Origin of the sequence: Sphingobacterium sp. UBA6317, from assembly GCF_002440385.1 — a bacterium.
In the GTDB taxonomy this organism is placed as follows: Bacteria; Bacteroidota; Bacteroidia; order Sphingobacteriales; family Sphingobacteriaceae; genus Sphingobacterium; species Sphingobacterium multivorum.
Genome location: NZ_DJTD01000041.1, coordinates 1 through 99363, shown reverse-complemented (window position 1 = coordinate 99363; position 99363 = coordinate 1). Strand labels below are relative to the sequence as shown.

The 99363-nt window shown below is 41.4% G+C and carries 71 protein-coding genes; 40 read left to right on the top strand and 31 right to left on the bottom strand.

Annotated elements, in window-relative coordinates:
• Positions 1–48 precede the first annotated feature (48 nt).
• From B3E92_RS13190 to B3E92_RS13180, 3 genes are all read right to left on the bottom strand, one after another.
• Entirely contained in the window at positions 49–1722 is a 1674-nt protein-coding gene (locus tag B3E92_RS13190; RefSeq protein WP_286897184.1) for a M1 family metallopeptidase, read from the bottom strand.
• 22 nt (positions 1723–1744) lie between these two features.
• Positions 1745–3919 (bottom strand): S9 family peptidase, encoded by a 2175-nt coding sequence (locus B3E92_RS13185; protein ID WP_286897182.1) that lies wholly within the window; start codon positions 3917–3919, stop codon positions 1745–1747.
• Between the two features lie 73 nt (positions 3920–3992).
• Complete coding sequence (locus B3E92_RS13180) at positions 3993–5381, bottom strand: aminopeptidase P family protein (protein WP_115047957.1); 1389 nt, start codon at positions 5379–5381, stop codon at positions 3993–3995.
• 453 nt (positions 5382–5834) lie between these two features.
• Here B3E92_RS13180 and B3E92_RS13175 point away from each other — a divergent pair, with 453 nt between their 5' ends.
• A complete protein-coding gene (locus tag B3E92_RS13175; RefSeq protein ID WP_115049497.1) occupies positions 5835–6719 on the top strand; it encodes an AraC family transcriptional regulator in 885 nt (294 codons plus the stop codon).
• Between the two features lie 675 nt (positions 6720–7394).
• On the opposite strand, the gene fabF is transcribed toward B3E92_RS13175, so the two are convergent.
• From fabF to B3E92_RS13160, 3 genes are all read right to left on the bottom strand, one after another.
• Positions 7395–8633: a beta-ketoacyl-ACP synthase II gene (fabF, locus tag B3E92_RS13170; RefSeq protein WP_286897180.1), complete on the bottom strand. Its 1239-nt coding sequence runs from the start codon at positions 8631–8633 to the stop codon at positions 7395–7397.
• 61 nt (positions 8634–8694) lie between these two features.
• On the bottom strand, positions 8695–9288 hold the full coding sequence (locus B3E92_RS13165) for a TetR/AcrR family transcriptional regulator (RefSeq protein ID WP_286769788.1): 594 nt from the start codon (positions 9286–9288) through the stop codon (positions 8695–8697).
• Positions 9289–9372: 84 nt separating this feature from the next.
• Positions 9373–9999, bottom strand: a complete 627-nt coding sequence (locus tag B3E92_RS13160) for a helix-turn-helix transcriptional regulator (RefSeq protein WP_286769787.1) — start codon at positions 9997–9999, stop codon at positions 9373–9375.
• A gap of 189 nt (positions 10000–10188) precedes the next feature.
• On the opposite strand from B3E92_RS13160, the gene B3E92_RS13155 reads away from it, so the two are divergent.
• From B3E92_RS13155 to B3E92_RS13135, 5 genes are all read left to right on the top strand, one after another.
• Positions 10189–10815, top strand: a complete 627-nt coding sequence (locus B3E92_RS13155) for a superoxide dismutase (RefSeq protein ID WP_286897178.1) — start codon at positions 10189–10191, stop codon at positions 10813–10815.
• 1 nt (position 10816) lies between these two features.
• The gene (locus tag B3E92_RS13150; protein ID WP_286897177.1) at positions 10817–11314 is read left to right on the top strand and encodes a DUF2480 family protein; all 498 of its coding nucleotides are present in this window, start codon (positions 10817–10819) and stop codon (positions 11312–11314) included.
• The gene (locus tag B3E92_RS13145; protein ID WP_286897175.1) at positions 11314–11868 is read left to right on the top strand and encodes an NADPH-dependent FMN reductase; all 555 of its coding nucleotides are present in this window, start codon (positions 11314–11316) and stop codon (positions 11866–11868) included. The genes B3E92_RS13150 and B3E92_RS13145 overlap by 1 nt, the downstream gene beginning before the upstream one ends.
• Positions 11869–12221: 353 nt before the next feature.
• Positions 12222–14189 (top strand): sensor histidine kinase, encoded by a 1968-nt coding sequence (locus B3E92_RS13140; RefSeq protein WP_286897174.1) that lies wholly within the window; start codon positions 12222–12224, stop codon positions 14187–14189.
• 12 nt (positions 14190–14201) lie between these two features.
• Complete coding sequence (locus B3E92_RS13135; RefSeq protein ID WP_070569509.1) at positions 14202–14828, top strand: LuxR C-terminal-related transcriptional regulator; 627 nt, start codon at positions 14202–14204, stop codon at positions 14826–14828.
• 9 nt (positions 14829–14837) lie between these two features.
• Here B3E92_RS13135 and cydB read toward each other — a convergent pair whose 3' ends face one another.
• Together cydB and B3E92_RS13125 are read right to left on the bottom strand one after the other, a co-directional pair.
• Positions 14838–15914 (bottom strand): cytochrome d ubiquinol oxidase subunit II, encoded by a 1077-nt coding sequence (gene cydB / locus B3E92_RS13130; RefSeq protein WP_115047975.1) that lies wholly within the window; start codon positions 15912–15914, stop codon positions 14838–14840.
• Positions 15915–15920: 6 nt separating this feature from the next.
• Positions 15921–17258, bottom strand: coding sequence for a cytochrome ubiquinol oxidase subunit I (locus tag B3E92_RS13125; protein WP_112374156.1), 1338 nt, complete (start codon positions 17256–17258; stop codon positions 15921–15923).
• Positions 17259–17483: 225 nt separating this feature from the next.
• Here B3E92_RS13125 and B3E92_RS13120 point away from each other — a divergent pair, with 225 nt between their 5' ends.
• The 4 genes from B3E92_RS13120 to B3E92_RS13105 all read left to right on the top strand — a co-directional run bounded on the left by B3E92_RS13120 (position 17484) and on the right by B3E92_RS13105 (position 25056).
• On the top strand, positions 17484–18470 hold the full coding sequence (locus tag B3E92_RS13120; RefSeq protein ID WP_286897172.1) for a hypothetical protein: 987 nt from the start codon (positions 17484–17486) through the stop codon (positions 18468–18470).
• Between the two features lie 439 nt (positions 18471–18909).
• Positions 18910–22005: a SusC/RagA family TonB-linked outer membrane protein gene (locus B3E92_RS13115; protein ID WP_286897170.1), complete on the top strand. Its 3096-nt coding sequence runs from the start codon at positions 18910–18912 to the stop codon at positions 22003–22005.
• 32 nt (positions 22006–22037) lie between these two features.
• Positions 22038–23648: a RagB/SusD family nutrient uptake outer membrane protein gene (locus B3E92_RS13110; RefSeq protein ID WP_286897168.1), complete on the top strand. Its 1611-nt coding sequence runs from the start codon at positions 22038–22040 to the stop codon at positions 23646–23648.
• Positions 23649–23721: 73 nt separating this feature from the next.
• Entirely contained in the window at positions 23722–25056 is a 1335-nt protein-coding gene (locus tag B3E92_RS13105; RefSeq protein WP_254667765.1) for a sulfatase-like hydrolase/transferase, read from the top strand.
• A gap of 100 nt (positions 25057–25156) precedes the next feature.
• Here B3E92_RS13105 and bglX read toward each other — a convergent pair whose 3' ends face one another.
• The 5 genes from bglX to B3E92_RS13080 all read right to left on the bottom strand — a co-directional run bounded on the left by bglX (position 25157) and on the right by B3E92_RS13080 (position 36716).
• Positions 25157–27433, bottom strand: a complete 2277-nt coding sequence (gene bglX, locus B3E92_RS13100; RefSeq protein ID WP_286897166.1) for a beta-glucosidase BglX — start codon at positions 27431–27433, stop codon at positions 25157–25159.
• A gap of 165 nt (positions 27434–27598) precedes the next feature.
• The gene (locus B3E92_RS13095; protein ID WP_112374161.1) at positions 27599–28984 is read right to left on the bottom strand and encodes a glucoamylase family protein; all 1386 of its coding nucleotides are present in this window, start codon (positions 28982–28984) and stop codon (positions 27599–27601) included.
• A 76-nt stretch (positions 28985–29060) separates the two neighbouring features.
• On the bottom strand, positions 29061–30491 hold the full coding sequence (locus tag B3E92_RS13090; protein WP_286897164.1) for a RagB/SusD family nutrient uptake outer membrane protein: 1431 nt from the start codon (positions 30489–30491) through the stop codon (positions 29061–29063).
• Positions 30492–30511: 20 nt separating this feature from the next.
• Positions 30512–33613 carry a SusC/RagA family TonB-linked outer membrane protein gene (locus B3E92_RS13085; protein ID WP_286897162.1) on the bottom strand — a complete coding sequence of 1034 codons (3102 nt, stop codon included), beginning with the start codon at positions 33611–33613 and terminating at the stop codon, positions 30512–30514.
• 265 nt (positions 33614–33878) lie between these two features.
• Positions 33879–36716, bottom strand: coding sequence for a helix-turn-helix and ligand-binding sensor domain-containing protein (locus tag B3E92_RS13080; RefSeq protein ID WP_286769775.1), 2838 nt, complete (start codon positions 36714–36716; stop codon positions 33879–33881).
• A 365-nt stretch (positions 36717–37081) separates the two neighbouring features.
• Between B3E92_RS13080 and B3E92_RS13075 the strand changes: the two genes are divergently transcribed.
• From B3E92_RS13075 to B3E92_RS13040, 8 genes are all read left to right on the top strand, one after another.
• A complete protein-coding gene (locus B3E92_RS13075) occupies positions 37082–40171 on the top strand; it encodes a SusC/RagA family TonB-linked outer membrane protein (protein WP_286897160.1) in 3090 nt (1029 codons plus the stop codon).
• 28 nt (positions 40172–40199) lie between these two features.
• On the top strand, positions 40200–41768 hold the full coding sequence (locus tag B3E92_RS13070) for a RagB/SusD family nutrient uptake outer membrane protein (RefSeq protein ID WP_286897158.1): 1569 nt from the start codon (positions 40200–40202) through the stop codon (positions 41766–41768).
• A gap of 24 nt (positions 41769–41792) precedes the next feature.
• Positions 41793–43238, top strand: a complete 1446-nt coding sequence (locus B3E92_RS13065) for an alpha-L-fucosidase (protein ID WP_286897156.1) — start codon at positions 41793–41795, stop codon at positions 43236–43238.
• A 37-nt stretch (positions 43239–43275) separates the two neighbouring features.
• The gene (locus tag B3E92_RS13060; protein WP_286897154.1) at positions 43276–45744 is read left to right on the top strand and encodes a glycoside hydrolase family 2 TIM barrel-domain containing protein; all 2469 of its coding nucleotides are present in this window, start codon (positions 43276–43278) and stop codon (positions 45742–45744) included.
• A 6-nt stretch (positions 45745–45750) separates the two neighbouring features.
• Positions 45751–48321 (top strand): glycoside hydrolase family 95 protein, encoded by a 2571-nt coding sequence (locus B3E92_RS13055; RefSeq protein WP_286897152.1) that lies wholly within the window; start codon positions 45751–45753, stop codon positions 48319–48321.
• Between the two features lie 17 nt (positions 48322–48338).
• Entirely contained in the window at positions 48339–49526 is a 1188-nt protein-coding gene (locus B3E92_RS13050; RefSeq protein ID WP_286754367.1) for an alginate lyase family protein, read from the top strand.
• A gap of 58 nt (positions 49527–49584) precedes the next feature.
• Positions 49585–52284 carry a glycoside hydrolase family 88 protein gene (locus B3E92_RS24270; RefSeq protein WP_313372304.1) on the top strand — a complete coding sequence of 900 codons (2700 nt, stop codon included), beginning with the start codon at positions 49585–49587 and terminating at the stop codon, positions 52282–52284.
• Between the two features lie 62 nt (positions 52285–52346).
• Entirely contained in the window at positions 52347–56531 is a 4185-nt protein-coding gene (locus B3E92_RS13040; RefSeq protein ID WP_286897150.1) for a hybrid sensor histidine kinase/response regulator transcription factor, read from the top strand.
• 249 nt (positions 56532–56780) lie between these two features.
• Here the strand turns inward: B3E92_RS13040 and B3E92_RS13035 are convergent, their stop codons facing one another.
• Complete coding sequence (locus B3E92_RS13035; RefSeq protein ID WP_286897149.1) at positions 56781–57974, bottom strand: MFS transporter; 1194 nt, start codon at positions 57972–57974, stop codon at positions 56781–56783.
• A 225-nt stretch (positions 57975–58199) separates the two neighbouring features.
• On the opposite strand from B3E92_RS13035, the gene B3E92_RS13030 reads away from it, so the two are divergent.
• Genes B3E92_RS13030 through B3E92_RS13020 form a run of 3 tightly spaced genes read left to right on the top strand, consistent with a single transcriptional unit; the run spans position 58200 to position 60853 of the window.
• Positions 58200–58637, top strand: coding sequence for a sodium:solute symporter family transporter (locus tag B3E92_RS13030; RefSeq protein ID WP_070569570.1), 438 nt, complete (start codon positions 58200–58202; stop codon positions 58635–58637).
• 40 nt (positions 58638–58677) lie between these two features.
• A complete protein-coding gene (locus B3E92_RS13025) occupies positions 58678–59889 on the top strand; it encodes a M20 metallopeptidase family protein (RefSeq protein WP_286897147.1) in 1212 nt (403 codons plus the stop codon).
• On the top strand, positions 59882–60853 hold the full coding sequence (locus tag B3E92_RS13020; RefSeq protein ID WP_286897145.1) for a Gfo/Idh/MocA family protein: 972 nt from the start codon (positions 59882–59884) through the stop codon (positions 60851–60853). The genes B3E92_RS13025 and B3E92_RS13020 overlap by 8 nt, the downstream gene beginning before the upstream one ends.
• 18 nt (positions 60854–60871) lie before the next feature.
• Here B3E92_RS13020 and B3E92_RS13015 read toward each other — a convergent pair whose 3' ends face one another.
• Genes B3E92_RS13015 through B3E92_RS13005 form a run of 3 tightly spaced genes read right to left on the bottom strand, consistent with a single transcriptional unit; the run spans position 60872 to position 63015 of the window.
• A complete protein-coding gene (locus B3E92_RS13015; RefSeq protein WP_070569578.1) occupies positions 60872–61549 on the bottom strand; it encodes a YiiX family permuted papain-like enzyme in 678 nt (225 codons plus the stop codon).
• A gap of 15 nt (positions 61550–61564) precedes the next feature.
• Positions 61565–62470 carry a hypothetical protein gene (locus B3E92_RS13010; RefSeq protein WP_286769754.1) on the bottom strand — a complete coding sequence of 302 codons (906 nt, stop codon included), beginning with the start codon at positions 62468–62470 and terminating at the stop codon, positions 61565–61567.
• Positions 62471–62523: 53 nt separating this feature from the next.
• Positions 62524–63015 (bottom strand): hypothetical protein, encoded by a 492-nt coding sequence (locus B3E92_RS13005; RefSeq protein ID WP_112374175.1) that lies wholly within the window; start codon positions 63013–63015, stop codon positions 62524–62526.
• A 689-nt stretch (positions 63016–63704) separates the two neighbouring features.
• Between B3E92_RS13005 and B3E92_RS13000 the strand changes: the two genes are divergently transcribed.
• The 5 genes from B3E92_RS13000 to B3E92_RS12980 all read left to right on the top strand — a co-directional run bounded on the left by B3E92_RS13000 (position 63705) and on the right by B3E92_RS12980 (position 68579).
• On the top strand, positions 63705–64517 hold the full coding sequence (locus tag B3E92_RS13000) for a hypothetical protein (RefSeq protein WP_286897143.1): 813 nt from the start codon (positions 63705–63707) through the stop codon (positions 64515–64517).
• Positions 64518–64521: 4 nt separating this feature from the next.
• Complete coding sequence (locus B3E92_RS12995; protein ID WP_286897142.1) at positions 64522–66018, top strand: nicotinate phosphoribosyltransferase; 1497 nt, start codon at positions 64522–64524, stop codon at positions 66016–66018.
• Positions 66008–66790, top strand: a complete 783-nt coding sequence (gene nadE / locus B3E92_RS12990; RefSeq protein ID WP_112374424.1) for an NAD(+) synthase — start codon at positions 66008–66010, stop codon at positions 66788–66790. The genes B3E92_RS12995 and nadE overlap by 11 nt, the downstream gene beginning before the upstream one ends.
• A 154-nt stretch (positions 66791–66944) precedes the next feature.
• Positions 66945–67871 carry a hypothetical protein gene (locus B3E92_RS12985; RefSeq protein WP_286897140.1) on the top strand — a complete coding sequence of 309 codons (927 nt, stop codon included), beginning with the start codon at positions 66945–66947 and terminating at the stop codon, positions 67869–67871.
• A 3-nt stretch (positions 67872–67874) separates the two neighbouring features.
• Positions 67875–68579, top strand: coding sequence for an NUDIX hydrolase (locus B3E92_RS12980; protein WP_286897139.1), 705 nt, complete (start codon positions 67875–67877; stop codon positions 68577–68579).
• A gap of 136 nt (positions 68580–68715) precedes the next feature.
• Here the strand turns inward: B3E92_RS12980 and B3E92_RS12975 are convergent, their stop codons facing one another.
• Positions 68716–69276, bottom strand: a complete 561-nt coding sequence (locus tag B3E92_RS12975) for a hypothetical protein (RefSeq protein ID WP_286897138.1) — start codon at positions 69274–69276, stop codon at positions 68716–68718.
• Between the two features lie 60 nt (positions 69277–69336).
• Positions 69337–69894 (bottom strand): hypothetical protein, encoded by a 558-nt coding sequence (locus B3E92_RS12970; RefSeq protein ID WP_286897136.1) that lies wholly within the window; start codon positions 69892–69894, stop codon positions 69337–69339.
• A 173-nt stretch (positions 69895–70067) separates the two neighbouring features.
• On the opposite strand from B3E92_RS12970, the gene B3E92_RS12965 reads away from it, so the two are divergent.
• From B3E92_RS12965 to B3E92_RS12955, 3 genes are read left to right on the top strand one after another with little or no spacing between them, the layout of a single operon-like run.
• Complete coding sequence (locus B3E92_RS12965) at positions 70068–72545, top strand: SEL1-like repeat protein (protein ID WP_286897134.1); 2478 nt, start codon at positions 70068–70070, stop codon at positions 72543–72545.
• A gap of 19 nt (positions 72546–72564) precedes the next feature.
• Complete coding sequence (locus tag B3E92_RS12960) at positions 72565–75114, top strand: SEL1-like repeat protein (RefSeq protein ID WP_286897133.1); 2550 nt, start codon at positions 72565–72567, stop codon at positions 75112–75114.
• 3 nt (positions 75115–75117) lie between these two features.
• Positions 75118–75345 carry a hypothetical protein gene (locus B3E92_RS12955; protein WP_286754391.1) on the top strand — a complete coding sequence of 76 codons (228 nt, stop codon included), beginning with the start codon at positions 75118–75120 and terminating at the stop codon, positions 75343–75345.
• Positions 75346–75423: 78 nt separating this feature from the next.
• Here B3E92_RS12955 and B3E92_RS12950 read toward each other — a convergent pair whose 3' ends face one another.
• Positions 75424–75954, bottom strand: a complete 531-nt coding sequence (locus B3E92_RS12950) for a YfiT family bacillithiol transferase (RefSeq protein ID WP_070569622.1) — start codon at positions 75952–75954, stop codon at positions 75424–75426.
• Positions 75955–76155: 201 nt separating this feature from the next.
• On the opposite strand from B3E92_RS12950, the gene B3E92_RS12945 reads away from it, so the two are divergent.
• Positions 76156–76821 carry a DUF2625 domain-containing protein gene (locus B3E92_RS12945; RefSeq protein WP_070569625.1) on the top strand — a complete coding sequence of 222 codons (666 nt, stop codon included), beginning with the start codon at positions 76156–76158 and terminating at the stop codon, positions 76819–76821.
• Between the two features lie 110 nt (positions 76822–76931).
• Here B3E92_RS12945 and B3E92_RS12940 read toward each other — a convergent pair whose 3' ends face one another.
• Entirely contained in the window at positions 76932–78254 is a 1323-nt protein-coding gene (locus B3E92_RS12940; protein WP_070569629.1) for an NYN domain-containing protein, read from the bottom strand.
• 417 nt (positions 78255–78671) lie between these two features.
• Positions 78672–79466 carry an AraC family transcriptional regulator gene (locus B3E92_RS12935; protein WP_286897131.1) on the bottom strand — a complete coding sequence of 265 codons (795 nt, stop codon included), beginning with the start codon at positions 79464–79466 and terminating at the stop codon, positions 78672–78674.
• A gap of 104 nt (positions 79467–79570) precedes the next feature.
• Between B3E92_RS12935 and B3E92_RS12930 the strand changes: the two genes are divergently transcribed.
• A complete protein-coding gene (locus B3E92_RS12930) occupies positions 79571–80782 on the top strand; it encodes a CynX/NimT family MFS transporter (RefSeq protein ID WP_286897128.1) in 1212 nt (403 codons plus the stop codon).
• Between the two features lie 84 nt (positions 80783–80866).
• Here the strand turns inward: B3E92_RS12930 and B3E92_RS12925 are convergent, their stop codons facing one another.
• On the bottom strand, positions 80867–82726 hold the full coding sequence (locus tag B3E92_RS12925) for a CocE/NonD family hydrolase (RefSeq protein WP_286897126.1): 1860 nt from the start codon (positions 82724–82726) through the stop codon (positions 80867–80869).
• Between the two features lie 637 nt (positions 82727–83363).
• On the opposite strand from B3E92_RS12925, the gene B3E92_RS12920 reads away from it, so the two are divergent.
• The 6 genes from B3E92_RS12920 to B3E92_RS12895 all read left to right on the top strand — a co-directional run bounded on the left by B3E92_RS12920 (position 83364) and on the right by B3E92_RS12895 (position 89105).
• Complete coding sequence (locus B3E92_RS12920; RefSeq protein WP_070569637.1) at positions 83364–84692, top strand: inositol-3-phosphate synthase; 1329 nt, start codon at positions 83364–83366, stop codon at positions 84690–84692.
• A 167-nt stretch (positions 84693–84859) separates the two neighbouring features.
• Entirely contained in the window at positions 84860–85585 is a 726-nt protein-coding gene (locus tag B3E92_RS12915; protein WP_239468707.1) for a nucleotidyltransferase family protein, read from the top strand.
• A gap of 13 nt (positions 85586–85598) precedes the next feature.
• Complete coding sequence (locus B3E92_RS12910; RefSeq protein WP_286897124.1) at positions 85599–86483, top strand: hypothetical protein; 885 nt, start codon at positions 85599–85601, stop codon at positions 86481–86483.
• On the top strand, positions 86464–87414 hold the full coding sequence (locus B3E92_RS12905) for a CDP-alcohol phosphatidyltransferase family protein (RefSeq protein ID WP_286769743.1): 951 nt from the start codon (positions 86464–86466) through the stop codon (positions 87412–87414). The genes B3E92_RS12910 and B3E92_RS12905 overlap by 20 nt, the downstream gene beginning before the upstream one ends.
• Complete coding sequence (locus B3E92_RS12900; protein WP_204990742.1) at positions 87407–88396, top strand: lysylphosphatidylglycerol synthase transmembrane domain-containing protein; 990 nt, start codon at positions 87407–87409, stop codon at positions 88394–88396. Before B3E92_RS12905 ends, B3E92_RS12900 begins: the two co-directional genes overlap by 8 nt.
• Position 88397: 1 nt before the next feature.
• Positions 88398–89105 (top strand): HAD family hydrolase, encoded by a 708-nt coding sequence (locus B3E92_RS12895; RefSeq protein WP_286897120.1) that lies wholly within the window; start codon positions 88398–88400, stop codon positions 89103–89105.
• On the opposite strand, the gene B3E92_RS12890 is transcribed toward B3E92_RS12895, so the two are convergent.
• The 7 genes from B3E92_RS12890 to B3E92_RS12860 all read right to left on the bottom strand — a co-directional run bounded on the left by B3E92_RS12890 (position 89088) and on the right by B3E92_RS12860 (position 95837).
• Positions 89088–89978 carry a helix-turn-helix domain-containing protein gene (locus B3E92_RS12890; RefSeq protein ID WP_070569648.1) on the bottom strand — a complete coding sequence of 297 codons (891 nt, stop codon included), beginning with the start codon at positions 89976–89978 and terminating at the stop codon, positions 89088–89090. The genes B3E92_RS12895 and B3E92_RS12890 overlap by 18 nt on opposite strands.
• A gap of 2 nt (positions 89979–89980) precedes the next feature.
• Positions 89981–90661: a M15 family metallopeptidase gene (locus B3E92_RS12885; protein ID WP_201639405.1), complete on the bottom strand. Its 681-nt coding sequence runs from the start codon at positions 90659–90661 to the stop codon at positions 89981–89983.
• A gap of 124 nt (positions 90662–90785) precedes the next feature.
• Positions 90786–92855: a polyphosphate kinase 1 gene (gene ppk1, locus B3E92_RS12880; protein ID WP_286832034.1), complete on the bottom strand. Its 2070-nt coding sequence runs from the start codon at positions 92853–92855 to the stop codon at positions 90786–90788.
• Positions 92856–93098: 243 nt separating this feature from the next.
• A complete protein-coding gene (locus B3E92_RS12875) occupies positions 93099–93476 on the bottom strand; it encodes a hypothetical protein (protein WP_046675797.1) in 378 nt (125 codons plus the stop codon).
• 10 nt (positions 93477–93486) lie between these two features.
• Positions 93487–94059, bottom strand: a complete 573-nt coding sequence (locus tag B3E92_RS12870) for a DJ-1/PfpI family protein (protein ID WP_286897118.1) — start codon at positions 94057–94059, stop codon at positions 93487–93489.
• Positions 94060–94137: 78 nt separating this feature from the next.
• Positions 94138–94701 carry an NADPH-dependent FMN reductase gene (locus tag B3E92_RS12865; protein WP_046675799.1) on the bottom strand — a complete coding sequence of 188 codons (564 nt, stop codon included), beginning with the start codon at positions 94699–94701 and terminating at the stop codon, positions 94138–94140.
• Positions 94702–94889: 188 nt separating this feature from the next.
• Positions 94890–95837 carry a 1-aminocyclopropane-1-carboxylate deaminase/D-cysteine desulfhydrase gene (locus B3E92_RS12860; protein WP_053003927.1) on the bottom strand — a complete coding sequence of 316 codons (948 nt, stop codon included), beginning with the start codon at positions 95835–95837 and terminating at the stop codon, positions 94890–94892.
• 18 nt (positions 95838–95855) lie between these two features.
• Between B3E92_RS12860 and B3E92_RS12855 the strand changes: the two genes are divergently transcribed.
• Both B3E92_RS12855 and B3E92_RS12850 read left to right on the top strand, forming a co-directional pair.
• Positions 95856–96902, top strand: coding sequence for an RluA family pseudouridine synthase (locus B3E92_RS12855; RefSeq protein WP_046675800.1), 1047 nt, complete (start codon positions 95856–95858; stop codon positions 96900–96902).
• 19 nt (positions 96903–96921) lie between these two features.
• Entirely contained in the window at positions 96922–97788 is an 867-nt protein-coding gene (locus tag B3E92_RS12850; RefSeq protein WP_046675801.1) for an aminotransferase class IV, read from the top strand.
• Between the two features lie 33 nt (positions 97789–97821).
• On the opposite strand, the gene B3E92_RS12845 is transcribed toward B3E92_RS12850, so the two are convergent.
• A complete protein-coding gene (locus tag B3E92_RS12845) occupies positions 97822–98397 on the bottom strand; it encodes an NADPH-dependent FMN reductase (protein ID WP_070569655.1) in 576 nt (191 codons plus the stop codon).
• Positions 98398–98606: 209 nt separating this feature from the next.
• Between B3E92_RS12845 and B3E92_RS12840 the strand changes: the two genes are divergently transcribed.
• Positions 98607–99170 (top strand): hypothetical protein, encoded by a 564-nt coding sequence (locus tag B3E92_RS12840; protein WP_286897114.1) that lies wholly within the window; start codon positions 98607–98609, stop codon positions 99168–99170.
• Positions 99171–99363 lie beyond the last annotated feature (193 nt).

Sequence of the window (99363 nt, the reverse complement as noted above, 5' to 3'; positions counted from 1 at the left end):
TTTCCGGGGCGCTGTATTTATTTTATGTCTGTAACCTTGAAACCGTTTTTATTCGACCAATACGCCGACATAATAGTTGAACGTATCGATATCAATATTATCTTTCGTTAAACCGGCTATTTTAATCGGTCTGAAACGTTGATCCAATTGGATAAGTTCTCTTTTTTGACCTTTTACCCCAATATGTATAGGCATATGGAAGCCTTTGACTTCACTGATCCATCGGCCCAAGACTCTCCCTGAAGGATCTTGCTTGATTTCCAGTGTAGGAATGGCGCTATGCTGTACATACTGCTCAAATACTTTTAAAAGGTCTAAACCGGATTGCTGGTTTACGTAGTTGACAATATCATTATAATCGACTTGCTGATGATAAAACTTGCTGTTTAATCCCCGGAGAATATTTCGCCACTTTTCATCATTGTCCATCATCGTACGGATCATGTTGAGCATAACACCGCCTTTAGGGTACATATCGCCAGATCCTTCTTTATTGACGTGGTAGGGGCCCTGAATGGGGCTGTCATTTTGGATTCCACTTCGGATACCATGAGCGTACGCTTGGCTAGCTTCTTTGCCATAGAAATAGTCGATAAATAAACCTTCAGAATAGTTCGTGAAGCTTTCATGGATCCACATATCGGCCAGATCAGCGGAGGTTATATTGTTGCCAAACCATTCGTGGCCAGATTCGTGGACCACAATAAAATCCCATTTATGTCCCCAGCCAGTTCCCGACGCATCCCCGCCACGATAGCCATTTTGATAATGGTTTCCATAGGCGATGGCACTTTGGTGTTCCATGCCTGTATGGTAGGTTTCAACAAGCTTATAGCCATCTTCATAGAACGGATATGGACCAAACCAATGTTCAAAAGCCTCTAAGGTCTGGTTGGCATTTTTTTGAAGATGAGCTTTCTTTTCTGCCGTATCATTTTCGCGCAAGATATAGTAATCTATATCCAATAGTCCTTTTTCACCTTTATATTTTTCTTTAAAATGAACATAATCGCCGATATTGATGGCGACATTGTAGTTGTTGATCGGATTGGCGACTTTCCAATGGTATTTGGTATAACCATCCTTCATTTTTTCTACTTTGACCAGGCGACCATTGGATACATTCATCACCTCTTTTGGGACGGCAATGGAAATCATCATACTATCCACTTCATCGGATTGATGGTCTTTGTTTGGCCACCAGACACTCGCGCCCATACCCTGGCATGCGGTTGCTACCCACGGTTTGCCCTTGCTGTCTTTTTTCCAGTCAAAGCCACCATCCCATGGAGCTTTAACCGCCTCTGTAGGATGACCTTCATAAAACACGGTAAATTCATCCTGTGTCCCTTTCTTGATCGCAGTAGGAAATTCGACAAAGACCGCATTGTGCTCTCTGGTAAAGGAAAGTTCTTTCCCTTTATAAATGACTTTATTTACTTTTAAATTTGCAAAAAGATCAAATTGCAGGCGGTTAAAATCAGTCGTGGCCTTGAAACGGAAAAGGTTTGAACCTGAAATATATTTATTATCTATATCCACCTTAACATCCAGATGATAGTATTGGATGTCGTAGCAGGTGCGTAATGGCGTCAGGTATCCGCGCAGTGAATCCGCTCTTGTGAATTCATTTTTTTCTTTCATCAGCTGCGCTGCCGATTGCTGTATACCTGCGGTCAATAGACCGCAGGTACCCAATGCATATAACAGTATTTTTTTCATTTTTAAATAATAACGATTCAGTCTATCTTCCTCCCGGAGGACAATGTAATTTTAGATAGTTTGTAAATAATGTCCTTAAATGCTCATGTGTGCCCTGTCCCTCGCTAATTGAATGGCTGCGGTTTGGATAAGACATCAGCTGGAACTGCACGTTATTTTTGATCAGTTCATTGATCAGGACTTCGGCATTTTGATAGTGCACATTGTCGTCTCCAGTTCCATGGATGTAGAGTAGGTTGCCTTTGATATTTTTTGCATATTTCAGTGGCGAGCCGTTTTCAAAGTCCGCCAGATTTTCTTGCGGAAGGCCCATATAGCGTTCTTGGTATACATTGTCGTATAGTAACTGATTGGCTACCGCTGCAATGGCAATACCGGTTTTATAGATCTGCGGATATTGCCCCAATAGGTTAAGCGTACTCGATCCGCCACCGCTCCAGCCCCAAACGGCCACGCGTGAATTGTCGACAAACGGCCATTTCAGTATTTCTTGCGTTGCTAAAGCCTGATCGCGAATATTGAGCTGTCCGATATTGCGGTAGATGCTTTTTCGCCAAGAGCTGCCTTTAGGAGCAGGCGTTCCGCGATTATCCAACGAAATATAAATATAACCGTCCTGTGCCATATTTCCTTTATATAGACTGTTATAACCTGCACCAAAATTGTCTATCACAGTTTGCGATGCGGGTTCGCCATAAACCATAAAGACAACAGGATACTTTTTATTGGGATCGAAATCCAGGGGCTTTACCATCCAGCCATCTAATTCAATGCCGTCGGTGGTTTTAACTTTAAAAAATTCCGCAATGCCGTCGCTGACTTTCTTTTCACGTTTCAGTTCAAAGTCGACGCGTATTTTGTGGGTCGGTAATTCAATAACAGCATTGTGCTGTAATGTTGTCCGGTTGCTAAAGTTGAAGATGGCGATTTTACCGTCTTTTGAAATATCATAATCGCAGGTTCCTTCGTATGAGGCTGGTGTAAGTCGTTTTGGAACGCCACCTTTTGTAGACACGCTGTAAAGATATTTTTGTGTCGCATTGCTTGGCGAGGCCGTAAAATAAATGGTTTCATTTTTCGGATCAAAAAAATCAAGATTGATCATATCATAATCGGCTTTCATAACCAGCTTCTCATTTCCTGCTAGATCGATCTGGTAAATTTTGCGCCAACCGTCTTTTTCGGATACCCAGATGAAGGCCTTTCCACCTTGAACCCAGTCCCATCCGGAAGGATCATTGTTGTTCCACCGTGCTTTGATATCAATCCACGAATCGCTTTGCTCCTGATGTATGTTTTGCCCTTTATTATTGGAAAGCGCAACAGTATAAATCTTACTCTCATTCTGTTTTCTATTGAGCTGCTCCAGAATAAGTTGTTTGCTATCCAGGCACCATTCCATACGGGGGATGTAATGCTGGTTGGGATCTCCGGGGATATTGATCTTTGTGCTCTTTTCATTTGCAAGTTCATAAGTCCATATGGAGCAGGCACTCGGTGATTGTCCAACTTTAGGATACTCCACAGGAATGGTGTAGGAGTAGAGGCTATCGGTATTGTTGATCATTAGAAAATTGCGAATGTTGCGGGCATCAAGCTTCCAATAGGCAATGGAAGCACCGTCCGGCGACCAACGGAAACCGTCTTTACAACCAAATTCTTCTTCGTATACCCAGTCGAAAGTACCATTGATTAAACGGTCTGTACCATCGTTAGTAACCGAAACAATGCTGCCATTGGCGAGATCCTCGAGGTAAATATTATGGTCAGCTTTGTTCACGTAAGCTACTTTATCTGCTTGCGGGTTAAACTTCGCAAACATCAGTTGCGAGGCTGGGAATTTCTTGCCTAGTTGCTGCAATTGATTGGTCTTCTTGTTGTAAACCCAATAGTCACCTCGCGTATTCTCTCGCCATACTCTTTTGCTATTGGTATAGATCAAAATAAGCTCCTTATTTTTGGAGATGGAAAAATTTTCGACTTTTAAGGCTGCCGTTGCGCCTTTCGGAATAAGTAATTGTTGCGAAAGGAAGACTGTTCGCATGCCATTTATCGGATTTACCGTTTCTATTCCCTTGTCGGAAAATTCATAATACTGGTCACCCTGATCTGTCCACAATCGCTGTGCAACAAGTAAATTTGGCGCATAAAAAACCAGTATAAGGATAATAAAGATTAACTGTTTAATTTTGTTCATTTGTTTATCTGTTTTTTTTAAGAATCCCCAAAAAAGATTTCAGTTCACTTTCAAGGTTTTATCACGAGTTTATTTAGTCAATTGGATTGTCTTTAAGCTGATAGATTTCCTGGATTTCACGTTCAAGGTATTGTCCGAGACGTCGGTATCCATTCTGCTCGATCAAGTAATTGTCTTCAATACGAACCCCACCAAAATCAAGGTGTTTATTTAAGAAATCATAGTTGATAAATTCTTTGTGTAAATTTTGTTGCTCCCAAAGCTGCGTTAGTTCTGGAATAATATAGATGCCAGGTTCAACGGTTAGCACATTACCAGCTTCCAGTTTCTTACCGAGCCGCAGCGATTTAATGCCAAAAGTTTGGGTATCCTTTGGTTCTGCTTCGGTATATCCAACATATTGCTCGCCGAGATCTTCCATATCATGTACATCGAGGCCGAGCATATGGCCGAGTCCACATTGAAAGAAAAGTGCATGGGCATGGTTCGCGACAGCATCTTGCGTATTCCCTTTCATAAATCCTGTTTGTATAAGTCCGTCTACAAGCGCTTCACAAGCTTTTAAATGAATTTCTTTAAAGTGGATTCCGGCAGTCAGGAGCTGCTCTGCCGTTTTAAACGCATGTAAAACAATCTGGTATATTTCCTCTTGTAACGCAGTGAAACGTTTTCCTACAGGAAAGGTTCTGGTCAAGTCTGACGCATAGCCCATAGCGGTTTCGACGCCCGAATCATTGAGAAGCAGATCACCTGCATAAAGTTGGTGAAATTGCATATGATTGTGTAGGATTTCACCCCGTTTTGTAACTATCGGTGGATAGGAGAAGGAGGTACCCTGATCTTGCGCAAAATGCTGCATGGCATTACTGATCTGATATTCGTAACAATCAGGTTTTGTCATACGCATAGCGATACGATGCATCTCAACGGCAATATCTACCGCTTTCTCCAGTTCGAGGATTTCTTCTGCCGATTTAATGCTTCTATGTGCGACGACTGCTTTAATCAAAGCCACAGAGGGGGTGAGCTGATTTGCAGTACGGCCGGTTAGCTGCTCAAGTAATAATTTATTATGCGACTGATAAGGAGGAAGATAGTGAATATCCTCCTGTTTTCCTTTGCTAAGGTAGTCGAAAAGTTGATTGAAAGGCAGGATTTTGTCGATACCCGACAGGTCTGCCTTTTCAGCTAAAGTTTGCTGTTGACCCATCCACACAATATCATCGATTGTCATTTCGTCGCCAAATAATATGGTCTCGTTTTTTTCAGCATCCAATACGGCAGCCAAACGTGGACTTTTGATACCTATATAATATAAAAAGCTGCTGTCTTGACGAAATGGATAGGTATTGTGCTCAAAATTGATCGGATTTTCAATGTTACCTAGCAAAAGAATTTTGCCAGTTGTGAACTTTGATAACAGATTATTTCGGCGATTAAGATATATTTCTTTTTTGAACATAAGTTTTGGGAATTATTTGAAGTTGGATTGTCTAATTAGGTGCCTATTGTGTAATACGAATATCGTAAAATTTATGCGCTTCAAAATGATTTATTTAAAAGGTCTTTCTTTAATGTGTAGTGTTTGTTCTTGTTACAAATGATATGTTCTCCGTTTTTTATACTAAAAAGTGCTAAAAACGAAATTTAATAAAGTTCAATCTTTCTATTGAATAATAATTATCACAATTTATCAAAGTCTAATTGTATTTTAACCCATTTTTCCAATATAAATGGGTTTTTATTGTCAATTCGTTGTTTTGTGCGTGGTATTATTAGAGGATTATTAAATATTGTCGAATACTAAACATATTTTAGTATAGTATTTTTATGTTTTATTTCCAAGTCGTGTTGTTGCTTTGGAGTTGTTATATTTATGTTACTAAACAGTAAACATAAAACTAAACAAACCTATATGAAAACGCTCCAATTTATTGTGCCGACCATGCGAGGACAGAGTCTAACAATTCAAGAAGATATATTGGAAACTTTTTATCCTCATTTCCATCGACATCAAGAAGCTCAATTAATGTGGATAAAAAAAGGTAAGGGAGTTTTGATTGTGGAAGACACCTTACATCCTTTTAAGGAAAATGATATTTTCTTTTTGGGAGCGAATCAACCACATGTATTTAAGTCTGCCTCCCAGGACGGATTCTCGAATGAATCTCGCTCCGTTTCCATTTTTTTCGATCCAAATGGAAGGCTTAAATCGCTTTTTTCCCTGGAGGAATTTGAATCGTTGAATCAGTTTATTTATAACAACTCAAGAGGGTTTAAGGTTCCCGATTCATATTTTCCCCAAATAGCAGAACGGGTCTGTTTATTAAAATCTGCGGACCAAATGGATAAGTTAATGCACTTTTTCTATTTATTAAGAGCATTGGCAAATATTTCACGCGAGGCGGAAGCACTTTGTAACGAACGGGTGGAAGTTGCCTTTGATACGATGCACGGATCAAATCGCATTAATATCATCTGCAATTATATTAAGGAGCACTATAAAGACGAAATTACGCTGGAAGATGTTGCTGACCATGCAAATCTTACTCCACAGGCATTTTGTCGATATTTTAAAAAGCATTGTGGTGTAACTTTTGTTACCTACCTCAATAGAATAAGAGTCAAGGAAGTGTGTAATCAATTAAATGAAGATCACTTAGACAGTGTTTCATTTATTGCCTATAACTGCGGATTTAATAGCATTACCAATTTTAATCGGGTTTTTAAACAAATCGTAGGCTGCAATCCAAAAGAGTATGTGCAGCAATATAAACAAACGCTTTACTCTGTGATTTAGAATACAGTACCGAAATCAAGATTTAGGCTTGCCGCTAAAGTACAACAAGGCAACTATCGATTTAAAACTCGTAAAATGAAAGAACAGGTTTGCAGTGAGGCAACTTCCGTTGCCTCGCTGTTTTTTATAGCCTTTAAATAGCATCCTTTAATTGCTATTTTACCACATTTTAAATTCCAATGTACGTGTAAGACAGTTAGAATGTCCTCTCTTATCTTTTTTCGTCTTAATTTTTTTCGAATCAACTGTGGATCAAGTAGGAATTATATTATAGTTTTAGACAGTGCTTGTTCAGTGCTCGTTCAGTGTTTGTTCAGTGCTCGTTCAGTGTTTGTTCAGTGCTCGTTCAGTGATGACTCAGTGGAAACTGAATAACGAGTGACGAATCACTGTCTAAAAATTGATTGAAAATTGTGATTAGCTATAAGTTGATATGCAGATGTGATGCTAATTCTATACCCATTCGACTCCTGGAAATAAACCTAAAGACCTTCAAACAGGAATAACGATTCAAAAAAGCAGATCTATACGTGCAATTGATGAAAAAAATAGGCGAAAAAAAAAGGTTTTCAAACGGGGAGAATGAAAACCTTAAATAACCAATTATAAACCTAAATTATGATGCTACAAAGATAGTGTGTTTATTACACTTTGTCAAGATTTATTTCAAAAAAATTAAATCTTTTTGAAGACGATACTCGAATTGTGTCCTCCAAAGCCAAAGGCATTGCTCATTGCGGTCTGAACTGTTTTTTCCAGGGGCTGATTGACGACAATATGAATTCCTTCGGGAATATCGGGATCGATATTTTCAATATTAATTGTTGCAGGAATTACATTATTGTTGATGGATTTTATGGCAATGATTGCTTCGATAGCGCCGGCAGCTCCTAGTAAATGGCCTGTCATTGATTTGGTAGAACTGACCCAAAGATCGCCTGAGTTGCCAAAAGCCCGTTGCACGGCTTTAAGTTCGGCAATATCACCAACAGGCGTTGAAGTCGCGTGGAGATTTAAATAGTCAAGCTGGCTCGCATTGATTTTTGCTTCGTCCAGAGCTAATGACATGGCTTTGGCTGCCGCTATCCCTTCGGGATGGGGCGAGGTCATATGGTAAGCATCGGCGGTCATTGAAGCTCCAACAAGCTCCGCGTAAATTTTTGCGCCTCTTTTCTTGGCATGTTCATATTCTTCCAAGATGAGTGCTCCGGCACCTTCTCCCATGACAAAACCATCACGATCACGGTCAAAGGGTCTGCTTGCAGTCTGTGGACTATCATGTCGGCTCGACATGGCTTTCATGGCAGAAAAGCCGCCAACTGAAGCCGGGGTGATGGGGGCTTCTGAACCGCCACTGATGAAGACTTTGGCTTTGCCGAGCCTAATGTAATTAAAGGCGTCCATAAAGGCCGTATTGGATGTGGCACAAGCTGATACGGTGGTGTAATTGATTCCTTTTAAGCCATACTTCATTGAAATCATGCCTGAAGCCATATTCACAATAAGTCTAGGAACAAAGAAAGGACTGAATCTCGGTTTATAATCTCCCGTTACGTAAGCCTCAACTTCGTTTTCGAAAGTTTCCATTCCACCCTGACCAACACCCCAAATTACACCGATATCAAATGGATCCATGGTATCGAGATCTAGTCCCGAATCTTCCACCGCCTGCGCTGCACTGTACAAAGCATATTGCGTAAAGAGATCACTTCGTTTAATCTCATTTCTATCTAAGTATTTTTCGGGTTGAAAATGCTTAATTTCACTTGCAATCTGTGTTCGAAACAACGAGGCATCAAAACGGCTAATAAGCGTTGTGTGGTTCTCGCCCCGTAAAATGTTGTCCCAAAATATGTCTATATTTTCTCCCAGCGGGTTAATCGTTCCCATGCCAGTTATTACTACTCTTTCCATCTCTTTTTTTTTGATATAAATCTATTAATATACCAATTGGTATTTGTTTTTGTAAAAAAAATTACGCCTTGATCTCCCGATCCACCATATCCTTCATTTTATCCAATACAATGGCAAGATCTTTTGCTCGGCCGGAAATCTTGGAAAGCAGGATTCCGCCTTCAACCATAGCCATAAACGTAATGGCATAATTTTCGGTAGAAATATGCTGTTTAAATTCGCCGCTGGCAACTCCTTCTTCAAGGATTAGAATTAACCGCTGTTTCCAAAGGTCAAAAGAGCGTTTGACTTTAGGTGTTAGAAAAGACAGCGAGTCATCGGCCTCTACAGCCGCGTTCATCATAGGACAGCCTCCTGAAGCTGCGATATTTTTGAAATTTTCCTTGTAGAAATCTAGAAAAGACAAGAGTTTCTTTAACGCTGTTTTTTGCTGTATAATCTGCTGATTAACGGCTTCGGAGATTTTTTTGCTCTGATAGGTATACACATGAGTAGCCAGGTCATCTTTGTCCTTGAAATTACCATAGATACTTCCTTTTGTTAATCCTGTCGCTGTCGTGATGTCCGAGAGCGAAGTCGCAAAATAGCCTTTCTTATTAAAAATGGGCGCAGTTTTTTCAATGATATATTGCCGTGTCTGTTCTGCTTTTGACATGTTATTCCTGTTCTTTTAATGCAAATATAAAAAATACTTTTTGGTATATTAGTAATTTGTGCAGGAATGTCTTAGAAATTGGTTTTATTTCGCCTTTGAAATGCGATAGGTACAGCGAGGCGCGTTTTCGATGATGTATTCTGTTCTACAGATGCGATAGGCCGGACCGATGAGTTGCTGGAAATTATTCAGTTCTGACCGGCAAAATCCCTGACATTCGGTCGCTGCGGCACATATGGGGCAGTGATTTTCAATGAGAAGATAATCGTCGGCTTCTTTCCTCCATTCAGCCATATAGCCTTCCTCTGTTCTTTTTGCGGCTATAATTTCAAGTTTTTTTTCGATGGATTCAATACCTGATAGCGCTTCAGTATATTTCTGATATACCTTAGACTCCCGGTCACTAATCAGTAGATCCAGCGCATTCTCGCCAAGCACCTGTTTGATCGACTGCAACAATTGTACTGTAATGTCGGCATGACTATCTGGGAATCTTGCCATACCCTGTGGCGACAGACTGTAATAAGTCGAGGGGCGGCCTATACCTTCGCTACGGGCATTGGATACGATCAGGTTTTGATTCGCGAGGTTCAATAAATGTTTACGGGCGCCTTCTTTTGTTATCGCCAACGCTGTTGCAATCACAGCTGCTGTGGCTTCTCGGCGCATTTTTAATAACATCAATATTCGATCAGCTGGACTTTTCTGCATTTGACAATAAAAAAGTTGTTTTATGTACTACCAACAAAGATAGCATTTTTATTTTTTGTTCTAAGAAGTGTTTCAGATACAGGTTTAGTCTTTTCGAATTTAGTTTTATGACTTTAATAAAACAACTGTTTAGTTGTTTTATTAAAATTGATTCTCTAGTTTTGACTTATCATAAAAAACAATAAAACTATGCACAAATTTCAATTACCCCAGTTATCATATGCCTATGCGGCGCTTGAACCCTATTTTGATCGCGAGACCATGACGATTCATCATCAAAAGCATCATCAAGCTTATGTCGACAATCTAAATAAGGCATTGGAAGGATCGGAAAGCGAAGCTGACACGCTATTGGATATACTCACAAACATAAGTACATATAGCCCAGCAGTCCGCAATAATGGCGGCGGTCACTTTAACCATACGTTATTTTGGGAAATCTTATCGCCCAATCCAAAAACGGTACCCACAGGGAAGTTAGCAGATGAGATAAATGCAGCCTTTGGTTCTTTGGAGGAACTCAAAGCCAAGATTAAAAATGCGGGGCTTGGGCAGTTCGGTTCGGGCTGGTCCTGGCTTTATGTCAAGCATTCCGGTGCCTTAGATGTCGTCGCAACCGCCAATCAGGATAATCCGCTAATGGATACACAATCCATCAGCAGGGGTTTTCCTATTTTGGGTGTCGATGTTTGGGAGCATGCCTATTATTTAAAATATCAGAATAAAAGGGCCGATTATTTAGATGCATTTTGGTCGCTTTTGGATTGGTCTGTTGTTGAACAAAAATACGATGCCGTGATTGCAGGCTTGGTTTGATATGTTTATAAATAAAGTTGAAAACACGGGTATATTGGCTTTAGATCTGATTGATTTTAAGTCCAAACTCGCCATCCAAAGTTTTGACATCAAAACATTGTTGTATCGGGAAGCAATCGTTAAAGAAAAGGAATTCCGAGAAGCGTTGACCGCGGTGGACTGGTCTGCTTTCCGAAATCAGGCGGTTGCCATTAGCTGTTCTGTGGACGCAATTATCCCGCCTTGGGTCTATATGACCCTGGCGGAAAAACTTCATCCTGTTGCAGCGTATTACGATTTTAAGACGGTAGAGGCTTTGGAAATAGATTTGTGGATACAGGCTTTGCAAGCAATGGATCTGTCGCATTTTCAGCAGCAAAAGGTTGTCATACGGGCTCGTCCGAATATCCCGGCGTCACTTTATATGTTGGCGACGGAACGTTTGATTCCTATTGTGCAGACCTTGATGTATGGTGAGGTTGGTATGCCAAAAGTTATTTTTAAAAAAGGAAAAGTATAATGAAAGCATTAATATTCAATGGTGCCTTGGAAAGAAGGCAAGAATCGACATCGGGAAAACTGTCACACTATGTTTCCGACCAACTAAACCAACGAGGTATTGAAAATACGATTTTTAATCTGGCTGATAGCGGAATACCCTTATTTGATTTGAGTCTCAATCGGGTGCCCAATGCCGTCAAGATTATGAATACTCAGTTTCTAGAAGCAGATGTACATTTTTGGTTGTCTCCGCTTTATCATGGAAGTATTCCCGGTGTGATGAAAAATTGTTTGGATTGGCTTGAAGTCAGTGCTAAAAATAAACCGGCTTATCTGACGGATAAACATATCGGACTGGTGTGTTGGGCCGATGGTGTACACGCTCTACAGAGTATTAATGCAATGGATGCTATCGCGAAGTCGCTCCGCGCCTGGACATTGCCTTTTAGTGTGCCTATGATGAAATCTATGCTTTTTGAGCCGGATAATCCACATGTGGTATCTTCGGCTTACCAATGTAAGCTTGACTTGCTGATCGATATTGCTACCAAAAAGAGCAGCGAATATCATTGATAAAAAGCCTCTCGATCGCTCGAGAGGCTTTTTTATCAACGGAAGATGTTTTAGCCTATATTTAAATAGACTGGCCAAATCCTGTATGGAAAATTAATTTCAAAAAAGTAGAAGAATATCTTTAGCAATTCATCGCGGAGATATATCTTTGTTTTTTGGATCCGCTAATTGCCTTTGCGGTTTTCCGACCTACGTTTTCTACTGTCGACTTTGACGAAGCCGGATCGACCGCAAATTTAGACGTAGAGAGAAGTCTTGAACCACCATCAGACTTTCTTGTTACATATTATGAAACCATTGGCTGAAAAGTCCCCATTTAGTTTAATTGTTTAAATGATTAAGATATTGGATTAATGATGTTTCAGTTGAAAGAGTTGACGAAGATAATTGCCTTTTTTATAGTATACTTTACTGTACATGTTGTAGCTGCACAGAGTTTTCTGCCATTGGATGAAAATAAATATCGATCTGACGCGGAAAAGTTATTGCGGTCGAGCCCGGAAGATAGTGTGAAAGCAATGCAGCATTTTTATTTGGCAGATTATTATAGATTTAGGGATACGACCAAATTTTGGAATCATATGCGGGCGGGGGAGCGTTTAGCCAAACCGTTCCGGAGTTTACAGGCGATGGGCGCACTCTACAAAAGCTTTTATTACGGGCAATTTCTAGATAGTAAAAATGCAGGAGTTGAAGCTCAACGATGTGTAGACCTCCTTGGAAATGCGCAAAAACCTTTTCAGCAGGGTCTTTTGTCCAAAGCTTGGTATAATCTGGGCTTGATTCGATTTCCTAAAAAAGGATTTGCTGATTTTCTGGATATCCTAAACGGGAAGTGCTTGCCTTATGCCAAAGCACATGACCCCATCATGGAAGGTAGTATAAATACGATGATCGGCATGGCGTTTATGTCGTCCAATCAGCTTGCAAAAGCTGATGAATACCATCAACTGGCCATCAAGCAACTCGAGCAGCAACCACCGAGTGCTGCACTTGTGGTGGCTTATCTCAATACAGTCAGCAATTATTGCTATCAGGTAAAATCCAAAGAAGCAAGAGTGCTATTGGACAAAGTCAAACAGCTCTTGAAAGATTATCCAAATTCTTCGCAATTACCGAATTACTATTACAATGAGGCGCTTTATTTTACCACAAAGCAACAGACTGATGAAGCCCTTCGCCTGTTGGATATCGGGTTGGATTGGTCGGTGAAAATGAACAATTGGAAATTATTCCAGATGATGCGGTTCAGAAAGTTTAATGTGTATCTCCTGCAGAAAAAGTATGCTGATGCTAAACTACAGTTGGAGGAAATCGTAAAAAATGGATTATTAACGCGAGATCTTTACAACAGTAAAATTGTGTACAGTCAACTGGCGGCTGTAAATGAGCTGATGGGTAATTATCAGGATGCGCTGAAAATGTCCAATAAGGCAAATCAGCTATCCGACAGTATTCAGAAGGTCCAATTGTTGGAGAAAATGAATGAGATGGAAGCAAAATATAAAACCGTAGAAAAAGAAAAAGAGATTCTGAATCTGCGCGCAGAAAAGGAACGCAACCAATTTCGGATTTTCCTCGTTTTGGGTATTGCCGTTTTGCTTTTCTTTATTGTGCTATTTGTTACTTTTTCCTATCGAAAACAACGGAAGCTTAATACACAGATACAGCTCAATCACGAAATCGCATTGGACAAAATGGAAAAGGAAAAGCAGTTGCAAATTTCGGAATCGATGCTAAAAGGAGAGGAGCAGGAGCGTCAGCGTATTGCCCAAGATCTGCACGATAGCATAGGTGGCATGTTGACAGGTTTAAAATTTAAGATTGCCGGCGATGTGGCAAAGAGTACGCTCTTGACAGATGAAGTGCCGCAGAAGTTGAACGATATTTTAGGTGAAGTAAGACGGATATCCCATAACCTGATGCCCGAATCGCTGCGTCAGTTTGGATTGATAGCAGCATTGGAGCAATTGTGTATGGCGATGAAAAATAGTAACGTTTCGATCCAGTTTGAGAACTACGAGCCTGAATTGAATGTGGACTTTCAAAAGGGGTTGGCCCTGTATCGAATTGTTCAAGAAGCTATTTCAAATGCACTAAAGTATGCAAATGCAGATTCAATTATCGTTCAGGTAAGTAAATCGGAGGAAGTACTCCATATCCTCGTTGAGGATAATGGCAAAGGCTTTGATTCTGCTGTGTTAAATTATGGATTGGGTTTAAATAATATGGTCAACAGGGTGAAATGGATCAATGGATCAATTGATATTCAGAGTAAGCTTGGATCTGGAACGCAGATCGAAATTGGTGTAACGGTTTAAATAAGCGGAGTCATGAAGATAATTGCAGTGTTAGACGATCATCCCTTATTGTTGGAAGGTGTCGCTTCTTTTCTCAATAATCAGGATGGGTATCTCGTATACCCCTTTTTGGAAGAGATTGCGTTAATTGAATTTTTAAAGATCACGGGGGCCGATCTCATCCTGATGGATATGCAGCTGTTAAAGACAAATGGGGTGGATGTCTGTACACAGGTGAGGAAACTGTTTCCGATGATTCCCATTGTTGCATTGAGCAATTTAGCCGATGGAAACCTTATTTTTCAGTTTATGCAGGCTGGTGGAAATGGCTATATCTTAAAGGATGTTACCAACGAAGAATTCCTGCGCTGCGTAGAGCTCGGGCTCGATGGGAAAGAGGCCGTTTGTGATCGGGCAAAAGAACTTTATCGTGGTGCAATTTCGACGATCAGCGGTCTACCTCGGCTTACACAGCGTGAAAAAGAGATTTTGACGTTGATCTCCAAGGGACTTACGACGAACCAAATTGCTGAACAGTTGTTTTTAAGTCCAGTTACGGTTGAAACGCATCGGCGCAATCTCCTGACTAAATTCAAAGTTAAAAATATGATTGAGCTCGTACAGCTGGCAATGAAACATAAGTTGTTGGGACTCGAATAGAGACCGCTCTTAATGTTCGCCGTAACCCACGTCATCCAGCTTACCTTTGAAGACCCTAAATTGGATGATAAAATAGGCAATCACCAGAATTGCGGCAAACATAAACCAGCCTAAACCTACGGAAAGACCATATTCATGCGCCGCCGCATTTTGAATCGTCAAGGAGGGGTTTACGTCATTCGTTGAAGGCAATACTATCGGGAACATGGAAGCAACGGTCGTCGCAAAGCTCCCTAGGATGAACAGCGATGAAAATAGGAAGCCAATACCATCTTTTTTAAAGGTTTTGATCCAAAATTGTCCAAGTAATCCAACGGCAGCTATCACAGGGAATATCCATAGCCAATAATGATTTTGAAGATTGTTAAGGGAGATGGGTTTCACATAATGCCATACATAGGCCGATAGTATGACGAGAATAAGCAAGACAAAGTTGAGCTTAAAAACAATGTTCTTTAGTCTCGTGTTCAATGTACTGGATGTTTTCAGAATGACCCAGCCTGCGCCGTGGATGGTTAATGTAACGACGGCAACTAAACCTAATATGATAGTGAACCAGTCTATGATGCCTTGATGTTGGGCTAATGGGTCAAATGTCGGGTTCCAAAGTGCCAAGAAGAAATAGTGCGGCTCTTGGGTAGATACACCATTCTCTACCATACCCAGGTTTACTCCGCGAACGACATTGCCCAGCGCGGCGCCAAAGAAAAGTGCCAGCAACAGGCTTGCTAGGCCGAAAGCCTTATCCCATAAAGCTTCCCAAAGACGATGATGAACCTGACCTCTGAGTTCAAGACTTATTGCTCTAAAAATAAGTAACCAAAGTACAAGCATTAGGGGAAGGTAGAAACCACTGAAGGAGGAGGCGTAGAGTGTGGGGAAAGCAAAAAATAGGACACCACCAGAAGCGATGAGCCAGACTTCATTGGCATCCCAAAACGGCCCAATTGAGTTGGTAACAGCTTTTTTCTCCTGTTCGGTTTTAGCAAAGAATAGATGGACAATTCCCGCTCCAAAATCGTACCCATCGAGTACGATATAAATTCCCAGCATAAAAGTTAATACGATAAACCAGAATATTTCCATAGCTAATTAGGTTAATGCAACTGTCGTTTCAGGACCTTTTCTAATGATCTTCAAGACTAACATCAGAAATAACAAGCCCAAAAGAATGTATAAACCGACGAAGCCGAGAAAGGTAAATAATGTATTTCCGGAAGATACGGTAGGGGATACACCGTCTACCATTCGCATGAGATTATAAACAAGCCAAGGTTGCCGCCCCAATTCAGCTGTATACCAACCTGCAGTATTCGCGATGTATGGAAATGGAATCATAAACATGATGATCCACAATAACCATTTGGTTTGATACAATTTGTTCCGCCAAAGCAGTAGCGCTCCAAGAACCATAATGCCGATGAATATGGTACCCAGCCCTACCATGATGTGATAGCTGTAATACAGTCCGGGTACGTTGGTTGGATGTAAGGACTGGTCAAATTCATTTAATCCTTTGATTTCTGCATCCCAGCGCTGGTAGGTGAGGAAGCTCAAGACATTCGGCACCGCTATTTTATTGTCCAGCTTTTTGTTTTCCATGTCGGGTTGGCCGACCAGGATAATCTCGGATCCGCCTTGCTCCGTTTTGAAAATGCCCTCCATGCCGGCAAAGGCTGCGGGCTGATATTTGACTACGTTTTTGGCGGCAAGGTCTCCCGTAGGAAATGCCAACATAACCGATGAAATGGCGCCGAAGATGACGCCACTTTTAACGAATATCTTTCCAAACTTACTATGCCGGTCGCTTAGGAGATAGAAAGCTCCAATAGAGGCCACAAAAAAGGAACTGGTCACCAACGAAGCGGCTTGATTATGTAAATAAGATGGCCATAACCATGGATTATTGAATAATGCACTAAAATTGTTCAGTACAAATTTGCCATTTTCAAGAATCTCATACCCAACAGGGTGCTGCATCCAGGAATGTGTGGCGATAATCAGGAAACCACTGGCCCAAGATCCGATAAAGACCATGAGTCCGGATAAAAAATGGAGCTTATGCCCCAGCAACTTCTCTCCAAAAAGAAACATCCCCAGAAATGATGACTCCAGGAAAAAGGAAAACATACCTTCCATGGCTAAGGTCTGTCCGATAATACCACCCGTAAGTTCAGAAAATTTAGCCCAGTTGGTACCAAATTGAAACTCCATGGGGATACCTGTTACAACGCCCATGGTGAAGTTAAGCGCAAAGATTTTCATCCAAAATTTGGATGCATGGTTGTAATCTTCGTTTTGTGTCCGCAGAAATTTCCATTTGAAATAGACGATCATGAGGGATAAACCCATGGTCAATTGAGGGAATAAATAATGGAATGTAATAGTAAATGCGAACTGAAGTCGATTATAGAGAATCATATCTTCCATGTAGCCGAAGTTTTGGTTAAAAGACAGCTAAATATAACCTTTTATTTGCGTATATATCCATGAAGCCGTTTTATTTTTTGATAAAATAACGGGATTTTTATTGTTTCTGTACGCATTGTAAAATCTGAACCTCAATAGCAGATATCAATCAGCGTAATCTCTTTTTTATCTTATCTTCGCCCGAATTTAAAACGGACTTGAACGGTAGAAAAGAGCATTAGGGAAATGAAGAAAGTGCTGATTTTGATGGGTATTTTATTGATACCTATATTTTTTATTGTATTGAATAATACGGGGCGGGGTACAATCGCTAAAGATAATATTGTGTTTCGAGATAAATTATCTGATTACAATTTATTCAAAGGCAAAATTGCTGATCTTGTTCCAAACGACCAGGGAATTTCCTATGAATTAGCCTCGACCTTATTTACAGACTATACCGATAAAAAGCGCGTCATCTTTCTTCCCAGGGGAAAAAAAATGATCGCCTCGGATGATGGTTTGCCCAGCTTCCCCGATGGTACCCTAATTGCCAAAACATTTTTTTATCCGCAAAAAGATGCGGCCGGAGATGTGCGACAGCAATTGCTTGAAACACGGCTGTTGATTTATAAAGACGGACAGTGGAATGCAGCAACCTATCAATGGAATGTAGCCCAAGATGAAGCTTTGTTGTTGATGGACAGTGCTTCCGTGCATGTTTCGTTTTTGGACAGCAAAGGTGACGAGCGACAAACAAATTATATTATTCCTTCACGAAACGATTGTATGGCATGCCATCGACAAGGAAATCAGCTGTTTCCGATAGGTCCAAAGATCAGAAATCTGAACCGGATAATCGGTCAGGATGGTGACAGCATCCAGCAACTGGTGCAGTTGACCAAACAGGGGGCTCTCGAACTGAAGTCCATGAAAAGCTTCACGAATTTACCGAGTTATGATGACCTTGCCCAATCGACTGCAAGTCGTGCGCGAGCTTATTTGGAAATCAACTGTGCCCATTGTCACAATCCGAAAGGGACAGCCTATATGACCATGCTGGATCTTCGTTATGAAAGCCCCATGCATGAAACTGGAATTTGGTTGAAACAAGCGAAGATTATTGGACGGATGTCTACATTGGGAGAGATGCATATGCCTCAAAAGGGAACCACCGTATTGCATGATGAAGGCATCCTGCTGATTAAAACCTATCTAAAAACTTTAAAATAAGCGTTCCTTGCTTATCCTTAATCGGTAACCTTTTACGGCTACCAGTCTGCTTATATAGTCCCTTTGCAGGTCTCGTATATTTATTTTAATAAAATCTATAGAATTAGTAGATTATATTAAATTTACTCCTATATTTGTGAAAAGATAACAGATCGCTGTTGAAAATATGCATTACTTTTCAGCGTGGCGTATTAACACATTATTATGGAACATATCAATATTAGTAAAAGCACATTTTTCGTAAGTATTACTGCAAAGTCTCTGAAGGCTGAATCCCCTGATGTAAGAAAGATGCGAATGTGTCATATAGGATAATTTCCCTTATCTTTTCTCAAACTGACAGCAGGGGAGGCGCTCGCTTCCCCTCATGTCTTCAAAATAAAAACAAGTTTTCGATTGGCGTTGGCACTTGTTCGTATTCACCATTAATACTTTATCTATGAAAAATCTTAGGGTACTCCGGTATTCTACCTTGTCGCTATGTTTATTGTTATCTGGCGTTGGGCATCAGGTATATGCGCAAACAGATGTTAAACCGATTGTCAATGCTTCCTTATCAGGCTATGTATATGATAGTCAACGTAAGCAGCCTCTTGAAGGCGTAACCATTCAACTCGAAGCTGTAACGCATGTTGTTACAACAGATCAAAAAGGTTTTTTTCAAATTGTAACGGGACAGAAATTACCATTTTCCATTACACTCTCGCGCATTGGCTATAAGAAAAAGTCCTTGTTAGTTTCCGAATCTCCCACAAAAATTGAATTAGAGCCAATTACACAGGACCTGGATGAGGTGGTGGTTGTTGGCTATGGAACTCAGAAAAAAATCTCGTTGACCAATTCAATCGCCAGTATTGATGGTGATAAATTGACGAAAAGACCAGTTTCTAATACGCAGCAGGCTTTGCAGGGCTTATTACCGGGGGTGACTGTTCAAGACCTTGGTGGAAAACCAGGGCAATCGGCTGCCAATATTCGAATTAGAGGATTGACGACATTTAATACCAATTCGAGCAGCACCAGTGGATATGATCTCAGCAAGAATAATGCTTTGGTCATTGTGGACGGAATTGAACAACCCTGGTCAAAGTTAAACCCCAATGATATCGCTTCAATTTCAGTCCTGAAGGATGCGGCTTCCACGGCGATATATGGATCACGTGCGACCAACGGTGTAATTATTGTAACTACCAAAAGTGCAAAATCTGGACATGTTGTGATTGATTATAATGGCTACTACGCCTTACAAAAATCAATCAACACCCCAAAGCAGATGGACGCCGTATCCTACCTCCAATTGCAACAGGACGCCTACCGTAACGCGGGGCTGGCGGTGCCGGCGCGATTTACTGACGAATCAATAACGGCTTATCGGACTGCGACCGATCGCGAAAAATATCCTTTACCGAATACATGGTTTGATACGCTGTTGAAAACAGCTCCTCAACAAGACCATGCCTTGTCATTCGCAGGTGGAAATGACATTCTACGTTCTAGATTGGCGGTTCGTTATAATAAACAGGATGGTATTATTGATCATTATGGTGCTGAACTGGCGGATATTAGGCTAAACAACGATTATAAAGCAAGCTCTTGGCTTAATTTTACGGGAAGTATAAACTACCGATATAGTAAAGCCGCCGAGCCCGGACGTGATCCAATCAATAACTTTCTCCATGGCTCGATGTGGGTGGTCCCCAAATATGATGATGGTACCTACGGATTAAGTACACAAGGAAATAATCCTTTAATGCTGATTGAGAAAAGTGGTTTTAAAAAGGTTAATGAAAACTACTTAAGCTCCATCGTTAAAACCGACATTCAATTGTGGAGAAATTTGTTATTTACGTCCCAATTTGGTGTAAGAGTGAACCTAAATAATACCAAAACCTTTTTGAACGCTTTTGACAATAAGGACCGAAATACAGGTATTGTAAAAAGTTTTCCGATCAATTCATTAAACGAAATTCGTGATAATAGCAGCGAGTATACATGGAACAATCTGTTGACCTATCAATTGGCGGCTGGGCCAAATCATATTAAGGCACTTGTTGGCTATTCACAGATTCACAATTATCAAAATTACTTAACGGCTTATCGCGAAAGATTCTACAATAATGATATCACCTCTATCGGACAAGGAGCTGATGATGCGACCAAAAACAATAATGGATATGATGTGCAGTATGGCTTGCGTTCGTTTTTTGGTCGGATAAATTACGATTGGGATGGCAAGTATCTGCTCGAAGTGAATGGGCGTTACGATGGTTCATCCCGTTTTACGGGCGACAAGCAATATGGTTTTTTCCCTTCGGCATCAGCAGGATGGCTCTTATCCAAGGAAAACTTTTGGGAACCTATTCGAAATTCGTTGAACGAATTCAAATTGCGTGCTTCCTGGGGCAAGACAGGAAACCAATCGGTAGATTTGTATAGTTATTATTCTGCCCTCATTGCGGCAGGATATGATTTTGGGGGTAAATCTGTACAGGGGTATCGACTGGACAGTTATGCCAATCAGCAATTGGGCTGGGAGTCTACGATGCAGTATGATTTGGGCTTGGATGCCGCTTTCCTAAACAATCGCTTGACTTTTACCCTGGATTACTATAAAAAGGTAACTGACGATATTCTACTAAATCTGGATATTCCTGCCGTTTTGGGATTAAAGCCTTCACCCCAAAATGCGGGAACAGTACTGAATCGCGGTTGGGAATTCAGCGCAAATTATCAGAAAAGACCAAGTGCGCCTGGGGCTTTTGCTTACCAGCTGAATGGAAATTTAAGTATCAACCATAATGAAGTAACCGATTTAAAAGGTACTGGACCCTACATTGCCGGATCGGATATTGACCCAAGGTATATTATTGCTAAAGGACTTCCGATCAACACACTTTGGGGATATAAGACCGATGGTCTCTTTCAGTCTGCGGAGGAAATTCAAGCTTATGGCGCTACGTATGCTACAAATACGAAGCCCGGAGATGTGAAATATGTGGATTTGAACGGCGACGGGGTGATCAATGCAAATGACATGGCCGCTATTGGCAACTCTTTCCCCAAATATACCTTCGGAATAAATGGGAGTTTCACCTTTAAGAATTTTGATCTTGATCTGCTCTTTCAAGGTGCAGCAAAAGTCGATACCCGATTGTCAGGAGCATTGGCTGAGATGGGAAATCAGGAAGGCTTTACACACGAAATATTTACAAACAATTATTGGACACCAACACATACGGATGCACGCTTTCCGCGCGTGGTCAAATATGATTTGCGTAATGTCGCAACCTCGGACCGTTTAGTGGTTAACGGTTCTTACCTGCGGTTGAAAAACATACAGGTTGGATATACAGTGCCACTACATGCTATCGGAAAGACAGCAATCAACAAATTTCGGGTATACCTATCCGCGACGAATTTATGGACAATTTCAAAATTGAATGAATGGAACCTGGATCCTGAAGCGGAATCTGGACGAGCGGTATATTATCCGCAAACCGGCCTTTATACACTGGGCGTCAATTTGACGCTGTAGTGTGATTGTTAATAATATATAATTGAAAACGAATGAAATTTTACAACTATCTATATCAAAAAAGAAACCTGATTTTCAGTTTCGGACTGTTTTCGCTTATGCTGATTAGCTGTGATAAGAATCTGTTAGATGCTGTACCTACCGACCGCCTGTCGGAAAATATATTTTGGAAGAGCCAAGCCGATGCGGAGCTAGCTGTAAATGCGCTCTACAACGACCTGGATGGAGCAGAAATCTTCTATTCCGATGCATTGACGGATATAGCCCATGTCAATCAGCCTTTCGCTGTGGATGCCTATATTGAATTGGGTACCTATGATGCTTCAAGTTCTCGGTTGTACAACACCTGGAGCAGTGCCTATAAAGGAATCGGTGCAGCCAATTACTTTTTGGCGAATGTTGGTAAAATCGAGGGCAGCAAAGATGAAACATTGATTGCTCGATATATCGGCGAAGCGCGCGTGTTAAGAGCCTATCAATATATCAAATTGGCCTATTTATTCGGTGCAGTTCCTCTGGTAAAGGCACCATTGACACTACAGGAAGGAAGAGAAGTACAACAAGCGACGCTATCTGAAATCTATGATTTTATCGACAGCGAATTGGAACTGGCTGCGGCAAGTTTGCCTGAAAGCTACTCCAGTAACGATATCGGACGCATAACCCGTTGGGCCGCATTGGGCCTGAAAGCCCGGTCGGATTTATATGCAGGACGTTTGGCAGCAGCAGCAACGGCAGCAAAAACGATTATCGATGGCAAACGATTCGAGCTTTACCCTTCGTACGCAAATCTGTTTACGTATGCAGCTGAAAATAACAAAGAGGTGCTGTTGGATAAGCAATTTCTGGAAAATATATACACACAAAGTGTCTTTAACCTCTTAGCCTCCTATAGCCAACAAAATGGGCAGAGTACCTATGTGCCTACCAAAGCCTTGGTCGATAGCTATACCACATCCAAAGGCGATTTAATTACGGATGCTAATAGTGGTTATGATTCCAAAAATCCCTATAAAAATCGCGATCCGAGGCTTGCTTTTTCAATTTTTTTGGATGGCGATCCACTTCCAAATGGAGCAATTTTTCATCCAGCACCAAATAGTGGGACTGCCGATGCCGTGGGCAGTACCTATATTGCTTCAACAACAGGTTTTAATATAAAGAAGTATATCGATAAAAAGGATTTGGCAAACCCCTCAAAAAGTGGCTTGAATATTATACTATTACGTTATGCTGAGATATTATTGACCTATGCGGAGGCGAAGATTGAGCTCGGTGAGGTTGATGCCAGTGTTTATGATGCGATCAACCAAATTAGAAATTCACGAACGGATGTAAAGCTTCCAATAGTAAGTAATCAAGCAAATCAAGAACAACTTCGTCAGCTGGTTCGTCGGGAACGTACGGTGGAACTGGCATTTGAGGGGTTGCATCTCGCGGATATAAGACGATGGAAAACTGCTGAAAAGGTTGTTCCTGGTAAAGTGTATGGCATCACCTATCAAAATAATAACGGAGAGGCAGTTGTCGTTGAAGCAGCCTCCGAAAGCCGTGTTTTTGATGCGAAAAAGCATTATCTCTGGCCCATTCCACAACGGGAAATTAACCTCAATCCGAATTTAAAACAGAATCCAAATTGGTAAAAATTGTTATCTTGTGGCACGAATCCAATTAACTCATACAACTATGATGCGATACACTAAATTTATGACCGCTATGGCTTTATTTTTACTGGTGGCTTTTGCCAATGCCCAGCAAAAAAAGCCTAATATTATCTTAATTTTGACCGATGATCTCGGATATAGCGACATTGGCTGTTATGGAAGTCCGAATATTTCAACCCCCTTTTTGGATTCGATCGCCAGTAAGGGCGTGAGAGCAACAAACTTTATGGTTTCTACGCCCTCGTGTACACCTTCAAGAGCTTCTTTATTAACCGGGAGATATGCTTCACGTTATAATCTTCCAGCACCAATCGGTCCAGGCTCAGATTTAGGCTTGCCTGATGAGGAGGAAACGATTGCCGAATTATTAAAAAAGGTAGGCTATCGGACAGCATTGGTCGGAAAATGGCATTTAGGAGATAAACAAACTTACCATCATCCTAATCAGCAAGGCTTCGATTCTTTTTATGGCATGCTGTATAGCCACGATTACCGCGATCCTTATGTAAAGACCGACTCTGTCATTAAGATCTTCCGGAATCGGAAACCTGAAGTCGTGGCACCCGACGATTCGGATCTGAGCGCACTTTATCACAAAGAAACAGTGAAGTTTATCGAAGATCAAGATAAAGATCATCCATTCTTTTTATACTATGCGCATAATTTTCCGCATCTTCCTTTGGCATTTGCCAACAAAAAGAACCGATTTGCAGATCAGCAAAATGCAGGCCCTCTGGGTGCGGTGATGCAGGAGCTGGATCATAATTTTTCGGAGCTCTGGAAAACGGTTGAGCGAAAAGGCCTCGCCGATAACACCATTTTAATTTTTTCAAGTGATAATGGTCCCTGGATAGCTTATCCATCGCGAATGTCTGACGATCACGCTACAAAGAACTGGCATGTGGGTACTGCAGGTGTCTTCAAAGGGTCGAAAGCCGAAACAACAGAAGGTGGTGTCCGTGTACCGTTCATTATTTATGGAAAAGGTTATGCCCAAGAAGGGAAAGTTCTTCGACAGGCAATTAGCAACTTGGATGTATTGCCGACCATCGCCAAATGGACCGGTGCATCATTGCCGAAGAAATCTATCGATGGTCAAGCGATCGATTCTTTATTGAACGGCAAATCGGAAGATTTAAAAACAGCACATAGACCAATATTTTTGGTGAATTATGGACATGTTGAGGCGGTTCGATCAGGTGACTGGAAGTATCGTCGGATAGCGGGTGGAGTCAATCAGATTTCGGGTAAACCTTATGATGCTATTGAAGAACTACATAACATTGCCTGGGATCCGAGTGAAAGAACCAATATTTTAACGGAATATCCAGAAAAAGCGGCGGAATTGCGTTTATTGTTTGAAAGCTTTGATGGGAATATGAAGTAGCTAGAAATAGCAATGACTAAACATAGACATCGTTAAACATAGACAAGGCGGCACTTATTTTCGAAGTGCCGCCTTGTTTTTTTATAGAGATGCAATAGATTTAAAGCAATTCAAACTCTTTTTCTTTGACATCACGGCTGTTGGGACCAATGTAGACTTTGAAAGTTCCTGGTTCGGCAACGTAATTCAGATTGTTGTCAAAAAATTTGAGATCATCTACTTTGATGTTAAAGTTTACCGTTTTTTGCTCTCCTTTTTTGAGGAATATTTTTTGAAAGCCTTTTAATTCTTTTACAGGACGAGTGACAGAACCAACAACATCCTGGATATAGAGCTGCACGGTTTCTTCCGCATCATAGTTTCCTGTATTGCGGATGTCGATACTTGCTAGCAGCGTACCTTTATCGTCAATTGTGTTGCGGTCAAGACGAATTTCACCATAGGTAAACGTCGTATAACTTAATCCATAACCAAAAGGGTAGAGTGGGGAATTGCTTACATCGAGATAATTTGATTTGAATTTTTCAAAATCGCCCGAGTTTCCGTAGGGTCTACCGGTGTTTTTGTGCGCATAATAGATCGGAATCTGACCAACATTGCGTGGGAAGGTGGCGGTAATCTTACCTGAAGGAACGACGTCCCCAAATAAGACATCGGCTACTGCTTTTCCTGTTTCCGTTCCGCCAAACCACACATTTAATATGGCTGGTACGTGAGCATCTTCCCAGGTAAGCGTAAGTGGTCTACCCGTAAATAACACCAATACAACTGGTTTTCCTGTTGCCAGTAATGCTTTTAACAGGTTCTGTTGATTTTTCGGAATGTCCAATTCGGAGCGACTGGAGCTTTCACCCGACATTTCTGATGATTCACCAAGGGCAGCCACGACCACATCGGATTGTTGAGCAACTTTTACAGCGTCTGCGATGATCTCCTCTTCTTTTCGGGAATCGCGTGTTATGGTACGGCCAAACATGGTTGCATGCTTTTGGTAAATTGGATCTTCCAACAGATTGCTGCCCAGGTGTGTGAGGATATTGACTTGATTACCCAACACGGCTTTCATTCCCTCCACTAAAGAGGCTGTTTTGTCCAATTCAGCACTGACACTCCACGTTCCGGGCATATTTGGACCTGAATTGGCTAATGGACCAATTACAGCAATTGTACCTGTTTTTTTTAATGGAAGTGCTTGGTTTTCATTTTTCAGCAAGACAAAAGATTTTGCTGCAATTTCCCGGGCTTTTGCATGATTGGCAGCCGATCCGATTACAGTTTTTGCCCGTTTTTCGTCACAATAGCGGTAGGGATCGTCAAATAAGCCTAATTTATACTTGGCTTCCAAAACAAACCGGCAGGCCCTATCGATGTCTGCTATTTTGACCTTGCCCGCATCTAAAGATTTTTTTAATGTCGTCAGAAACCCTTCACCGACCATATCCATATCAACGCCAGCATTCAGGCTTAAGGCCGAGACCTGTTGGAGGTCACCGAGGCCATGTGCTGTTAATTCGTTTACAGCAGTGTAATCAGTTACGACCAATCCTTTAAAGCCCCATTGCTTACGTAACACATCCGTCATTAACCATTTATTTGCCGAGGCAGGGACACCATTGATATCGTTAAAAGAAGTCATGATACTTCCTGCTCCCGCATCTATCGCTGCTTTATAAGGAGGTAGATATTCGTTGTACATGCGGTGAAGGCTCATATCCGTGCTATTGTAATCACGACCACCTTCGGCTGCACCATATAAGGCGAAATGTTTGACACAGGCCATCATGGTGTTATGTGCTGCCAGGTTATCCCCTTGGAAGCCATGGACGATGGCTTCTGCAACTCGCGAGCTTAGATAGGTATCTTCACCCGCACCTTCGGAAATACGGCCCCAGCGTGGATCGCGCGAGATATCGACCATGGGCGAAAATGCCCAATTAATTCCATCAGCGGTAGCTTCTTCGGCGGCAATACGTGCCGATTGTTGAATCAAGTTCATATCCCAGGTAGCAGCAAGACCTAAGGGAATTGGGAATACCGTACGATAACCGTGAATGACATCCATCCCAAAAATGATGGGTATTTTTAAGCGGGATTGCTTGACGGCTATTTCTTGCGTTTTGCGAATTTTCGCTGGTGTGCTCATGCTGAAAATACCACCGATTTGGCCGTTTCTAATTTTGGTATCCACATCGGTGGATACAGTGGTTCCAGTTGTCGCTTCGCCACCGGTTACCAAATTAAGTTGTCCAATCTTTTCTTCGACAGTCATCTTAGCCATAAGCTGATCAATGAATGTGTCCATTTTCGGATTGGATTGCGCTGGACTTGTATGCCAGGCGAGCAATGCAAGAAGGAAAGTACCTACTACTTTTTTCATCGTATTATTTTTTTTGTGCGCGTGGATTTTGCTTTCCGCGCAATAGGGTAAGTTTATGTCAAGTGCTCAAGATGATCCCTGAGTTTTCTTGATCAGATGTCCTGTTATTTTCGTGGAAGGAACCATTTTCAACGTGTGACGGATTGAAAATGATTCCATAGGCCACTACTTTAAATAAGGACTGGTAAAACCGAGTTTCTTTAGTCCTTGTTGAATTTCTGGAGCCTGCATAAATAGGTCCCAGATTTTTCCGGTTCTGTAGTTTTCGATCATGACAATAATAGGCCCCTGATCGATGGCTAAATAACGTTGTGGATACCAATTTGCCGTTTCACTGTAGGCATCATAGTAGCCATATTTACCCCAGATTTTATTGCCGAGCTGATTGTTTAAGTATTGTGCAAACTGTATGCTTTCATGTGGGGCGTAGGGCATAGACGATAAAGCCGCTGTAGGGGAGATCACACCAGGATCGTTGTCTGGATGATGTGCATCGTAACCGTTGATGGAATAGCTGGCCGTCCAGCCCCAACCTTTCGTTGAACCATAGCCTTTGTACCCTTTTGGGTTCAGATCGGCGTATGCCAAATTGATCTTAACATGATTGCTTGTCGCTTCCCAATAATCTGCGTATTGGTCTTTTAATCCTTTGGGGCTCAATCCTAGATAGGAGTAATGTTCCCAGAAGAGCGGGCCCACTTCACCTTCTTTGGCATTGTGCTTTAGCACGAGTGGAATGTCATATTTTTTAGCGGAGCTTTTAATTGCACCAGATCTTGCCCATCCCTCGTGATACACCTGGGGTGCAATCGGATAAGTAGGGGATGAGGCTGCCAAAATATAGGTAATAAGACACTCGTCATATCCTCTGACGGGATGATTTTGCTGGAAGTTAAATTTAGGGCTCCAATGCCAATAAATAACATTTTGTCCGTTTGTATAGTGATTCCAATTGATTTCTTTCCATAGCTTGTCTGCTTTTTGAGCGATCAGTTTGGCGGAATCACCTTTATCTTTTAGATACTCCCGGATAGCAATTAATCCCTGCGCTAAGAAAGCCGTTTCGACAATGTCGCCACCGTTATCTTTTTCACTGAACGGTTTCGCTGTACCCAGTTCTCCATCGTACCAGTGTGCCCAAGCTCCTTTAAACCGTTCGATTTTGCCTAGATAATCCATGATGTGATTCAACTTTTGAATGCCTTGTTCCTGGCTGATAAAACCACGTTCCATCGCGACAATCATACCCATGAGTCCGAAGCCACTACCACCTATGGTCACGACATTACGATCATTTTGGGTGTATACACCATCCATATGGATGCGTTCTCTAGCGAGACCAGAAGTAGGTTCGGCACCCTCCCAAAAATATTGAAATGTATGTTGCTGAATAGTGGTCAATAGCGAATCTTCATTGATCTTGCTTCCGCTGGTTGAATCAATTTTTGAGGGACTGTCTGGACTGCTATTAGCAGTGTTTTGGCACGAACTGCTGAGAATAAGCGCCAAAGCTATACCGCTAAGTGCTGGATATGCTATTCGTTTTCTCATGGATATGTTGTTTAATTCTTGAAAAAATGTTCAAACGACCTATGGTCGTTTGAACTGCGTTATTTTGTGTAAATGATTACCAACCGGTATTTTGAGGCATTTCTGGTGTTTGGATACGTTGATTCTCTGGAATTGGAAAAAGCAACATTTTATCCTGGAAAGTTTTTCCATTGGCAGCCATGGCTGTTTTTGCCTGTTTTGTACGCACCAAATCAAACCAACGGTCGTGTTCAAATGCCAATTCAAGACGTCTTTCTTTCCAGATCAATTGACGGAGCTGCGCTTGGTCGGTTGTCGTTACGTTGGCTAATTTTACACGTGTGCGCACGGTATTCAATGCATTCAGCGCTTCACTGCTATTGCCAACCTCATTTGCGGCTTCGGCCAGGATAAGATAAATTTCACCCAGACGGAGGTAACGTACGTTTTTATCACCGTCAGCGGCACCTCCATTTGCTGAGGAATACGCTTTTTCATTATACATTGGGTTTTCTACACCATTGTCAATCAGACGGCCATCGTAAAGGGTTTCACCCCTGAAAATAATTGTGGCATCCCGGCGGATATTGTCTTTTTCGGCATTGAAGGCATCCAATAAGTTTTGGCTTGGGATATTAAAACCCCAGCCTAAGTTGACCGCTCCTCCACGAGGTGCCTGTACTTGACTATATTGTTGGATACCATGTGCGATAGAGGTGCCCCTTGCTTGAAATTCAAATAATGATTCGGGACCATTTTCCCCAGCCAAACGCCAAATTGTTGCGTAATCCGGTTCGAGACTATATCCTCCAGATGTGATGACAGTTTTCGCCATGTCGGCAGCTTGTTGCCATTTGCTTTGATACAAATAGACTTTCGACAATAACCCTTGTGCGGCACCTTTGGTCGCTCTACCTAAATCTTTTGCAGCATAAGCAGATTTGAGTGGAAGATTGTTGATAGCAAATTGTAAATCCGCTTCAATATAGGCGTAAACTTCAACTGCGGGTTCTCTTTTTATTAAATCACGTTCTTGGATAGGAACATCGCCCCATCCGCGGACAAGATAGAAATAGTTCAATGCACGCAGAAAACGAGCTTCGGCAATCAATCTGTTTTTATAAGCTTCGTCTGTCAGTCCAAATTTTTCTGTGTATGCAATAGCTTGTGTAGCCCGCCCTATGGATTTATACCAACGTGTCCACATGGAAAGAAAGGAACCCGTTGTTGAAGTGTAAGTCAACTCGTCTAAACTTAACTTGTCACCACCGGCATCTGTCGCTGAACTACCTTTATCCGCATTATCGGAAAGCATGTCCGTGATACCGATGTAAGAGAAAGAATAATCCCAATCAGTAAACATTCCATATACACCATTGACAAATTGCTCGGGTGTGTAGATTTCTTCACTGTCTTCGGCTTCAACATATTCTTTAGAAGGTACATCTAAGAAGTTGTTGTCTTTACAGCCTTGCAATGCAATGCCTCCACTAAGAAGAATTGCTATATAAAGTTTGTTAATTTTCATTGTCTTCAAAACTAAGGTGATTAAAATTGCATGTTAAGTCCAAATAAGAAATTACGTGTCGTTGGATAAGCTGAAAGCTCAATACCAGAAGTTAAATTTGGACTACCGTCGCCGGCAAGTTCAGGAGAGAAACCACTATAATTCGTAAATATAAATGGATTCTGAGCAGTAACATATAATCTTAATTTAGATCTCGAGCTATATAAGTTATTGAAAGTGTATCCTACAGTGATATTATTGATACGGAAATAAGCGCCCGATTCGAGGAAATAACTCGAAGCCCAATATGCTCTTTCTGCACCGGGATGTTCATTGGTTGAACCTGCGCCAGTCCAGCGATTTTCAAAAGTTGATAACGCGATGTTCTCACCTGCATTGGAACGAACGCTATTTAAACCATTGTAAACCTTATTGCCTGCGACACCATATCCGGAAACATTAAAATCAATAGCTTTATAATTAACACCAACATTGATACCATATGTTGAAGTCGGTAAAAATGATCCAAAGAAAACCTTGTCGCGGGAATCGATGACACCATCTTCATTTTGATCCTTGTACTTCAGATAGCCAGGTTTTGCAGCGCCAAACGATGGGTAATTTTTTACATCTTCCGCATCTTGAAAGACACCATTTGCCTCAAACATCCACCAGCCATAGATCGGTTGTCCAACGCGAAGCTGTTTGGTAATCTCCCCATTATTTAAACTGCCTCCAGTAGCACGGTCATAAGCCGGGACCACTTCCGTTACTTTATTTTTATTGTATGAATAATTAACACCGAATGTATAACTGAACTCCGGACTTATACTTTTGTTCCAATTTAAGGCCACTTCCACACCTTGGTTTAATACTTTAGCACCATGCGCATAGAAGTTTTTTTCGGATGGAGAGGTGTAAGTCGGTGTGACATCAAGAATAGTATTGGTATTCAGCTTATGATAGTAGTCAATGGATCCTGAAAGCTGATTGTTTAGAAACGCAAAGTCTACGCCAGCGCCCGTTTCTCTGGTTACTTCCCAGGTTAGATTTACGGCTGGAGTGCCATATGCGCTTCCATAAACCATATTCTGTTCAGGACCAAAAACGTAGTTGTAATTTGAACTTTCTGGACTTGTTAAAATTGTGGAAACATTTAGCGGGATATCTTGGTTACCTAATTTACCCCAGTTTCCGCGCACTTTCAATAAATTAATCCAGCTGGCATCTTTCATAAAGCTTTCGTTGGTTACCGTCCAACCTAATCCCACCGATGGGAATGTACCCCAGTATTTTCCTGTATTACGGAAAACACTTGATCCATCTCTACGCAATGTTGCCGTTAAATAATATTTGCTATCGTAATTGTACTGCAAACGTCCAAAATACGAAGCTAAGGCCCTCGGAGTATAAGAGGTTTGTAGCGCAACAATACCATAATTGGTTGTTCCTTTTGCAAGATTGATATTCCAGTATTGCTCTTGTTCAGGTACATTATAACCCGTTTGGCTACTCATGCTGTTTATGTCGTATTTCTCACGCGACATCCCCACAACCGCCTCAATATGATGCTTGTCAAAATTCTTGTTAAAAGTTAAGAAATTCTCGATAGACCAGCGGAATTGTTCTAGATTTTCATATTTCAAGCTGTTGTCTACATAATCAAGCGCTTTTGGATTGTTTTCCTTTAATTTGATGAAATCAGATTCATTCAATAAAGTATTAGCATTTAACCATTGATCTTTTACATTATTAAAAATCCGTTGTTTCGAATAAAATTTATTCCCGCCAATACGCGAATTGATTTTCAGATAATCTGTAATCTTAAATTCTCCCTCAAAACTTCCTTGTAAGCGTAGCGTATTTGTTCTTTCATTTTGGCGTAAAACCTCATACACTGGATTTCCAATAGAATTTAGATTTCCGATGGCTTGGCCTGGTGCGGCCTCAATGCCAGCGACACCTGTTGTTGTATTTACACGACCTAAACCGTAACGGCCATTATCAAACATAACGGGCGCAAGTGGCGACTGACGGTAAGCCGTGGTGAAAGCACTATAAGGCTTAGGTGTTGAATTTGTTAATGTAAGATTTAAATTTTGGCTGAACTTTAGGCGGTTGTTTAAAAATTTATATACGTTGTTATTGCGTATGGTATTTCTTACAAATTTTGAGCCTTCAAGAATACCATTTTCGGTATAATTGTTTGCTGATACGAAGTAATCAACTTTCTCAGTTCCACCAGAAATATTAACAGCATTATTAAATACAGAACCTGTACGTAATAATTCGTCATACCAATCTGTATTATATTTTTGATTCTCAGCTAAACGGTAAGACCCATTGGTCGAGGTGAGGTATTCATTTGCAAATATTCTAAACTGATCAGCGTTGGCCATTTTCACGCGGTTCAATACGTTTTTTATACCCGCAAAGCTTTCATAATTGATGTTTGTTGTTCCGGCTTTACCTTTCTTCGTCGTCACGATAATAACGCCATTAGCCGCCCGAAGACCGTAAATAGATGCAGAGGATGCATCTTTTAAAACATCCATAGATTCAATATCGGATGGGTTGATATTATTAATATCTGTTTGTGCAATTCCGTCGACAATATAGAGTGGATTCCGTCCTGATAATGCAGTTCCTAAGCCCCTGATAATGACATTGGGTGATGACCCCGGAGCTTCATTTGCAATAATATTGATACCTGCAGCTTTACCTTGGATGGATTGCATGGCCGACATGGCAGGTTGCTTCGTGATATCAGATGATTTCAAGGAGCTGATCGATCCGGTCAGATCTGCTTTCTTTTGTGTACCATAACCGATAACAACAACCTCTTCCAATGCTTGATTTTGATTTTCTAAGAATACATTGAGTTGCGTTTGATTACCAATGTATACCGTTTGTGTGCGATAACCCAGAAAGTTAAAGACCAGTGAGTCGGTAGGAGAGGCATTGATTTGAAATTTCCCCGTTGCGTCGGTTTTTGTAGATACTGCTTTCCCTTTGATACTAATGGTGACGCCAGGCATGGATATCATGCTTGTGCCATCTTTGACCACTCCTTGTACCGAAGTTTGTCCATAGGCTACCGATACGACCATGGATGTCAAAAATAATGCGGATAGATTCCTCATATCGTTAATTTTTGGTGTTTGTTTAAAATACGTTGGTTATTTCCCTGAAGCAAATATGTTGATGTAGTACAACTTTGCCAAAATTTAACATATTCACATCACTACTACATGAAATTTCGGCTTGCTCAGGCTACCTTTTGTTGTATTTTATATTTTTGATAATCAGTATTTTGTGTTGTTGTTTTTGCTGAAATAACACGAGCTTTAGTGTGTTTTATACACTAAAGCTCGTGTGTGGTAATGATGTAGTGTCTGTGATGAAAATTTAACGTTCCATCAGGAATTCAGAAAGGTTTTTGTCTGTTGGAATGCCTAACTTTTTGCGTAGTCGATAGCGTCTAATCTCGACACCGCGTGTACTAATGTTGAGTAATGAGGCAATTTCCTTACTCGACATATTGAGCCTTAAATAGGCACATAGTTTCAGATCATTGGGGACGAGATCAGGAAACTCTTGTTTCAATTTCTTGAAAAAATTCTCATGTGATTCGTTAAAGCTTCTTTCAAAAATATGCCAGTCACGATCGTCGTTATGGGCATCATCGATAAGCTTGTTTATCTTTTTCAATTCATCCGAACTCAGCTTGTTGCCATCAGCATCTTTAAGCTGTTTGAGCTCGGCGTGTAAATTGTTCAACATCTCATTTTTGTAAACGATATTGAGTGCCGCATTGGCAAGTTCTTTATTTTTTAATTGAAGCTGATCTTCTAATTGCTGGTTTTTAAGTTTAATCCAGTCCTTTTCTTTTTGCTCTGTTTCGCGTTCCAAGGCAATCTTTTTCTCTTCTAGCCATTTTCGCCGTATTTGAAACTGACGCTTGCGCTCCCGTTGAAGATTAAACCTGTAAGCTAAATAGATGAGCGTTATCAGGACGAGTGTATAAAATAACTTCGCCCACCAAGAAAGAAACCATGGATGCCGAATGGTAAATGAAAATGTCTGGACTTCCGAAACTGACCCCATATTGTCCTTCGCCCTGATTTTAATTTGAAACTCTCCATAAGGTAGATTTGTGAAATCTTGATAGGCAGTTTCACTCCATTCGGACCAATTGTCTGAGTAACCTTCGAGATAATATTGGTATTGAAGTGGCGAAGTCGAATAATATGGACTTGAAAAGCTAATTCTAAGATTATTGTCCGATGATGATAGTTTAAACGCTGAATCTGGGATAATAGCCTGGCCTGTTGTCAAGTTGACAAGTTGTGCTATTTGCGGAAGTGGCAACCTGTATTTTTGTGATTTATCGGCATGACGGTAGATCGCAAATCCATCATCTAAACCAATGAGATAGTATTGGTTTTCAATCGGGAGAATGTTTTCATAGTTATTCATCATTCGATCCTGTAAGGGACTGAGCAGATTGGAGTCAATATGTAGTTCGCCCTTACTGTCAAAATCTACTTTAGCAATTTTAGTCTTCTGAATAAACCAGTAGCTGTTTGTATTGATCGGTATGACCTTATTTGAATTTTTATAGCTGCCTAACGCTGTGTTTAATTCATTGGCATAGCTGAATTTTTTTACAATATTGTCGAATTGGAGAAATCCGCTGTCTGTAGCAAATACAAGATTATTTTCTAACGTGTAAATCCCCGTAAATTGCCTCTTTGAAGCGATACTATCCTGTTTGGAGGAAAATAAAATCTTTGCCTGCTGGAAATTCGCATCAAGTCCGAGTAGTTGTATCTGTCCCCAATCGCCAATCCAAAAGGCATGGTTATCTTTTTGCGCCAAGAATCGAACCGGTTCTTTAACGCCTGTGAACTGCTGAACGAACGCTAGGTGTATACCATCGAATGTGAATTTCGATAAGCCTGTATAGTTCCCCTGAAGAATATTTTTTGTTCCAAAAATAGGTTTGAAAACCCATCCTCCGGTAATCTGCGAGATCTTTTCAAGCTTCCCGTTATCTAATTTGAAGGTTCCGTCATTATGTCCACAGATCAACTCATCACCAAATTGTGCTAATGTCCAAACCTGACCATTTGAATTTGGAATCTGAGAGAAATTTAATGAATTGTAATTGGTCAATCCCTTCCATTCACTTGAAAATAAGCCCTTATTAGTTCCAAGATAGATTTTTCCCTGATAGATGATCGATGTATAGACGGTACCTATTTTTCCGACAAAATCAGTGTAGAATGATAATGGGGAATTGATTTCAATGCGGTCAATGCCATTATCAAGTCCCACCCAGATATTCTTCTGATTGTCCTTGACAATGCTGAGTACAGTATTGTTTTGGAGACCATTGTTTTTATTGATATGTTGAATGACCTGCCCATTTTTATTGATGATAATAACACCGTTTTGGATGGTGCCAAAAGCATATTGTCCATCGTAGAGGTATAAGCCATTGTTTATTTGTGACTGGCTTAAGAGCTGATTTGCCGGAGCAGCCCAGGGTAGGATTGTTCCATCGGCTTTCATCAGGTAGAGGCCGTTTCGCGAGGTCGCAATAAGCGAAGTCGTTGCGTCGTAAGGTAAGATGGCAAGTACATTTTTGTCTTTCAAGACATCTTTTCCTTTTACAGGAATTAATTTATCCTGTTTAAATTCATGCAGACCACTTGGTAGCTGTTCAAAAAATAATTTATTGTTGAGCTGATGCGGAAATAAAAAAGGCTCACCTTTAGCCGTTAATTGCCGTATACGATTGTTTTCCCAGATATAGGATTTCGAAAATGTATGAAAAAATACCCGTTGGTCTTCAACAATGATTTTCCAGATTTCTTCGTTTGGAAAGTAGGTTTTGTCCTGTACCAGCTTAGAGAGACTTTGATAAGTCAAGTTTCCAAAGGGTTTGGAAGTCCAATAGCCAAATTCACCTCTTCCACCGGTGTAAATCTTGCCATCTTTACCGATTGCGACACTTCTTACCGTGGAATGATTAGGAAGCGGAAAGATGCGCCAATATTGTCCGTCGAACTGCAATAGGCCTTCGGTATTGGCACTATAAATACGGCCATCTTTGTCGACTGCCAAAGACCAGTTTTGATTTCCAGCCTTGTATTGGTCTTTTTTGTATTGTTTGACAAAAGGCGTACCTGTGGGTATGATTGTTTGACAGTAACCCTCGGGCAGTAAAAAAAATAACATGCTGCAAAACCAAAAGATATAGACGTTCCTATATTTTTTTGTTGTCATCGACTCCCTCACTTTAAATTGATTTGTGGGCAATATATCGATTTTATTGCAAAATTGATAATCTCTAGCGTTGTAGGATGCTCTGGCAGATCGCTAGCTTATTTTGAAGATCAACCGATCGATTGTTGGAAGAAAAATTAGCAGCTGCCAAGGGGTTTATTTTTCTTTTTTTAAAAAAACCATTTAATTGTGTTGAAAATCAGGAATGAAGCCATTTATTCCACTAATTTGAACAAAAAATACTCCTTTTGCTGTAAACGATTTTTGATATTTGAGTTCATTTACTTCGTTAAATAACCAAATAAACCAAAACAACTATGATAACACCGATGACCAAAACGGTAGGTAAGGGGTTGCTTTTATTTTCGTTGATGAGCATGTCTGCACCGGCGGTGCTTGCCCAGTCGCAAATAAAGATATCCGGAAAAGTAAGCTCCTCAACAGGCGAGCCTCTTGCGGGGGTTACCGTACAAATAAAGGGGGTGAAAAACGGCACTGTAACCGATGGGGCCGGCAATTATCAGATTCATGCGCGAGATATTGATGTCCTGATATTTTCGCTGGTAGGCAAAGAGAAAACCGAAGTCCAGGTCGATAAGAAAGATCACATTAATCTTGTACTGCAGGAGTCCAGTAGCCTGATTGACGAAGTGGTTGTAGTAGGCTATGGTACCCAGAAAAAAAGTAATCTAACGGGTGCTGTTGCTGCTGTCGATGGAAAGGTGCTTAACAAACGTATCGCTACAAATCCAACGCAGTTACTTCAAGGTCGCATGCCCGGACTTCGTGTTACCCAAGGATCGGGAGAAGCGGGGAATGAAAATGTGAATCTCCAGGTACGGGGATTGGGTTCCTACGGCGCCTCTTCTGCTCCACTGGTTATCGTAGATGGTATCCCCGGTAGTTTGGAAAATTTGAATCCCCAAGCAATCGAGAATATCACCGTATTGAAAGATGCCGCTTCAGCTGCTATCTATGGGGCAAGAGCAGCAAATGGAGTCATTCTTGTGACGACAAAACAGGGTAAAGCTGGAAAAACACAACTGAGCTACGATTATAACGTCGGAATTACCAAGGCCTCAGCTCTTCCAGACCTCGTATATAATTCCGTTGATTACATGACCTTGTATAATCAGGCAAATAAAAACTCGGGTGTCACAAATCCAAATGCTTCCTTTAGCCAGGAGATGATTGATGCCTACAAAAATGCAACAGATAAAAGATTACATCCCGATTTTAACTGGTTAGATGCTGTCTTTAGAACTGTCCCGGTACAGACGCACAATTTAAGCTTAAGCGGTGGTGCCGGAGGAACAAATTACAACGTTATATTGGGCTACGTCAATCAGCCTGATATTATGATCGGGACTTCTTTTAAAAAGTATAATCTACAGCTTAACCTAGGTTCTAAAATAAATGATCGGATAAGTTTTGGTTCAAGTATCACCTTGAATTATGGGGATCGGAAATATCCTAGAAACGGTAGTGAAGATCAGTTTTTGTCTACCATTAGTCAATCACCACTTTATGGACCTGTATTACCAGATGGTAGTGGTCGTTATTCGTCTAGGGCATATCCTTTTCAATCCCCAAATAAAAACCCTGTTGCAGTTGCTGAAAATGCATTTACAAGACTGAACAATTATTTTATGCAAGGCAATATTTTTTTAAATGTGAAAATATTGGATGGACTGGATTGGAAGACTAGCGGCGGATTGACGTATGGCTTTACAAAAAACTATACCAACAAACCTGTGATTAATCAATACATGTGGTTTGCCAAACCGGATGACCTACCTGCCAGACAACTTGATGTAGGTGGTCAGGGCTTAGAAGTAACGGACGACAACAATGTGTATCCAGTAGGGTATACGCAATTGACTTACGATAAGTCTTTTGGAAATCATAACTTGAAAGTACTGGCAGGAACCCAGGCAGAATATAATAAAACACAAAAATTGTTCGGAAGTAGGTTGCAATTTCCCAACAATGACCTGCTTGAGCTCGATGGTGGCGGAGCTGGACAACAATCAAATAACGGTGTCACCAATGAGTGGTCATTGAGGTCTTATTATGGTCGGTTAAACTATGACTACAAAGGCAAGTATCTACTCGAAGGGAATGCACGTTATGACGCCTCTTCACGTTTTCCTGAAAATAGAAAATGGGCGTTTTTCCCTTCATTATCTGGTGGTTGGAAAGTCTCGGATGAGAACTTTTTTGGTCCGAAATTGAAAGAAGTTGTTAATGAACTAAAGTTAAGAGCCTCCATTGGAACATTGGGTAATCAAAATATTGGTAACTACCCATATCAAATTGTTTACAATTCCTCTTTTGCTTATCCTTTTGATGAAACGCTCCAACAGGGAGCTCGTCAGGTAGCCATGGCCAATGACCGGATCAAATGGGAAAGTACCAAAGTTTTGGATTTCGGTGTAGATATCGGTTTATGGAACAACAAATTGACCGCTTCTTTCGATTGGTATAACAAAGTAACATCCGATATTTTATCTGCATCTACAGCTTTCCCTTCTTATATTGGATTGACTGCACCGACCGTAAATTATGGTGAATTGCGTAACAGAGGTATAGAACTAGGTCTGCAATACCGTGATAAAATTGGAGCGGTATCCTTGACCCTCAATGGAAATATTCAGGCCAATCGCAACAAGGTGATGAAATATGGGGCCGAACGTATCTCGGGCAATACCATTATCCGGGAAGGTTTACCTTATGGTAGTTTTTACCTTTTGGAGAACACGGGCATATTCCGTTCAAAGGAAGAGGTGGCAGCTTCTCCAGTGCAACAGATTCCGGCACAACCGGGCTATCTGAAATTTGCTGACGTTAATGGCGATAAAGTTGTGGACAATAATGATCGAATTGTCGTGCCTGGAGCGTATCCAGATTTCGATTACTCCCTTAATGCGACGGCTGTTTGGAAGAATTTTGATTTTACAGCCTTTTTCTTTGGTTCCCAGGGACAAAAAATATTTGTGAGTGAGTGGGGAATCGTGCCCTTTAGGCAAGGCGGAACGTTCACTCGCGACTGGATGAACGCTTGGACTCCAGAGAATCCGAATGCATCGCTTCCAATAGTGGGTGCTGAAAATACGCCTGCGGCAAATAACGTACGGACTGCATCGACTTTCTTTTTAAAAGATGGATCCTTCTTGCGTCTAAAAAATATTCAGGTAGGTTATGCTATTCCACAGAGCACCTTATCCAAAGGTGGTATTTCTGGCCTTCGCATTTATTTTGCGGCGGATAACCTGCTCACATTCTCCAAGTTCCCTGGTTTAGATCCCGAACGTGGCGTTTCATCGAGCGGTGGAGCAACATCAGGGCGTTATGTGACTCATCCACAGAATAAAGTATTCGCATTTGGAGCGAGCATCACATTCTAATCTAGGGGGTAACTAAAAAAAAATACAGATGAAAAAGAGCGTAAAAAAAACATATCTATACCTAAGCTTAGCAGCGCTAGCTTCACTGGGTAGCTGTACAAAAGATTTCTTAAATAAAAATCCAACAGATAAAATTTCGGAATCAACCTTCTGGAAAACGCAGACTGATGCTGATTTGGCACTATCGGGCTGTTATGAATTTCTGTGCCGAGGATACAATTCGACGTCTTCATCCAATGCACGTGGTGGTTGGGGTGGAGCAAGTATGTTTTGGGATGGGCTTTCAGACGATGCCTTTGTATCCAGTACCTCCAATAATTTCAATATTATTTCGCGGTCCGGAATCTCCTCGACAACCGGCGGAATGCAATCTGAGGGGTATGAGATTTCGTATCAGGCCATTGCTGCATGTAATAAATTGATTGCCAATATTGACCGTATTGCAAGCATGAGCCAGCAGGACCGTGACCGATATAAAGCAGAGGCTCGTTTTATCCGCGCCCATTACTACTTTTTGTTGACCAATCTGTACGGTGATGTGCCATTGACTTTAGAACCTCTGGGTATGGATGATGCGAGTATCCGGCTGGGTAGAACACCTAAAACCAACATTATCGAAACGATTTTGGCAGATTTAAATTATGCGAGTGAAAAACTGCCAAATACAGGGTATAAGGGACATGCTGTGCGGGGATCTGCACTGGGGTACAAAACAAAGGTGTTGTTGACGGTGAAAAAATGGGCTGAGGCAGCTGCAACAGCGAAGATTGTTATGGATGAAAACAAGTTTTCGATCTATCAGGGTGGATACCGCGATCTGTTCCGAAAGCCGGGACAAAATAATAATCCCGAAATCATGTTCTCCGCTCGATTTTTACCACCCAATATGTATAGCCCGGCAGATATGATGTATTCTTATCTGAAGACCATACAACCGCTGGGTTATCTGGTGGATTCTTATTATGCCATCGATGGAAAAGATATTAAAGAATCGACAGTTTACGATGCTAAAAACCCCTACGAAAATAGAGATCCCCGTTTGAAGTCGACAATCATGTACCGCGGTGTATGGCGCGGAACTACAGCATCTTCTGCTTTTGATCCCGTTGCTGAAGGCGTTTTGGGTGGTTTTTTACCGCGAAAGTATATCAACGAATCGAAATGGCCAACAAGCTACGCGACACAAAGCGATCAGGATTGGGTATTCTTACGCTATGCCGATATTTTATTGATGTATGCAGAAGCGAAGAATGAAAGTGCAGGGCCTGATCAGTCAGCTGTCGATGCATTGAATAAAGTACGATCTAGGGCTGATGTGAAAATGCCGCTCGTACAGTTTAGCGGTTCCTTGACAAAAAATGAATTCCGGGATATTATCCGTCATGAACGGCGGATTGAACTGGCTTTGGAAGGTCAACGTTATTTTGACTTGAAACGCTGGGGGATAATCAAAGAGGTGATGGATAAAACCAAGGATCCAGATGGCGCTTCACGGTTATTTATGGCAAGAGATACCTTATGGCCAGTCCCTCAATCTGAGGTAGATATGGCCAAAAGTTTAGGTAATGACAATTTTAAACAAACACCAGGTTTCTAAATGAAGAACTGTGAAAATTTAGGTATGAAAGCTATATATAAAATGTTGCTGGCACTTATCCTCATCGTGGGAATGAGCACGGGATTATTGTATGCGCAAGTAAATCGCTTACCAGATAGTGTACGCATGAAATGGTGGGAGGAAGCCCGGTTTGGTATGTTTATCCATTGGGGCGTATATGCACAGTTCGGCGGTGTTTATAAGGGACACGAACAGGCACGTGGTGGAGCAGAATGGATTATGAACCGATCAAAAATTCCAGTTGATGAATATCAGGCTATGGCGAAACAATTTAATCCCATCGCCTATAATCCAGACGAATGGGTACGCATGGCGAAAGATGCGGGCATGAAATATTTGATTATCACGGCCAAACACCACGATGGTTTTGCACTCTTTGAAACAAAAGCGAGTAAGTGGAATATGGTGGACGCTACGCCCTATGGCAAAGACGTCTTGAAACCTTTGGCCGATGCCTGCCGAAAATATGGACTGAAGCTTGGCTTTTATTACTCACAGGCGCAGGATTGGAATAATCCTGGTGGATCGGCTGCTCGTAAGTTAATGCGAGAAGGCTGGCCTAATCCAGATTCAACCCGTATCGATGACTACACGCTAGCACATCATGGCCATTGGGATCCCAAACAAGAAACAGCGAGTTTTAGTGACTATATTAAAAATGTATCTGTACCTCAGGTCAAAGAATTGTTGAGTAACTATGGCGATATTGCTGTGCTATGGTGGGATACGCCAACCAATATGACCGACGAAGCCGCAAATATGCTTCAGGAGCAATTGGCATTACAACCCAATATTATCACAAATGATCGATTGAAACGGCCTAATTTCCCCGGCGATACCAAAACGCCGGAGCAAAAAATTCCAGATTGGAGTGAACTCGAAGGCAAACATTGGGAAACCTGTATGACCATGAACGGTACTTGGGGCTACCGCACATCGGATCATAAATGGAAGTCTGCCGAAACCTTGATCCGCAATCTCGTTGATATTGCTCCCAAAGGTGGAAACTACCTGTTGAACGTTGGCCCAAAACCCGATGGATCCTTCCCCCAGGAGAGTATAGAACGTTTAGCTGTAATTGGCAAATGGATGAAAGTCAATAGTGAAGCGATCTACGCAACCAAGAGTAGTCCTTTACAGCCATTTGAATGGGGGCGGTGTACCCTAAAGGAAGATGGAAAGCGGACTTATTTGTATGTCTCTGTATTTGACTGGCCAAAAAATGGCCTAGTCGAACTTCCGATTGAAAATAAAGTTGTAAAAGCTAGCCTTTTAGCCAATAACCAAGTGTTAAAGGTGAAATCGAATGCCAATGGTATTCAGATTGCCGTGCCTGAGCAGGCCATTGATTCTGTTGCTACGGTGATTAAGATCGAAGTGGCTGGCAAATTTAAGCGCGAAAAAGGGCCCGGAGCAAAGAACATGAAAACTGGAGCTTTGGACGAGTAAGGCAGATAAGATGGAAAGCAGATACTAAAATAGCATAATGAAAAGTAGATTGAATAACATAGTGGCATTGTTGTTGGCTTTTGGAGTTGCTCAGCTCCACGCTCAGGAAGTTAAGCGGATTGATCATGGCTGGGATTTCTTAAAGAGCGATCTGGGTGGAATCTGGGAAGCTGTAAGGCCGGTGGGAGCCGGTAATCCCGAATCTGTTCCATTGTGGCAGCAGGTAGATCTACCGCATTGTTATAATGCGCTGGACGCTGTTGATCCAGCTATCAATTATTATCAGGGACCCAGTTGGTATAGAAAATCGCTGGAGATCGACAACCCCTATTTAAATGGTCACACCCTCCTTCATTTTGAAGGAGCCGGACAAAAGACAGCTGTTTATATCCATACCGTTAAAGTTGGGGAGCACGTTGGCGGATACGACGAATGGACTGTGGACATCACGGATGCGGTTGAAAAATTTAAAAAAACAGCTGCTTTTAAAAAACAGTTTAAGGGTAAAATACCGCTTTCAATTCGTGTGGATAATTCGCGTGATTTAGAAATGATTCCCTCCAATCTGTCTGATTTTAACGTCTATGGCGGTATTTACAGACATCTAAACCTGAAATATGTTCCGCAGACAGCCTTGGAACGTGTATTTGTTGAGGCGTCAGTAGGGGCTGATGGCAGGCAGGGGGTAGCCAACGTCCGTGGACGACTGATGCCATTTTCGGCTCAGACTGATTTTGAAGTCGAAATGCAGCTCTACGACCCCGCTGGAAAAATCGTGCAAACCCAGCAACCACAGGTTAATAAGGGCGCATTAAATCTTGAATTTGGACAATTCATGGTCAAGAAGCCACAGCTTTGGAGCCCTGATCAACCGGCTTTATATCGTTTAGTTACGACAATCAAAAGCAATGGACAAGTATTTAAGGAAGAGAGTGTCTTTGGCTTTAGACATGTAGCGTTTAAAGAAAAAGGTCCTTTTCTGCTGAACGGGAAAAGACTTTTGCTTCGCGGTACCCATCGTCATGAAGACCATGCCGGAGTTGCTGCAGCAATGACTGACGATCAGATCTTACAGGAGATGACCCTGATGAAAGAGATGGGTGTAAACTTTATACGCTTGGGACATTATCAGCAGAGTCGTAAAGTGCTTGAGGCCTGCGATAGTCTGGGTATTTTGGTTTGGGAAGAGATTCCATGGTGCAGAGGTGGATTGGGTGGTGAGGTCTATCAGCTTCAGGGAAAACGGATGTTAACCAATATGATTGAACAGCATTATAATCATCCGTCGGTCATTATTTGGGGCCTCGGCAACGAAAATGATTGGCCCGGTGATTTTACGGAGTTTGATCAGGCGAAGATAAGGGCTTATATGAGTGAACTGAATACCTTATCCCATCAATTGGATCCGAGCCGTAAAACAGCGATACGGCGCTGTGATTTCTGTAAAGATATTGTTGATGTTTATTCTCCGTCCATTTGGGCGGGTTGGTATAGAGGCGTTTATACCGACTATAAAGCAGCCTCCGAAGAAGAAATGAAAAAGGTAAAGCATTTCCTTCATGTGGAGTGGGGCGGGGATAGTCATGCAAGACGACATGCAGAGGACCCTGACCGTGCTCTAGCTAAAATCAAAGGTGATGGTACAACAGATGAACGGGCAGGCGATGCGTCGCTCATTGGTGGAGCAGCACGCGTTTCTAAAGATGGCGATTGGAGTGAAAGCTACATCTGTAATCTCATCGATTGGCACTTAAAGGAACAGGAAACCATGCCTTGGCTCACGGGAACAGCCTACTGGCCATTTAAAGATTTTTCAACTCCGGTCCGGCCAGACAATCCTGTGCCTTATGTCAATCAGAAGGGTGTTGTTGAACGGGATTTTACCAAAAAAGAATCGTACTACGTATTCCAGTCGTATTGGACCGAGAAGCCAATGTTGCATATTTATGGCCATAGCTGGCCGGTCCGTTGGGGTGAAAAAGACGAGTCGAAAATGATCAAGGTGTATTCCAATGCCAAGGAGGTTGAGCTTTTTGTCAATGGCAAAAGTCAAGGACTAAAGAAAAGAAATAGCCAAGATTTTCCAGCGGCAGGTTTGCGCTGGATGGTGAAACTGAACGAAGGAAGCAATCAGATTAAAGCTGTCGCGAAAAACGGCCGGGAAATTCTCGTGGATGAAATTGAACAGCAGTATCAGACAAAAAAGTGGGGTAAACCGGCAAAACTTCTTGTGGAAAAAATTGCCACGGAAGGCGATATGATCACTGTGCAAGCTCAAATTGTGGATAATACCAATACCCCCTGTCTCGATGCAAAGGATTGGATCTATTTTGGTTCGACCGGCGATGGTCAGTTGATCGTCGACCAAGGCACTTCTACGGGGTCGAAAAAAGTGCAGGCCTACAATGGTCGTGCATTGATTAAGCTTCGACTGCCTTCGGGAAGCGCTGTGGTATCAGGCCGGATGGAAGGATCAAAAAGTACCTTGTTAACGATAGAAAAATAACACAAGATGTTAAAAGCAACGAATCATTTGAACTTCTTTTTACTGCTCGGCCTTATGGGGTCGCTTGCGCCATGCCGTGCACAAGGCAATTCGCCGCAGCTCAAGCTTTGGTATGATCAACCGGCCGCGCTCTGGGAGGAGGCACTACCGCTAGGCAATGGCACTACAGGAGCGATGGTCTTTGGTGGGCTAAGTAAAGATAGGTTTCAAATTAATGATAATACCCTATGGTCGGGTGAACCCGATGCGGGCAATAATGCAAACGGCCCGCAGGTTTTACCCCAGGTGCGCCAAGCCATCTTTGCTGGAAAATATGAAGAGGCAGCAGTTCTTTGGAAGAAAATGCAAGGACCTTATTCTGCCCGGTATTTACCTATGGGCGATTTATGGTTGGATTTTCACCAGGACGAAAAAAAGATAAAAGATTACAAACGGGAGCTGGATCTGGAGCGAGCGATCAATCTGGTCAGTTATTCCTATCAAGGTGTTCAATACCTAAGAGAAAGTTTTGTCAGCTTTCCGGATAAAGCATTGGTTGTTCGACTGAAGGCCGACAAGAAAAAATCAATTACATTCGACCTTTCCTTAACCAGTAAGCTAAAATACAGTGTTTCAGCGCAAGGGAATAATCAGCTGACCTTGCAGGGTAAAGCACCAAGTTTTGTCGCCAATAGGGATTATGAACCCCAACAAGTCGTGTACGACAGTATTGGCGGAAAAGGGATGGCTTTTGCGATGCAGGTAAGCGTAAAGAATATCGGTGGTGTGGTAAAAAAAGAGGGGGATAAGCTTAAGATCATAGGCGCCGATGAGGTGATTTTATTTTTGACGGAAGCGACAAGCTTTAACGGTTTTGATAAGTCGCCGAGTCAGGAAGGTAAAGATGCCACGCTGCTCGCAAAAAACCGCATGCATACTGTCTCCAAAAAGAATTTTCAGACCATACTCTCCGATCATCAAAAAGATTATCAAGCACTATTCAATCGAGTAACCTTTGAGCTGGCTGGTACCTCTGCGCATGATAAATTGCCTACAGATCAACGTATCATACAGTTTTCCAAAGGACCGGCCGATTTGGGGCTGCTGACACTGTATTATCATTTTGGACGGTACTTGTTGATTGCCAGTTCCAGACAAGGAGGGAGACCAGCTAATTTACAGGGGATCTGGAATGATCATGTGCAGCCGCCCTGGGGAAGTAATTACACGACCAATATCAATACAGAAATGAATTATTGGCTCGCGGAAAATACCAATCTTGCAGAATGTCATCAACCCTTGTTTGATTTTATGGATGAGCTGGCTATCAATGGGGCCAAAACAGCATCGATAAATTACAATATCGATAAGGGCTGGGTTGTTCATCATAATTCCGATCTATGGGCCAAAACTTCCCCTCCGGGCGGATACGATTGGGATCCCAAAGGAATGCCGCGCTGGTCGGCATGGCCTATGGCAGGAGCCTGGTTGAGCACACATCTATGGGAACACTACCGTTTTACGGGTGACAAAACGTTCTTGAAGGAGAAGGCCTACCCCTTGATGAAAGGGGCAGCCCAATTTATGTTGCAATGGCTGATTGCGGATCTCGGAAATAAATATCTCGTCACCAATCCGTCCACTTCACCTGAAAATACAATTAAAATAGCAGGTAAGGAATATCAATTGACCATGGCCTCTACCATGGACATGGCGATCATTCGGGAGCTTTTCACAGCTGTTATTCACTCCTGTGCTATACTGAACGTTGATCCTGAATTTAAATCAGCACTAGAACAAGCGAAGGAAAAGCTTTATCCCTATCAGGTGGGGCAATATGGACAATTGCAGGAATGGTTTAAAGATTGGGATGATCCAAAGGACCAGCATCGGCATATTTCCCACCTATTTGGATTATACCCGGGCAATCAGATCAGCCTTGCAGAAAACAAGGCTTTGGCTGCGGCTTCCAAGCGTTCATTGCTTTTAAGGGGCGATGTGAGTACCGGCTGGTCGATGGCCTGGAAGACAAATTGGTGGGCGAGGCTTCAGGATGGAAATCATGCCTATAAAATCCTCAAGGATGCCTTAAATTTTATTGATCCCAAATTGGACCGTGCGCAGATGAGCGGTGGCGGAGCCTATCCGAATCTATTTGATGCACATCCACCTTTTCAAATAGATGGGAATTTTGGTGCTACGGCGGGAATGACTGAAATGTTGCTGCAGAGTCATGATGGAGCCGTCCACTTGTTACCGGCCCTACCTGATGAATGGTCTGCTGGGACGATAAAAGGAATTAAGGCCAGGGGAAACTTTACCGTAGATATTGCCTGGAAAAATAACGTATTGACCGAAGCAATGATCGTGTCCAATATTGGTGGTGTTTGTCGTTTGCGTACACCTTTACCCGTTAAAGTTGTCGGTGTCGAATCAAATCAGGCAGCTGTCACAGACAATGCGCTATTATATAAACCGGAACAACTTCCGTATACGGTAGCGGATTCTTCCAAACTGCCCCTTTTAGCTGGTCCAAAAACGTTTGAAGTTCAATTTGAGACCATAAAAGGTAAACGGTACCGTATTGTTCCAATGTAATTCAAAATCCAGGAAAAATGAAATTTACATCAATTGTTCGCGTCATGGGCTGTCTCCTTGGGATCGCAATTTTCCCTTTATTCTTGAGGGCAAAAATGAAGGAAGGTATTTTTGAGCAGGAGATCATCCAGACGCTGCGCCCTGTTATCCTAAAGCAGTCCAAGTGGGCGATGAAGCAGAAACCATTGACTGTGACAGCTTATAAGGCAGTTCGGAGTACCGGGGGTATTCATGATTTTTATTCTGAAGGCGATTATTGGTGGCCCGATCCCAAAGATCCCGCTGCGCCCTATATTCAACGGGATGGAATGACTAATCCAGCCAATTTCGTTGAACATCGTAAAGCGATGATCCGCTTCAGCCGAATCGTGGGGGCACTGGCCTCAGCCTATCGTTTGAATCCAGATAAAAAATACGTACAGCAGGCCCTTCGCCATTTAAAGGCTTGGTTCGTGGATGCAGAAACGATGATGAATCCGAATCTTCTTTATGCTCAGGCTATACAAGGGCGTTTTACAGGGCGAGGAATAGGCATTATTGATACCATTCATCTGATGGAAGTTGCACAGGGCGTAAAGATATTTGAAAACGACCCCAATTTTCCACAGGCTGCTAAGGATGCCATACATCGCTGGTTTGCAATCTATCTACGCTGGCTTACAACGCATCAATATGGAATCGATGAAATGAATGCTGCCAATAACCATGGTACCTGTTGGGTGATGCAGGTCGCTGCATTTTCGAGTTTGGTGCAAGACACGGTATTACTCAACAGATGTGCAGATCGCTATGCGCACGTGTTATTGCCGAATCAAATGGAGTCTAATGGCAGTTTTCCGAGAGAATTGCAGCGGACAAAACCTTATGGATACGCGTTGTTTAATCTGGATGCGATGACCATGATCTGCCAGATTTTGTCCAAGACCAACACCTCCCTTTGGCAGTATACATTGTCAGATGGGCGGACAATAAAAACGGGTGTTGATTTTATGGTCCCTTATATTGCAGATAAAGAAAAATGGCCGTATCCGAAAGATGTCATGTATTGGGATCAGTGGCCAATTGCGCATCCGGCACTCGTATTTTCGGCAGAAGCTTACCAGAATAAAGACTATCTGCAGCTTTGGAAAAAGCTTGATCATGCACCTGAACAAGAAGAGGTTGTTCGAAATTTACCCATTCGCAACCCGATTATATGGCTTTGATTTTCCTGGCTCTTTATAAAATAACTTAACCATTTCACCTTAAAAACCTACAGATAACATGAATGTTAATGCGACGTCTTTGCGAAGATATACCCTCTTTTTGCGCTTTCGAAATTTAAAAAGGCCATCTATTGCCAAAGCACTATTTTTGACGGGAATTCTGTGCGCTTTTCAACACGTTGAGGCACAGAGTACCAGGCAGCTGCAAAAAGCGTGGGGCCTTGCAGATCAACAAGCTCAACTACTTTATAAAGAATTGCAGCTCTTGAAAAAAAGGGATTCATCCTTGGTTTCGCCACGTACGCTTTCCACAGATAACGAACTGGTTGCTGTGAAAAGGGGGGACTGGACCAGTGGTTTTTTTCCTGGCGTCCTATGGTTTCTCTACGAAAAGTCGGGAAAACAACAATGGAAGGATCTCGCTTCAGAAACAACAAGGTCGATCGAGGCGGAGCAATTTAATGGTAAGACCCATGATATGGGCTTTAAGATCTATTGTAGCGTTGGAAATGGTTATCGCTTAACCGCAAATCCACAGTACCGGGAGGTGCTTGTACAGGCAGCCAAAACGCTGGCAACCCGTTTCAATCCAACAGTCGGCTGTATACGTTCGTGGGACCACAATAGCCACCGCTGGGACTTTCCGGTTATCATTGATAACATGCTCAATCTAGAATTGCTGTTTGAAGCAACCAAACTCACTGGAGACTCTACTTATTATCAGATCGCGGTGAGCCACGCCAACACAACGCTAAAAAATCATTTTAGACCGGATTACAGTACCTATCATGTGATAGACTACAACCCGAAAACAGGAGCAGTGCAGCATAAAAACACCCATCAGGGCTTAAGTGACGAATCGACCTGGTCGCGGGGTGAAGCCTGGGCATTGTATGGCTATACGATGTGTTACAGAGAAACCGGCGATCCGAAATATTTGCAGCAAGCCGAAAAAGTTGCACATTGGCTGTTTACACATCCTAATATGCCGAAAGACTTGATCCCTTATTGGGATTTCGATGCACCTCATATACCAAATGAACCACGGGATGTGTCGGCAGCGACAGTCATCGCATCGGGGCTGTTGGAATTAAGCACGTATAGCAACCAAGGAAAAGATTATCGTGCAAAAGCACAGACCATATTGGCTAACCTGATAGACCATTACATGTCGCCACCAAATAAAAATCGCGGTTTTATATTATTACACAGTACGGGATCGAAACCTTCCAATACCGAAGTGGATAAACCTTTGAGTTATGCCGATTATTATTTCTTGGAAGCACTGCATCGACAAGAAGAGCTGCAGTCCGGAAAAGTGCAATCGGATCTGGTCCGGAAAAATCCAGCGGGACAATTGATCTATTTTCCGGATGCACAGGGAAACGTCATCCCCGACTTTAGCCATGTGGGCTATCATCAAGGTGATCAAAAGCTGCCCAATGTTCCTGTCGTGGTTACGGTAAAACCCAGCATAAATGGCGATGATCAGCAAATTATACAGCAGGCTATCGATGCCGTAGCAGCAAAACCACCTGATAAAAACGGTTATAGAGGTGCTGTTTTGTTAAAAAAAGGCCTGTACACTATACCTGGGAGTTTGGAAATTCATGCCAGCGGTGTGGTGTTGAGAGGTGAGGGGGATGCCGAAGGACAAACCCTGCTTAAAGCAGCAGGCCAGCACCAACGGAGCTTATTGAAAGTTTCCGGTACGGGTAATTATACAGTGGATCAGGCTAGACAACAGTTTGTTAAGCCTGGCTATGGACCTGTAGGGGCTAACTATGTTCTGGTCGATCGTCCGAAGGAATGGAGAGTGGGCGAGCAGGTCCTCCTCTCGTATGAAATGAACGATGCCTGGATTGAAGCGCTTCGAATGAACCAGATTGAAAAAAGAGAAGGGACGAAACAGTGGACAGCGCGGGAATACAAGCTAAATTTTGAACGTACTATTTTAGCCATTCGAGGTGACTCTGTATTTTTTGATAATCCCCTGGTGATGGCGATTGATCCGAGGTACGCAAAAGTGGCCGTCATTCCCTACACCTTCGACGGGCGTATAAGTGAAGTTGGGATCGAAAATATACGGTTCGAGTCTGATTTTGTAAGTGATACGGACGAAAATCACGGCTGGATTGCAATTGATATGGATAAAATAACGAATGGTTGGGTGCGCAATATCACCGCGCGTTATTTTGGCTATGCGGCGGTGAGTCTTGGTGCTTTTGCCAAACAGATTACAGTAATGAAGTCGCGGTGTCTGGATGGAAAATCTCAAATTACAGGCGGGCGGAGGTATTCGTTCAATAATGACGGTCAGCTTAATTTATTTAAAGAACTTTATACGACGGAAGGTCGTCATGATTACGTAACAGGGGCCAGGACCCTCGGTCCGAACGTTTTTAGCCTTTCTAGCGCGGAACGAACACATGCGGATATTGGTCCACATCATCGATGGGCTGTTGGAACCTTATACGATCAAATCGTAACGGATGGTGAAATTAATGTGCAGGATCGGGGTAATTGGGGGAGTGGACACGGTTGGGCTGGGGTGACACAAGTCTTATGGAATTGTACGGTCAAAAGTGCTGCAGTACAACAGCCCTGGACTTCTGCGCAAAATTTTGCCATAGGCGTAAAGGGAGAGAAAGTAGCTGGAAGATTGAAAAATAGAAACGCTGGTTATTGGGAAAATCAAAACCGGATAATATCGATCGGCTCGCTTTATGAGCAACAATTAAAAGATCGATTAAAGTGATTCTTGTTCGTGTTTATTCAATGGAATGATTATTTTTATCATCCATTTCAATTATATACCTTATGATGCCACTACGTGTTTTTGTGCGCTGTTTTTGCTGTGCTTTAGCGTTAATTTCTGTTTTGCATGCGCAGGAAAAAAACTATCGTTTTTTACACTTGGATGTCAATGAAGGTTTGTCTCAGGGCAGCGTTTTCGCTATTGCTCAAGATTATTTGGGTTTTATGTGGATCGGTACCCGTGATGGCTTAAATAAGTACGACGCCAGAAAGTTTACGATTTACCGCAGCAATCCACAAGATAGCCTTTCCTTAGAGCACAACTTTATTCAAGCGATTACGGAAGATAACAAAAGGCGGCTTTGGATAGGGACAATGACAGGACTGAATTTATACAATCGTGCGTCAGACAATTTCATCCGTATACCCTTACCTACTGTGGAGAGTAGCAGTGGAAAAATGGATGTCAACGTTCATCAGATTTTTCAGGATTCCAAGGGCAAGATTTGGATTGCGACAAATATAGGCTTGTATAAGATTAAAGAGGGCCGGCATCTCGAAGCGGAATTGGTCTTCAATGAGATTACCGTTGAAAGAAGCCAGGGAAAAGAATACTATCGTAATTTTCGAACCGTGTATGAGGATCGCAGAAAGCGATTGTGGTTTTGTACTGATGATGCCATTGTACTCATGCAGGCCGCATCGAAAGATGGAAATAGTTTAAAGGTTCTACGGACTTACTTCAAAGAGAAATCAGTAGATAATAAAGTTAATCAACGGTTTCAGGCCGTATTGGAGGTTAGTCCAGGTATATTCTGGGTAGGCACGAAATATAATGGGATTCGGATTATCAATGAGCATACAGGCGAAATATCCTCGTTAACTGAAGCGGGCAATCATACAGGTTTGGCCAGTCAAGATGTACGGTCCTTAAAAAAAACAGTTGATGGAAAGATTTGGATCGGAACATTCAATGGCCTATATGTTTATCAAAATGGAAAACTGCTTTTTATTCAGGCAGACGATGGAAATCCCAATAGCTTAAGCAATAATTCCATTCGTCCTATATTTCAGGATAAGAGGGGATCTATTTGGATCGGAACCTATTTTGGAGGGGTCAATATCTATGACAAGGATATTCCCAATTTTCAGAATTTTACCCATCAAGCTAAACGCAATAGCTTAAGTTACAATGTGGTGAGCGCTTTTGTTGAAAATGGAATGGGAGAACTTGTAATCGGAACTGAGGGTGGAGGATTGAATTATTTTAATCGGCGTACGAATTCGTTTTTTAGTGAACGTCACGATAAAAATAACCTGAATGGCCTAAGTCATAACAATGTGAAGTCCATCTGTCTAGATAAGGGTGGGAACTTATGGGTAGGTACCTATGACGGTGGATTGAATTTAAGACGAAAGGGGCAACAAGGCTATGAACATTTTCGTTTCGATCCCAATGTAAGTAATGGCCTGGCAAACAATAATGTCTATGCAATCTTAGAGGATCGCAATGGCGATATTTGGATTGGCACGTTCGGTGGCGGACTACAGGTGCTTCGTAAAAACCAGAAAGTGGGATCTTTCCAGACATTTGATGTTGCAGGAAAGCAATTGAGCTCCAATATGGTGCGCGCTTTGCTAGAGGATTCAAAAGGTAATCTATGGATCGGTACTTCCAATGGGTTAAATCTAAAACTAGCCGGTACCAATAAATTTGTTTCCTTTCTAAATGACAAGAAAGATTCTCTTTCAATTAGCGGAAATGATATTGTGAGTATCCATGAAGATCGAAAAGGACAGATTTGGATCGGTACCTATATGGGCGGGCTCAATCGCTATCTTCCGGAGAAGAAAGCGTTCAAAAGGTTCAATGAACGAAATGGATTGCCGATCAACAATGTTTTTGCGATCTTGAGCGATCTGAAAAACAAATTGTGGTTGAGTACAAATACAGGGATTTCTTGTTTCGACCCCCTATCGGGTCATGTACGCACCTATACGAAGACCGATGGTCTTCCTGGCAACGAATATATTCAAAATGCAGCAGCAATGTTGCGGGACGGAAAACTTGCCTTTGGAAGTTTCTCCGGCTTCACCCTATTTAATCCGGATAGTTTAAGTGTCAATAATTATATTCCCCCCATTCAGTTTACAGAGCTGAAATTATTCAATAAAACAGTTCTCCCAGGTATTGATGCTGTTATTCCCAAAGATATATCCATGATGGATGAATTGATACTTGATCACAATCAAAATGTTTTTAGTCTCGAATTCAGTGTGTTGAATTATGTCCATCCGGAGAAAAATCAATACGCGTATTATCTGAAAGGTTTTGATCAAGACTGGAATTATGTGAGCAATCCCGTGGCTACGTATACCAATTTAGACCCTGGTACCTACGAGCTTTGGGTAAAGGGGGCTAACAACGATGGGGTATGGAACGAAAAGGCAACGGTTTTGAAGATTAAAGTGCTGCCAGCACCCTGGAAGACATGGTGGGCCTATAGCGGCTATTTTCTTCTTTTTGCTGCGGCCGGTTTTTTGATTATCCGATTTTTCCACGGCCGGAATAAATTGAAACAGGACCTTTTGATTCGGCAAATAGATTCGGAAAAACAGGAGGAGCTGCATGAAGCAAAACTGAATTTCTTTACCAATATCTCCCATGAATTCCGTACGCCATTGTCATTAATTATCGGGCCGTTAAATCAATTAAAAGGCGACCGATCGCTTTCAGCGTATGCACAGGAGCACCTTGGTTATGCGACGAGAAATGCCGATCGGTTGATGAATCTGGTCAATCAGCTGCTTGATTTCAGAAAACATGAAGGCGGAAAGATGAAATTGTTTTGCCAAAAGGTTCATCTTGCTACGTATTTGGAAAACATTCGCCAGAATTTTCACTTTATTGCCGAAAAAAATAATATTCAGTTTTTTCTGGATAATAAGGTAAGTCCTAATTACGTTGCAGGTTTCGATCCGGAACAATTTGAAAAAGTCCTTGTCAATTTGATTTATAATGCGTTTAAATTTACGGATAAGGGGGGTAAAATAAAGATACAGGTTGAGCTAGAAGTGGAAGGTGAGTTGGAGAAATTGCTTGTTTCCGTTTGGGATTCCGGGCGTGGAATCCCACCCAAAGATATTCCTTTTGTATTTGAACAATTTTATCAGGCCAATACAAAAGGCTTGTCGGCTACCAACGGTGGAATAGGTTTGGCACTTTGCCGTTCCATTGTCCAGTTGCACGGCGGGAAACTCACTGTTGAAAGCAATATGGCACAGGAAACGACAGACTACAATACGGTATTTCGGATCAGCCTGCCCCAGAGCGCTGTCGTCATCGAAGAGCTACCGGTCTTAACGGATACTCCAGGGATGATATGCGCTGACCCAGCAGATGCCGGTATGCCCTATGTGGATACTACAAAAACAGCAATTGAGCGTCCTGCGGCGGAGGAAGATAAACCCATCATACTTGTTGCCGAGGACAATGTGGAGCTACGTTGTTTTCTATGTGAAAATTTACGAAAAAAATATATTGTTTTGGAAGCCAACGATGGTATTGAGGCCTTGGAATTGGTGCAAACAAAACAGCCCGATATTATCATTTCGGATGTAACGATGCCCAACTGTGACGGAATCACACTTTTGCAGCAGATTAAAAATGATAGCAGTTCAAATCATATTCCGGTGATTCTTTTGACAGCCCGCACAGCTGATCCTTATATCACAGAGGCATTTGAAATCGGTACAGATGATTACATTACCAAGCCCTTCAGTATGCCGCACCTCATTCAGAAAATTTCTAACATCTTACAGACGCGGAAAAGGTTGGAGGAAAAATTTGTACAGCATTATCTTCTTGGAGCGCAGGGAACAGATCTGCCCGAAAGAACTCGTTTCTTGGATCAGGTGTTGAAGATTGTTGAAGAAAATCTGGGCTGCGAAGATTTTGGCGTGCTTGATCTTACAAAAGCCATCGGTGTGAGCCGCTCTGTTTTGTACCGCAAGATTAAGCAGCAAACGGGACTGAATCTGGTTGAATTTATTAATATGGTCCGTCTCAAGAAAGCAGCCTATATTTTGGTGAACGATACAGGTTTGAGTATCAGCGAGGTGGCTTATCAGGTCGGGTTCAATGATCCAAAGTATTTTAGCAAATCATTTAAGAAATTCTATAAGGAGAGTCCACGTATCTATGTTGAAAAATTCGGTGTAAAGGAAAGTAGCAATTTAGAAAAATAAGCAAGGGTTTTCGTGATTTGGTCAGCAGCAGCGAGGACAGCAGACTGAATTTTTTTTCGGTCAAAAAAAAAGGTTTTCAAACGGGGAGAATGAAAACCTTAAATAACCAATTATAAACCTAAATTATGATGCAACAAATATAGTTGTTTTTAATACTATTTTAAAAATAATTCAACTTTTAAGTATAGTTTTGTAGCTGTCCAGCTACAGGTTAATATTGCCCTGTCGCTGAAAGAACCTGCCCATAGCTTATACGCTTTTGACCAACTTATGAATAACGTATAAAGTGGTCAATCCCAACAGCGCAAATATGCCATAACCGAATCCAATCTGAAACTGCGAAGAAGGGTTTACCAAGCTTACCGTGATGTAACTGAGTGAAGAGGTCAGCAGGTAGGTAATTCCGCCAACCAATCCGCCGGCGATACCTGCCGACAATGGAAACCTCCCTAAACAGTAGCTGAAATAATTGTTAAAAATAAATCCTGCTGTACAATGTACAGCAAATGCGAAAAATGTCAATGTATAGAGATTTGACAGGTAAGGTGAAACCAAGAGCATACATACAATCAGGCTGATCTGAATGAAGTTGGCGATTCTCAACTTCGGAACCAAGGCTCTTTTAATAAGGGCTTTACCAATAAAACCACCACACATCCAAGCTAAGCCCATAATTAGCGAGGTATAACCGGTTGTGATTGCGCTATAGCCCAGCTGGTGTTCAATAAAAAAGGGACCGCTGAGGTTGTAGAACATGACAAGACCGTAGGATATACCGCACATGACTATACCGAAGGTAAAATCATTGCTTTTAAGCATCATTTTAAATTCGCCAATCAGGTAGTTGATATGGAGAGGTTTCTTCTGTTTGATTGTTTCGCCAGAAAAGATCAGTTCAAGGATGAAAAGTACAGCACTGTAAACGGCCAGAACCATAAAGTTAGAACGCCAACCAAATTGTGTCTGAAGGTAGCCGCCAATAAAAGGAGCGACAATCGGACCGATCGACCAGACGATGGTCATAATGCTGAGGTAGTGCTTGCGCTGTTCACCTTCGTAGACATCCACAAAATAGGCTCTTTTTGAGATGACCACGAATGCCGATAAGATGCCCTGTAGAATACGCATCAGGTAAATAACCCAAATATCTTGCGTGCTTGCTGTAATCCAGAAACTGACAATGAAAAGGAAAAGTGATATCAGGTTGATGCGATATCTTCCCCAAGCGTCAACCAATGCTCCTGTAAAGAACTGAGCAACACCATAGCTGATTAGAAAAAGCGAAAGTGTTAGCTGGATTTTGCTTTCATTCAAGCCAAGCTCCTGGGCCATTTGTGGCATCGACGGAAGATAAATATCGGTGGCAAGTCCCGTAATCGGAACAAGTGCAAATGCTAGTATCGTCGGGATAAAAGATTGCTGTGGTTTAGTGTTTTTTTCCATCCTGTAATTTTTTAAATTTCGCGTCTCTATGGACGTTCATGCAGCCAGCCACTTTTTTCTATTTGACCTGCTAAATATGATGTGGACAAAAGTAGCTTCATTGCCTGTTTCGAAAGATATAGAATTCAAACAAATTATTGTGAAAATCAAACAGGCTTATTGCGGTAGGCTAGAGGTGGTATACCAGCATGTTTTTTGAAATAATTACTGAAGTTTGCGGGTTCCATGAGTGCGGTTGTACTGATCAGTTATTCGGATAAGCCGGTTTTCCTTTATTTGATGAATCTGTATGGTCTTTTCACGCCAGGCATCGCAACAATGTTTTTAATGGGGGTATTTTGGAAAAGAACCACATCGCAGGGTGCTTTAACAGCAGGTTTACTGACAATTCCCCTTTCTTTACTTTTGGAATACACCTTACCTGAAATGCCGTTTTTTAATAGAACAGGCATTGTATTCTGGACTTGTATGCTTGCTTGTGCTGTGGTCAGTTTGTTGACACCAGCGGTCGCCGAAGCAAGATTAAAAAATCTGGTGTTGACGGGCGATTCTTTTCAGGTACCGGATCAGGATAAAGCCGCTTACCGTGGTTTTCGAAATCCGACCTTATGGTGGATTATTATAACGGTGTTGGTGCTCTATTTTTATGTACGTTATTTTTAGCTTAACTTGTTGACCTGTTATACTCTTAAAACTTATCCAGATGATCGACCCAATATTGAAAGAATTAAATGCCAAGATAGCGACTGTTTTTCCAAAAATCGTTGCAATGCGCCGACATATCCATCAGCATCCTGAATTGTCTTTTCAAGAATACGAGACAAGTGCCTATATTCAGCAACAAGTTCGCGAACTGGGTTTACCTTTCGAGCTTGTCGCTCAGACAGGTGTTGTGGCTGTACTGACCGGACAAAAATCGGCGAGCGATGATATTGTGGTATTACGGGCTGATATTGATGCTTTGCCGATACATGAGCAAAATGATGTGGACTATAAATCGAGGAATAGCGGTGTCATGCATGCTTGTGGCCATGATTTTCATACGGCTAATCTCTTGGGGGCGGCGTCCATATTAAATGATTATAAAACGGAGTTTTCTGGTAAAATTATACTACTATTTCAGCCTGCTGAGGAAAAGATTCCGGGCGGAGCGATTCAGGTTTTGGAATCCGGTATGCTGGAATCTTTTGGTGGAACGATTAAAGCTGTGCTGGGGTTACATGTAAGTCCCCGTGTTTCTGTAGGAAAAGTCGGTTTACGTTCGGGACGATTTATGGCCTCGAGCGACGAGTTCTATTTCACCATTAAGGGACGTGGTGGCCACGCTGCGGAGCCACATCGGGCTGTTGATCCCATTATGATCGGCGCGCAGTTACTCACCACCTTACAGCAAGTTGTCAGCCGGAAAGCCAACCCCGATGTGCCGTCTGTATTGACCTTTGGTCGTTTCATTGGGGATGGTGCTGCCAATGTTATTCCCGAGGAAGTCAAATTAGCCGGAACATTTCGTACCATGGATGAGGTATGGCGCAAGGAGGCGCTGGAAATGGTTGCTGAAATAGCGGCAACGCTTCCCGTATCGCTGGGTGCAAAGGTGGAAGTTGAAGTACGGCATGGTTACCCCGCACTTTATAACGATCCCGCATTAACGCAAAAAGTCAAAACAATTATTGCGGAAACGATGGGGAATAGTGTGCCACAAGATCTCGAAATCTGGATGGCGGCCGAGGATTTTGCTTATTATTCTTATCGTTATCCGGCGTTGTTCATGTTGATTGGGACAAATAACGACGATTCCACCACGCAATATGGCCTTCATAATCCACAGTTCAATCTGGATGAAAAGGCTTTCGAAACATCCATGGCTGTTTTGGTCAATGCAGCTATTTCTCTTTTGAATGAATCAAATGAATAGAAAGAAATTCTTGATGTCCTCTTTTGCATTTGGACTATCCTATGCCGTTAATGCGAATAACAAGCTGTCCTCGAGGCAAGAGAAGGTGAAAAAAATAGGGATCATTGGACTGGATATTACGCACGCTGCTGCTTTTACAAGAGCGATTAATACGGCTGCCAGCAATCATCCCTATGGAAAATTCAGGGTGGTTGCGGCTTACCCCTATGGAAGCAAAACGATCCCTTTAAGTATCGAGCGTATTCCAAAAATTACAGCGGAAGTGCAACAGTTCGGGGTTTCGATCGTATCAAGTATTGCCGAACTATTGAAGAAAGTAGATTATGTACTTTTGGAGACAAATGATGGAAATCTCCATTTGGAACAGGCACTTCAAGTGATTAAAGCAAAGAAACCTTTATTTATTGACAAACCAATAGCGAATTCCTATGTGGACGCTTTCAAAATTTTTGAAGCTGCAAGAAAGTATGGTTGCCCTATTTTTTCGTCAAGCTCCTTGCGTTATATTATCGGTCTTCAGGAATTGGATAGGACTAAGGTTATCGGAGCAGATGTCTATTGTCCGGCAGTAACGGAACCTTCACATAAGGATCTGTATTGGTATGGCATCCATGGGGTCGAAATGTTATTTGCATTGATGGGAACGGGGTGTCTTTCGGTAAAGACTGTTCAGGAACAGGGTACCTCGTTTTATGTTGGGAACTGGGCGGATGGAAGAATTGCCTCACTTCGGGGCATTCGTGAGGGGAAGGATGATTTTGGTGGAACGGTTTTTTTGAAAGATCAGATTGTCCATTTGGGGCAATTTATGGGATACGGTCCCTTGTTGGATAAGATCCTTCCATTTTTCGAAACGGGTGTAAGTCCGGTTGACGAAAAGGAAACCCTGGCAATATGCGCTTTTATAGACGCCGCCGAAGAAAGTAAATTAAACGGCGGCAAGACGGTTCTGCTTCAAAAATAAAAAACTGTGTAGGTATGCTTAATACGTATTCGCAATCGTGATCAATAACGCACTATTAAAAATCGAAGCTGGTGATATGACCGTTTCATTCAGCGGGACGCTGTTGCCGTAACGCTCTTTCAATTTGGTTTTTACTTCGGGGCTGCTTAGGTCAAAATCTTTCAGCTTTTCCAGCTTCCCAACTTCGATGCCTGCTCCACGTTGGTATATTTTCCAGATCAATTCCGAACAATATATTTTATCGTCCGACCATTCGAATGTAGCATCGTAATTTTTTCCGAGAAAATTTTTGCCGATTGATTTCATTTTGGCCAGCGTCGAATTGGTCAGTACCTGATCTGCATTTTTGAGGCGCTTGACCGCGTAATGCTGCTTTTCCCCTCGCGCAATCCAGTGTTCTAACTTAGTTACAGTTACGGGCTGTACGGCTTCCAGTACATAAGGATTACCGTTCTCATAAAAAATAATCCCACAATGGGAATACGGAGAACGCGTCGCTAATTGGATCGCTTTACATTGCGGTGAAATGGAAGACTGAAAGATCATATCACCATCTTTGAGTGGGGGCAATTTCGCATTATCTTTTGCGTGTTTGGGGGCCACTTTTTTTGGTTGAGCATGTATTGGCTCAGCAAAGATCAGTGTGACTAACATCAAGCTAATCAGCGATAGCAGGTATATAAATGTCTTTTTCATTGTTTTATTGATGACTTATTGAAATAGTTTCATGATTTTCTTTGACTTGGTCCTTTCGGCAAGTTGAAAAGCAGATAATACGTCGGATTCATATTGGTATACTTTCTCCGTGTTTGCACCGTTCTGCAAAAGATAATCTACGATTATTTTGTTTTTTATTAAGATAGCTTTTCCAAGTAATGTGCATTGTGTAAAGCTATAATCAGCTTTAATTTCATCAATACCCAGTCGGTTCAGGCTATTTAAACAAGTTTTACGGATAAAATCCATGTCGTTTTTTTCTATTGCTATCTTCAGGATTTCGAAATCATTGAATTGTCTGTTTTTAGCTAGAAATAAATGGTGAAACTGTTTGGCGATAGCGTACTGTCCCTTTTCTAAAATCCGATGAATGGCATTGCTGCTAAATTCCTCTACTGTGGAAAATCCATGCAGCTGACTAAAAAATAAAAGTATATTTTCAAAAGGGAGCTTGGCTACCTCCAGTTGCATGAGGCCGCTCAGATCGTTCGTGTCGAATAAATTCTCCATGTGTCTGAGGCTGTCCAAAGCGATAAATTGAAATTCGGGTTGATAGTCCGCGAGCCAATTGGAGGATTTGGCTATTACAAAGGTGTTGTTAGCAATCCTATAGTTGATAGAGATAGCTGGTTCAGCATAGTTGATTATTGTTATTGTACTGTCTGATAATTCATAATGTTTTGAACGAAGATGCGCTGTCGTTGCGGTGGGAAAGAGCCTGTTGAGATTGATCTGTATGGCGTATACGCCCAACTTGTCTGCATGCAAATTATAACAAAGTGTTCCTTGCTCTGTGATGTAAAAGGGTATTCTGCTCCCCGGCTGCTGCTGTGACTGAAAAACGATCTTGTTTTGGTAGGCAAATAACGATGTTGCCAGACCGGCTAGTAAGCAAAGCATGCAAAGACCTATTTTTAACCCTAAGCGATTCATGGTATAAAATGATCGCATGACTAATCGTGGTATAGCTCTAAAAACTGATTGATCTGATTGGTTAACCCAAACGATTCGGATTCCAATAAATTGATTTCAGCTTGTATCTCCATTGTAGTCGGCGACAAGGTAAGCTTTCGATAGACCTGAATATCTAGTTCCAAAACGGCTAATTGTAGTGCGAGCAGCTGTTTGCCTTCTGTAGTATGGAGTTGTAGTTCATTAAAGGCATGTTTTAATCGTTCCAATTCAGCGATTGATTTTTGGACGTCATTTTCATCGGCCTTGCCAAAGTTCGGATAGGCCTCTCCCAACGTGCGAAAAGCATCGAGGTATTCTTCCTCGGACATTTCATAAATATTCGAATAGAGCATATTGTACGCATCAATGGCGTCATAGGTTTCCGAATCCATTAAGTCTTCGCGATAGTCCTCGACCAACTGTTTGATGTCTTGAGATTCAATCTGTAAGATTGACTCAATATCCTGTTTGATAAGATTGGCTATTTCCATGCTTTATGCTTAAAGTAATCTAAAGTCCCCCGCCGGCTCACAAATTTGCTGACAAAGAATTTTTTGACTTTGGTATAGACAAAGATCTTGTTTTATCGCAAAATTTCAATCCCTATAATCAGCTAATTTTTATGGAGACTGTCGCTCAGCAGTTTTTTATCACCTGAGCATCTCCTATAGGACCTGTGCAGTCCATATTTCCATCGCATTTTTCTGTCTTGTCGCACGTATTTTTCTTTCTGCCCGTCAATCAAACGGAGAGCGGGATGCCGTGTAGCCAAACGGGGATGAGCGAGCTATCAAATTCTACCTTTTAACATTGTTTGTTCAGTGCTTGTTCAGTGCTTGTTCAGTGCTCGTTCAGTGATGACTCAGTGTGGACTGTATAATTAATGAATGATCACTGTCTAAATAGTGACTAAAAATTGTTATGAGATACGACTTGGTATAGGTACGCTTGGTTTAATATAGGTGAATCAGGAGATCAGCTTTAGGACCAATAGTTAGAAATGGGGGATGAATTTTAAGTAAACTAACTTTCTCTAAATTATTTGATTGATTGATAGTGTATTATGGTGTTTTTGTGATTTTATGAGTAAAAAGTACTCAATATATTTTGCGCGCTTAAATTTAATCCTCATATTTGTTGAGTAAAAAATACTCAATAGTACAAAGTAAAATTAAAAGCTATGATCGTATTAAATAAGCAACAGGTAGTCACAGAACAATTTCCAAACGGGGAAACAAAAGTGAAAGATTTTGATCAGTTGATCTTAAAAGACAACCTTGTCGAATTTACATATCAAGAAGATGGAGACATAATCCGCTTGCTTTTTGTCAAGAAGCGGTTGGATGAAACCGAAGCTGAAACTTGTCGGTTATTGATCCATTATATGCCCTATAGCCGTATGGATCGCAAAATAGAAGGTGATTTATTCACATTGAACTATGTGGCGGAGTTTATCAACAGTTTGCAATTTGATCAGGTGTTTGTGGTCGAACCGCATTCCCACGTTACCCTGGAACTTTTAGTGAACAGTGTTGGGATTTATCCGGCATTGGACTGGTTGCCACAGTTGATGGAAAAGCTTGATTTTTCGGACAATGATCGGATTGTTTTCCCGGATAAAGGAGCGGCGGCACGTTACATCAACAGCGGCTATGAAAATAGCTGTGTTTTTGAGAAAAAGCGAAATCCACAAACAGGCCGGATCGAAGGGATGGAACTTAAGGCTGGAGATATTCCGCTCGGCGCAAAATGTATTATTGTCGATGACCTCTGTTCTGCAGGTGGCACATTTCTTTGGGCCGGGAAAATATTGAAAGAAATGGGAGCCAGTGCAGTTTATCTTTTGGTCACACATTGTGAAGCCCGAATTTTTAAAGGGACCCTGTTGGATGATGATTCACCAATAACCAGTGTCTTTACCACCAATTCCATGATGGATACCGAGCACCCAAAAATAAATTATATCAACTTAACGACTGAAAGTTATGTTTAAATCAATGAGCAAGAATCCAATACTTTGGACAGATGGTTATAAATTGTGTCATAAGGATCAATATCCAACACATACGGAATGGGTTTATGAGACTTGGACGCCACGCATGTCTCGCATAGAAGGTATTAGTCATGTTGTATTTTTTGGATTACAGGGAGCCTTGGCCGAAATCACCAATTCATTTGATGCAAACTTTTTTGCTCAACCGGAAGAAGAGGTCGTGGCGGCTTACGAAGAGGCAATTGCAACTGTTTTTGAAAATACAAACGCGAAGTTTGCGGCGACGCATGATTCGAAACATATTCGCGACTTACATCGGCTGGGGTATCTTCCAATCAAGGTAAATGCGTTGCAGGAAGGAAGCTTGGTTCCTGTCGGCGTACCAATGTTTACGATTGAAAATACACATCCCGATTTTTTCTGGCTTCCGGGTTACCTGGAAACACAATTATCGGCTTTTATCTGGTCACCGATGACTGCAGCGACAATCGCAGATCGCTATAAAAGGTTATTGACGGGGTTTGCCGAGAGAACGGGCGACGTCAATAAAGTCTTTACGCAGGCCGGAGATTTTTCCATGCGTGGTATGGGTTCTCCTGAAACGGCTTATCGTACGGCTGGGGGACATCTGTTGAGTTTCGGTGTCTCTGCTACATTGTCTGTTCGGGAGTATCTGAAATCCTACTATCATGCAAAAAGTGATGTAATGATGTACACCCCATCGACGGAGCACAGTGTAATGTGTTCGTACGGAGAGGACGAGGTAGAAGCATTTCGACATTTAATCACAACGGTGTATCCAAGTGGAAATATCTCCATCGTATCGGATACCTACGACCTCTGGAATGTAGTTGACAATGTATTGCCGCAATTGAAAGATCTTATTATGGCTAGGGAGGGGAAGGTTTTTATTCGTCCCGATAGTGGCGATCCTGTGAAGATTATCTGTGGCGATGCTGCATCTGATCGTAGTACTGTGCAGAAAGGTATCGTCGAACGTTTGTTTGAACTTTTTGGTGGTACGACCAACAGCAAAGGCTTTAAGGAGCTGGATCCCCATATTGGCGTAGTGTACGGTGATTCCATTACAGTCGATCGAGCGGGTAAGATCTGTCAAGGTTTGCTGGATAAGGGTTTTGCCTCGACGAATACCATATTGGGCATAGGTTCGTATACCTATCAGTATGTGACACGGGATACCTTTGGCTTTGCGTTAAAAGGGACGGCTGAGATTGTCAATGGTGAGTTTAAAGCGATACAGAAACGTCCCGCTACAGATACTGGCAACTTTAAAAAATCGCAAAAGGGGATGGTCGCTGTGGTCTTTGAAAATGACGATTTTCGTTTGATAGACGATCTTACACCGCAAACGGTCGCCGATCTGGGTGAACGAAATCTGCTGGAAACATGTTATCTGAATGGCGAATTTATACGCACAACGCGTTTTGAAGAAATAAGGAATAGATTAAGAACTGAAACAATTCGAGTATATGGAAAATAGCGTAAACAAACCGTTTTTCATCCAGGATGAAAACGTTGCACAGTATGCACAATTGATGGCATCCTGGATTGCCCAACAGGTGAAATCGGCCGACCGCAAAGGACTTGTATTGGGTATGAGTGGTGGAATAGACTGCAGTGTTGTCGCTTGCCTATGCCGGCTGGCACAGGTGGATGTCCACTTGGTGTTGATGCCGTATGGCAGTGATATGAACAAAAGTAAAAGCCATCAACATGCCATGGAGCTTATTCAGAAATTTGATTTTCCATTTCATGTATTTGACATTCAACCCGCGGTGGATGCGTTGGCCATTCATCAAGAAAAGTTTGTCGCAGAAGCTACCGCCACTAACCGCGCTTTGAGCCTTGCTAATATTCGTCCACGTGTTCGTATGACGTATTTGTATCAATTAGCACAATTGGGTAGTAGATTTGTTATTGGTACGGGGAATATGGCCGAAGCTACTGTAGGTTATTTTACGAAGTGGGGCGATGGTGCCTATGATCTGAACCCGCTGGCAATGGTTACCAAACAGGAAGTATATACCTTAGCCAAATATTTGGGAGTGCCCGAATCTATTCAGTATAAAAGTCCATCTGCTGGTCTTTGGGAGGGGCAGACCGATGAAGAGGAATTGGGTATGACCTATGCGCAAATCGATGGGTTTATTTTAAAAGGTACATCGGGCGATCCGGTTATAGACGAAATTATTCGTAAACGTATACAACAATCTGCCCACAAGTTTGCAGCGGTGCCTACATTCAAAGGTTAATTTTAAATGGTTCGAGAAGTCGACGCAAGCACTTCATAACAGGCAACAAGGGACAAAAAAGTACTATAGTGAAGATGATTTTTCACTGGAAGAAGGCTTTAATGGCTTCATCGTTCTGCGAAATGAAGGCTGCGTTGAAGTAAATATAGATGTTATGAAACTGAATAACATAAAAACACAATTTGATCAGATTGTAGATGTCCAACAGATTGCCAGCGGCAAAAAGGATAATATTCCAAACATGTTGATGTTGGCACAGGAAGAAAATATACAGCCAGCAGCCTTGGATAAAAAACGAACCTTGCTATTGGCGATCGATGTCCAAAATGATTTTATGGAATCCATCGGTAGTCTTGCCGTCAACGGTTCAAAGGCCGATGTACAACGTCTGACGCAGTGGATGTACCGTAATATTGAGGTCTTAACGCAAGTCATGTGTAGTCTCGATTGTCACTCGATAAGGCAGATTTTCCATGCCGATTGGTGGCTTGACAGTGCGGGAAATCATCCGGATCCATTCACCGTTATTCGCCATGCCGATGTCCGCGATGGTATCTGGCGTGCTGCGAATGACCATACAGCCTTAGCGCTGGATTATCTCCAGCATTTGGAAGCTGAGGGAAAAAAACAATTGTGTATCTGGCCATACCATTGTCTGGAAGGGACTTCGGGGGCGCAGCTGGAGAGTCAATTTACCAATATGCTTTATTTTCACAGTGCAGCGCGTCAGGTCAAACCGATATTGGTTTATAAGGGGCAAGATCCAAATACGGAAATGTACGGTATTATCAAAGCGGAATATGACGATAATAAATTCGTAAATCATGCTGTGCTCGATGCAATTCGCGATTACGATGCGATATACATCGCCGGTGAAGCTTCCAGTCATTGTGTTTTAGCATCAACCGTGCAGATTTTGGAATATTTTGAACAAGATCGAGCGATTACGTCACGAATCACCTTATTGATCGACTGTATGTCGCCCATCGCTGGATTTGAAGCGCAGACTTTACAGCAGTTTGAGGCTTTAAAGGAGAAGTATGGAATCCAGATCAAATTGTCAACCGAAGTAACTTTGTAGCAGATGACAGCCTCAGAAAAAAAATACACATATGATTACCCAAGACCTGCTGTTACGGTTGACTGTGTAATCTTCGGCTTTGATAAAAACCAGCTTAAGGTATTATTGACCAAACGGGCAATAGAGCCTTTCTTGGGAAAATGGGCATTTCCTGGCGGTTTTATTCAGGAAGATGAGAACGCCGACGACTGTGCGCTTCGTAAACTGCAGGAGGAGGCCGGTCTCAAAGATATTTTCCTCGAACAGCTTTATACATTTTCAGACCTAGCTCGTGATCCGCGCGGAAGAGTCATTAGTATTGCTTATTATGCACTTGTCAGGCCCGATGCTTATACGTTGGAAGCAGGGGTTGATATCGATGCGGTGCAATGGTTTGGTATTGACGAAAAGTTGAATCTCGCTTTTGACCATAAACAGATCTTGAACACCGCCATACAACGGCTCAGGGGTAAAATTCGTTATCAACCGATCGGTTTTGAGCTCTTGCCCAAACAGTTTACGTTGCCCGATTTACACAATTTGTATGAAACCGTTCTGCAGCGGTCAATTGACCGTGGGAATTTTCGAAAAAAAATTCTCAGCATGGGTTTATTGATCGACCACAGCGATAAGCAAAAAGACCGGCGTGCCAGGGCTGCAAAGATCTATAGTTTTGACAGGGTAAAATATAAAGAACTTACTGAATCGGGGTTTTATTTTGAAGTATAGGTCTAACGAACGGAGCAGGCAACCATGAAATTGGCTTCTGCCTGCTTTCATTGCTGTCTGGTCTTTTTAAGATCTTACGTTAATGTCCGGTGCAGCGCTGTCTTAATACACTAATTCAAGCTTAGTCGCGTTTGGGCTAACCCTGAAAATCACCACAATCATGGACTTCGAACCGATCGACTAAAGCTTTCTGTGTATAGTATTTTGCGACACGTTTATTTTTTAACAAAAGAGAATCCCCCTTGATTTTTAATTCGAAAATGGGCTCTTTTTCTATTTTCTTGAAGTAAAACTCATTATTTTTAGTCTTAATCGTGAGGCCGCTGTCACGAAAATTATAGGTGAAATCTTTGATTTGATAGATTTCATTGGAATCACAGACATTGACCAAAAGCAGTTGTTTTTTATTCATTTTGATTTCTGCAAGATCGCATGCATAACATATTCCTGAGAATTCGATGCCATACTTCTTAAAACTATCGTTGCTTTCCGGTCGAAGAATAGCAATAGGATACAGCTGTTTAAAGAGCGAAAGGTTATCATCGGATATGGATGTTAGCTCTTTTTGTTTCTTTATGGAGTCTATGCTGGCGGTGCTGCTGAATGCGGCAGCTGATTTTTTAGCTCCATTCTTTTGCTGGCAGCTGAAAAACAATACCATGCAGGACAGAAACATAGTCTTTAAGATTACCTTCATCGTTATTTTTCGCAATTATTGTTGTTACTCATAAACATATAGATTGAGAAACGGTTTTTGTTATTCAATCTCAACCCATTTTCTTTCGAAGTAGACGGTGCCTACCGGTGTATCGGTGGCGTCTATGATTTTCGCTGCTACAAAGTCGCCCTTTAGGCCAGCATATTTTAGTTTTAAACCTTTACTTTCTAAGTCGGAGGTATCATAGTATGCACCCAATTTGAGTTGAAATGGATTGTGTTCCACATCATTTGTAAAGATGGAAAACAAAAGCAACTTCGTAGCCTGTTTATCTGCCTCTTCGTATCCAAAGAAGCGATGATCGATACGTATATTGGCATGTAAGCGGATCATAGTGTCTCGAGCACTTAAGTTTACATAAGCTTTGGTGATTTCGTCAGATTCCAGTACGCTTTGTGCATTTGCTTGGTCAATGCTATCCAGTTTGGAAGTTTTTAACGATATATTTTTTTTTGGGGCAGTATCCTCGACAGCTTTTTCCATGGCCTTGCTTGAACTTACAGGTGCTTCAGCTTGTTTTGGTTTTTCCTGACAAGCGATTTGTAATGAGAGGAGCAATAATGCACTGCTGTAATAATTGTATTTGAAATGCTTCATTATTCTTTCTTTTACAAAATCCAATCCAAATTTGCATAAAATAGCATTGAAAAAAAATCCCGGATTTCCGCTAATCGAAAAAAAGATAAATACGGTATTTTTACAGCATTCGCATGATTCTTGTCTTTTGGAATGGATTAATGCGATACAACAACAAACAGAAGAAATAAAGTATGGCACATCGTATTTATATCTATAATGTAAATCTTAGGACCAAAGAAACATATCCCACTTACCTGGCGGAATGGAATTATGAAATTCCTATTCTGATGCTACCTTTATTTTCTGCTCATGTTCGTTCCAAGGGTTCTCAGCTTTATGCCAACAAGGAAGATGGGATCGCAAGACTTCGCTATTTTTATGCGTTGTTGGCTGATAGGTATCAATTGCATTATAAAAAAAGCTATTATGAGCCTGTCAACAACATGTTTGAATTTTTGGAAGCGCTACCTTTTGATACCTTGCAGATCGACGGACGCGATGTTTTTACCATGAATGCGGAAAAAGATGTGGAGCAAGCCAAAGATTGGGTGGAAGAAATTAAAATGCAAGCCTTATTGTTTGAACAAGCTGTCGAAGAACAGTCCTTAGATCCGCTGGACCCGCTTGTGAAAGCGTCTGGTTATACTTCTTTTTTAGATGCCCTTCAAACCGATTGGATTGATTATGGATTGGGTTTATGGGAAGAAGACGTTCTGAAAGAGCCAGACCCTGAGGTTTTTGAGGCAGTAGGAAAGCAGGGAATAAAGAATGCCAAGGGGGATATTTTGGTTGAGGCGATTTACGATGAAATATTCGAATTCAATGAACAGGGGATCGCCGTTGTTGAACGCGATGGCCTTTTTGGTTATATTGATACGAGTGGCACTATATTAATTCCATGTCAATATGTGGAGGCCTTTGATGCCCGGCATATCAACGGGAACAATTACGCTGAAGTGGAAGTGGCAGGAAAACGTGGGGTATTGCATATTGATACCAAACAGCTGAGCATACCTGCATTATATGATGAACTCGACTGGATCGCCTATGGCTTTTTAAATGCAAGACAGGGGGATAGCCACATGCTCCTTTCGGCTGAAGGACGATTGATTATTTCAGATCCCGCAGCCGAGTCGTTTATGTTTGACTATAACAAGTTGTTCTATAGCCGGCAAAAAGGAACGATAAAAAGGAAGTATTACCTAATGGATGGTCAGTTTTTAGGGACTTTTTTGGAAGGTAGCCTGGAGCCGCTAGCCAATCGCTATTTTTGGATTAAACCCAATAAGCTACAGTCAAAAATTGCCGTCATTCAACCCGATGGTAATATTTTGGATGAAGGAATTGACCGGATTATAGTGTTGGACGACTATCGAAGTATTGCGTATCTCAAAAATAAAAGATGGCAGATCTATTCGCTTGAACAGGGCTTATTCCGATTGGCTGATTTAACGATTGATCAGGTTCTAGTCGATCATATACAGCAGTACCGTAAAGATATCTTTGTCGTTGGTTGTGCCCAAGGACAGGGGATTTATAACGCTCATCGAGGGGAATGGTTACTTGAACCTGCTATTGCCTATCAGAAAATCGAGCATTGCTTTTTGGATTTTATGCGCATACACTGTGCACATGGAATGCGTTATTTCGATACGAAGCTTAACGTCTGGAGTGAGCTGTATGATTATATCTGTTCGCCCTTTCATTACCCAAAACCAGAAGCGGCCGAAGGTGAACTGTTGCTTTTATTCAAAGGGGATAAGTTGTTTAATTTGGATTTAAATCGAAATGTTGTCGAGATTCCCGAAACGGCATATGGCTATTTGTATTCCGAGCGATACCAGCTCCGGGGGCGCGATCAAAGCTATTTTGTACAGTTCTATCAGGCGTGGATCAGGCGTAAGGGCGACGGCTACGAACAGTATTTTGACAATGAAACGCTGTTGGAAAATGGTAAGAAGCTGGAAGCGGAGGGAAAGATTTCAGATGCCATTCGACTGTTCAGCATCGGAGCAGATCGGGGTAGTGCGGACTGTCAATATCTGCTTGGAAACATCTTTACGGATGATGACTACGAAGGGAAGGACATCGAAAAAGGAAAGTCTTTTTATGAAAAGGCCATGGCTCAGGATCATGCGCAGGCATGGAACAATTGGGGATTTTTATATGCCACAGGCCATGGTGTAGCTTTTGATGTATCTAAAGCCTTAAAGGCCTATCAAAAGTCTGCTGCGCTGGGTGAAGCGCAGGCCATGAGCAACCTGGGTAACTGGTATTACGAGGGTGAATATGTGGAACAAGATTATGCCTTGGCCCTAGATTATTTTAAACAAGCAGAGAAAGCGGGGATTTATAATGATGCTCAAATCGCAGAAATCTACTATCAAGGGCAAGATTATGCGAACTTATTGCGTTATTTGAAAAAGGATACAACCAATCAATTTTCTGCTATTTATTATGGGATTCTTTATGAGGAAGGCTTTGGTGTAAAGCAAAACTTACAAAAAGCGATCCGCTACTATGAAAAAGCCAATGAAAATAGCGTGTACGCCTATGCCGTTAATCGTTTGCTACAACTCTATGGAGCGCATGGAGCGGCTTCAGACGCGGATAAATACGGATTTTGGTTCAATTTTGCTAAAGAAAATGCTGTTGAAATTGATCAATAGTAAGGAAATTGCATAGAAAATGGCTCATCGCATATATATTTACAATACAGATAAGAAGGATCAAGATTACTTCCCTCATTATTTAGGAGAATGGAACTATGTGATTCCACCCCTTTTTTTACCCCTATTTGCTGCTAATCCGAAAGCAAAAGGTACCTTAGTTTACTCCGAAAAGGAACCGGGAGTCAGAAAGCTTCGTGCGTTGTATGATTTGCTCATTCATGAATATGGGTTAAATTCCGATTTGCTGGCCATGGCAGCTATCGGGAAACTGTTCGATTTTTTGGACGGTTTACCCTTCGATTATTTCCAGCTGAACGCAAGTGATGTATTTAACATGAGCGATGTTAAACATAGCCAACAGGCCAAAGATTTTGCAATTGAAATCCTTGAGAAGAATTTGCTCTATGAAAAAGCAATCGAAAAACAATCCTTAGCTGAGCTTGAGTTTATTTTGGTGTCCGCTGGTTATACTTCTTTTTTAGCGATGCTCGAACTGGAATGGAGCAACTATGGCTTAGGCTGGTGGAATAGAGACGCGATTGATAGTCTGGATAATCAATTTTTTGAAGATCAGGGGCTTTGGGGGATACGCAATGCAAAAGGGGAGGTGAAGGTCGAAGCTAGCTATCAGGAAATTGGTACTTTTGAGTGTGAAGGGATCGCAGTCATACAGAAAAATGAGCTGTTCGGTTATTTGAATAGGGGTGGAGAAGAAGCTATTTCCTGTGTTTATTCATCGGCGGCGCCAGCCCAATATGGAACCGGATCAACGGTTGGTAAGGTAAGCTTAACTAAAAAATATGGATTAGTCAACGTCGGGAACGGAGAAATAATCATACCACTTGAATATGATGAACTCGAAGATTTTGCTTACGGTTATTATCAGGGGAAGAAAGATCAGCAATATTATATCATCGATGCTCAAGGCCAGCTGTTCAATGCTGCCGGTGCGGACAAACCGTTTGAAATTGATTATGATGGATTTATCTATCAAGAGATTGGGGGAAATAAACTGCGTCATTATTATTCCAATAGCGGTATTTTGCTTGGCGCTTTTGCCAGTAGCGCATTGAGCGAATTACTGTTTGATTTTTATGCAGTCAATTTGAATAATAAAAAGAAAAAATCAGTTTTGTCTCCCGATGGAACTTTCTTGGTCAAAGATGTTGCTGTACTCAATGCCGGAAATGGCCGAAGCGCATTATTTTTTGCTGATTCCGGCGGCATCCGTTTGTATGACCTGGAAGCCCGCGCCTTTGTACTGCAAGATTTGGCAATTCGGTCCATTCAAGGGGGGACTGATTTTGGTAATGGCGCCTGGGATTGCTATATTATCGAAACAGCAACCGGGAGGGGAATTTATCAGGCTGCTGAAAAGGTGTGGCTGGTCCCGCTCTCAACGCACTATGTGAAAATTGTATATGCTGCTGTGATGGATTATTTTATTCTGAAAGACCATGCGGGAAGATATTACTATTTTGACGCAGTGGAAAGGACGCTCAGTTCCGCCTACGATTATGTTTGTGCAAGCGTTAATCACTATCAGGATCTGATGTTATTGCAAGGTGACCTGTTGTATAAAAAGGGCTACGATGGTGTGGAAGTAATTCAGGAAGATCAATATGGTCAGTTTCTGAAGAAGCTGGATCAATTGTCTGGAGAAGATTTTGAAATATGTAATCGTTTTTTTGAAGGGTGGAAGGCTGCGAAGGGCGATAATTTTGAATCCAGTTATGATGGTTATACGCTATATCATATGGCCTTGGACTGTTGCCGACAAGGCGATGTCGAAATGGCGATACGCTATTTTACCTTTTCTGCTGACCAGAATAATGAAAGCAGCATGCATGAATTGGGGAATATCTATACGGATACTGATAGCGAAGACAATCCTTTTTTAGATTTGGACAAAGGAATTCAATATTATGAACAAGCGGCCCAAAAAGATTATTCCGCTGCATGGAATGCAATTGGCTACCTCTTTCAGTATGGCATCGGCTATAAAAAGGACCTGGAAAAGTCATTTAATGCCTACATGAAAGGAGCAGAGTTGGGTAATGGCTATGCTTTGTCCAATTTAGGCTACTTTTATTCAAGTGGAACCTATGTCGAAGAAGATCTGGAAAAAGCCCTCAGCTATTATCAGAAAGCTGAATTAAAATTAGTTGAGAACAATAGCAATATAGCTTCTATCTATTACAGTTTGGAGGATTACGATCGTCTATTGGTTTATTTGAAAAGGGATAAAGAAAATAGTTATTCCAATATTTATTATGGATTACTCTATGATCAGGGACTTAAATTTAAAAAGGACAGTAAAAAGGCGATCCACTATTTTGAACGAGCCAACGACTATGGTGTTTACGAAAGTGCCACTGCTCGCTTATTGGATTATTACAAGAATGATCCTACATTTAGAAATCAGGAAAAATATGTCCATTGGCTTGATTTTGCAAAAAACAATGAACTGGATATCGAACTGGATTTATTGCAATGGGATAATCAGTCTGAAGACTCAGGTGCTAGCTCGTCCTTTTTTGGCAAACTGTTTAAAAAGAAAAAGTAAATTATGTTATCATCAGCAAATATAGATTTTAGTGGCATTCTGATCGACTTGATCCTGATTGTTTTTTTTGGATTTGGAACACTTTATACGTTATCTGCAGGCATTGTTCATCGTTTAAAGAAGCAAACACGGACGGTAGGATATTATTTCCTATCCTTTGTGGTATCGGGTGTTATTGGACTGGTTGCCGCCGGATTGCTGGCCTTTATATGGGCGATGTCATTATCGTAAGGTGACGGCAATAAAGTAAATTTATCGCAATGATCTATTGACTGTAAGTGAAATGATCATTGCGATATGTGATGCCCATCAATGGTTTTTAGCGTTGACTATGTGCATCAGGTGGTGATTGCAATGCCAGGCATAGAGGCCAATATTGATCTTTAAAGAAATCAACCTTTTGGTCGCAGGATGAATAAAACCTCTTTCAAGCTGTTCGCCAGTCAGGCTTTTCAACAAAATAACCCAGCGTTCATGTAGACCTTCGAGCAATTTGATCGAGCTTTCTATTGGAATATTTTTTGCGTCGGGAAGCTCGGCCCACAATTTCTCCTCATATAATTTGATGGTTGGGTCTTCTTCTGTGAGGGCTAATTTAAAACGGACAAAGCTGTTCATGTGGCTGTCGGCGCAGTGATGAACGACCTGACGAATCGTCCAGCCTTCGGGACGGTAGCGTTTTTCCAGTACGTCGTCTGTTAGATCGCCGACTTCGGATTTTAACCGGGCCGGAAAGTCGGCAATTGTTTTGATCCAGTCATTCAACAGGGATTTGTTGATGACATCGGGTATCGCAAAGCGACCTATAGGGTATCTGAGTTTTTCTAATTCATGTTGCATGACTTAAAATTAGTTAAAATAGACACAAGGTTCCTAATCTTTAGGTGTATGTTTTCGAAGAATATTTTCTTCGATTTGCTCTTGGGTCTGCTGTAATTTGGATGCGATAAAGAATTATGGTAATTTCGGCACAATGAATAGCTGGATAGCGTTCGAATTCGACCGGTAGACTAGCTGGTCGCTGCATAAAACACATAGGAAATGAAAAGTCTAAAAGAACTGATTGATACAAGTAATTCAGGATGGAAGTTGGTAGAAAGTTGGATGAAAGAAGCGACGAATGCTTATGAAGTGCTTCCTCGAAACCCTAAGCGGGCTGATGAGGAACTTTTAAGGGCCCAAATTACCACAAAATCGCCTATGGGAGCCATTATTCATCAAACTGGTGGTATTTTAATCGATGGGGGCTGGTTACGTATTTTAGGCTCTGGCTCGTCGCAGTTGGACCGAGGGATTATGGAATGGAATAAAGGGAAAAGTTTTGACAAGGAAGGCGAAAAAGGTGGTTTTTTGCTGATTGCAGACGATGTTCTAGGTGGTTATTTCGCTATTAATGCCGGTGCGCTGGGAGATGCTATTGGACAGGTCTATTATTTCGCACAAGATACCTTACAATGGGAAAGTTTGGAATGTGGTTATTCAGATTTTGTTTTTTGGGCATTGAAAGGGGATATTAGACAGTTTTACGAAACATTTAAATGGAAAGACTGGAGCGAAGAGGTCAAACTCCTGAGCGGCAATCAAGTTTTTTCATTTTACCCTTTCCTGTGGACTGAAGAAGCACGCGATTTTCGTAAAGTGGATCGTAAGCCAATGGCCATCGATGAGAACTACCATTTTACGATGGAATTTGCTGGTGGACGCTAATTGTTATTTCAATACGACAAACCTCCTGCATAAGGCTTTAATACGATAATAGGACAATGTATTGTTGTCCTATTATCGTATGATACAGAAGATAATTCCGCTGAATGATATTAAACTGATTTATTTTGAAGGCTAAAGCTAACTTCGTTCAGTCTGACTATTTGTATTTGTATCCCCTCGGAAAGGCCAAGTTTGGTCGCCGCATCTTTTCCTAATTTAAGCACATGAAACCCTCTGCCGCGATAGGTAAAATTACATTCATATTCTCCAGCGTTGATCATAATCCTTAATTTTTGGGATTTGGTTGGGAATAGGGGTTTAAATTCTTTCGTGATCCGTATTTGCGATTTTTTTACGTCATCTGTAGTGATCTTGTTACCTTCAGAAGGAAACAACATGTTCGTGGGCGGAGTGTCAGCTGTAGGGGGGGGCGTTTCTGTTTTTTGTTCCTGAATTTCCTGAACTTTTGGAGCCTCGTTTTGTATCGGCTCAGAGTTTGTTTTATCCTGACGTTTCTTATCTTGCCGCCCTTTCTTTCTGGTGTTTTGATTTGCAGTTTTTTCCGTAGTTTCTGTAGAGGGTACGGAAGGAGTAGGAGTAGCAGGAGTTTTGTGCTCGGTATCCACTGCTGTAGCTGGGCTGGCCATTGCTAAAGGCCGTTTAATAATATTACGGATGTAATAGTGTTTTATGCGCGATTTGTCGGTGTTTCGTTCCTCAATTTCAAAATCTTCTTTGTAAGCTTTGAAAAGATGAGACATCTTGTCGTATCCATAGTTGCGCGCATCAAAATCAGGCTTTCTTTTGTTGAAAAGACTTCCGATCTCACCCAGGAATGCCCAGCCATTTTCATCTGCAGTATCATCCACCGTGTCCTTTAAAAGTTCCAAAGTCTCCTCGTCCAATACGGCAATACTTGTTGGATTGTCAACGGGAGCAGGTTTGGGCTGATTTTGTTGCTTTTTCTTTGCGACCGTTTCTTTCTTTTGATTTTTCTCAAAAATTTCGACGTAGATGAACTTGTCGCAGGAGGCAATAAAGGGTTTGGGGGTCTTTTTCTCGCCGATACCTATGACCAGTTTACCAGATTCCCGTAGACGTGTAGCCAGTCGGGTGAAATCGCTGTCGCTGGATACAATACAAAACCCATCAACCCGGTCTGAATGCAGAATATCCATGGCATCAATAATTAATGCCGAGTCAGTAGAATTTTTGCCTTGTGTATAACTGTATTGTTGTATGGGGGTAATTGCATGGGTAAGGAGTTTATCCTTCCATTTTTCAACATATGGGTTGGTCCAGTCTCCGTAGATGCGTTTGATGGTCGGAATTCCATATCTTTTGACTTCATTCAAAATCTCTTCGATTTTTCGATAAGATACATTGTCCGCATCGATTAGTATTGCGATTTGCAAATCCCCATGTTCTGCCATATATGTTTAGATTATTTTTTCAATATAATATTTGAACTCTTTTCTATTCGCGTGACCTTTCTCATCCGAATATATTCGTTAAAAATACAGTATTGTTAAAGAATATCTTGAATTTTTTGAGAATTAATTTGAACGCTATTTTTTGAGAACATGCGATCAGCTGCTTTTGTTTGGGCCTAAAAGGGAAATTATTACGTTTGCGGAGTAGCGAAATGATTTGAGGGACGGTGAAAATAAATAAAAAAAGGTTTTCAAACGGGGAGAATGAAAACCTTAAATAACCAATTATAAACCTAAATTATGATGATACAAAGATAGTGTAAATATTACACCTGTGCAAATATTCGTTACTATTTTTTTTAAACGTCCTGAATTTTGTAGCTGTTCAGCTACAAACCGCCTGTAACTACGCCAAAACTAGTCCATCATGAAGTGCGAAGGCCTATATTTCATCACCGCATAAAAGCTATTGGTAAATGCTTGGACGCTTTTATAACCGACTTTATACGCAATTTGAGAGATGGTGAATTGTTTTGTGCTCAGAAGCTCCAAACTCTTGATAATGCGAAGGAGCTGCTGATATTTTGCAAGCGTCATTCCGGTTTCTTTTTTAAAAAGGCGTTCAATAGTTCGGAGCGAAAGATTGGACAGCATGGCAATCTCGTCTAACGTGATGGCTTCTGTGTAATGGTCATGTAGGTGATTTAAGACCGTTTGAAGCCTGCTTTCATGCGGAAGGGTAATTTCTAAGTGGAGTAATTGTGAGCAGAAATAGGGGAGTTCATGGAGTAAAGCACCGAGGAAAACTCTTTCCTGTTCATTTTCTTCTCTCAATTTTGACCATTTTTCGGTATATAAAATCATTTCCCGTAATACTTTAGGCGCCGAAAATAGCTGTACCTGATTGAAAAACAAATGCTCTTGTGAGCTGTCAAATTGTGGGGGATCAAAAAAAAGGACCATAAGCTTAATGCGTTCCGAGTGGGAGTTGGTCTTATGTAATGCACCTGAAGGAATCCAAGCAACGTGATTTTGGGGGAGTAGGTACATTTTTCCTGCAACGGTAAGGTATTGAAAACCCTGCTCAACATAAATCAATTGACCTTTCCGATGACTGTGTAATGCGTCGTCGTGTATCCAGTTTTCTTCAAACCAGACATAGGTTGATTTCTGGATGCCTTCAATTATCAACGTATGATTTGTCTGATCCATGTCGTTTTAAATTAAATTAATGGCAAATTTAATTAAAATTCCATACATACCTTTGCAAGCATTCATTACGTGTATAGCTTGGTTTACATGTATAGTGTGGTTTTATGATGAAAGAAAATATAAAAATATCCGCAGCTGTGTCTTGGACCTGGTTACCCATATTGGTTGTTGTTTTAGTCTCAACCAATCTGCGGTCGCCAATCACAGCCGTTGGCCCTGTACTGGGGCAAATCAGTGAAGATTTGCAATTAAATAGTTTTCAAAGCAGTTTATTGACGGCAATACCTCTTTTTATGTTTGCGAGCTGTTCTGTAACAGTGAGCCGATATTCACATAAACTGGGCATGCACCGTTTTTTATTACTCGGTTTAATGGCGTTGAGTGTAGGAATTGTGCTTCGGGTTTGGGGCAATATGCCAACGCTGTTTGTGGGGTCTTTTTTAATCGGACTTGGGATCTGTGTGGGCAATGTCGTTACGCCCGGTTATATAAAAACAAATTTTCCAAAGCAGATTGGACTGATGACAGGCATTTTTGCCGTAGCAATGAATCTGACTGCAGCTTTTGCTTCGGGGTTTAGTTTACGATTGGGCGAATGGACTGGTCTCGGGTGGCAGGGTTCCTTGGGGGTTTGGGTGATTTTAGCCTTGTTATCCCTTATCGTTGTTTCCTTTGATGCTTTAAGCCGAAAGAAAGCACAGGGTATCACTGAAAATAGACCGGCGACAAGTGGAATCGGACATATCTTTAGGTCAAGATTAGCTTGGTATATCAGCTTATTTATGGGTATTCAGTCCTTAATTTACTACAGTTTGATTTCTTGGTTACCTAAAGTATTGGTCGATTATGGTATGCCAGCGGAGGATACGGGCTGGTTGCTTTTTTTGATCCAAATTGCCATGATTCCCATAATGTTTATTGGGCCTATTTTGGCACATCGGATGAAGGATCAGCGTCTAATGGCAGCGGCTGTTGCGATAGGCATGTTTGGAAGTATCTTTATATTTTGGCATTACAAACTTCAGGGAATTTATGTTGCCGCCATATTGTTGGGACTTTCCAATGGACTTTCTTTCAGTTTGTCTATTCTTTTCTTTACCCTGCGGGCGAGGTCAACGGCGAATGCGATTAAAATATCGGGCATGGCCCAGTCTGTTGGTTATCTGATTGCAGCTTTTGGCCCGCCGGTATTCGGTAAGCTGCACGAAATAGATGCTACCTGGAATTACTCCTTCTATTTTTTAGCGGGCAGTATCGTACTTTTATTGTTTGCAGGATGGAAGGCCGGGGAAGATAAGTATGTAGCGGAAGATTAAAGATAAGGCTACATCAGGCACAGCTGTTTAGCTGATGTAGCCTTATTCAATTCGCTCTTAAACGCTATTATTCAAATTTAACTGTTAATCTTTGAGGACAGAAAATTCGATGTACGTGGCATTGTTCACATCGTGAAAAATACGTTGTGTGGCTTTACGGAAGTCAGCTTTGGTAGCTGTATAAGGCGCTAAAAACACCTGTGGATTTCGTTCTGCCAGCGGAAACCAGGAGTTTTGTACCTGAACCATAATGCGATGTCCTTTTTTGAACGTATGCGCAACATCTGGCATTTCAAAATTCACCTTTTCGACCATTCCTGGAGTCAGGGCCTGCGCTTTTTCAAAACCATTTCGGTATTTCCCGGCCATGATCTCACCACGTACCATCATCTGGTATCCAGCCATTGTTTTTCCTTGATAACTTGCTGCATCGTTCGGGTAAACATCAATCAGTTTGACAACATAATCTGCATCTGTACCTGTTGAAGAAACCTTAAGGAAATTTTTGATGGGGCCAACTATAGTCAGGTCTTCTGTCAACGGTTCCGTTTGATAAACCATGACATCAGGGCGACTAGCGGCGAAACGCTGATCATCTACCATATACTCCCGCGTTCGGTTTTGGATTAGCCCACCCTGGTGCGGAACCGGTTTATTGGGGTCAGTGACATATTCATCCCAAGAATCTGTACGTTGAACTTTGTCAAATCCAAGTTTCCCTTGAGGTTGGAAGTATAGTTTTTTTGTTTCTACATTTTTGGGTGGCCATTGTTCGAAATGTTTCCATTCATTGCTTCCAGAGACAAAAATGTTCGCTTCCGATGGTGCGAAGTTCCCTTCATCTTTTAGATAATATTTGAAAAAAGGCTGTTCAAATTGTTCCTGATAGGTAACGCTGGTTTTTTTCTCAAATTGGATATCACCTAAATAGTTTCCTTCTGCACGAACCCAGCCGCCATGATACCAAGGTCCCGCGACTAAAATCGAGTTGTTTTTTTTGCTTTTATCCTCAATCGATTGATAGGTCTTAAATGTTCCATAAGCATCTTCCGCGTCAAAGAAACCACCGACGACCATCACCGCTGGTTTTACCTCCTGTAAAGAATTGGTGATCACACGCGACTTCCAAAAATCATCATAGTCGGGATGTTTAAACAGGTCATTCCAAAACTGTACGGAGTCACCAAAATACTTTTCCTTCAGTTCCCGTGCTGTTCCGGCTTCTAAAAAGAAGTTATATTTATCGGCTTCTTTGATCTGAATTTTGCTCTTGAATTGATCTGGGGTGATGGGTTTTGGACGCGGGACACCAAAGGTTGACATGAAGCTGAATGCATCCTGAAGAAACAGTACGCCATTATGGTGGAAGTCATCGCCGATATACCAGTCTGTTACCGGAGCTTGCGGGGAGACCGCTTTCAAGCTCGGGTGCGTTTTGACCAATCCAACGGTAGAATAGAAGCCTGGATAGGAGATCCCATAGAGTCCGGCTTTGCCATTATAGTTTTTGAGATTTTTCTGTAGCCATTCAAGCGCATCATAGGTATCTGTACTTTCATCGATGGCTTTTTTGTCTTTGCTGTAGGTGGTCGGACGTACATCTTCAAATTCACCTTCGCTCATCCACTTGCCCCGCACATCTTGGTAGACGAAAATATAGCCTTCACGCATCATCGTCGGAAAGTTGCCCAGGCTTTTTTTGTATTCGTTTTGTCCATAAGGAGAAACCGTGTAGGGCGTTCTATTGAGCAAAACTGGATATTTCTTCGATTTGTCTTTTGGACTGTAGATCGCAGTAAATAATTTTTTCCCATCTCGCATTGGGATTGCTACTTCGGTCTTTTCATAATGATCTCTAACATAAGCCGAGTCGGCAGCGGTTTGAGCATGTAACTGGCTTGCGCTTAAAAGCGCCAAAGTTAGGCACGAAATTGTATTTTTCATTCAGATAATTATTTGTTCAGTACATTCTTTGGTGTAAAACTCTACTTTACACTTGGTTTCGTTCGTTGCAATGTTATGGATACTCTTATGCACCTTAGGCTATAGGGGATACCGTTAAATTTGTCATCGCGCTACCGATTGGCAGACCATTTATCCAATAACAATGCGCAGGTCAAATGCTGTTGGTTTATAAATTGAACGATAGACTCATTGCCTGTATTTAGATTTTAGGCTAAAGTTAGTGCTACTAAAACCATTTTCCAATTTTATTGTCATATTTATGGGAAATAGAAAAAGAAAAATTGACCAATTTTTAAGAAAGAAAAACTTTTTTTGGATTGAATTTGGATTAGTTTTCGAATCTTGATATATTGAGTAAAATTAAGGACAATTGTTTTTTGGGTTAACAACTTTAGCTAAAAACGTTAAATTCCAGTTAGATGGACTAGTAGAATACTAAATAATAATTCATTTTCGGATTATTTCTTAAGGTTTCGAATAGGCTTCGTATCGCTATTTGTCACGATTTTATAAATTAAGTGGGGAGTGGTATGAAATATGTTTTTTTAAGCTAATTTTAAGAATTATTTTATCATAATACATCAATTAAATAACAATTTAAGTATATAGAATTAATATGGGACAACAAGTGAAAGATGCCAATGGAAAATTGGGTATTCTTATTCCGGGATTAGGTGCTGTGGCTACAACATTAATCGCTGGTGTGGCATCTATAAACAAAGGTTTTTCAAAACCAATCGGATCTGTTTCTCAATTGAGCAGAATCCGTCTGGGTAAACGCACTGAGAACAGAAATCCATTAATTAAAGATTTCGTCCCTTTAGCAAAACTGGAAGATGTTGTTTTTGGTGGCTGGGACGTATACGAAGATAACGTATATGAGGCTGCATCAAAAGCACAGGTATTGGAGCAAGGTCAATTGGATGCTGTTAAGGCTGAATTGGAGGCTATCCAACCAATGAAAGCTGTGTTTGACCGTAATTTTGTGAAAAATTTGGACGGAACGCACATCAAATCTGAAAAAACTCGCCGTGAATTGGCAGATGCTGTACAACGTGATATTCGTGAATTTAAAGAGAAAAACGGATTAGATCGTATTGTATTGGTATGGTGTGGATCTACTGAGCGTTATATTGAGACAAACGAAGCTTTTTCAACCTTAGCTAAATTAGAGGAAGCGTTAGATAATGATGATCAACGTATTCCACCGAGTATGATCTATTGTTATGCGGCATTGAAAGAGGGCGCTCCGTATGTCAATGGTGCACCAAATTTAACATGTGACGTTCCAGCGATTGTTGAGTTGGCGCATGAAAATGGTGTAGCAATTGCAGGTAAAGATTTTAAAACAGGTCAAACATTGATGAAAACAATTGTGGCACCTGGTCTTCAAGCGAGAGCTTTGGGTGTTGAAGGTTGGTTTTCGACGAATATCTTAGGTAACCGTGACGGATTAGTATTGGATGATCCTGAAAATTTCAAAACAAAAGAAGTGTCTAAATTATCGGTATTGGAAGAAATTCTAGATGCGAAAAAGAACCCTGAGTTATACGGTGACCTTTACCATAAAGTACGTATCAACTATTATCCTCCACACGGTGATAATAAAGAATCTTGGGACAACATCGATATTTTCGGTTGGTTGGGCTACAAAATGCAGATTAAAATCAATTTCTTATGCCGCGATTCAATTTTAGCAGCACCGGTTGCCTTGGATTTGGCTTTGTTTATTGACTTGGCGCAACGTGCAGGCATGTCGGGTATTCAAGAGTGGTTGTCATTCTACTTGAAGTCGCCTCAAACAGCTCCAGGATTGCCTCCTGAACACGATATCTTCAAACAATTGATGAAATTGCAAAATACATTGCGTCACATTATGGGTGAAGATTTAATCACACATTTAGGACTGGATTATTACCAGGAGCTAGTCGATAGTATTCAATAAGCTAACTTAATAAGAGCGGGGAAACAATTGTCTAAAAACGGTTTTTCCCCTTTTTCTTCAACATCTTTACGGTATTGAAGATTTGTGATATAACCCTCTGTAGACTTTTGCGCTTACGAACGCTGAGATAGTGACGGGGGTTTTGCTTTTTTATAAATGATTTTATTTTGCAATTAGAAGAAATGGAATTTGCAATTATAGCGGCGGGAGAAGGTTCTCGATTGCGAAAAGAGGGGTTCAATTTACCGAAACCCTTGCTACCATTACATGGAGTTCCATTAATTGAACGATTGATTCGCGTGTTTGTTAAAGAAGGAGCGCAACGAGTTCATGTTATTATCAATAAACAATCTCCGGAGCTGAAATTGTTTTTGGAAAAAACGACGTTTGAATTACCTATTGTGCTTATAGAGGAAGATACTGCAAGTTCATTGCATAGTTTTGCCTTGCTTGTCAAAAACAACCCCGATTGGTCGTCCTGTTGTCTAACCACAACAGATACGGTTTTTAGGCCACATGAATTTCATGCCTATTTAGAAGCATTTCAGCAACATCAACAGGCCGATGCTTTTATGGCTGTAACTCCTTTTGTTGACGATGAGAGTCCGCTCTATGTGAACACCAATTCGCAGCTTCGGGTGGAAGCTTTTTTGGATACGGCAACCGCCAAAACGAAGTACGTTTCTGGGGGAATTTACTGCTTTCGTCAGGCGGCGATGGACTGTGCGTTGAGCTCCGTCGAAGCAGGTAATTCCAGAATGCGTAATTTTCAGCGTGCTCTATTGGAAAACGATTTACAAGTAGAAGCATTTGTATTTGAAAAGGTGGTCGATATTGATCATTTAAAAGATCGTGTTGTCGCAGAACAATTTTTGAGTGAGGAGGTTAGTTAGTAAAATGAGCGATATGATTTCTATTTTAGGCGTAACTCGAAAAAATCGCTTTTCACCCAACCATGTGGGGAATGATGCCGCCATATTCAATGAAGTAGTTTTAAAACTGACTGAAAAAGGTGCCTCGGTAGAGCTTTGTAACGAAGATGAATTTTTGTTTTCAGCATCCGTGAAGCAGGATAATATTCTGACTATGGGGAGAACAAAGACTTTAGTGAAAAAGTTGCAATCTCTTCAAAATAATGGGGTCAATGTTTTGAATTCTGGATTTGGAATTGAAAATTGCTTTCGGAAAAATATGACCCTTAAGCTTTTGGAAGGTGGAGTTCCTTATCCGAAAAGTATCGTGATCTCTACGGTTGCCGATATTCAATCTATTTTTGAGAAACTGAAAGGAAAGGGTGTGTGGATCAAACGTGGCGACTTTCACGCCATTCATAAAGAAGATGTTACTTTTGCCGCTAGTCTGAAAGAAGCGCAACATATCTTGAATGAATATGCGCTCCGCGGGATTAAAGAGGCGGTGATTTCTGAACATCTTGCCGGAGACCTACTAAAATTTTATGCGGTGCGGGGAACGGATTTCTTTTTTTATTTTTACCCCTATGAACACAATCATCACAAATATGATTTGTATGAACAAATTAATGATGAGGTCGTACACTTTCCTTTTGATCTCGACAAGCTAAAAGAAGTCGCCAATCGTGCGGCAGAAGTCCTGGATGTACATATCTACGGCGGCGACGTGATTATTGATGCAAATGGAGACTTCCATATTATTGACTTAAATGACTGGCCAAGTTTTGCGCCTTGTCGGGCAGAGGCTGCAGAGGCCATTGCTCAAATGGTTTACCATAAATTTACTGAAAAGAACCACAATGCAGAAAGAACAAGTTAATGTAATCGAAGAAGATAATTTGAGTGCATTCGAACAATCTTTAAAATCTAATGATACCGAGGAACGAATTGATATTTGGTTTTATCGACCTATAGGTTATCGCATTGCGCAAGTCTGTGCAAAAATTGGTATTACACCCAACGCTGTAACCATTATTAGTATTTTCTTTGGCGTTGCGGCGGGTATTTTATTCTATTACCCGGCGTTATGGATTAATGTGATCGGCATGCTTTTATTGGTTTTTGCCAATTCTCTAGATAGTGCCGATGGACAGCTGGCCAGAATGACTGACAATAAAAGTCGCTTTGGTCGTATCTTGGATGGTTTTGCTGGCGATTTTTGGTTTGCTTCTATTCATATTGCGATCTGTTTACGCAGTATTAACGAGGGGTGGCCACAATGGCTATGGGTATTTTGTGTGCTTGCAGGTGTATCGCATATGCTTCAGTCAGCAATGGCTGATTATTATCGTAACGTGCATTTGTATTTTATTAAAGGTAAAGCTGGAAGTGAGCTGGACAATACACGTGATTTGAAAGTTGACTACGATGCCTTGTCCTGGAGCAAGAATTTTTTCAGCAAATTTGTGTTAAATGGCTATATGGGCTATACACGAAACCAGGAAAAGCTTTCGCCAAAACTGCAAAAGCTACTGCGCCTAGTGAAAAGTCGCTATAAAGACGAATTGCCAAAACAATTAATGGTCGACTTTAGAACTCAAAATAAACCATTGATGAAGTATACAAATATTGTACAGTTCAATACAAGGGTGATTTTCCTATTTGTTTGGTTGTTTATCGGCCAACCTTGGATTTACTTTTTCTTTGACATGTTTGTCCTAAATCCGATATTGATCTATATGTGTAACCGACAAGAAAAGGTAAGTGGCTATTTTGTTGATAAATTAACAAATGATCCAACCTATGGGTAGCAAAATCTATAAAGTGCTCTTTATGCTGATCGGTATAGGTACACTGGCCTATATGATTCATGCAATGGGAATTGATGAGATTTGGAACAACCTTGAAAATATTGGCTGGTGGTTTCTGCCTGTACTTGGTAGCTGGGCAGTACTCTACTGGATGAATGCTATGGCATTTAAGGCAATTATTCAGGAACCGGAATTGCCACAGACAAACGTCCCTTTTTGGAAGGTCTTACAATTGACAATATCGGGGTATGCCATCAATTATATAACACCATTTGTTGCGTTAGGAGGGGAGCCTTATCGTATTATGGAGCTTAAAAACTATGTCGGTGGTTCGAAGGCAGGTTCATCTGTGCTGTTATACGGTGTCATGCACATCCTATCGCATATTTTATTTTGGGTCGCTTCTGTTTTTCTAATTCTTTGGTTTGTGCCTGCTAGCACGATGGTCAATGTGGCCTGTGCTGCGATTTTTGTAATGGCTATCATCTGTACTTGGCTATTTACAAAATTTTATAAGAAGGGAATTACCGTTTCACTATTGAAAGCCTTGTCTAAACTGCCTTTGGTAGGCAAGAAAGTGGGTGATGTACTGGATACGAAATATGAAACTTTGAATGACGTCGATCAACAGGTGAAAAACCTCTTTCAAAATCGTCGTGATCGTTTCTATACGGCGCTTTTTTGGGAATTTGTAGCACGCGTTGTAGGCTGTTTTGAGATTTATTTTATTGGTTTGGCTTTAGATATCAATATTGATTTTATTGATGCTATGATCATTAGCTCAGGATCTTCCCTATTTGCCAATCTTGTTTTTTTCTTTCCAATGCAGTTGGGAACCCGGGAAGGTGGATTGGCAATGGCCGTAATGAGTATAGGATTGCCTGCGAAAGTCGGTATTTTTATGGGTGTTGTGACACGAATTAGGGAAATTGTGTGGATTATGATCGGTTTGGGGTGGATGAGTTTAGTAAAAAAGAAATAACATGGATAAGTTTAATATTAAAGGAATTATTTTTGATTATGGTGGAACCTTAGACACCAATGGCGGCCACTGGGGAGCTGTTATCTGGTCGGGTTATGAAAAATATCAGGTTCCCGTAAATTTGAACGCTTTTCAGGAGGCCTATACCTACGCGGAACGTCAGATGGCTTTACAACCTATTATTAAACCGCAGTTTAATTTTTTGGAAGTGCTTGAAGCAAAGCTCACTGTGCAATTTGATTATCTTATTGCTGCAGGGTACGACTTAGACCGATCATTAGCGCATAGAATAGCCTTTGACGGTTATTCATTGGCGAAGAATACGGTTGAAGAGGTAAAACCACTGTTAAATTCAATCCATGAAAAATATCCGATTGTCATGGTTTCCAATTTTTATGGTAATTTAAAATCGGTCCTTGATGATTTTGGGATTCTATCTTATTTTCAGGAAGTTGTGGAGTCGGCTGTCGTCGGTGTGCGCAAACCTGATCCTGCCATTTATGCCTTAGGTGTAACTAAAATAGGACTTCCTGCACAAGAGGTATTGGTGGTGGGTGATTCCTATAGTAAAGATATGGTACCTGCCAAAGCGGTTGGCTGCCAAACCTTATGGTTGAAAGGGCAGACTTGGGGCGAGGATAAATTGCAGGATACTGGAGCTGCAGACCAGCAATTTACAAGCATCTTCGATTTAATCGACTTTGTTTAAGTAGAGATTCTGACGAAATTCTTTAGGCGAGATTCCAACATTTCGCTTAAAGAATTTACCAAAAAAAGATTGATCCGAGAAATGTAATTTCACTGCAATTTCTCCGATGGGGAGCCCCTGGCAAAGTAATGATTTTGCTTCCTCCACTAAAACGTTCTGAATAAGTTCTATTGCTGATTTTCCAGTTAGTTCCTTGGTAATCACCGATAGGTGTTTCGCTGTGATGCCAAGTTCCATCGCATAAAATTGCACCATGTGTTCTTTATGAAACGACTTTTTTAGTAGCAAATGAAAATTGGCCAGAATCTCTCTTTTCCGGGAGGGAATAGCGGGTGTATTTCGCATATTTTGGCTTCCTAGACGAGCTATTTCACAAAATAATATTTCTGTTAATGACTTAATAATCTGATGTTTGAAAAGGTAGCTAGAGTCTTGTCGGTCGTAATGAATAAACTGTTTAAATAAGTTAGATAAGTTGATCGAATCTTGGTTCGATAGCGACCAGATGTAACTGTCACTTAAGGCAAGCGACTTTTTGGTGACCTCGAAGAAATCTTCTTGAAAATCCAGTTTGAAGCTAAAATCTAGCGTAAAGAAAATCAAATATACCTCACAGTCCCAAGATTTGACGACTGAAGAGCCATTCACTCGGGAGGATGGATTGGTTAACAAAAGGTGATTTTGCGCAACTTGTACCCGTTCGTTATTAATCATGAAGGATGTCTCACCTTTTTTTATTAAACAGAGCGAATAGAGGTCACCTTTTGTTAAAATCTGCTGCTGCTCGGAACTAAAGACAGGTTTCGATTTGTTGCCCTTAAAATGAAAGACATAAAAACCCTTGTTTTTGATGGGAGTTTCCTTTACAGACATGTTTATTTTACGATAAAATCAAAATAGGTTTTACGATAAGGTTCATCTTGCAAAGTGTAATGCCACCATTCCTTATCATAAGCTTTGAAGCCAAATTTAGCCATCGCTTCTTTTAAAATCTTCCGGTTTTCTTTCTGTTGGGCGGTCAGATGCGCATAGTGATGATGGGAGACTGCGCCGAAAAAATCAAAAGGTCCACCCATATCAATCTCCTTATGATCTTTTAGGCTGATGAGCGTTAGATCGACTGTACTGCCACGGCTGTGGCCTGATTTGGAGGCAATAAAGCCTAGATTGAACAAGTTCTTCTTATTGATAAGCGGGTAGAATTCCCTTTTTGCGATAGTATCATTGGTGTTTAAGGACCATGTTTTAAAGTTGTCAACAGCACGTTGCGGACGGTAGGCATCGAATATTTTCAGGCCAAGACCTTTTTTATTTAAATGGTTCTCGACCTGTTGCAGTGCTAGCGCTGCGCGCTTCGTTAAAATAGCGACTGGTTTTTCATAACCTTGAATTGGCCTTCCGGTGAAGTTGTGGCTACCAAAATAACGCATTTCTAAACTTATTGTTGGAATAATGTCCTTGACGTATACAAAATCTGAAGGCATGGTCTTTTCCTGCGCACTGAGAGAAAGCGTGGAAAGGCTTAAGGCAAATATAAGACACAAGTTAAATTTCATGGAATGAAGATACAACTTGTGTCTTAATTAATATAATATAAAACGTTATTCTCGTTCGTAATGACAAGAATGATCTTGAATTCAGCTTATTGACCAATTTGTGCTCGTATTGATCAACAGCCCACTAATGATCCGCTAATTTTTTTTTCAGATAATTGTATATTTCAATCTGCGAACGGCACGGCGCCTTTTTATTCTCAACGTAATGATTGCTCAGTGAATTGTTGAGTATACGGGCCTTGACATTATCATTGAGCTGGATCTGAAGCATTTCTTTTAAATCTTCCTTGATTTTTTTACTTGTTATTTTGACCGCTGCTTCGATGCGATGATCCAAGTTTCTTGTCATCCAATCTGCCGAGGAAATAAATAGCTGCTCTCGGCCAGCGTTGTAGAAATACATCACACGTGCATGTTCCAAATACTCATCGACGATTGAAATGGCATTCATTTGCAATTTAAAGGTTTTTTGATTTGTTGCACAGTAGATTCCCCGGATGATAAGGTCTATTTTGACACCAGCTGTTGCGGCATCATAGAGCTTTTTAATCATTTCTTTATCGCTCAGTGAGTTTACCTTGACAATAATATATGCTTTTCGACCAGCCTTGGCTTCGGTAATCTCCTGATCGATGTAGTGTAGAAGTTCCCTGCGCATATCCGTTGGGCATATCAACAGACTTTTGCAATTTTTGATAATTTCAGCCGGATTTGACTTAGGACGTCTCAGGTAATTGAAAACCTTATTTATATCGGCAATAACATCCCTATTACTCGTTAACAGGCAGTAATCTCCGTATAATTTAGCCGTTTTTTCATTGATATTTCCTGTGCTGACAAAACCATACTGGATCGTTTTCATTCCAATACGTTTTTTGATGACGCATAGTTTTGCATGGACCTTTTTATTTGGGATACCGGTCAATACCTTGATGCCTTCCAGTTCAAGTTTCTCTTTCCAGTCCAAATTGTTTTCTTCATCAAATCTTGCCCGAAGTTCAAGCATCACGGTGACTTCCTTTCCATTGCGGGCCGCGTTAATCAGGGCATTTGCAATTTTTGAATTCGAGGCTAAGCGGTATGCCGTAATCTGGATGGTTTTCACATCTGGATCCATCGCTGCTTCACGAAGTAGATCAATGATCGGTCTAAACTCATGATAGGGGAAGGAGAGCAGCACATCTTTTTTCAATACAGTATCCGTTACACGTTCGTAGTTCTTGAAATAGGGGTGTGGAAAGGACGTCCGTTCCAAGGGCTGATTATAGGATTTAAACACATTGGGAAAATCCATGAAGTGTTTGAAGTTGTGTATTTTTTGTCCTGGAATGATGCTGTCTTTTTTTGAAAGGTTAAGTTTCTTGATCAGGAATTCTACCAATTTATGGTCCATCTCTTGATCAAAAATAAATCGGGTAGGTTTACCTTTTCTTCTGTTTTTTACCCCTTTGCTTATCTTTTCGACCAGCGTCGTGTTGATGTCATTGTCAATGTCAAATTCGGCGTCTTTTGTGACTTTAAATACATGTGCATTGAATACATCAAAACCGAAATAGGAGAATATCAGAGGAAGATTAAACTTGATAACATCCTCCAAAAGTATGATGTGTTTTTCATCTTTTGGCGATGGCAACTGGACGAAGCGTCCATTTTGACTGGTCGGGATTTCGATGAGTGCAAATTTGGTTTCGTACTGCCATTCCTGTTTTCCCATCGCAATGCCCAAATAAAGGCTCTTATCCCGAATATAAGGCATAGGCCGCACATCGTCCAATATCAGCGGAATGACGTTCGATTCTACGTCATCCTGATAATAGTCACTCACAAACTTCTGTTGTTCGGGGTTGAGTTCCTCACTGGTCTTAATATAGACATTTTGTTTGGCCATATCTTTTTGGATACGATTCCAGGTACTGTCAAATTTCTTTTGCTGCTTGATGACCCGGATATTGAGCTCTTCTAGAATAAGCTGAGGATCTTCATAGAAGGATTGATTGGCACTTTTATCTTTGAGGTCTATAGCCCGTTTTAGACCTGCAACACGCACGCGGAAAAATTCATCGAGGTTATTGGAAAATATACCTAAAAATTTGATTCTTAAGGGTAAAGGGACAGTCTCATCCGCAGCTTCCTGAAGTACTCTGCCATTAAAGCTCAACCAACTAACGTCTCTAGGAATAAATTTTTTCGCCATAGCTAAATATACGTAAATTTAAAAAGCAAAACTATAGCTCTGCAGGGGATAATCGAACTTTTTTGTGTTAAAGAATTATTAAGTTATTTTTTGTTGATGTATTTCGAGCGTCGTTTTAAGGTGCATTTTTGCCATCATTCTTCTTCCCTAGAAATAACCGCTACAAGGTCGTGCACTGCATGGAAAAAAAATCCCCCAAAGTCTTGCAGACTTTGAGGGACATGTCATTATGTTTGATTTCGTCTATTTCTTCTTTCCGTACTTTTTGGAAATTTGAATAGCTTTGTATTTCGTCGTGTCAAAATGGGGTGTGTCAATTGATAAGCTTGTCGGATAAGGAGCGCTTCGATCAAAGAAATACACCGTTGTTGTGCTTCCGTAATCATTAACTGGCATCAAGTCAAGACAGCCTGTATAATCTGCGTTCAACAGGTCACCTACTGTAACGGCATAGATGCGTATGATACCGCCTTTATTTTGTTCATTTCTGACGAAAGCGACTTCCTTAAAACCTCCCGGTAAATCTTCAATACTTTTCTGATTGAAGCTATCTTTTAAAATAAAACCCAGCAGCACTAAAATCGGTATGACCAAAAGCCATAACCTTTTATTCTTCTTCATTAAAAAACCCTTAAATTGTAATACCTAATAACTTATAAAACTCTTTTAAAATTGCCTGATGTCCTGGCCAAGCAGGAGAGGTGACCAAATTTCCGTCTACGACCGCTTGATCTGCAGGAATATTTTTCCATGTGCCGCCTGCTAATTCAATGTCTGGACCTACAGCAACATAGGCTGTCAATGTACGACCTGCGAGTACTTTTGCAGCTGTTAACACCTGGATACCATGACATATTGCCGCCACAGGTTTGTTGTGCTCAAAGAAGTGTTTCGTAATCTCCAAAACACGTTTGTTGAGTCGAATATATTCTGCCGATCGTCCGCCAGCAATATATAGACCGTCATAGTCTTCAACATTTACCTGGTCGAAATCTTTATTGATTGCGAAATTATGCCCGCGCAATTCTTTGTAGGTCTGATCACCAGTGAAATCATGTACTGCTGTGGGAACTACATCCCCGCTTTTGCGGTCTGGAGCAATTGCATCTACCGTTATCCCTATAGAACCCATTGCTTGAAATGGAACCATTGCTTCGTAGTCTTCTACAAAGTCTCCTACAAGTAGTAATATTTTTTTTGCCATATCAAAAAACCTCTTTTAATAGGTTTTCAATTTACATATTAAAAGAGGTTTTTACAATGATTATTTGTTAATCTTTTGTTAACCCTGAACGGATAATTTTTCGGCAAGTGCACGTTTTGTTTTACGTACTTTAGCTTCTAATTGACTTCTTAAAGTCGGGTCGATAATACCTTTACCTTCTTCAAAGTTTTTGTGGAATTCGGGAAGAGAAAAGGAATCTAATATATCGGCACCGTCCCAAGTGATTCGATTGACAGCAGTGTTCAAAACTGTGGCACCTCCCATTGGACCAGGGGCAGTAGCCAATAAGAAAACAGGTTTGCCGTTGAATAATTTACGGTTAGGAATCCGTGAAACCCAGTCAACGATATTTTTGTAAGCTGTGGTATAGGATCCATTATGTTCGGCCAAAGAAATCAACAGGAAATCTGCGGCATCCATTTTAGCTGCAAAGTCATGTGCCAATTGAGGAATGCCCAACTCGACTTCTTTGTCGTAAGAATAGATCGGCATTTCAAAATGGTTTAAGTCTAGCAATTCGATGGTATCGTCGGCTTCCTTGTAGTATTTTGAAGTACTTGTGACAAATGTTTTGTTGATTGAGTTTTTGTTGCTTGTGCCTGCAAATGCTAATATTTTCATCTTTATATCATTAATTTATGAGGTGCTGCATAGGGTTAAAAATACCCCATACTGGCCTCGCTGTTACCTTTGGAAAATCATGGTTTTCGCATGTTTTCGATTTGATTTATTTTTAAATCGGGTCAAACTTACAATATAATTGCTGAATAAATGTCAATCAAATGTCTCTGTGGGGTGTTCTGCTTTATTTATTGATGTAGATCAAGAAAATTAAAACGTTCGTACATGCCAAGTAGACCTGTAAGTCCGCCGGTATGTATTACGAGTACCTGATCGGCGGGGGTAAAGTAGTCCTTTTTGATCAGGTCATCCACGGCATAGAGCAATTTGCCGGTATAAGTAGGTTCAATCATTATTCCTGTGGATGCTATAAAATGTTGAACGAAGGCGAGCAAGTCGGCGTTGGATTTGGCATAACCACCAAAATGATAATCAAGGTGTAAAATAGGCGGGGGGATGTTGGGGTAAAGTTGATCGACTTCCGTTTGAATAAAGCCACCATTTTTTAAAACAGGAACGCCATGTACATGGGTAAATAGATCTCGTTTTTCGACAGCATTGCCTATTCCCGCTAATGTTGTTCCTGTACCACAGGCTGTAAAAATATGCTGATATTCATGTTGGAGTTCGTCAACGATTTCGGCGCAACCTTTCGCTCCGAGCATACCGTAACCGCCTTCATGTATATAGAATGTCGTCGGATCCTGACCAAAATAACGCTCGTATAAATTTTCTTTATTTCGGTAAGATTCGCGGTCGACGTAAATAAGCTGCATCCCAAAAAGACGACACATCGTTAAAACAGGGTTGTTAACCCCTTCTTCACCTCTAACAAAAGCAGTTGTTTTAAACTTGAAGGTAGCGCCGGCGCAAGCAGTAGCCAAAAGATGGTTGCTCCATGCCCCGCCAAATGTAACCAGATGGCTTTTCCCTAGCTGCACTGCTTCTTCCAGATTATATTTTAATTTTCGCCACTTATTGCCCGAAATAAACGGATGTATGAGGTCATCCCGCTTAAGCGTTACTTTAATATGCTTCTTCTCCCAGGCCGGAAGGCACAATTCAGTTTCGGGACTATGGATTTTGAACGGCAACATAACATTAAATGAAAACAAATTTAACGAAAATTGTTTCATTTGGTTTATTTTTGTAGCATGACAGAACAAATTGGATCGCAAGATCAGGAAGAACAGGAATTATTTGAGCATCTACGTATTGAGGTGGATAAGGGGCAAGCATTACTCCGCATTGATAAATATCTGATGAACAGGGTGGAAAATGCTACGCGGAGCAAAATTCAGCATGCTATTGAAGCTGGTTCTGTCATGGTTAACGGTAAGGAGATCAAGGCGAGCTATAAGGTTAGACCTGATGATGTGATTACATTGGTGCTACCTGATCCGCCACGGGATAACGAAGTTTATCCTGAAAACATTCCATTAGATATCAAATACGAGGATGACGATGTGTTGATCGTGAATAAGGAGGCGGGAATGGTCGTGCATCCAGGATATAATAATTATACAGGAACCTTGGTCAATGCATTAACGTATCATATACAGCAGCTGCCACAGCTACCTGGAAACTCCGATCGCCCGGGTTTAGTGCATCGAATCGATAAAGACACCTCCGGATTATTGGTCATTGCTAAAAATGAAAAATCAATGGCCTTTTTGGCAAAGCAGTTTTTCGATCACAGCATTACCCGTAAATATATTGCATTAGTTTGGGGAGATTTAAAAGAGGACGGAACAATCACAGGTTATATTGGACGTCATCTAAAAGACAGACGTATCATGGCGATGTATGATAGTGAAGACAAGGGGCGTTGGTCAGTGACACATTACCGAGTTTTGGAGCGACTGGGCTATGTTACCCTAATAGAATGTCAATTAGAAACGGGACGTACACATCAAATTCGTACGCATATGCAATCTATTGGTCATCCGCTATTCAATGATGCCATGTATGGCGGCGATAAGATTTTAAAAGGTACCGTGTTTTCAAAGTACAAGCAGTTTGTGGATAACTGTTTTTCATTGCTGCCGCGACAAGCACTTCATGCGCAAGTATTGGGATTTATTCATCCTTCTACAAAAGAAAATATGTATTTTGAGGTACCATATCCGGAAGATTTTCGTTTAGCTTTAGAAAAGTGGCGCGGATATGCGGCAAATTCAATGGCTATAGAACATGATTAAAATTTAGAACAAAATTAAGATGCCAACAAACTATATCAATTTCAATGGCAATGTAGTGCCGGAAGATCAGGAAATATTTAGCATTGAGAATAGAGGTTTTCGTTATGGGGACGGACTGTTCGAAACGATGTTGTATAAGGATGGTGATATCCGCTTTCTAAATTTTCATGTCGAGCGTTTACAAAAAGGAATGGAGTTGATTCATTTGGATGATGCAAACCTTTTCGATGCATTTTTTATTCGTTCGAGATCCGAAGAATTAATCCGTAAAAACAATATGTTGGGACAGCAGGTTCGTATCCGGTTGATCGTATTTAGATCTGGTGGCGGATTGTATAGTCCGACGAGTAATAAACCTGGTTTTGTTTTGCAGGTGCAGCGCATAGAACCTAATCTTCGCGATAAGAAGGTCGGTTTGATTGTAGGGCTGTACAATGAATTCAAAAAACCTTATAGCGATCTTTCAAAGATTAAATCTTTAAATGCGCAGATTTATGTGTTAGCTGGCATCTATAAAAAGAAAATGGCTTTTGATGATGTGTTAATTCTAAATCAGGAAGGTTACCTATGTGAATCCTTAATTTCAAATATCTTTGTCTATTATGAAAAGGTTCTTTATACACCCGCGTTATCCGAAGGATGTATTGAAGGGGTGATGCGCCGGGTAGTCATGGACATGGCACAGGATGAAGGTATAGAAGTGGTGGAAGCACAGATAAGCCCCGAAATCATGAAACGGGCAGATGAGATTTTCTGTACCAATGCTGTACAGGGGGTACAATGGGTAATGGGCTATAAGCAAAAGCGCTATTTCAATAAGATATCGCGGATCTTACAGGAAAAATTACAGCATTGGAACTATGACCTCAGTGATGAACAAGACTAGTTTAATTTGATCATTCATACAAAAGGGCAGAACTTAATTCTGCCTTTTTGTATGAATGATTCGCTCAGCCCATTGCTCAAATGCTGTTTTAAAGCTGCGGAGAAAATCTTTGGTTTTTGCTAATTCCACTGTTCCACTTGGACCGATACAGCTGCCGATATCGCCCAGATAAGCTTCAGGTTGCTGCATCGTTGGGATATTGACGAAGACAAGTGATTGACGCAAATGATGGTTGGCCCCAAAGCCCCCATAAACTCCCGTTGATGAGGAAATTATTGCGCCAGGTTTACCATCCCATTTATTTTTTCCATAGGGTCTCGAACCCACGTCAATCGCATTCTTTAATACCGCCGGAATCGAACGGTTATACTCTGCGGTAACAAAAAGCACAGCATCCAAGGACGCGACCTCTTGACGGAAACGGGTATAGCTAGCCGGTGGGTTACCAGCATCGTCAAAATCCTGATTATATAAGGGGAGATCGCCGATATCAATCATGCGATAGCTAAATTTCGATTCCTCCTGGTCGAGGATAAACTGTGCGATCTTTTTATTGAAAGATTCCTTTCTCAAGCTGCCGACAAATATGCCTACGTTATATATACTCATGGTAATTATTCATTAAAGTCCTATCAATCTGAACAACGGATCCTTCAAAAAGGTTTGGGGTATTTTGTGAATTACACTATTTTCAACCTGTTCAAAATGAGGTTTTTATTGTTGCGTTAACAAAAATTAACATTTGAACATTAATCTTTTGCATACTGTTTGTTGTCGTATTGTAAAGAAGAAATTACAAACTAAGGGAGGAGCTACTTATGAAAAAATTGTTTTATGCGGCGGCGATCATTGCAGGCCTTTTTACGGCGGGAGCTGCACAGGCGCAAGTGAGTATCAGTGTCAATATTGGAAGTCAGCCGAGCTGGGGACCAGCGGGTTATGATTACGCGCGTTATTATTATATGCCAGAATACAATATGTATTACGATGTACCCGCGAGATGTTACGTTTATTATGATAACGGCGGCTGGATAAGAAGAGCAAGTTTACCGAGACGATATAGACATTACGATTTTTATCGGGTGCATAAAGTAGTAATCAACGATCGCACACCTTGGCATCATCACGATCGCTACAGAAGCCGTTATGGCGGTTATCGGGGAAGACAGGTCGCCATTCGAGACAGTCATCATGGTGGTGGATATTCATTTGCAAGCGAGCGTCGGGTAAGCCGCGAACATTCATGGGGTGAGAGTCGGGGATACGATAGACGAAACGACCGCGGTTATGGACGAGGTCGCGAAGGTGGTCACGGGCGTGGCAATGATCAGGGACATGGACACGGGCGAGGTAACGGTCATGGCGGAAGACATCGGGATTAATTGAGTAGCTGAATAACAGAATAAAAAAGGAATCTATATCAACATAGGTTCCTTTTTTTTGGCCGGAAATAACAGCTGGTCTGCTTTCGTAGCGCTGGAGGCATGCGAAATCATGACGCTTTGAGTGCCATGCACAATAAATTAAATAACATAACAGCTTTATTAATGAAAAATCACATGTGTCCTAAATAAA

Excerpts from the sequence above, each read along its gene's own strand:
- B3E92_RS13135 (WP_070569509.1), top strand. The coding sequence starts at position 14,202 with ATGAAGATAATTGCAGTGTTAGACGATCATCCCTTATTGTTGGAAGGT.
- B3E92_RS13105 (WP_254667765.1), top strand. The coding sequence starts at position 23,722 with ATGGCTTTATTTTTACTGGTGGCTTTTGCCAATGCCCAGCAAAAAAAG.
- fabF (WP_286897180.1), bottom strand. The coding sequence starts at position 8,633 with ATGGAAAGAGTAGTAATAACTGGCATGGGAACGATTAACCCGCTGGGA.
- B3E92_RS13140 (WP_286897174.1), top strand. The coding sequence starts at position 12,222 with ATGATGTTTCAGTTGAAAGAGTTGACGAAGATAATTGCCTTTTTTATA.
- B3E92_RS12955 (WP_286754391.1), top strand. The coding sequence starts at position 75,118 with ATGTTATCATCAGCAAATATAGATTTTAGTGGCATTCTGATCGACTTG.
- B3E92_RS12940 (WP_070569629.1), bottom strand. The coding sequence starts at position 78,254 with ATGGCAGAACATGGGGATTTGCAAATCGCAATACTAATCGATGCGGAC.
- B3E92_RS13095 (WP_112374161.1), bottom strand. The coding sequence starts at position 28,984 with ATGAGAAAACGAATAGCATATCCAGCACTTAGCGGTATAGCTTTGGCG.
- B3E92_RS12910 (WP_286897124.1), top strand. The coding sequence starts at position 85,599 with ATGATTTCTATTTTAGGCGTAACTCGAAAAAATCGCTTTTCACCCAAC.
- B3E92_RS13050 (WP_286754367.1), top strand. The coding sequence starts at position 48,339 with ATGAAATTTACATCAATTGTTCGCGTCATGGGCTGTCTCCTTGGGATC.
- B3E92_RS12920 (WP_070569637.1), top strand. The coding sequence starts at position 83,364 with ATGGGACAACAAGTGAAAGATGCCAATGGAAAATTGGGTATTCTTATT.
- ppk1 (WP_286832034.1), bottom strand. The coding sequence starts at position 92,855 with ATGGCGAAAAAATTTATTCCTAGAGACGTTAGTTGGTTGAGCTTTAAT.
- B3E92_RS13040 (WP_286897150.1), top strand. The coding sequence starts at position 52,347 with ATGATGCCACTACGTGTTTTTGTGCGCTGTTTTTGCTGTGCTTTAGCG.
- B3E92_RS13005 (WP_112374175.1), bottom strand. The coding sequence starts at position 63,015 with ATGGAAATAGCCAATCTTATCAAACAGGATATTGAGTCAATCTTACAG.
- B3E92_RS13110 (WP_286897168.1), top strand. The coding sequence starts at position 22,038 with ATGAAATTTTACAACTATCTATATCAAAAAAGAAACCTGATTTTCAGT.
- B3E92_RS13025 (WP_286897147.1), top strand. The coding sequence starts at position 58,678 with ATGATCGACCCAATATTGAAAGAATTAAATGCCAAGATAGCGACTGTT.
- B3E92_RS12845 (WP_070569655.1), bottom strand. The coding sequence starts at position 98,397 with ATGAGTATATATAACGTAGGCATATTTGTCGGCAGCTTGAGAAAGGAA.
- nadE (WP_112374424.1), top strand. The coding sequence starts at position 66,008 with ATGGAAAATAGCGTAAACAAACCGTTTTTCATCCAGGATGAAAACGTT.
- B3E92_RS13145 (WP_286897175.1), top strand. The coding sequence starts at position 11,314 with ATGAAAGCATTAATATTCAATGGTGCCTTGGAAAGAAGGCAAGAATCG.
- B3E92_RS12875 (WP_046675797.1), bottom strand. The coding sequence starts at position 93,476 with ATGAAGAAGAATAAAAGGTTATGGCTTTTGGTCATACCGATTTTAGTG.
- B3E92_RS24270 (WP_313372304.1), top strand. The coding sequence starts at position 49,585 with ATGAATGTTAATGCGACGTCTTTGCGAAGATATACCCTCTTTTTGCGC.
- B3E92_RS13085 (WP_286897162.1), bottom strand. The coding sequence starts at position 33,613 with ATGAGGAATCTATCCGCATTATTTTTGACATCCATGGTCGTATCGGTA.
- B3E92_RS13155 (WP_286897178.1), top strand. The coding sequence starts at position 10,189 with ATGCACAAATTTCAATTACCCCAGTTATCATATGCCTATGCGGCGCTT.
- B3E92_RS12975 (WP_286897138.1), bottom strand. The coding sequence starts at position 69,276 with ATGAAGGTAATCTTAAAGACTATGTTTCTGTCCTGCATGGTATTGTTT.
- B3E92_RS13165 (WP_286769788.1), bottom strand. The coding sequence starts at position 9,288 with ATGTCAAAAGCAGAACAGACACGGCAATATATCATTGAAAAAACTGCG.
- B3E92_RS12860 (WP_053003927.1), bottom strand. The coding sequence starts at position 95,837 with ATGAAACAATTTTCGTTAAATTTGTTTTCATTTAATGTTATGTTGCCG.
- B3E92_RS13020 (WP_286897145.1), top strand. The coding sequence starts at position 59,882 with ATGAATAGAAAGAAATTCTTGATGTCCTCTTTTGCATTTGGACTATCC.
- B3E92_RS12905 (WP_286769743.1), top strand. The coding sequence starts at position 86,464 with ATGCAGAAAGAACAAGTTAATGTAATCGAAGAAGATAATTTGAGTGCA.
- B3E92_RS13185 (WP_286897182.1), bottom strand. The coding sequence starts at position 3,919 with ATGAACAAAATTAAACAGTTAATCTTTATTATCCTTATACTGGTTTTT.
- B3E92_RS12995 (WP_286897142.1), top strand. The coding sequence starts at position 64,522 with ATGAGCAAGAATCCAATACTTTGGACAGATGGTTATAAATTGTGTCAT.
- B3E92_RS13065 (WP_286897156.1), top strand. The coding sequence starts at position 41,793 with ATGAAAGCTATATATAAAATGTTGCTGGCACTTATCCTCATCGTGGGA.
- B3E92_RS12885 (WP_201639405.1), bottom strand. The coding sequence starts at position 90,661 with ATGAAATTTAACTTGTGTCTTATATTTGCCTTAAGCCTTTCCACGCTT.
- B3E92_RS12960 (WP_286897133.1), top strand. The coding sequence starts at position 72,565 with ATGGCTCATCGCATATATATTTACAATACAGATAAGAAGGATCAAGAT.
- B3E92_RS12985 (WP_286897140.1), top strand. The coding sequence starts at position 66,945 with ATGAAACTGAATAACATAAAAACACAATTTGATCAGATTGTAGATGTC.
- B3E92_RS12970 (WP_286897136.1), bottom strand. The coding sequence starts at position 69,894 with ATGAAGCATTTCAAATACAATTATTACAGCAGTGCATTATTGCTCCTC.
- B3E92_RS13055 (WP_286897152.1), top strand. The coding sequence starts at position 45,751 with ATGTTAAAAGCAACGAATCATTTGAACTTCTTTTTACTGCTCGGCCTT.
- B3E92_RS13000 (WP_286897143.1), top strand. The coding sequence starts at position 63,705 with ATGATCGTATTAAATAAGCAACAGGTAGTCACAGAACAATTTCCAAAC.
- B3E92_RS13180 (WP_115047957.1), bottom strand. The coding sequence starts at position 5,381 with ATGTTCAAAAAAGAAATATATCTTAATCGCCGAAATAATCTGTTATCA.
- B3E92_RS12980 (WP_286897139.1), top strand. The coding sequence starts at position 67,875 with ATGACAGCCTCAGAAAAAAAATACACATATGATTACCCAAGACCTGCT.
- B3E92_RS13175 (WP_115049497.1), top strand. The coding sequence starts at position 5,835 with ATGAAAACGCTCCAATTTATTGTGCCGACCATGCGAGGACAGAGTCTA.
- B3E92_RS13030 (WP_070569570.1), top strand. The coding sequence starts at position 58,200 with ATGAGTGCGGTTGTACTGATCAGTTATTCGGATAAGCCGGTTTTCCTT.
- B3E92_RS13070 (WP_286897158.1), top strand. The coding sequence starts at position 40,200 with ATGAAAAAGAGCGTAAAAAAAACATATCTATACCTAAGCTTAGCAGCG.
- B3E92_RS13125 (WP_112374156.1), bottom strand. The coding sequence starts at position 17,258 with ATGGAAGATATGATTCTCTATAATCGACTTCAGTTCGCATTTACTATT.
- B3E92_RS13015 (WP_070569578.1), bottom strand. The coding sequence starts at position 61,549 with ATGAAAAAGACATTTATATACCTGCTATCGCTGATTAGCTTGATGTTA.
- B3E92_RS12950 (WP_070569622.1), bottom strand. The coding sequence starts at position 75,954 with ATGCAACATGAATTAGAAAAACTCAGATACCCTATAGGTCGCTTTGCG.
- B3E92_RS13080 (WP_286769775.1), bottom strand. The coding sequence starts at position 36,716 with ATGTTATTTTTTTTACTGCCCGAGGGTTACTGTCAAACAATCATACCC.
- B3E92_RS13090 (WP_286897164.1), bottom strand. The coding sequence starts at position 30,491 with ATGAAAATTAACAAACTTTATATAGCAATTCTTCTTAGTGGAGGCATT.
- B3E92_RS12900 (WP_204990742.1), top strand. The coding sequence starts at position 87,407 with ATGGGTAGCAAAATCTATAAAGTGCTCTTTATGCTGATCGGTATAGGT.
- B3E92_RS12965 (WP_286897134.1), top strand. The coding sequence starts at position 70,068 with ATGGCACATCGTATTTATATCTATAATGTAAATCTTAGGACCAAAGAA.
- bglX (WP_286897166.1), bottom strand. The coding sequence starts at position 27,433 with ATGAAAAAAGTAGTAGGTACTTTCCTTCTTGCATTGCTCGCCTGGCAT.
- B3E92_RS12925 (WP_286897126.1), bottom strand. The coding sequence starts at position 82,726 with ATGAAAAATACAATTTCGTGCCTAACTTTGGCGCTTTTAAGCGCAAGC.
- B3E92_RS12870 (WP_286897118.1), bottom strand. The coding sequence starts at position 94,059 with ATGGCAAAAAAAATATTACTACTTGTAGGAGACTTTGTAGAAGACTAC.
- B3E92_RS12840 (WP_286897114.1), top strand. The coding sequence starts at position 98,607 with ATGAAAAAATTGTTTTATGCGGCGGCGATCATTGCAGGCCTTTTTACG.
- B3E92_RS13010 (WP_286769754.1), bottom strand. The coding sequence starts at position 62,470 with ATGCTTTGCTTACTAGCCGGTCTGGCAACATCGTTATTTGCCTACCAA.
- B3E92_RS13160 (WP_286769787.1), bottom strand. The coding sequence starts at position 9,999 with ATGCAGAAAAGTCCAGCTGATCGAATATTGATGTTATTAAAAATGCGC.
- B3E92_RS12945 (WP_070569625.1), top strand. The coding sequence starts at position 76,156 with ATGAAAAGTCTAAAAGAACTGATTGATACAAGTAATTCAGGATGGAAG.
- B3E92_RS12895 (WP_286897120.1), top strand. The coding sequence starts at position 88,398 with ATGGATAAGTTTAATATTAAAGGAATTATTTTTGATTATGGTGGAACC.
- B3E92_RS12855 (WP_046675800.1), top strand. The coding sequence starts at position 95,856 with ATGACAGAACAAATTGGATCGCAAGATCAGGAAGAACAGGAATTATTT.
- B3E92_RS13075 (WP_286897160.1), top strand. The coding sequence starts at position 37,082 with ATGATAACACCGATGACCAAAACGGTAGGTAAGGGGTTGCTTTTATTT.
- B3E92_RS12850 (WP_046675801.1), top strand. The coding sequence starts at position 96,922 with ATGCCAACAAACTATATCAATTTCAATGGCAATGTAGTGCCGGAAGAT.
- B3E92_RS12930 (WP_286897128.1), top strand. The coding sequence starts at position 79,571 with ATGATGAAAGAAAATATAAAAATATCCGCAGCTGTGTCTTGGACCTGG.
- B3E92_RS13035 (WP_286897149.1), bottom strand. The coding sequence starts at position 57,974 with ATGGAAAAAAACACTAAACCACAGCAATCTTTTATCCCGACGATACTA.
- B3E92_RS12935 (WP_286897131.1), bottom strand. The coding sequence starts at position 79,466 with ATGGATCAGACAAATCATACGTTGATAATTGAAGGCATCCAGAAATCA.
- B3E92_RS13060 (WP_286897154.1), top strand. The coding sequence starts at position 43,276 with ATGAAAAGTAGATTGAATAACATAGTGGCATTGTTGTTGGCTTTTGGA.
- B3E92_RS12890 (WP_070569648.1), bottom strand. The coding sequence starts at position 89,978 with ATGTCTGTAAAGGAAACTCCCATCAAAAACAAGGGTTTTTATGTCTTT.
- B3E92_RS12865 (WP_046675799.1), bottom strand. The coding sequence starts at position 94,701 with ATGAAAATATTAGCATTTGCAGGCACAAGCAACAAAAACTCAATCAAC.
- cydB (WP_115047975.1), bottom strand. The coding sequence starts at position 15,914 with ATGGAAATATTCTGGTTTATCGTATTAACTTTTATGCTGGGAATTTAT.
- B3E92_RS13115 (WP_286897170.1), top strand. The coding sequence starts at position 18,910 with ATGAAAAATCTTAGGGTACTCCGGTATTCTACCTTGTCGCTATGTTTA.
- B3E92_RS13120 (WP_286897172.1), top strand. The coding sequence starts at position 17,484 with ATGAAGAAAGTGCTGATTTTGATGGGTATTTTATTGATACCTATATTT.
- B3E92_RS13190 (WP_286897184.1), bottom strand. The coding sequence starts at position 1,722 with ATGAAAAAAATACTGTTATATGCATTGGGTACCTGCGGTCTATTGACC.
- B3E92_RS13150 (WP_286897177.1), top strand. The coding sequence starts at position 10,817 with ATGTTTATAAATAAAGTTGAAAACACGGGTATATTGGCTTTAGATCTG.